General features: G+C 59.3%; 100 protein-coding genes, 2 tRNA genes and 3 pseudogenes (1 of these 105 running past the window's edge). 54 read left to right on the forward strand and 51 right to left on the reverse strand.

Annotation, left to right across the window (positions count from 1 at the left end):
* The 4 genes from BLR20_RS05000 to BLR20_RS05015 all read right to left on the reverse strand — a co-directional run.
* On the reverse strand, positions 1–583 hold the 5' portion of the coding sequence (locus BLR20_RS05000) for an isopenicillin N synthase family dioxygenase (RefSeq protein WP_032612844.1). The gene continues 431 nt to the left of window position 1, outside the view; the window shows 583 of its 1,014 coding nt (coding positions 1–583); it begins with the start codon at positions 581–583; its stop codon lies beyond the left edge, outside the window.
* A gap of 227 nt (positions 584–810) precedes the next feature.
* Positions 811–1,449: a cysteine hydrolase family protein gene (locus BLR20_RS05005; RefSeq protein WP_032612842.1), complete on the reverse strand. Its 639-nt coding sequence runs from the start codon at positions 1,447–1,449 to the stop codon at positions 811–813.
* Between the two features lie 76 nt (positions 1,450–1,525).
* Positions 1,526–1,723: a hypothetical protein gene (locus tag BLR20_RS05010; protein ID WP_032612841.1), complete on the reverse strand. Its 198-nt coding sequence runs from the start codon at positions 1,721–1,723 to the stop codon at positions 1,526–1,528.
* Positions 1,724–1,766: 43 nt separating this feature from the next.
* Entirely contained in the window at positions 1,767–2,057 is a 291-nt protein-coding gene (locus tag BLR20_RS05015; RefSeq protein WP_054994204.1) for a hypothetical protein, read from the reverse strand.
* A gap of 313 nt (positions 2,058–2,370) precedes the next feature.
* Between BLR20_RS05015 and BLR20_RS05020 the strand changes: the two genes are divergently transcribed.
* Positions 2,371–3,312, forward strand: a complete 942-nt coding sequence (locus tag BLR20_RS05020) for a cupin domain-containing protein (RefSeq protein ID WP_054994205.1) — start codon at positions 2,371–2,373, stop codon at positions 3,310–3,312.
* Positions 3,313–3,346: 34 nt separating this feature from the next.
* On the opposite strand, the gene BLR20_RS05025 is transcribed toward BLR20_RS05020, so the two are convergent.
* From BLR20_RS05025 to BLR20_RS05050, 6 genes are all read right to left on the reverse strand, one after another.
* Entirely contained in the window at positions 3,347–4,255 is a 909-nt protein-coding gene (locus tag BLR20_RS05025; RefSeq protein ID WP_054994206.1) for a LysR family transcriptional regulator, read from the reverse strand.
* Between the two features lie 587 nt (positions 4,256–4,842).
* A tRNA-Cys gene (locus BLR20_RS05030) sits at positions 4,843–4,916 on the reverse strand.
* Positions 4,917–5,116: 200 nt separating this feature from the next.
* A complete protein-coding gene (locus BLR20_RS05035) occupies positions 5,117–6,856 on the reverse strand; it encodes a tannase/feruloyl esterase family alpha/beta hydrolase (protein WP_074594451.1) in 1,740 nt (579 codons plus the stop codon).
* Between the two features lie 117 nt (positions 6,857–6,973).
* Complete coding sequence (locus BLR20_RS05040; protein WP_054993921.1) at positions 6,974–8,380, reverse strand: efflux transporter outer membrane subunit; 1,407 nt, start codon at positions 8,378–8,380, stop codon at positions 6,974–6,976.
* On the reverse strand, positions 8,380–11,526 hold the full coding sequence (locus BLR20_RS05045; RefSeq protein WP_054993920.1) for an efflux RND transporter permease subunit: 3,147 nt from the start codon (positions 11,524–11,526) through the stop codon (positions 8,380–8,382). The genes BLR20_RS05040 and BLR20_RS05045 overlap by 1 nt, the downstream gene beginning before the upstream one ends.
* Positions 11,527–11,528: 2 nt before the next feature.
* A complete protein-coding gene (locus BLR20_RS05050) occupies positions 11,529–12,731 on the reverse strand; it encodes an efflux RND transporter periplasmic adaptor subunit (RefSeq protein ID WP_010435903.1) in 1,203 nt (400 codons plus the stop codon).
* Positions 12,732–12,875: 144 nt separating this feature from the next.
* On the opposite strand from BLR20_RS05050, the gene baeS reads away from it, so the two are divergent.
* On the forward strand, positions 12,876–14,267 hold the full coding sequence (baeS, locus tag BLR20_RS05055) for a sensor histidine kinase efflux regulator BaeS (RefSeq protein WP_054993919.1): 1,392 nt from the start codon (positions 12,876–12,878) through the stop codon (positions 14,265–14,267).
* Positions 14,264–14,947: a response regulator gene (locus tag BLR20_RS05060; RefSeq protein ID WP_010435907.1), complete on the forward strand. Its 684-nt coding sequence runs from the start codon at positions 14,264–14,266 to the stop codon at positions 14,945–14,947. The genes baeS and BLR20_RS05060 overlap by 4 nt, the downstream gene beginning before the upstream one ends.
* 649 nt (positions 14,948–15,596) lie before the next feature.
* Here the strand turns inward: BLR20_RS05060 and BLR20_RS05080 are convergent.
* Genes BLR20_RS05080 through BLR20_RS05090 form a run of 3 tightly spaced genes read right to left on the reverse strand, consistent with a single transcriptional unit; the run spans position 15,597 to position 18,681 of the window.
* Entirely contained in the window at positions 15,597–16,997 is a 1,401-nt protein-coding gene (locus BLR20_RS05080) for an LLM class flavin-dependent oxidoreductase (RefSeq protein WP_054993918.1), read from the reverse strand.
* Positions 16,998–17,001: 4 nt separating this feature from the next.
* Entirely contained in the window at positions 17,002–17,442 is a 441-nt protein-coding gene (locus BLR20_RS05085) for an acyl-CoA dehydrogenase (RefSeq protein WP_054993917.1), read from the reverse strand.
* A gap of 15 nt (positions 17,443–17,457) precedes the next feature.
* On the reverse strand, positions 17,458–18,681 hold the full coding sequence (locus BLR20_RS05090; protein ID WP_054993916.1) for an SfnB family sulfur acquisition oxidoreductase: 1,224 nt from the start codon (positions 18,679–18,681) through the stop codon (positions 17,458–17,460).
* Here BLR20_RS05090 and BLR20_RS28040 point away from each other — a divergent pair.
* Together BLR20_RS28040 and BLR20_RS05100 are read left to right on the forward strand one after the other, a co-directional pair.
* Entirely contained in the window at positions 18,680–18,910 is a 231-nt protein-coding gene (locus tag BLR20_RS28040; RefSeq protein WP_010440446.1) for a hypothetical protein, read from the forward strand. The genes BLR20_RS05090 and BLR20_RS28040 overlap by 2 nt on opposite strands.
* A gap of 197 nt (positions 18,911–19,107) precedes the next feature.
* Positions 19,108–20,346, forward strand: a complete 1,239-nt coding sequence (locus tag BLR20_RS05100) for an acyl-CoA dehydrogenase family protein (protein ID WP_010440451.1) — start codon at positions 19,108–19,110, stop codon at positions 20,344–20,346.
* 7 nt (positions 20,347–20,353) lie between these two features.
* On the opposite strand, the gene BLR20_RS05105 is transcribed toward BLR20_RS05100, so the two are convergent.
* From BLR20_RS05105 to BLR20_RS28375, 6 genes and pseudogenes are all read right to left on the reverse strand, one after another.
* On the reverse strand, positions 20,354–21,340 hold the full coding sequence (locus BLR20_RS05105) for an ABC transporter permease (RefSeq protein ID WP_032612815.1): 987 nt from the start codon (positions 21,338–21,340) through the stop codon (positions 20,354–20,356).
* Positions 21,337–22,341 (reverse strand): ABC transporter permease, encoded by a 1,005-nt coding sequence (locus tag BLR20_RS05110; protein ID WP_054993915.1) that lies wholly within the window; start codon positions 22,339–22,341, stop codon positions 21,337–21,339. The genes BLR20_RS05105 and BLR20_RS05110 overlap by 4 nt, the downstream gene beginning before the upstream one ends.
* Positions 22,328–23,899 carry a sugar ABC transporter ATP-binding protein gene (locus tag BLR20_RS05115; protein ID WP_054993914.1) on the reverse strand — a complete coding sequence of 524 codons (1,572 nt, stop codon included), beginning with the start codon at positions 23,897–23,899 and terminating at the stop codon, positions 22,328–22,330. The genes BLR20_RS05110 and BLR20_RS05115 overlap by 14 nt, the downstream gene beginning before the upstream one ends.
* A 15-nt stretch (positions 23,900–23,914) precedes the next feature.
* On the reverse strand, positions 23,915–24,919 hold the full coding sequence (locus BLR20_RS05120) for a sugar ABC transporter substrate-binding protein (protein WP_054993913.1): 1,005 nt from the start codon (positions 24,917–24,919) through the stop codon (positions 23,915–23,917).
* Between the two features lie 244 nt (positions 24,920–25,163).
* Positions 25,164–26,342, reverse strand: coding sequence for a methyl-accepting chemotaxis protein (locus BLR20_RS05130; RefSeq protein WP_420875061.1), 1,179 nt, complete (start codon positions 26,340–26,342; stop codon positions 25,164–25,166).
* Positions 26,316–26,792: pseudogene (locus tag BLR20_RS28375) on the reverse strand (MCP four helix bundle domain-containing protein); the annotation flags it as partial. The pseudogene BLR20_RS28375 and the gene BLR20_RS05130, both read right to left, overlap by 27 nt.
* Positions 26,793–26,998: 206 nt before the next feature.
* Here BLR20_RS28375 and BLR20_RS05135 point away from each other — a divergent pair.
* The gene (locus BLR20_RS05135; protein ID WP_010440468.1) at positions 26,999–27,427 is read left to right on the forward strand and encodes a VirK family protein; all 429 of its coding nucleotides are present in this window, start codon (positions 26,999–27,001) and stop codon (positions 27,425–27,427) included.
* A gap of 6 nt (positions 27,428–27,433) precedes the next feature.
* Here the strand turns inward: BLR20_RS05135 and BLR20_RS05140 are convergent, their stop codons facing one another.
* Entirely contained in the window at positions 27,434–27,670 is a 237-nt protein-coding gene (locus BLR20_RS05140) for a hypothetical protein (protein ID WP_235810010.1), read from the reverse strand.
* 372 nt (positions 27,671–28,042) lie between these two features.
* Between BLR20_RS05140 and BLR20_RS05145 the strand changes: the two genes are divergently transcribed.
* The gene (locus BLR20_RS05145) at positions 28,043–28,810 is read left to right on the forward strand and encodes a C1 family peptidase (protein WP_054993910.1); all 768 of its coding nucleotides are present in this window, start codon (positions 28,043–28,045) and stop codon (positions 28,808–28,810) included.
* A gap of 5 nt (positions 28,811–28,815) precedes the next feature.
* Here the strand turns inward: BLR20_RS05145 and BLR20_RS05150 are convergent, their stop codons facing one another.
* Positions 28,816–30,015 carry a XylR family transcriptional regulator gene (locus BLR20_RS05150; RefSeq protein WP_054993909.1) on the reverse strand — a complete coding sequence of 400 codons (1,200 nt, stop codon included), beginning with the start codon at positions 30,013–30,015 and terminating at the stop codon, positions 28,816–28,818.
* A 169-nt stretch (positions 30,016–30,184) separates the two neighbouring features.
* Here BLR20_RS05150 and xylA point away from each other — a divergent pair, with 169 nt between their 5' ends.
* The 5 genes from xylA (at position 30,185) to BLR20_RS05175 (ending at position 36,005) form a co-directional block, all read left to right on the forward strand.
* Positions 30,185–31,501, forward strand: a complete 1,317-nt coding sequence (gene xylA, locus BLR20_RS05155) for a xylose isomerase (RefSeq protein ID WP_054993908.1) — start codon at positions 30,185–30,187, stop codon at positions 31,499–31,501.
* Positions 31,502–31,634: 133 nt separating this feature from the next.
* Positions 31,635–32,636, forward strand: coding sequence for a D-xylose ABC transporter substrate-binding protein (gene xylF, locus BLR20_RS05160; RefSeq protein ID WP_054993907.1), 1,002 nt, complete (start codon positions 31,635–31,637; stop codon positions 32,634–32,636).
* Between the two features lie 102 nt (positions 32,637–32,738).
* The gene (gene xylG / locus BLR20_RS05165; RefSeq protein ID WP_010440482.1) at positions 32,739–34,295 is read left to right on the forward strand and encodes a D-xylose ABC transporter ATP-binding protein; all 1,557 of its coding nucleotides are present in this window, start codon (positions 32,739–32,741) and stop codon (positions 34,293–34,295) included.
* Positions 34,296–35,432 (forward strand): sugar ABC transporter permease, encoded by a 1,137-nt coding sequence (locus BLR20_RS05170; protein ID WP_054993906.1) that lies wholly within the window; start codon positions 34,296–34,298, stop codon positions 35,430–35,432. It begins immediately after the preceding gene.
* A 114-nt stretch (positions 35,433–35,546) separates the two neighbouring features.
* On the forward strand, positions 35,547–36,005 hold the full coding sequence (locus BLR20_RS05175; RefSeq protein ID WP_054993905.1) for a thiol-disulfide oxidoreductase DCC family protein: 459 nt from the start codon (positions 35,547–35,549) through the stop codon (positions 36,003–36,005).
* 92 nt (positions 36,006–36,097) lie between these two features.
* Here BLR20_RS05175 and BLR20_RS05180 read toward each other — a convergent pair.
* The 5 genes from BLR20_RS05180 to BLR20_RS05200 form a co-directional block, all read right to left on the reverse strand.
* Positions 36,098–36,173, reverse strand: a tRNA-Gly gene (locus BLR20_RS05180).
* Positions 36,174–36,239: 66 nt separating this feature from the next.
* Complete coding sequence (gene pgsA, locus BLR20_RS05185) at positions 36,240–36,800, reverse strand: CDP-diacylglycerol--glycerol-3-phosphate 3-phosphatidyltransferase (RefSeq protein WP_003410850.1); 561 nt, start codon at positions 36,798–36,800, stop codon at positions 36,240–36,242.
* Positions 36,801–36,832: 32 nt separating this feature from the next.
* Positions 36,833–38,656 carry an excinuclease ABC subunit UvrC gene (gene uvrC, locus BLR20_RS05190; RefSeq protein ID WP_010440494.1) on the reverse strand — a complete coding sequence of 608 codons (1,824 nt, stop codon included), beginning with the start codon at positions 38,654–38,656 and terminating at the stop codon, positions 36,833–36,835.
* Positions 38,657–38,658: 2 nt separating this feature from the next.
* Entirely contained in the window at positions 38,659–39,303 is a 645-nt protein-coding gene (gene gacA, locus BLR20_RS05195) for a response regulator transcription factor GacA (protein ID WP_002553344.1), read from the reverse strand.
* Positions 39,304–39,472: 169 nt separating this feature from the next.
* Positions 39,473–39,787: a helix-turn-helix domain-containing protein gene (locus BLR20_RS05200; RefSeq protein WP_054993904.1), complete on the reverse strand. Its 315-nt coding sequence runs from the start codon at positions 39,785–39,787 to the stop codon at positions 39,473–39,475.
* Between the two features lie 129 nt (positions 39,788–39,916).
* On the opposite strand from BLR20_RS05200, the gene BLR20_RS05205 reads away from it, so the two are divergent.
* From BLR20_RS05205 to BLR20_RS05235, 7 genes are all read left to right on the forward strand, one after another.
* Positions 39,917–40,150, forward strand: coding sequence for a DNA-binding protein (locus BLR20_RS05205; protein WP_032612796.1), 234 nt, complete (start codon positions 39,917–39,919; stop codon positions 40,148–40,150).
* 766 nt (positions 40,151–40,916) lie between these two features.
* Positions 40,917–41,999, forward strand: a complete 1,083-nt coding sequence (locus tag BLR20_RS05210; RefSeq protein ID WP_032612794.1) for a 3-deoxy-7-phosphoheptulonate synthase — start codon at positions 40,917–40,919, stop codon at positions 41,997–41,999.
* An 81-nt stretch (positions 42,000–42,080) separates the two neighbouring features.
* Positions 42,081–42,362, forward strand: a complete 282-nt coding sequence (locus BLR20_RS05215) for a peptidylprolyl isomerase (protein WP_002553340.1) — start codon at positions 42,081–42,083, stop codon at positions 42,360–42,362.
* 234 nt (positions 42,363–42,596) lie between these two features.
* Positions 42,597–44,465: an extracellular solute-binding protein gene (locus BLR20_RS05220; RefSeq protein ID WP_054993903.1), complete on the forward strand. Its 1,869-nt coding sequence runs from the start codon at positions 42,597–42,599 to the stop codon at positions 44,463–44,465.
* On the forward strand, positions 44,466–45,530 hold the full coding sequence (locus BLR20_RS05225; protein ID WP_054993902.1) for a microcin C ABC transporter permease YejB: 1,065 nt from the start codon (positions 44,466–44,468) through the stop codon (positions 45,528–45,530).
* Complete coding sequence (locus BLR20_RS05230) at positions 45,530–46,552, forward strand: ABC transporter permease (protein WP_054993901.1); 1,023 nt, start codon at positions 45,530–45,532, stop codon at positions 46,550–46,552. The genes BLR20_RS05225 and BLR20_RS05230 overlap by 1 nt, the downstream gene beginning before the upstream one ends.
* Position 46,553: 1 nt before the next feature.
* Positions 46,554–48,131 (forward strand): ABC transporter ATP-binding protein, encoded by a 1,578-nt coding sequence (locus BLR20_RS05235; protein ID WP_054993900.1) that lies wholly within the window; start codon positions 46,554–46,556, stop codon positions 48,129–48,131.
* A gap of 177 nt (positions 48,132–48,308) precedes the next feature.
* On the opposite strand, the gene BLR20_RS05240 is transcribed toward BLR20_RS05235, so the two are convergent.
* Positions 48,309–49,478: a PilT/PilU family type 4a pilus ATPase gene (locus tag BLR20_RS05240; protein WP_010440521.1), complete on the reverse strand. Its 1,170-nt coding sequence runs from the start codon at positions 49,476–49,478 to the stop codon at positions 48,309–48,311.
* 123 nt (positions 49,479–49,601) lie between these two features.
* Here BLR20_RS05240 and BLR20_RS05245 point away from each other — a divergent pair, with 123 nt between their 5' ends.
* Complete coding sequence (locus tag BLR20_RS05245; RefSeq protein ID WP_002553334.1) at positions 49,602–49,877, forward strand: peptidylprolyl isomerase; 276 nt, start codon at positions 49,602–49,604, stop codon at positions 49,875–49,877.
* Between the two features lie 74 nt (positions 49,878–49,951).
* Here the strand turns inward: BLR20_RS05245 and pgm are convergent, their stop codons facing one another.
* The 5 genes from pgm to BLR20_RS05270 all read right to left on the reverse strand — a co-directional run bounded on the left by pgm (position 49,952) and on the right by BLR20_RS05270 (position 58,792).
* Complete coding sequence (gene pgm / locus BLR20_RS05250) at positions 49,952–51,598, reverse strand: phosphoglucomutase (alpha-D-glucose-1,6-bisphosphate-dependent) (RefSeq protein ID WP_010440527.1); 1,647 nt, start codon at positions 51,596–51,598, stop codon at positions 49,952–49,954.
* A gap of 162 nt (positions 51,599–51,760) precedes the next feature.
* Positions 51,761–54,088: an ATP-dependent DNA helicase gene (locus tag BLR20_RS05255; protein ID WP_054993899.1), complete on the reverse strand. Its 2,328-nt coding sequence runs from the start codon at positions 54,086–54,088 to the stop codon at positions 51,761–51,763.
* Positions 54,089–54,193: 105 nt separating this feature from the next.
* Positions 54,194–55,600 carry an aminotransferase-like domain-containing protein gene (locus tag BLR20_RS05260; protein ID WP_054993898.1) on the reverse strand — a complete coding sequence of 469 codons (1,407 nt, stop codon included), beginning with the start codon at positions 55,598–55,600 and terminating at the stop codon, positions 54,194–54,196.
* 74 nt (positions 55,601–55,674) lie between these two features.
* The gene (locus BLR20_RS05265; protein ID WP_032612783.1) at positions 55,675–57,177 is read right to left on the reverse strand and encodes a hypothetical protein; all 1,503 of its coding nucleotides are present in this window, start codon (positions 57,175–57,177) and stop codon (positions 55,675–55,677) included.
* A 592-nt stretch (positions 57,178–57,769) separates the two neighbouring features.
* Entirely contained in the window at positions 57,770–58,792 is a 1,023-nt protein-coding gene (locus tag BLR20_RS05270; RefSeq protein ID WP_010440539.1) for a zinc-dependent alcohol dehydrogenase family protein, read from the reverse strand.
* Positions 58,793–59,102: 310 nt separating this feature from the next.
* Between BLR20_RS05270 and BLR20_RS05275 the strand changes: the two genes are divergently transcribed.
* Positions 59,103–60,017, forward strand: a complete 915-nt coding sequence (locus BLR20_RS05275; RefSeq protein ID WP_003347707.1) for a LysR family transcriptional regulator — start codon at positions 59,103–59,105, stop codon at positions 60,015–60,017.
* Positions 60,018–60,458: 441 nt separating this feature from the next.
* On the opposite strand, the gene BLR20_RS05280 is transcribed toward BLR20_RS05275, so the two are convergent.
* Together BLR20_RS05280 and BLR20_RS26400 are read right to left on the reverse strand one after the other, a co-directional pair.
* On the reverse strand, positions 60,459–61,412 hold the full coding sequence (locus tag BLR20_RS05280) for a hypothetical protein (protein WP_054993926.1): 954 nt from the start codon (positions 61,410–61,412) through the stop codon (positions 60,459–60,461).
* Between the two features lie 365 nt (positions 61,413–61,777).
* Positions 61,778–62,188 (reverse strand): annotated as a pseudogene (locus BLR20_RS26400) (helix-turn-helix domain-containing protein); the annotation flags it as partial.
* A 59-nt stretch (positions 62,189–62,247) separates the two neighbouring features.
* On the opposite strand from BLR20_RS26400, the gene BLR20_RS05290 reads away from it, so the two are divergent.
* The 4 genes from BLR20_RS05290 to BLR20_RS05305 all read left to right on the forward strand — a co-directional run bounded on the left by BLR20_RS05290 (position 62,248) and on the right by BLR20_RS05305 (position 66,522).
* Positions 62,248–62,967 (forward strand): GntR family transcriptional regulator, encoded by a 720-nt coding sequence (locus BLR20_RS05290; RefSeq protein ID WP_054993897.1) that lies wholly within the window; start codon positions 62,248–62,250, stop codon positions 62,965–62,967.
* Positions 62,964–63,977, forward strand: coding sequence for an ADP-ribosylglycohydrolase family protein (locus tag BLR20_RS05295; protein WP_054993896.1), 1,014 nt, complete (start codon positions 62,964–62,966; stop codon positions 63,975–63,977). The genes BLR20_RS05290 and BLR20_RS05295 overlap by 4 nt, the downstream gene beginning before the upstream one ends.
* Before the next feature lie 159 nt (positions 63,978–64,136).
* Positions 64,137–65,606 (forward strand): purine-cytosine permease family protein, encoded by a 1,470-nt coding sequence (locus BLR20_RS05300; RefSeq protein WP_032612767.1) that lies wholly within the window; start codon positions 64,137–64,139, stop codon positions 65,604–65,606.
* Entirely contained in the window at positions 65,596–66,522 is a 927-nt protein-coding gene (locus BLR20_RS05305; protein WP_054993895.1) for a PfkB family carbohydrate kinase, read from the forward strand. The genes BLR20_RS05300 and BLR20_RS05305 overlap by 11 nt, the downstream gene beginning before the upstream one ends.
* A 21-nt stretch (positions 66,523–66,543) precedes the next feature.
* Here BLR20_RS05305 and BLR20_RS05310 read toward each other — a convergent pair whose 3' ends face one another.
* Positions 66,544–67,749 (reverse strand): MFS transporter, encoded by a 1,206-nt coding sequence (locus BLR20_RS05310; RefSeq protein ID WP_054993894.1) that lies wholly within the window; start codon positions 67,747–67,749, stop codon positions 66,544–66,546.
* A 110-nt stretch (positions 67,750–67,859) separates the two neighbouring features.
* On the opposite strand from BLR20_RS05310, the gene BLR20_RS05315 reads away from it, so the two are divergent.
* The 3 genes from BLR20_RS05315 (at position 67,860) to BLR20_RS05325 (ending at position 71,476) form a co-directional block, all read left to right on the forward strand.
* Positions 67,860–68,486 carry a TetR/AcrR family transcriptional regulator gene (locus BLR20_RS05315; RefSeq protein ID WP_054993893.1) on the forward strand — a complete coding sequence of 209 codons (627 nt, stop codon included), beginning with the start codon at positions 67,860–67,862 and terminating at the stop codon, positions 68,484–68,486.
* 80 nt (positions 68,487–68,566) lie between these two features.
* Positions 68,567–70,420, forward strand: a complete 1,854-nt coding sequence (locus BLR20_RS05320; RefSeq protein ID WP_054993892.1) for an ABC transporter ATP-binding protein — start codon at positions 68,567–68,569, stop codon at positions 70,418–70,420.
* A gap of 183 nt (positions 70,421–70,603) precedes the next feature.
* Positions 70,604–71,476, forward strand: coding sequence for a LysR family transcriptional regulator (locus tag BLR20_RS05325; RefSeq protein WP_054993891.1), 873 nt, complete (start codon positions 70,604–70,606; stop codon positions 71,474–71,476).
* A gap of 33 nt (positions 71,477–71,509) precedes the next feature.
* Here BLR20_RS05325 and BLR20_RS05330 read toward each other — a convergent pair whose 3' ends face one another.
* A complete protein-coding gene (locus BLR20_RS05330; RefSeq protein WP_003364399.1) occupies positions 71,510–71,935 on the reverse strand; it encodes a VOC family protein in 426 nt (141 codons plus the stop codon).
* A 417-nt stretch (positions 71,936–72,352) separates the two neighbouring features.
* On the opposite strand from BLR20_RS05330, the gene BLR20_RS05335 reads away from it, so the two are divergent.
* The 5 genes from BLR20_RS05335 to BLR20_RS05355 all read left to right on the forward strand — a co-directional run bounded on the left by BLR20_RS05335 (position 72,353) and on the right by BLR20_RS05355 (position 76,077).
* On the forward strand, positions 72,353–72,934 hold the full coding sequence (locus tag BLR20_RS05335; protein WP_032613039.1) for a TetR/AcrR family transcriptional regulator: 582 nt from the start codon (positions 72,353–72,355) through the stop codon (positions 72,932–72,934).
* Between the two features lie 58 nt (positions 72,935–72,992).
* Positions 72,993–74,096: an alkene reductase gene (locus BLR20_RS05340; RefSeq protein ID WP_054993890.1), complete on the forward strand. Its 1,104-nt coding sequence runs from the start codon at positions 72,993–72,995 to the stop codon at positions 74,094–74,096.
* A gap of 71 nt (positions 74,097–74,167) precedes the next feature.
* A complete protein-coding gene (locus tag BLR20_RS05345) occupies positions 74,168–74,911 on the forward strand; it encodes an SDR family oxidoreductase (RefSeq protein WP_054993889.1) in 744 nt (247 codons plus the stop codon).
* Positions 74,912–74,973: 62 nt separating this feature from the next.
* Entirely contained in the window at positions 74,974–75,360 is a 387-nt protein-coding gene (locus BLR20_RS05350; RefSeq protein WP_010430958.1) for a nuclear transport factor 2 family protein, read from the forward strand.
* 60 nt (positions 75,361–75,420) lie between these two features.
* A complete protein-coding gene (locus tag BLR20_RS05355; RefSeq protein ID WP_054993888.1) occupies positions 75,421–76,077 on the forward strand; it encodes an NAD(P)H-binding protein in 657 nt (218 codons plus the stop codon).
* A gap of 16 nt (positions 76,078–76,093) precedes the next feature.
* Here the strand turns inward: BLR20_RS05355 and BLR20_RS05360 are convergent, their stop codons facing one another.
* Positions 76,094–77,191, reverse strand: a complete 1,098-nt coding sequence (locus BLR20_RS05360; protein ID WP_054993887.1) for an NADH:flavin oxidoreductase — start codon at positions 77,189–77,191, stop codon at positions 76,094–76,096.
* Positions 77,192–77,330: 139 nt separating this feature from the next.
* On the opposite strand from BLR20_RS05360, the gene BLR20_RS05365 reads away from it, so the two are divergent.
* The 9 genes from BLR20_RS05365 (at position 77,331) to BLR20_RS05405 (ending at position 86,947) form a co-directional block, all read left to right on the forward strand.
* Positions 77,331–78,215 (forward strand): LysR family transcriptional regulator, encoded by an 885-nt coding sequence (locus tag BLR20_RS05365; RefSeq protein ID WP_054993886.1) that lies wholly within the window; start codon positions 77,331–77,333, stop codon positions 78,213–78,215.
* A gap of 283 nt (positions 78,216–78,498) precedes the next feature.
* Complete coding sequence (locus BLR20_RS05370; RefSeq protein WP_054993885.1) at positions 78,499–80,130, forward strand: ABC transporter substrate-binding protein; 1,632 nt, start codon at positions 78,499–78,501, stop codon at positions 80,128–80,130.
* The gene (locus BLR20_RS05375; RefSeq protein ID WP_054993884.1) at positions 80,127–81,077 is read left to right on the forward strand and encodes an ABC transporter permease; all 951 of its coding nucleotides are present in this window, start codon (positions 80,127–80,129) and stop codon (positions 81,075–81,077) included. Before BLR20_RS05370 ends, BLR20_RS05375 begins: the two co-directional genes overlap by 4 nt.
* Positions 81,078–81,081: 4 nt before the next feature.
* A complete protein-coding gene (locus BLR20_RS05380; RefSeq protein ID WP_054993883.1) occupies positions 81,082–82,014 on the forward strand; it encodes an ABC transporter permease in 933 nt (310 codons plus the stop codon).
* Entirely contained in the window at positions 82,011–83,651 is a 1,641-nt protein-coding gene (locus tag BLR20_RS05385; RefSeq protein WP_054993882.1) for a dipeptide ABC transporter ATP-binding protein, read from the forward strand. Before BLR20_RS05380 ends, BLR20_RS05385 begins: the two co-directional genes overlap by 4 nt.
* Positions 83,652–83,895: 244 nt before the next feature.
* On the forward strand, positions 83,896–84,768 hold the full coding sequence (gene ehuB, locus BLR20_RS05390; RefSeq protein ID WP_054993881.1) for an ectoine/hydroxyectoine ABC transporter substrate-binding protein EhuB: 873 nt from the start codon (positions 83,896–83,898) through the stop codon (positions 84,766–84,768).
* Positions 84,769–84,825: 57 nt separating this feature from the next.
* Positions 84,826–85,503: an ectoine/hydroxyectoine ABC transporter permease subunit EhuC gene (ehuC, locus tag BLR20_RS05395; RefSeq protein WP_050549125.1), complete on the forward strand. Its 678-nt coding sequence runs from the start codon at positions 84,826–84,828 to the stop codon at positions 85,501–85,503.
* Positions 85,504–86,157 carry an ectoine/hydroxyectoine ABC transporter permease subunit EhuD gene (gene ehuD, locus BLR20_RS05400; protein ID WP_162235668.1) on the forward strand — a complete coding sequence of 218 codons (654 nt, stop codon included), beginning with the start codon at positions 85,504–85,506 and terminating at the stop codon, positions 86,155–86,157.
* Entirely contained in the window at positions 86,150–86,947 is a 798-nt protein-coding gene (locus BLR20_RS05405; protein WP_054993880.1) for an amino acid ABC transporter ATP-binding protein, read from the forward strand. The genes ehuD and BLR20_RS05405 overlap by 8 nt, the downstream gene beginning before the upstream one ends.
* A gap of 67 nt (positions 86,948–87,014) precedes the next feature.
* Here BLR20_RS05405 and BLR20_RS28380 read toward each other — a convergent pair whose 3' ends face one another.
* Positions 87,015–87,887, reverse strand: coding sequence for a methyl-accepting chemotaxis protein (locus BLR20_RS28380; RefSeq protein ID WP_370683546.1), 873 nt, complete (start codon positions 87,885–87,887; stop codon positions 87,015–87,017).
* Between the two features lie 33 nt (positions 87,888–87,920).
* A pseudogene (locus BLR20_RS28385) lies at positions 87,921–88,943 on the reverse strand (methyl-accepting chemotaxis protein); the annotation flags it as partial.
* Between the two features lie 317 nt (positions 88,944–89,260).
* Between BLR20_RS28385 and mexE the strand changes: the two are divergent.
* The 5 genes from mexE to BLR20_RS05440 all read left to right on the forward strand — a co-directional run bounded on the left by mexE (position 89,261) and on the right by BLR20_RS05440 (position 97,188).
* A complete protein-coding gene (mexE, locus tag BLR20_RS05420) occupies positions 89,261–90,502 on the forward strand; it encodes a multidrug efflux RND transporter periplasmic adaptor subunit MexE (RefSeq protein ID WP_054993878.1) in 1,242 nt (413 codons plus the stop codon).
* 12 nt (positions 90,503–90,514) lie between these two features.
* Positions 90,515–93,706 carry an efflux RND transporter permease subunit gene (locus tag BLR20_RS05425; protein ID WP_054993877.1) on the forward strand — a complete coding sequence of 1,064 codons (3,192 nt, stop codon included), beginning with the start codon at positions 90,515–90,517 and terminating at the stop codon, positions 93,704–93,706.
* Entirely contained in the window at positions 93,706–95,103 is a 1,398-nt protein-coding gene (locus BLR20_RS05430; protein WP_054993876.1) for an efflux transporter outer membrane subunit, read from the forward strand. Before BLR20_RS05425 ends, BLR20_RS05430 begins: the two co-directional genes overlap by 1 nt.
* A 141-nt stretch (positions 95,104–95,244) precedes the next feature.
* Complete coding sequence (locus BLR20_RS05435) at positions 95,245–96,339, forward strand: tetratricopeptide repeat protein (RefSeq protein WP_025990940.1); 1,095 nt, start codon at positions 95,245–95,247, stop codon at positions 96,337–96,339.
* A gap of 486 nt (positions 96,340–96,825) precedes the next feature.
* Complete coding sequence (locus BLR20_RS05440) at positions 96,826–97,188, forward strand: histone-like nucleoid-structuring protein, MvaT/MvaU family (RefSeq protein ID WP_010431003.1); 363 nt, start codon at positions 96,826–96,828, stop codon at positions 97,186–97,188.
* A 472-nt stretch (positions 97,189–97,660) separates the two neighbouring features.
* Here the strand turns inward: BLR20_RS05440 and BLR20_RS05445 are convergent, their stop codons facing one another.
* Complete coding sequence (locus BLR20_RS05445; RefSeq protein WP_032612734.1) at positions 97,661–98,269, reverse strand: DUF4946 domain-containing protein; 609 nt, start codon at positions 98,267–98,269, stop codon at positions 97,661–97,663.
* 100 nt (positions 98,270–98,369) lie between these two features.
* Between BLR20_RS05445 and gloA the strand changes: the two genes are divergently transcribed.
* Positions 98,370–98,891 (forward strand): lactoylglutathione lyase, encoded by a 522-nt coding sequence (gloA, locus tag BLR20_RS05450; protein ID WP_003315308.1) that lies wholly within the window; start codon positions 98,370–98,372, stop codon positions 98,889–98,891.
* A gap of 92 nt (positions 98,892–98,983) precedes the next feature.
* Here gloA and ahpF read toward each other — a convergent pair whose 3' ends face one another.
* The 3 genes from ahpF to BLR20_RS05465 form a co-directional block, all read right to left on the reverse strand.
* Positions 98,984–100,546, reverse strand: coding sequence for an alkyl hydroperoxide reductase subunit F (gene ahpF / locus BLR20_RS05455; protein WP_010431007.1), 1,563 nt, complete (start codon positions 100,544–100,546; stop codon positions 98,984–98,986).
* A 124-nt stretch (positions 100,547–100,670) separates the two neighbouring features.
* On the reverse strand, positions 100,671–101,234 hold the full coding sequence (ahpC, locus tag BLR20_RS05460) for an alkyl hydroperoxide reductase subunit C (RefSeq protein WP_002553298.1): 564 nt from the start codon (positions 101,232–101,234) through the stop codon (positions 100,671–100,673).
* Positions 101,235–101,344: 110 nt separating this feature from the next.
* Positions 101,345–102,304: a site-specific integrase gene (locus tag BLR20_RS05465; RefSeq protein WP_054993875.1), complete on the reverse strand. Its 960-nt coding sequence runs from the start codon at positions 102,302–102,304 to the stop codon at positions 101,345–101,347.
* A gap of 176 nt (positions 102,305–102,480) precedes the next feature.
* On the opposite strand from BLR20_RS05465, the gene BLR20_RS05470 reads away from it, so the two are divergent.
* Positions 102,481–103,491, forward strand: coding sequence for a DNA-binding protein (locus BLR20_RS05470; protein WP_032612730.1), 1,011 nt, complete (start codon positions 102,481–102,483; stop codon positions 103,489–103,491).
* 9 nt (positions 103,492–103,500) lie between these two features.
* On the opposite strand, the gene BLR20_RS05475 is transcribed toward BLR20_RS05470, so the two are convergent.
* From BLR20_RS05475 to galU, 3 genes are all read right to left on the reverse strand, one after another.
* Positions 103,501–104,775, reverse strand: coding sequence for a hybrid sensor histidine kinase/response regulator (locus BLR20_RS05475; RefSeq protein WP_054993874.1), 1,275 nt, complete (start codon positions 104,773–104,775; stop codon positions 103,501–103,503).
* Positions 104,776–104,867: 92 nt separating this feature from the next.
* On the reverse strand, positions 104,868–106,226 hold the full coding sequence (gorA, locus tag BLR20_RS05480; RefSeq protein WP_054993873.1) for a glutathione-disulfide reductase: 1,359 nt from the start codon (positions 106,224–106,226) through the stop codon (positions 104,868–104,870).
* Between the two features lie 102 nt (positions 106,227–106,328).
* Positions 106,329–107,168 (reverse strand): UTP--glucose-1-phosphate uridylyltransferase GalU, encoded by an 840-nt coding sequence (gene galU, locus BLR20_RS05485; protein ID WP_003364457.1) that lies wholly within the window; start codon positions 107,166–107,168, stop codon positions 106,329–106,331.
* A gap of 376 nt (positions 107,169–107,544) precedes the next feature.
* Between galU and BLR20_RS05490 the strand changes: the two genes are divergently transcribed.
* Positions 107,545–107,826, forward strand: coding sequence for a hypothetical protein (locus BLR20_RS05490; RefSeq protein ID WP_003400694.1), 282 nt, complete (start codon positions 107,545–107,547; stop codon positions 107,824–107,826).
* 55 nt (positions 107,827–107,881) lie between these two features.
* Here BLR20_RS05490 and BLR20_RS05495 read toward each other — a convergent pair whose 3' ends face one another.
* The gene (locus BLR20_RS05495; protein WP_010431029.1) at positions 107,882–108,232 is read right to left on the reverse strand and encodes a hypothetical protein; all 351 of its coding nucleotides are present in this window, start codon (positions 108,230–108,232) and stop codon (positions 107,882–107,884) included.
* 167 nt (positions 108,233–108,399) lie between these two features.
* On the opposite strand from BLR20_RS05495, the gene BLR20_RS05500 reads away from it, so the two are divergent.
* Genes BLR20_RS05500 through alkB form a run of 3 tightly spaced genes read left to right on the forward strand, consistent with a single transcriptional unit; the run spans position 108,400 to position 109,613 of the window.
* Entirely contained in the window at positions 108,400–108,705 is a 306-nt protein-coding gene (locus BLR20_RS05500; RefSeq protein ID WP_003364463.1) for a DUF1883 domain-containing protein, read from the forward strand.
* Between the two features lie 14 nt (positions 108,706–108,719).
* Positions 108,720–108,902 carry a hypothetical protein gene (locus BLR20_RS05505; protein WP_074594459.1) on the forward strand — a complete coding sequence of 61 codons (183 nt, stop codon included), beginning with the start codon at positions 108,720–108,722 and terminating at the stop codon, positions 108,900–108,902.
* A 24-nt stretch (positions 108,903–108,926) separates the two neighbouring features.
* Positions 108,927–109,613, forward strand: a complete 687-nt coding sequence (gene alkB, locus BLR20_RS05510; RefSeq protein ID WP_054993871.1) for a DNA oxidative demethylase AlkB — start codon at positions 108,927–108,929, stop codon at positions 109,611–109,613.
* On the opposite strand, the gene BLR20_RS05515 is transcribed toward alkB, so the two are convergent.
* From BLR20_RS05515 to gnd, 4 genes are read right to left on the reverse strand one after another with little or no spacing between them, the layout of a single operon-like run.
* Positions 109,614–111,431 (reverse strand): glycoside hydrolase family 15 protein, encoded by a 1,818-nt coding sequence (locus BLR20_RS05515; protein ID WP_054993870.1) that lies wholly within the window; start codon positions 111,429–111,431, stop codon positions 109,614–109,616. It abuts the gene before it with no gap.
* Positions 111,432–111,479: 48 nt separating this feature from the next.
* On the reverse strand, positions 111,480–112,289 hold the full coding sequence (locus tag BLR20_RS05520; protein WP_010431041.1) for a Cof-type HAD-IIB family hydrolase: 810 nt from the start codon (positions 112,287–112,289) through the stop codon (positions 111,480–111,482).
* On the reverse strand, positions 112,282–113,814 hold the full coding sequence (gene zwf / locus BLR20_RS05525; protein WP_010431044.1) for a glucose-6-phosphate dehydrogenase: 1,533 nt from the start codon (positions 113,812–113,814) through the stop codon (positions 112,282–112,284). The genes BLR20_RS05520 and zwf overlap by 8 nt, the downstream gene beginning before the upstream one ends.
* Complete coding sequence (gene gnd / locus BLR20_RS05530; RefSeq protein WP_074594461.1) at positions 113,814–114,839, reverse strand: phosphogluconate dehydrogenase (NAD(+)-dependent, decarboxylating); 1,026 nt, start codon at positions 114,837–114,839, stop codon at positions 113,814–113,816. The genes zwf and gnd overlap by 1 nt, the downstream gene beginning before the upstream one ends.
* Before the next feature lie 263 nt (positions 114,840–115,102).
* Between gnd and BLR20_RS05535 the strand changes: the two genes are divergently transcribed.
* Positions 115,103–115,276: a DUF6026 family protein gene (locus BLR20_RS05535; RefSeq protein WP_003400675.1), complete on the forward strand. Its 174-nt coding sequence runs from the start codon at positions 115,103–115,105 to the stop codon at positions 115,274–115,276.
* The last annotated feature ends 67 nt before the right edge of the window (positions 115,277–115,343 follow it).

A 115,343-nucleotide genomic window follows, 5' to 3' on the forward strand; every position in this document is an offset into this window, starting at 1 on the left:
TGTCCGGGTAACTCAGGCTGCGGAACATGCTGATATGCCGGTCGATCTTGTCATCGAAAAAACACTCATCCAGTTCCAATGCCAAGGCAAACAAGCGCATCAACGATTGAGCCAATTCGCTCATGGCGTCGAAATAGGCCTGGTAAGCCTCCTTGAATCCGGGCAGCAGGTCTTGCGCAGGCCAGACATTCGGTGCGAAGTGCGAGCCCGCCTGGGCATTGTGATAATAATCTTCGTCCGGAACATTACTCGGCCCGATGGAGAAAGACTCCTTGAGATCCCCCGGCGCGCTTTCCTCCAGGGAATAGGAAAGGCTCTCCTCGGCCACCGCGCTATAGCCGCGCACCATCTCCGGACTGGGCCGGTCTACCCTGCGCTTTTCCGCCAGCGGCAAATCAAAGAATTGCCGGGTCAAACGCGAGACCCTGTCGATAAGCGCTCCGGGAATCTGGTGCTCGGTGATGACCAGAAACCCGATGTCCCTGCACGCCTGATTGACTGCTCTGGCTACGGCGGCCTTGCCGTCCGGGTCTTCGGAAAAATAGGGGGCCAGGTTGATAATGGGCACATATTGCAGAGTCATACGGCTGTTTCCTCTCGCTGACACGCTACCGGGAAGGCTCATCCATAAGGGTAAAGATCAGCGAGGCAAGAGCAGAAAGCATGCCACTGGAGGAATTCATCGTTCATACAAGCAGTTAGCTGTTTCAACCGCTAAAGCCGGATCAACCGGTCTGAAACGGAACGCATGGTTTGAATGCACAGATATGAAAAAACGGGCCAGAACTGCGCACATTCGACCCGCTGTTTTCAGGCGCTTTCCATACGTTCGATAACGTCGGCGGTCGTCGTTACTTCACCGAACTCATAGGCAATCGTCGTCAGCGATATTCGCTGAACTTCTTCTGCAGAGACCGCGCCGAAGCCGACGTCCGGGTAGTCCATCGCGGCATTGGCGTCGCTCAGGGCGATGACTTTGTACTCACGATGCACGCCATCCCTGATCGTGGTTTCACAGCACACATTGGTGACCGTGCCGCAGACGATGATCGTGTCGACATCCCGCGCACGCAGCACGGTGTCCAGGTCAGTATTATGAAAGCCGCTGTAAAACAGCTTGTCGACAATCACATCACCTGACTGAGGCGCGAGTGCTTCGATGACCTCAATGCCCGGATCATGCCGTGCCAGTATCTGGTCAACATTCGGGTAAAGATCACGCATACGCCCGGTATCAGAACCATCGCCGCGCACAATGTGGCGAAGATAAACCACCGTCACACGAGCAGCCCGCGCAGCTTGCAGCAGCTTCTGGATAGGCTGGACGATATCCACCGTACTTTTTACGTACAACGCCCCAGTGGGCTCGCAAAAGACCTTTTGCATGTCTACAACGATAACCGCCGCTCTGCGCGGATCGATCGGCCACCGGACAAGGGGTTTGCTCATGGGTCTCACCTCGATTAAAGCCTGACAGGCTGGGTAGTCTTGCCAAGCAATAATCGTGCTGCCGGTGCGACGGCGATCACCAACGCTTCGAGAAATAGAACATGACGGAACCCACGCAAAGACATGTCACGGCCTTGAATACCGGATAGCCAGCGCCACCGCACAGCAGATAGGAGTAGCCGTTTGTTATCAGCAGGAAAACCGAAACAGTCAACAGAACGAGCGAGATAAAACGCTGGACCCGAAACCGCTGCTTATCGCTGCCGATATACACAGTCACCCTCCATTCAATTCCGCAAAAAGCATCGAGCGAAAGCTCAGGAAAGCTTGAAGTTCTTCAACTCAATCTTTGCATTGGCTATCAGGTCAGGCGTCATTGGCCTGCCCTGCCTGTCCAGCAGTACCGGTGTGCATGCGCATCGACAGCGCACACGGTTATCCCCTTCTGCCCACCAATCAAGCATCTGCTGTCCCGTGAACAGCTCGCCATGTCGCTCGACATGTTGCTCTCGACTGGTTGGCGTCAGCGCGGACAGATGCATGAATTTCACCGGCATCCCGAGACGCTCTGAATCGGCGATGTCGTTCTGCAACTTGCGAATACGCATTTCATGAAGTTCGGAATCAGAAATTCTACCGACCAAGGCTGAGCCCTCGTTAAGACACACTCCAAATTAATAGACCACCCAGGCGACTCACGCCACCTTTCAATCACCTATCGAGCCAGTTCCAGCAGATTCTGCCTCACACTTACCCCAACCTTTCAACGCCAGGATCGGGAGGGAATCAACACCCCTTTCCACACAAGTGATGTGCCGGTGCGGTTATTCATAGCGCCGTACCAGACTCGTATATTGAACCCACCGTGGCGTGCTGGCTCCCGCAGCGTGCTGATCATGAGACACAGAGCGAGGATTCATTATGAACAGTGCAATTCAACCGCATTCAAACCTGGAAGCATCTCCACATGAGATCGATGCGGAATACTTCGAGTACAGCAAAGCGGCAAACCCGATCAGCGCAAATTTGATCACCCGCATCCCGTACCAGAGCTTCCCTGCTTCGCTCTATGATTCGGGCCCATCTCGAACAGTGGCTCTCGATTTGAGCGAAAAACTTGAGTGTGAAGGCCCAGCAACCGGCCCAGGTCTTTGTGCCAGTTTCATTCGACTGAACGCCGGCGATGATGTCACTTTAGCGCCCAACGCGACCTCACAGGTTCTGTATGTAATTGATGGTAGCGGCAGCCTTTCGTACGGTGAAAAGGCGTTTGAATGGACAAAAGGTTGTTTTATCGCCCTGCCAGGGATGAACAGCACAATCCTCAAGGCGTCGGCGGACGCACGATTCTACTGGGTACATGATGAGCCTCTGCTTCGCTACTTAGGCGTGAGCAGAAGTGAAGACCGCTTCACCCCGACTCTGTACCCTGCGGCTGTCGCATCGGCAAAGCTTCGTGAAGCCGCTGATGATCCACGTGCACAGGATCGCAGCCGCATCAGTATTCTGCTGGGTAACAGCAACTTTCCTCAGACACGCACAGTGACACATGTACTGTGGGCTATGTACGGCATCCTCCCGGCTGGCTCGATCCAAAAACCCCACCGGCACCAATCCATCGCCCTTGACTTCATCATTGACTGCCCAACCGGGTGCTATTCGCTTGTCGGTACTGAACTTGACGAGAATGGCCAGATTCGCAATCCAAAACGCGTAGATTGGACGCCAGGGCTTGCGTTCGTCACGCCACCTGGCTATTGGCATGCCCACTTCAACGAGTCGGATCGCGAAGCATTTCTGATCCCGATTCAGGATGCAGGTCTACAGACATACCTGCGATCACTGGATATTCGGTTCAGCTAAATGGAATCCCGGTATGGCTGGCTCATACCGGGAATCATCGCTGCCACACGGGCGGGTCAACCACGCGTTCAGCAATGAAATCGATAAAGCATCGCACCTTCGAAGAAACGATTCGCTTCGGAGGATATACAAACCAGATGGCGCCAGACTCCTGTGAGCCCTTGACCTCCCAATCAGGCAGCAAGCGCACCAGTCGACCATCGCGCAAACTGGCACTGGCAAGCCAATCTGGGAGCAATGCCATTCCCAACCCGTTGCTCACCGCAATTAGCTGAGCCTCAAGGTCATTTACCCAAAGTACAGCACCCACGGGCAACGAAACCTGCTCGTTGTCGTTGGCCCATATCAACCCCTCGGGGTACTCACGCCCGATGATCATCAGGTCGACAGGCAGTTGAGCGGGGCAATCCGGTTGAGGATAACGAGTGGCAAACTCTGGGCTCACACACAGGAAAGTCTTTACCTCAGCCAGCTTTCTCGCCTTGAGATTGGAGTTCGCCAATCTGCCAATTCGAATCGCAAGATCGATTCCAGTGGCGATCAGATCGACATGTGACTCCTCAAGACTGAGATCTAGTGTGATGTCTGGATAACGCTCGATAAACTCGCCTACCAGAGGGAGTATGTGATGACGTGCAAAAGCAGGAGGCAGACTGACCTTCAACCTCCCTCGGGGATTTTGATTGAGGGCGGACGTTGCCGCCTTGGCTTCTGACAATTCAAAGAGGACTTTTTGGGCATGGTACAAGAACGTTTGCCCACCCTCGGTCAATGCGAGTTTTCGTGTTGATCGATTGAAAAGAGCAATGCCGAGATCGTGCTCTAGATCTTTGATGTAACGCGAAACCGTAGAAGCTTTGATCCCCAAACGCCCTGCGGCTTTGGAGAAGCTGTTCCCGTTGGCAGACTCTACGAAGGCGGTCAGTGCTGCTAGGTAGTCCAAGTGCGCCTCTCTGGTTTTTTGGTGTCGCGGGCCCGGCTACGCGGCGCATTTGAGCCTTGAAATCGATTGGAAAAGCTCGGTTGCTTCTGAGACCACAGCCTTCGTCATCTCGGAAGGGTATCCGATCGCAAGCGTTCAGCGACGTCACCTTGAAGCCCGGAGGACCAGTTGTAAATAGCTTGGGCGCTTGCGGTGAAGCCACCGCGCTGATAAAAATTTTCAGCATTCATAAAGCGGATATCGAAGCACTAATACCTACGCGCGCATCATCTTATGGCCCACCCAAGGCGGTCATCAAGGTACGCATCATGTTCAGTCGGTAGGTAATAGTCATTGATTTATAGTCCGGAGGAATTATCTCAACTCTCACTATTGGTGCCTGTAAACCTGTGCCTGCTGTCGGGCAGGCGTCCAGCGGTGTGGCAGCAGCTCTGTAATGTCACTCGCCCGAGGCGTAGGCAGTCGCAACAACACATCTTCAAGGTTGGCCGTCGCGCAGCCCTCAAAGTGAGAAAGTTTCGGAACTCCTCACTTTCCAGCGCCCAATAAAAAACCCCGCAGACGTTAATCTGCGGGGCTTTGAATAGTGGAGGCCGAGGTCGGAATCGAACCGGCGTAGGCGGATTTGCAATCCGCTGCATAACCATTTTGCTACTCGGCCTCAAACGAAAGATGCTTCACTTGAACATCAAACGTGTTTTGATTTCGCGGGAAACCTGTATTTCTTTGGCTTCCAACCCATTGAATCTAAAGGGTTTTTTTCAATTCCTCGCTCAGGAATGGACGCAATTCTGTACTGGTTCGCATGCCATGTCAAGAACGAGGAGAAAATAATTCGCCCGCGTTATGCCGGTGCAATCGCTACTGCGCCTGACGTTCCAGGGGCGTATACGGTTTGAAGAACCCGCTGCCCATCCATTGCGGTGTTTTTTCCGTGGTCAGCGGCTGGGCGCGCTGGTAGCTGTTTGCGTTTTTCGCGTAGCCCTTGTGGTCGTACTCGGCCATGAACGGGTACGGGAAGACCTTGCGGGTGCGTCCGCGATTGCCCACGTTTTCCTTGACCATCGACGCCGGCAGCGACTGTGCCAGCGGCCGCTGCCTGTTGCCGGCCTTCTCCGGGCCTGCCTGTCGGACAACGATGGCATCCGGGGCCCGGCTTTTTTCGACCCAGGCCATGACCGGTGTCAGCAGATCGACCAGGCTTGGCCCTTCCCCGCCGCCGCAGTGATAGACGCCGGGCAACATGTACAGCCTCGAGAATGCCTCGGTGCGGGTCCTGCCCATCTGCGCTTCAAGCGCCTCGTGATACGCCAGGGTGTTGAGCGGTGAGATGTTCGGGTCGGCCCAGCCGTGCCAGAGGATCAGCTTGCCGCCACGGCTGGCGAATGGTGAAAGATCAGGGTTGGTAGCGTCGTACAGCGCATGCAGCGGGCGCAGTTGGTCAAAGGTTTTCTTGTCGAACTCCAGCGTATTCAAATCGAAACCTGCGGACGGGTTCTTCTCGAACACAACGTTGCGAATGGCCTCCAGCGCGGCTTTTTCGCTGTACACAGTCTGATCGGCGCTGACCGGCACAAACACGCCAGCCCATGCCAGTTCCGAACCCGGCTGCGGGCCGCCCAGGGTCAGCCGCTCGCCACTGGCTGCGTCTTTCGGGCCATCGTAAAAGCGTCTGACCGTGGCTACCTCATCCGCGCTCAGGCACGTGGCGGGATCGGCAGACGCCTTGCATTGCAACGCGGCGGGGTCGAAGTGGCAGATACGCGGATCCGCTATGAGGCCGTCGATCTGCCCGTCCAGCAGATCGCATTGGTCGAGTACGGCCTTGTGCAGCAACGGCAATCGTGAAGCGAGAAGGATCGGCTTGCCGTCTGCGCCGCGATTGGAGCGCGCCATCCAGCTGTGATACAGGGTTTTCTGCACTTGAAAATTGAGCGCCGGGGCTCCGGCAATGATGCCGTCGAAATCGTCCGGGTAGCGCTGCGCTTCGATCAACGCCTCTCGGCCGCCGTCCGAGCAGCCACTGAAGTAGGCGTATTGCGCTTTGCGACCATAGAACGCAGCGATCAGTTTCTTCGAGGCCAGTGCAGTGAGGTGCACACCACGATGGGCGAAATCGGCGCGCTTTTGCGGGTCATCGCCAAAATGCTCGTCTGCCGCCCGATGTCCCATGTCGGTGGAGGCCACCGCGAATGCGCCAGCACTCAGGGACGTGCAGCCATCAGCGGCGCGCACGGTCGAGTTGACGTTGCCACACAATCCACCGCAGCCGACTTGCAGGTAGCGCTGCTCCCAGGTGCGGGTTGGCAGCTCAAGCCTGAAATTGATCTCCGGTGCCAGTTGACCTTCCACGGCACACACCGCGACACCATCACGGGTCGATTCACTGGCCGCCAGCACACGACTGCCCTGCCCGCCGATATCACTGATTTCCACGCTGCTCAGTGCAGCACAGCTGCTGACCGGTTTGACCACTGCAAGCCGGGCCGTATTGTCGACGGTTGCAGAAGATGCCATGCGGGCCTGAGCCGGCGTCTGAAGGCTGAGTGAAGTGACCAGCAGCAACAAGGCGTGGGCGTACTTCGGCTGGGAGGGTTTCATGAGAACTCCTGTTCATGAAGGATCAAAATCACAGTGCGAACCTGCAAATGGCCGCACTGTGCGTAGGGGTAAAACGTTTAACCCCGGCGATAATTCAAAGGCTAGTAGAAAAAACCGTCACCGATTCCATCCGCCGCCCATGACCTTGTAGAGCGTGACCCGGTTGCTCTGCTCTGTCAGGCGCAGGGAAATCAGGTCCTGCTCGGCACTGTACAGCGAGCGTTGCGACTCGAGCGCCTCCAGGTAACTCTGCGATCCGCCACGGTACAGAGCGTCGGCCAATTCGTAGCTTCCGCGGCTGGCATCGGTATAGGCCTGCTGTGCGGCAAGCCGCTCATCCAGCGTGCTGCGCACCGCCAGAGCATCGGCCACTTCCTTGAATGCAGTCTGGATCGTCTGCTGATAGGTCTGAATCTGGATCTGGTTCTCGACCTTGGCCGAGTCCAGCGTGGCACGATTGGCGCCGCCATCGAAAATCGGCACGCTGATGCTTGGCGCAAAGCTCCACGCGCCGGTTCCGGACTTGAACAGACCCGACAGGCTGGAGCTGGAAGAGCCTGCACTGGCGGTCAGGGTGATGCTGGGGAAGAACGCCGCACGCGCTGCACCGATATCAATGTTCGCGGCTTTCAGCGTGTGCTCGGCACTCAGCACGTCCGGGCGACGTTGCAGGAGGCTGGAAGGCAGGCCATCCGGCACCTGCACCAATTGCGCCACCGACTGCATGTCGGCATTGGGCAGCAGCTCCTCCGGCAGATCGCTGCCCACCAGCAGACACAGGGCGTTACGGTCCTGAAGAATCTGGCTTTTATATTGCGCCACATCGCCCCTCGCCGATTCGACCGTTGTCTGCGCCTGGGCCACTTCCAGCCCGGAAGAACCGCCCAGCGCATGACTGCTTCGGGTCAGGTCGTAGCTTTTCTGCTGGCTGGCCAGCGTGTCTTCGGCAAGTTTCAGAAGCTGGTTGTCGGCGGCCAGGGTCAGCCAGCCGGTCGCCACTTCGGCGATCAGGCTGATCTGCGTGCTGCGCCGGGTTTCGGTCAACGCCAGATAATCCTCGAGCGCTTCGTCCTGAAGGTTCTGGATACGCCCGAATACGTCCAGTTCATAGCTGCTCAAGCCAAGCTGCGCGCTGTACTCATGGCTGATCGACGAGCCTCCGGTCATGGAGGTCGATGACGGCGTGCGTGTATGCGTTCCGCTGCCACTGGCATCAATGGTCGGCAGGCTCGCCGCCCGTTCGATGCGATATTGCGCCTGCGCTTTCTCGACGTTGAGGCTGGCCAGGCGCAGGTCGCGGTTATTCACCAGCGCCAGGGTCTGCAGGCGCACCAGGCGGTTATCGATGAAAAAATTCTGCCATTCGATGTCCGTGGGCACGCTGGCCGACGCAACCGGCTGGTCCGCTGTCGCTGGCAGCCATTGGTTTGAAACCGGCGCTTCAGGGCGCTGATAGTCCGGGGCAAGGTTGACGCAGCCCGCAAGCAGCGCCGTGACAGCCAGCGAAGGCCAGAAAAGACGCATCATGCTTCACCTGTAGATGTGGGTTGAGCCGCCGGAGCATTGCCTGACGAACGACTGAAGCGGCGACGCACTTCGACGAAGAACAGCGGCACCAGGAAAATACCCAGCACAGTGGCGCTGAACATGCCGCCCAGAACGCCCGTGCCGATCGCATTGCGCCCGGCCGAGCCTGCACCGCTGCTGAGGGCCAGCGGCAGCACACCGAACATGAATGCCAGCGAAGTCATCAGAATCGGACGCAGGCGTTGCCGGGCGGCAAGAAGGGTCGCCTCATGCAGGCTTTTGCCCTGTTCCTGAAGATGTTTGGCGAACTCGACGATCAGGATCGCGTTTTTCGCCGCCAGGCCCACCGTGGTCAGCAAGCCCACCTGAAAATACACGTCATTGCTCAAGCCACTGATGCGGGTCGCCAGTACCGCGCCGACCACACCCAGCGGCACCACGAGCATGACCGAGAACGGCACCGACCAGCTCTCGTACAAGGCTGCCAGGCAGAGGAATACGAACAGCACTGAAATGGCGTAGAGCATCGGCGCCTGGGACCCGGACAAGCGCAGTTGGTAGGACTGCCCCGTCCACTCGTAACCGATGCCCTCGGGAAGTTGCTTGATGATGGCTTCAACGGCATCCATCGCTGTACCCGAGCTGACGCCCGGCGCAGGATCGCCCACCACTTCAAGTGACGAGCTGCCGTTGTAACGCTCCAGCAACGGCGAGCCGTAGCTCCAACGACTGCTGGCGAACGATGAGAACGGGACCATTTCGTCATTGCTGTTGCGCACGAACCAATGGTCCAGATCAGCTGATTGCATGCGCGAAGCAGCCTCGCCCTGCACGTAGACTTTTTTCACTCGCCCCTGATTGAGGAAGTCATTGATGTAGCTGCCGCCCAGCGCAGTGGACAGGGTCGAGTTGATGTCACTGGTGGACAGGCTCAATGCACCGGCCTTGCGGTCGTCGATGGTCACTTTCAACTGCGGAGTGTCGTCCAGGCCGTTGCTGCGCACGCCCAGCATGCTCGAGTCCTTTCTCGCCAGTTCGATAAACTGCTCGCGTGCCGCCACCAGTGCCTCATGCCCCACACCACCGAGGTCCTTGAGTTGCACATCGAACCCCGAACTCTGCCCCAGGCCACGTACCGCAGGGGGCTGCATGACAAACACACTGGCGTCGCCGATGCTCGCCAGGGCCAGCGTCGCGCGCTGTGCCACCTGCGCTGCGCCCTGCTCCTTGCCGGAGCGCTCGCTCCAGTCCTTGAGTTTGATGAATGCCCTGGCGGTGTTCTGACTGTTACCGCCCATCCCCAGCCCGGAAATGCTGATCAATGCCTCGACTTCCGGCTGCTTGAGCATGTAAGCCTCGAACTGCCTCATTACCGCCTGTGTACGGCTGTCGGCAGCGCCCACCGGCAGCTGGATCTGCGCCATCAGCGCGCCCTGGTCTTCATCCGGCAGGAACGACGTGGGCAGGCTGACGTAACCCAGCGCCATGACCACCAGCACCAGCGCATACACCAGCAGACCCCGTCCGCGATGTTCGATGACTCCGCTCACGCCTCGCTGATAGCGGTCGGCACTGCGCTCGAACGTGCGGTTGAACCAGCCGAAAAAGCCACCCCGTTGTGCGTGCAGTTGCGCATCCGACGATTTGAGCATCGTTGCGCACAACGCTGGCGTCAGGGTCATTGCAACCAGCACCGAGAGCAGCATGGCCGAAACAATGGTCACCGAAAACTGCCGGTAGATAATCCCGGTGGAACCGCTGAAAAAGGCCATCGGAATGAACACGGCGCTCAGCACCAGCGCGATACCGATCAGCGCGCTGGTAATTTCATCCATTGATTTGCGGGTCGCTTCCAGCGGGCTCAGGTGCTCTTCGCCCATCACCCGCTCGACGTTTTCCACCACCACAATGGCATCGTCGACCAGCAGGCCGATGGCCAGGACCATCGCGAACATGGTCAGGGTATTGATCGAGTAGCCGAACAGCGCCAGCACGCCGAACGTGCCCAGCAGCACCACTGGCACGGTAATCGCCGGAATCAGCGTGGCGCGCAGGTTCTGCATGAACAGAAACATGATCAGCACCACCAGCACGATCGCCTCCCCCAGCGATTTCACCACCTCCTTGATCGACAGGCTCACGAATGGCGTGGTGTCATAGGCAATCACTGTCTTCAGTTGCATTTGCGCGGGGTAGAACGGTTCCAGCTCCTTGAGTCTGGCCTTGATCGCTTCGCCAACGCTCAGCGCGTTTGCGCCTGACGCCAGCTGGATACCCATCGCCGCCGCAGGCCTGCCATTGAGCGCCGAGTTGATGTCATAGCTCTCGCTGCCCAGCTCCACCCGCGCCACATCGCGCAAGAGCACAACGGCACCGTCACTGGAAGATTTGACGACCACGTTCTCGAACTGCTCGGGTGTCTGCAGCTTGCTGCGGGCACTGATGGTCGCATTCAGTTGCTGACCTTCCACCGCAGGCAAAGCTCCCAACTGGCCTGCCGAGACCTCAGTGTTCTGCGCCTCCAGGGCCGAGCTGATGTCGGAGGGCATCAATGCGTACTTTTCCAGCCTGGCCGGGTCCAGCCAGATACGCATCGCATACCCCGAACCCAGGGTCTGCACGTCACCGACGCCATCCACACGGCTGAGTTGATCGAGCAGCGTGCTGGAAATGTAATCACCGATCTGCGTGCCGGTGACGCTTTCGTTATCGGAGGCCAGGGCGACCAGCATGAGAAAGTCGGAACTGCCCTTGGTCACCGTCAGACCTTCACTCTGCACGCTTTGCGGCAGACGCGATTCGGCCTGCTGCAGCTTGTTCTGCACCTGCATCTGCGCCACATCAGGGTCGGTGCCTGCGGCGAAGGTCAGGCTGATGCTCGCACTGCCCGCAGAGCTGCTGGAGGCGGACATATAGGTCAGACGGTCCAGCCCCTTCATCTGCTGCTCAATGACCTGCGTGACGGAGTCTTCGACGGTCTTGGCCGATGCGCCAGTGTAAGTGGCAGAGATTTTTACCGTCGGCGGCGCGATATTGGGGTATTGCTCAAGTGGCAGCTGGCTGATGGATAGCCCACCGGCGAACATGATGCAGATGGCAATGACCCAGGCGAAGATGGGCCGATCAATGAAGAAACGAGCCATGTTCAGCCCTCCTTCACAGTAGCGGCAGTGGCCGAAGCACCCGGCGCTGGCGAATCGGCATTGTCGGCGCTCTGCACGCGAACCTCGGTGCCGACCAGGGTTTTCTGCCCGCCTTCGACCACGACCTGATCATTGGCCTTGAGCCCGCTGCTCACCCACCACTGGTTGCCCACCGTGCGGTCGACGCTGATCACCCGCTGCTCGATCTTGCCGTCAACCACCAGCAACACCGTGGTCTGGCCACTGGCACTGCGGGTGACGGCCTTTTGCGGAATCAGGATCGCGTTCTGATCCTGCGCCTGCTCCAACACCGCCACCACGTACATGCCGGGCAGCAACAGCCGCTCCGGGTTGGCAAAGCTGGCACGCAGGGTCACGGTGCCAGTGCCTTCATTGACGCTGACGCCGCTGAATTGCAGGCGGCCGTCCTGGTTGTAGGTGCTGCCGTCATCCAGCTTGAGGGTGATTCGAGCTTCCCCGTCGCTGTTGGTTTGCAGCTTGCCACTGGCCAGGTCGCGCTTGAGCCGCAGCAACTCGGTGGTGGACTGGGTGACATCGACGTAAATCGGGTCCAGTTGCTGAACCGTGGTCAGTGCGGTGTCCTGCTGGGCCACCACCAATGCACCGGGGGTCACGGTCGAGGTCTCGATACGCCCACTGATGGGTGCGGTAATCCGTGTGTAAGCCAGATTGATGCGTGCAGTCTGCACATCGGCCTCCGCCACTTTCACCTCGGCGGCAGCAGTCAGCAGGCTGGCCTCGGCGTCTTCTTTATCCTGCTGGCTGATGGCATCGATCCTGGCCAGTTGCACATCGCGTTTGGCGGTGGCCTGTGCGGACTTGAGCGTGGCACGGGACTTGGCGAGTGTGGCCTGCGATTCAGCCAGTGCCGCCTGATAGGTCGCGCTGTCGAGCTGGTACAACGGCTGACCTGCCTTGATTTCGGCACCTTCGACGAACAGTCGCTGCTGCACGATGCCACTGACCTGGGGCCGTATCTCGGCAACCATGAACGCTTTGGTGCGCCCCGCCAGTTCGGTGGTCAGCGACTGGCTACGCGGTTTGACAGTGACCACCGACACGGTCGGTTTCTGCGCAGCAGGCGGCGAATTACCGTCTGAACAACCGCTCAGAAGACCGATAAGGGCTGCGTAGATGACGAAGGTCAAAGTCATCAGGTATTTAGCGAAAATCTTGCTCGACATGATTGCCTCAGGACGTTGTGGCGAAAGCCTGACGTCAGACTGCGAGGCAAATGTGCAGGAAAATTGAAGATTGCCGCGTTGACTTGAAACTTGCTGTCACGAAGGCCTAAATGGACGCCGTCTTCAGGCAAAACCCGAGCCTTCATGAAATCGAGCATCTCCACCAAACTGTTTGTCGCGGTACTGGCCAGCGTGCTGTCAGTGATCCTGATCATGGGCCTGACCGCGAACTGGAGTTTTGCCCGTGGCTTTCTGGGCTACCTCAACGAACAGGCCATGCAACGCATGTCGCCGGTTCTGCCGCGGCTGGCCGCTGCCTATGCGCGCGAAGGCAGTTGGGAATTCATGCGTGACAACAAGGATCGCTGGTTCGAAGTGATGCGCCCGGAGCCGGCGCAGGATTTCGCCATCCCCGGGCTGGCCACACCGCCCACCTCAGACCTGACCGGCGCAGTGTTCCGGATCGCGCTGCTGGATGCGCAGAAGAATCTGGTGATGGGGTTTCCGGGGGTCCATGACGATGAGTTCATGCGCCCGGTGGAAGTGAACGGCAAAATCGTTGGCTGGATGGCGGTCACGCCCTTTCAAAGTGTCAGCGAGGCCGGTGGCGAGCGCTTTCAGCAGTACCAGTTGCGCGCCAGCCTGGCGATGGGTGTGCTGTCGCTGCTGCTGGCCGTGCTGATTGCCTGGTGGATCGCGCGCACCCTGCTCGATCCGGTCAAACGTGTGGCCGCAGCAACCCATCGCCTTGCCGCAGGGGAATACGCCAGCCGCGTGGCGGTTTCCTCGAACGATGAGGTCGGTCAACTGGCACGCGACTTCAACCAGCTGGCGTACACCCTGGAACGCAATGAAAAGATGCGCCGCGAATTCATGGCCGACGTGTCTCACGAGCTGCGCACTCCGCTGTCGGTCTTGCGGGGCGAACTGGAAGCCATCGAGGATGGCGTGCGCACACTGGATCAGGCGTCGATGAAGTCACTGCAGGGCGAGGTCGGCATGCTCAGCAAGCTGGTGGATGACCTGTATGAGTTGTCCCTGGCGGACGTGGGTGCCCTGACCTACCGCAAGGTCGACTGTGACCTGGCGGAGCTGCTGACGAACATCACGGACATGTTCGAGGAACGTTGTGCTGCCCGTCAGTTGCAGTTGCGACTGGAGCTTGCTGTCGCCTCTCTGCCGGTGCACGCAGACCCCGGACGCCTGCAGCAATTGATCAGCAACCTTCTGGAAAACTCGGTGCGCTACACCGATGCTGGCGGCACTGTGCAGGTGCGTGCCGCCCTGCAGGGCGATGAGGTGCGCGTCGATGTGATGGATTCCGGCCCTGGCGTCGACCCGCAGCAATTGCCCAGGCTGTTCGAACGCTTCTATCGCGGTGAAGCCTCGCGTAACCGCGCCAGCGGCGGTGCGGGTCTGGGGCTGGCAATCTGTCACAGCATCGCCCTCGCCCACGGCGGCACCCTGAGCGCCGACCATTCGCCAACGGGCGGCCTCTGGCTGACCCTGTGCCTGCCCGGACACCTGCGCCCATGACCGCTACAAGCATCGAAACGCCGATTCTTATTGTCGAAGACGAGCCCAAGCTGGCGTCGCTGATGCGCGACTACCTGATCGCGGCCGGGTATTCGACCCACTGCCTGAGTAACGGGCTGGACGTTGTGCCCGCCGTCAGAGCGAACGCGCCCCAACTGATCCTGCTCGACATCATGCTGCCTGGCCGCAACGGTATGGACATCTGCAAGGAACTGCGCAGCTTCAGCGACGTGCCTATTGTCATGATCACTGCACGCGTCGAGGAAATCGACCGTTTGCTCGGCCTGGACCTCGGTGCCGACGACTACATCTGCAAACCGTTCAGCCCCCGTGAGATGGTCGCTCGCGTCAAAGCCATCTTGCGTCGGAGCTCTTCCAGCGAGCCGCACACGCCCAAGGGTTTGCTGGTGGACGAAGCGCACTACCAGGCCTCGTTCAACGGTGTCACCCTGGACCTGACCCCGGTGGAACTGCGTCTGCTGGCCACCTTCGCCCGCTCTCCGGGCCGAGTCTTCTCCCGCGACCATCTGCTGGACAGGCTCTACTCGGATCACCGAGTAGTGACCGACCGCACCGTGGACAGCCACATCCGCAACCTGCGCCGCAAACTGGAACAGGCCTGCCCCGGTCAGGACCCGATCCAGTCGCTGTACGGGGTGGGCTACAAACTGGAGTTGTGACCGGCACTGTGCTGAGCGCACATCATGCATCCATACCGTTCCGAGCGCTCAACATCGGACGCGGAGCGTCCAGAACGGCATGCCCACGCGGAGCATGGGCACGATAGTGGTCTGGAGAATCTCGTTCCTCACGCTCCAGCGTGGGAATGCCTATCGTGACGCTCCGCGTCACAAATCCGCACCGCGCCGCCGCCCCCAACATCGGACGCGGAGCGTCCAGAACGGCATGCCCACGCGGAGCATGGGCACGATATTTACAGGACTATCGTTCCTCACGCTCCAGCGTGGGAATGCCTGTCGTGACGCTCCGCGTCACAAATCCGCGCCGCGCCGCCGCACCCAACATCGGACGCGGAGCGTCCAGAGCGGCATGCCCACGCGGAGCATGGGCACGATAGTTACAGGACTATCGTTCCTCACGCTCCAGCGTGGGAATGCCTGTCGTGACGCTCCGCGTCACAAATCTGCGCCGCGCCGCCGCCCCCAAAAGCGGACGTGGAGCGTCCAGAAAGGCATGCCCACGCGGAGCATGGGCACGATAGTGGTCTGGAGAATCTCGTTCCTCACGCTCCAGCGTGGGAATGCCTATCGTGACGCTCCGCGTCACAAATCTGCGCCGCGCCGCCTGCGCAACGACAGTCATCACATTTCAGGCACTTTCCGTTTGCCGGTTGCGATGCAGCGCAGCCAGGTCGCGGAATCCGGCCCCCGGATGCCCTGCTTCCAGGCGCGGCCCGTCGCCAAACAGCTTTTCGCGCAACGTGCCCTTGGCGTATTCGGTCTTGTAGACGCCGCGCTTCTGAAGCTCCGGCACCAACAGCTCGACCGCATCGATGAAGGTTTCATGGGTCAGCGCGTAAGCCAGGTTGAACCCGTCGACGTCGGTTTCTTCAACCCACTCCTGCAGCAGATCGGCCACGGTTACCGGACTGCCGACAAACAGCGGGCCGAAGCCACCGATTCCGACCCAATCGGCCAGTGCCTGCGGTGTCCATATCGTGTTCGGGTCTGCCGTGGAAAAGGTCTCGACGGCCGACTGAATGGCATTGGTGTGAACGTGGCGAAGGGGTTCGTCAGGCTTGAACTGGCTGAAGTCGATGCCCGTCCAGCCGGAAATCAAGGCCATCGCACCCTCATAACTGACCCAGCTTTTGTATTCCTCGAATTTGGCCCTGGCCTTGGCATCCGTCTCGCCGAGGATCACCGTCTGCAAATTGAAAATCAGCACCTTTGACGGATCGCGGCCAGCCTCTGCGGTGCGCCGGCGGATATCGGCCACGGTCTTTTTCAGCAGGACTTTCGATGGCGCTGCAACGAAAACGCATTCGGCGTGCTCGGCAGCGAACTGCTTGCCGCGGCTTGAAGCGCCGGCCTGATAGAGAACAGGCGTGCGTTGCGGCGAAGGCTCGCACAAGTGTATGCCAGGCACCTGGAAGTGTTTGCCGACATGGCGGATCTCATGGATTTTGGTCGGATCACTGAATACGCGACGCTCCCGGTCACGCAGAATCGCGCCGTCTTCCCAGCTGCCTTCCCAGAGTTTGTAACAAACCTCCAGATACTCCTCCGCGTAGTCGTAGCGCGCGTCGTGTTCGGTGAGTGTTTTCTGGCCGAGATTCTTCGCGCCGCTTTTCAGGTACGAGGTGACGATATTCCAGCCTGCGCGCCCCTTGGTCAGGTGATCCAGCGTCGACAAGCGACGGGCAAACGGATAGGGATGCTCGAACGACAGCGATGCGGTCAGGCCGAAGCCCAGGTGTTCGGTCACCAGCGCCATGGGCGGGATGAGCTGCAACGGGTCATTGACCGGCACCTGAGTGGCCTGGCGAATCGCCGCTTCACCGTTGCCGCGATAAACGTCGTAAATGCCCAGCACATCGGCAACGAACAAACCATCGAACTTGCCTCGCTCGAGAATTTTCGCCAGATCGGTCCAGTATTCGAGGTCCTTGTACTGCCAGGAGCGGTCACGGGGATGCGCCCAGAGGCCCGGCGATTGATGGCCGACGCAGTTCATGTCAAACGCGTTGAGGCGGATTTGGCGGGACATACACTTACTCCTGAAGCTGCGGCGGAACCACGCCATTGAGGCGTTGATTGCCGATAACCTGATAGTGCCAGCGCAGCGGCTCACGGCCGGCCGGGGCTGGCAATGACGGGCGCTGCCCGGTCAATTCGTACTGAATATTGCCCACCGCCTGCAAAGCATCGGCGCTGGCAATGACCGCTTCACTGCTGGCGATCAAACCCTGCTCGGTCGAACTATCCAGCCGCCGGGCGCGCTCCAGCAGCGCAGCGGCGACGTCCAGACGAATCTGCAGATCCCCGACCTTGCTGATCACATAGGGGTCATCGACGATGCGTTGCAAACCACTGAGCGACCACGGCCGACCGTGCTCACGCAGATAATCAAGGGTGTGCTGCAGGCTCTGGCGCGCCTGATCAAGGTCTTCGGTGGCGACTGCCAGTTGCGCGGTAATGGCGGGATGCGTCATGGGCGTACTCCGTGATCAGTTCCAGGCGTGACGTGGCGGTGCAATACCGTTGAGCACCTGATTGCCGATCAGGTGGTATTTCCAGCGCGCCGGATCATGCAGCGTGTGGGTCCGCGCGTTGCGCCAGTAGCGGTCAAGATTGAGTTTGCCGACTACCGAGCGGGTGCCGGCCAGTTCGAACAGCTGGCTGCTGGCGAGCAAGGCAATCTGCGCCGATAACACCTTGGCCTGGGCGACGATCACCGAGGCCTGCGCGACGCTGGCTTCACTGGGTTCAGCCAGGGCATGGTCGATGGCCTGCCCGGCTTTGGCGAGGATCGCGTCGGTGCCGTGCAGCCGCCACTGCAAGTCGCCGATGGCAGCAATGCTGAACGGGTCCTGCCAGCCGAAATCCTGCTTGCTGTCGATCCATGGCCGCGCCAGTCGAGCGTGCTTCAGGGTTTCCTCGAACGCGCCGTGAGCAATGCCGGTGTCCACCGCCGCCTGAATGATCTGCGAAATCGGCCCATTGGCCGTCGGTTCGTCGAAAGCGCGATGCGCCGGGATCACCGCACTCGAGGGGACGCGGACCGCCTTCAACACGGCCCCGCCGCTGGCCGTGGTGCGCTGCCCGAAACCGTCCCAGTTATCGATGATGGTCAGGCCCGGATTGTCGCGCTCGACGAAAGCGATGAACGCCTGATTCTGCTCGTTGACGCCTGAAACCGGCACGATGTGCGCGAACAGCGCACCCGTGCAGTAGAACTTTTCACCGTCCAGTACCGCGTGCTCGCCATCGAAGCGAATCCGGGTCTGAAAGGCGCTGGCGTTCTTGCTTTTTGACTCGGAGAACGCATTGCCGAAGCGGTAGCCGGCCAGCGCCTTGCCGAAGTAGTGGCGTTTCTGCTCCTCGGTGCCGGTCTGCAAGAGAATATCGAGCACGCCCAGATGGTTCTGCGGAATTTGCCCGAGTGAAGGGTCGGCGGCAGAAATGAGCTTGATCACTTCCGCGACGGTGACATAGGAAACGCCCGCACCCCCGTAGGCCTTGGGTACGGTAATGGCCCACAGTCCGCTGGCGGAAAATTCATCCAGCTCGGCGACTGGCAGACGCCGTTCGCGATCACGCACGGAAGCATCTTCAGCGAAGCGACCGGCCAGAACCCTGGCCACTTCGATGGCCTCGGCGTCCGAGCTAATGACGTGCGCTGCGGGAGGTGCGGGAGGTGCGGCAGCTGGAAAGGAGGAAGGAAAACTCATGGACAGGCTCCTGCTCGTTGGCGACAGGTTGAAAACACTCAACACGCTTGACCCTGAACATTGCACAGCCCGTGCCGGAAAACATTTCCCTTTAAAAGCAGTAGGTTGCACACAGCCACGCCTGACTGGCGGCATCCTGCAGAGCAAAATGTTCGATCGCTGTTGCTGGCCGAACAGCGGCGCACTCACAGCGCATCCCGCGCAGGCACAGGTATTCCAGGGCTCATGAGCTGCCGGCATGGCTGACAACGCGGTGGGATTTGCCAGCCAGCGGTCATGCCGCTGTTGGCGGATCAACAAGAAAACCATCGCCCTAAAAATAAATCATTAAAATCAGCAAGTTACATTCAGGCACAAAGCATGCAGAGAGTCTGGCGAACCTTCCACCGGCCCGTGTGCCGATCTCTTCGCGCTCAGGAGTACTGCATGACTCAAATAACCGGCTCAAACCCGCTCTCGCTGGGGACCGATTACGAAACCCTGGCCAACCGATTTCGCCCGATCTTCCGTGAGATCAGCGCTGGCAGCGTCGAACGCGAAAAAGCCCGCGCCCTGCCCTACGAACCGATTGCCTGGCTGAAGAAAGCCGGTTTCGGCGCTGTGCGGGTGCCCATCGAATATGGCGGCGCAGGTGCTTCGATCAGCCAGCTGTTTCAACTGCTGATCGAACTGGCCGAAGCCGACTCGAATATTCCGCAAGCCCTGCGCGCGCATTTCGCTTTCGTCGAGGACCGTCTGAATGCACCACCCGGCGCGGACCGTGACCAATGGTTTGCGCGCTTTGTGGCCGGGGATCTGGTCGGCAATGGCTGGACCGAAGTTGGCGCGGTGAAAATCGGCGACGTGATTACCAAGGTCAGCCCGCAAGGCGATGGCTTCGTGCTCAACGGCACCAAGTTCTACAGTACCGGCAGTATTTTTGCCGACTGGATCGACGTCTATGCCCAGCGCTCCGATACCGGCGCCGATGTGATCGCGGTCGTCGAAGCCAGGCATGCCGGCGTGCGTCACAGTGACAATTGGGACGGATTCGGCCAGCGCACCACCGGCAGCGGCACCTCGGTCTACGACAACGTGCCGCTGCCGGCCACACACGTCATACCGTTCGAGCAACGCTTCAAATACCAGACCGCGTTTTATCAACTGGTACTGCTGGCGGTGCTGGCCGGTATTGGTCGAGCAGTCGAACGCGACATCGCTCAGGAAGTGCGCGATCGCAAACGCGTCTTCAGCCATGGCAACGCCGGGAGCGTCAGCCAGGACTCACAAGTGCAGCAAGTGGTCGGTCAGATCGCCGCTCAGGTCTACGCCGCAGAGGCCGCAACGCTGCGCTCCGCCGAGCCGTTGCAGCGTGCGTACGTGGCACGTTTCGGCAATGACCCACAGCGGGAAAAAGACGCCAATATCGCCGCCGAAATCGAGACGGCCAAGGCCCAGGTGATCGTCTCGGAACTGGTATTGCGCGCTGCAACTGAGCTGTTTAACGCACTGGGCGCTTCAGGTGTCAGCGTCAACAAGGCGCTGGACCGCCACTGGCGTAATGCCCGCACCGCGGCATCGCATAATCCGCTGATCTACAAGGCGCGCATTGTCGGTGACTGGCGCATCAACGGCACCGAGCCGCCATTTGTCTGGCAGATCGGCAGCGGTAAAGGCAACGCTTGAGGAGCACTTACGCCGCGTTACGCAGCAGGTGGCGGCTGGTGAAACTGAACGCCAGCACCAAAAAGATCAGCGCCCCGGTCGCGACCTGCTGCCAATAGAAGTTCCAGCCGATCAGCAACAGGCCATTGGCGATCACGTTGATGAACAGCACACCCAGCAGCGTACCCGGAATATTCGGGCGCCCTTGACGGCTGAGCGTCGTACCGATGAACACGGCACCGATGGCATTGATCAGGTAAGCGTTGCCTGACATCGGCACGTAGGCGTTGACCGTCGAACTGAGCAGGATACCCGCCACCGCACAGGCCAGTGCACTGGCGAAAAACACCTGCACGGCAATGCGTCGCGTGGGCAGGCCCGAGTAATACGCCAGTTGCGGCTGCGTGCCCAGCGCAAGGATTTCGCGGCCCAGACGTCCGCGTGCCAGGACCAGCCCGTAAAGTCCTGCCAGCAACCCGACCACCAGCAGCGGCAAAGGCACGCCCAGGATCAACACGCCGCTGATCCCCGGCAACATGCCCTGAGCGATATAGATCGGCTGGCCACCGTCGGATAACAACTGTTGCACGCTGGTGCCGATAAACAGCGTACCCAGCGTCGCCAGGAACGGCGAAATACGCAGCCCGGCGATCAGCATTGCATTGAACGCCCCGGCGATGCCGCCTGCCAGCAAGGCCACCGCAATGGCTGCGCCCAGACCATGACCACCATTCAGCGTAACTACGAAACCGAGGCTGGCAAAGTCCAGTGCCGTTCCCACCGACAGATCAATACCACCAGCAGCAACAGCCCAGGTCATGCCGATTGCCACGATGGCCAGCAATACGAAGTTGTTCAGCACCAGGCTCGACAGATTGCCCCAACTCAGAAAGCCCGGCGCACTGATCGCGAAAAACAGCAGAATAATCAGCACCAACAGTGGCAGGACCGCTGGCAAAAGGCGCGGCAGAACCTTTACCAGCGTCGAAGAGGTATTCACGGTCAGCGTACTCATTGTTCACCCTCCCGACGGCCGAATGCCCCGGAAAATGCCACCACCAACAGAATCAACACGCCTTGCACGCCGTTGACCCAGAAGCTGGAAATGTTCAGTAATTGAAAGCCGTTGATCAGGAAGCCCAGCAGCAGTGTCGCCAACAGGGTGCCGGGGATGTTGGCGGTCAGACGCCGCGAGAACACCACGCCGAGAAAGGCGATGGCCACCACTGACAGCAACATGTCGCCGGAACCGGTCGTGCTGCCGCTGAAAAACGCTGCGGAGCAGAACGCAGCTGTCGCAGCGCAGCCTCCGGCAATCAGGTAACTGGCAAACACATAGCGCCGCAGATTCAGCCCGGCAGCCTCGGCGGCTTGCGGGTATTCGCCGATGGCGTACAGACGCAGGCCGAACGCGCTGCGCTGAATCAATAGCCATAACACCGCCGCGACACCCAGCAGCACCCAGGCCAGCGCCGGAACACCCAGCCAGACGCCGGACACCAGGCTGTCCAGCAATGCAGAGTCGGTCGCCAGCACAGTGTTCTGGGTCAGTACGAGCTCCAGCCCGGCAATCAGGTTCATGCTCGCCAGCGTCGCCAGTAACGGCGGCAGGCGTAAAAACACCACCGCCAGGCCATTCAACGCGCCGACCAGCAGGCCGCAGCCGAACGTCAGGCCAATCGCTTGCCAGGCATCGAACCCGGCATTGTTCAGGCTGCTGTAGACGGCCGCACACAGACCGAGATTGGCCGCCAGCGACAGGTCCAGGCCGCCGCTGACTACGTTGGAACCACCACCGATGACCACGCAGGTCAGGCCCAGCGCGAGTATGCCGAGCGTTGCTGACTGGGCGAACACGTTGCTGATGTTGCCGATGCTGAGAAAGTTCGGCGCACTGACGGCAAAGCCGAGCAGAATCGCCAGAAACACCAGCAACGAACCGCGCTGCGCCAGTTGCACGAGCCAGCGTTGCGCCGGGTCGCCAGCCTGCGCGACGGATAGATCAAGCTCGGACATAATGGGCCTCCGGAGGGAATGATTGGCTGTCATGGTCGCTTTCACTGGCGCCCGTGGCGCAGGCCAGCAGTTGGTCGCTGTTGGTGCTCAGTGAGTCGAATTCGCCTGCAACGCGCCCTCTGTGCAGGACCACAATGCGTTGGGTGATGCCGATCAGCTCCGGCAAGTCCGACGACAGCACCAGCACCGCCGCGCCGCCCTCGGCAAGCCGGGCAATCAACCGGTAGATCTCCAACTTGGCGCCGATGTCGACGCCCACGCTGGGTTCGTCCAGCAGGTATAACGTCGAATGGCGGCTCAGCCATTTGCCCAGCACAACCTTCTGCTGGTTGCCACCGCTAAGCGCGTGCACCGGCGAATCATGGTCTGAGGTCTTGATTGCAAGTTCATCGATCAGGTGTTGGCTTTCCCCGGCCTGCGCCGCAGCGTCGAGCAATCCCCAGCGACTGAAGCGCTCCAGGCTGGCCAGCGTGATGTTCTCCAGCACCGAAAGCGCCGGTGCCACGCCATGCGTGCGGCGCTCCTCGGGGACCAGCGCGATGCCATGGCGTACCGCATCACGCGGTGATTTCAGGTGCAACGGCTGACCGTTCAAGAGCAATTCGCCGCGATCCGGCTTGAGCAGCCCGAACAGGCTCTTGAGCAGCTCCTTGGCACCCGAGCCGACCAGCCCGGTCAGGCCCAGCACTTCGCCACGCCGCACGCTCAGGTCAACGCCGTCGTAGAAACGCCCTGCCCCCAGCCCGCGCAGTTTAAGCACGGGCGTGCCGGGTTGCGTCTGCGCCCGGAAATATTGCTCGCCTACCTCCCGATTGACCATCAGCCGGGCGATCTGCGCGGTGCTGGTGAGCGCCGGATCGACCACCGCCACATCGCGCCCGTTACGCAGCACGGTGACCTGATCACACAGCGACTCGATTTCCTGCAAGTAGTGGGAAATGTAGACAATGGTCAGCCCTTCATCGCGCAGGCGGCGGACGATGTCCAGCAAGCGGTCCACTTCCTGTTTGACCAGTGACACACTCGGCTCGTCGAACACTAGCACCTTCGGCCTGGCCAGCAGCGCGCGAGTTATCTGCAAGATCTGCCGCTGGGCGCTGTCCAGATCGCGTACCAGGGCCCCAGCGGGCAGGCGCATGGCAAAGTAATCGTTCAGAAGCCTTGCCGCTTCGCGCTCCTGGGCGCGACGATCGACGAAAGGGCCACGCTTGATTTCCTGCCCGAAAAACAGTGCCTCGCCGACGCTGAAGCTGCCCGGCAGCAGTCGCTCCTGATGAATGAAATGCACGCCTGCGGCTTCGACTTGGCGCGGCGTGAAACTGTCGAACGGCTGGCCATGAATACTCAAACGGCCGGCGTCGGCACGATGAATACCGGCGAGGACCTTGATCAGGGTCGACTTGCCCGCCCCGTTTTCACCCACCAGCCCGTGAATCGTTCCGGCCTCGACCCGCAGGTTGACGCCGTCCAGCGCCTGGGTAGCCCCAAAGCGCTTGCTGATGCCTCTCAAGTGCAAGGCCGGTGGTACCGCTGCAACGTCTGCAATCGCTGATCCCATGATCGATCTCCCGCGTCAATTATCGCCTCTGAGCTTCTGCACGTCCGGCAGGTTGGCGGCCGTCGTCAGTAAGGTGGGCACCTGGGTCTCCTTCGGCAGATCGTGCTGTCCGGCCAGATAGCGGGCGACGTTCTGCACCGCGGTCTTGCCGATCAATGCAGGTTGCTGGGCAACCACGGCACCCACCGGCGAATCTTCGCGGCGCATCAGCTCGAGCACTTCCGGCGTACCGTCGACGCCGTAGGTCTTGATTTCGGTTCTGCCGGCATCGATCAGCGCCTTGCTGGCGCCCAGCTGCGGGATGTCCCAGGCGGCCCAGATCGCCGAAACACTGCCTTTGGGGTACTTGTTGAGCAACGCCGAGACTTGCGAGTAGGCGTCCTGGACCGTATTGGGAATGACATCGCGCAACTCTGGCTCGATGATTTTCAGCTCTGGATGATCCTTGAGCGCCAACTTGAGCTGGTCGTAACGAATGGCGCAGACCGGTACGCCATAAAATCCGTTGAACACCAGCACGTTACCCTGGCCACCTGCGTCCTTGATCAGTTGCCCGGCCAGTGCCTTGCCAGTAGCAACGTTGTCGGACGTGGTGTTGTTGAGGCTGTATTGCGAGGGCGCGTCGATGGTGAACAGTGGAATCCCCGCGTTGCTGATGCGCTTGAGCCAAGGGTCGATAACGCTGAGGGTGCCGAGGGTCTGGATCACCGCATCCGGCTTTTGCGTGACCACGGTCTGCAATTGATTGACCAGGTTCTTGTCGTTGCGACCGGCATCGAGCGTGATGGGTGTGCCGCCCAGGCGCTTGACCTCATCCACCTGCGCCTGGAAGCCCTTGATATCGAAGTAGTGACTGGTGCCAGTCATGCTGATCGCAATGCGTTTACCGGCCAGCGAAGGCACATCGCTGTCCTCGGCATACGCGGTTGCGACGAGGCTGGTGGCCAACAGGGTCAGCACCAGAGTGCGCCCTATTGCATGCAGGCGGTTGGTCTTGGGGGTCGGGACGGCATCAGGCATTCGGGTGGCTCCGCTGGCTCAGGAAAACAATCCTGATCAGCAGTGCACAGGTCATGCCCAAAGCCTTGTAGTGCGCCTGGCGATAGCCCGACGCCCGGCGGCAGGCGGTTTCAAGCTGTTGAGCCAGATGGCGGTTGTGCGCAGTAACCTGGCTTTGCCGGCTAAAACGCCGGACACTTTGTCGATTCACTGTTGCCCGTACAACAGCGAATCGATGCGGTAACGGGCCTGCTATCGGCCCGTGTTATCTGAGCTTGAACTGCCCCAGGGTGGTCGTCAGGTCACTCGCCAGCTCGGCCAGTGACTGGCTGGCACTGCCGGTCTGGCTGGTGCGCACCGCCGATTGTGCCGACAAATCACGGATGCGCACCAGGTTGCGGTCCACTTCCCGCGCAACCAGCGCTTGTTCTTCGGAGGCGCTGGCGATCACCGTATTGCGCTCATCGATAACCATGACCGAGCTGGCGATGCTGGCCAGCACAGCGTTGGCCGACTCGGCCTGTTGTTTGGTGCGCTGCGCCTGGTCGGTACTGACTTCAAGCGCGACCAGGGTACTTTTGGTGCCCTGCTGGATGTGCCCGACCATGGTTTCGATCTCGCGAGTCGATTCGCTGGTGCGGTGGGCCAGCGCGCGCACCTCGTCGGCGACCACGGCAAACCCCCGTCCGGCTTCGCCCGCGCGTGCCGCTTCGATGGCAGCGTTGAGGGCCAGCAGGTTGGTTTGCTCGGACACCGCGCGAATAACATCCAGAACCTTGGTGATATCCAGCGTGCGGGTGGCCAGCGCCTGCGCCTCGACCGATGCCGTGCCAACATTTCGGGTCAGCTCAAGGATCGATTGGACGGTTTGATTGAGCTCTTCCTGACCTTCGCGGGCCGACACCGAAGAGGCTTTGGATTCTACCGAGGTGGCCACCGCATTACGCGCCACTTCATCGACCGCCTGGCTCATCTCGGTGACCGCAGTTGCCGCCATTTCGATTTCGCTGTTCTGCACCACCAGATCGGCGTTGCTGTTGACCATCAAGGCGCTCATTTCTTCCGTGGCCGACGCCAACTGGTGAGCGGCATCGCCCACCTGACTCAGGGTCTGGCTCAAATTGCCGCGCATGCGCTCCATCGATTGCAGCAACAGGGCCGCTTCATCAGTGCCCTCACGGTTGATTGCGCTGGGACGCAGGTCGCCTGCGGCAATGGTTTCCGAGCTGTGCAGCGCCTGACTGATCGGTACTGCCAGACTTTTCGTCAGACGCCAGGCAAGCAATACGGTCAGCAACACCGTCAGAAACATCACCGCCTGAGTGACGACCACGGCGTTTTCATACACCGAGGTCGCTGCAGCGCTGGATTCGGCTTCGGAGTCATCATTGATCTTTTCCAGCTTGCCTAGGGCTGCTTCGATACTTTCCGCCATGGCCTTCATCTCGCCCCAGACGATCGCCCTTCCGGCCTCCGCCTGATTTTCGTTGATCAGCGTATAGACCTTCTCGGCACGGTCGATGTAGCCCTTATAAGTGCTCTTCAGACCCTCGACGAGTGCGCGCTCTTCATCCTCGGTGATGAGCGGGTCATAGGCCTCTACGGCCTTTTGGAACCCGGCCTTCTTTTCAAGGAGCTCGGTGTGAGCCATAGCCACTTGCGCAAGGTCATGCGTGGCTAGCATTTTGGCCACGGTAGTGCGGGTTTTCTCGACCGCCAGGGAAATATCGTCACCCAGCGCAATCCCGGGAAGGGCATCGTTTTCGATTTCAAGCGATTGCTCACGAATACCGTGCAATTGCTGAATGCTGAAAATACCAAGCCCGAACACCAGCACCACCATCAACGCAAAGCAGGCGGAGGTCCGCGCGGCTATTTTCAGCTGTCTCAGCATCTTCAATCCCCTTCCCGTGACCGGTAAATAAAATTATCTCCGTCATTCCTATCGGCAGAACGGGAAAAAGTATGAAGATGCTCTAGAGAGGTGCCACTGCTATCGTGGGCCCACCTGAATCGAAGCTTATGGTAGGTTTCGCGACGCTCGATAATCGCGAGATGGACGGGTCTTTTCCCCCTTCAGACTGACTTCCTGGAGCTGCCATGAAACCTTGCTACGCCGCTGCATTACTTGCTTTTTCACTGCCTGGCCTCGCTCACGCAGGCGACGCGCTACCCACCTACTCCGCCATCACCCAGGCATTGAACACCGGAGAGTCGGTCGCCGTGGTGATCGACCTGGGACAATGCAAATCCTCGATCGCAGGGGCCGAGCCGTCCAAAACCAAAGGCGGCAAACGCATCGATGCCTACCGCATCACCCCCGACGGCACGCTGGCGTTTTCGGACACCCACTTCAGCCTTGATCGCGATAACAAACCTATCGAGCAATTCATTCGCTATCAGATACGCTCGAACGGCACCGCCACATTCAGCATGACCACGCTGAATGTTCCTGGTTATCAGCAGGTGGGCAGTCCGGTGAGTTATGACTGTGCGGTCGGCAAAGGATTGAGTTTTTTTACCAGCTAGTAAGGGTCACATCGTAACCAAATGCACCAGATGGATATCCGGCGTGGGCGACAGACCATCCTCACGCCCTTGAAAGTAACGCTCGAACTGCTTGTCGGGAGACAACATTTCGAGCACTTCAAATCCGCGTGAACTGGCGACTTCGACAAAATGATCGGGACGAATCTGGGCAATCAGTTCTTCACCGCCCCGCGCCTTAAATTTCCCCACGGCATCATAGGTCGACCATTCAGACTCAGGCATGCAACTCCTTGGTACCTTGATATCAATGACCCGTTGGGTACCACGTCCAAACCCGCTGCCCATTGTGGCAAGCATTTCAACAAGCGTACTTTGCGCGATGTAATAGCTTAGGCCCAATAATGACGGAGCTTTCATATAACCTGTATGTCGCCGGCCTGGCATATGTAATAAGAAGTGTAAGTCCATTCCCATAAGGCTATGTAACAAAGTGACTCACACGGCTATTACTCAACTAACACTACCAGCCAAATGAGCCTGCCTGGTCAACTCATAGCACACTATGTACTAAACAAAGTTTAATCCGCGCCTATCGAAAACCTGTTTACATGAGCGACATCAATTTTCTGACCGTTCCTTACAAGGAGATACGAAATGACCTATACCGTCAAACAGTATGGATGGATTCGCGATCTGCCTGATCATCGCGATCATCTGTATGCGGCCCCGCCCACCACACTGGCGGCGCTTCCACACAAGGTTGATCTGCGCCCCCATTGCCCGCCTGTGTACGATCAGGGCCAACTGGGTAGTTGTACCGCAAACGGTATTGCCGGAGCGATTCAGTTTGATCGCATGAAGCAAAAGTTGACGCCCGCGTTCGAACCCTCGCGGTTGTTTATCTATTACAACGAACGGGTTATCGAGCATACCGTCGATTCTGACAGCGGCGCCATGATCCGGCACGGCATTAAAAGTGTTGCGAAGCAAGGTGATTGCCCTGAAAAAGAGTGGCCTTATGATATTGAGAAGTTCACTGTCAAACCTCCGGCTGCCTGCTACAAGGACGCAAGAAAATACAAGGCAGTGTCTTACCAGAAAGTTGCGCAAAACCTCAATCAGATGAAAGGCTGCCTAGCGGCAGGTTATCCGTTTGTCATTGGTTTTTCCGTCTACGAGAGCTTTGAAAGCAAGAAAGTTGCTCAGACCGGGCATGCCCCGGTGCCGGGTCCTCATGAAAAAATGCTGGGAGGGCACTGCGTATTGGCAGTGGGCTACAACGATGCCCATCAGCATTTCATCTTGCGCAACTCATGGGGCGCCAGTTGGGGCATGGAAGGCTACTTCACCCTGCCCTACAGTTATCTGCTGGATGAAAATCTGTCCAACGACTTCTGGACGATAAGGGTCTTGGCTGCCTGACCTTGTCAGGCACTTGGGTATTGCACTGCCGCATTGACATCCTGCTGGTACTCCCGCGGCGTGCAGCCGAACTCGCGACGAAACACGGTGTGCAGGTATTGCGCAGACCGAAAACCGCAATCGCGGGCGATCTCGGCAATGGCCAGCCCGGTGTTTTCCAGTCCGTTTGCAGCGGCGGCCAGTTTGAAGCGCAGGATCTCGTCGTGCACGCTGCAGCCCCTTACGCGGCGAAAATGCGATTCCAGTGATGAGCGCGAAACGCCCACATAGGCGGCTACCTGTGCAGTCTTGATGCCCTGACACGCGTACTGCCGGATAAACAGCAGCGCCTGCATCACATAAGGGTCACCCAAGGGCTGATGCAGGCTCGAAGCCTGCACGTTGACAGTGTCCGGCGGTATCAGAATGTGTGTACCCGAAGACGGCATGCCGTGCAGCATCTGGTGCAGCAGCCGTGCGGCGGTGCGGCCCATTGTGTCGGTGCCTTGAACGACCGAACTGAGCGGCACGCGAGTGAGGGTCTTGGTCAACGGATCATTGTCGATACCGATCAGTGCCACCTGTTCGGGAACAGCAATTCCGGCGGTCAGGCAGGCCTGCAGTAGCTGACGAGCGCGGGCGTCGGTCACGGCGATGATGCCGATCGGTTTGGGCAGGCTTTGCAGCCAGGCGATCTGCTGTTCTACGGCGCTGTCCCAGAGCGGTGCGCTGGTGCCCAGGCCACGATAGACCTCGGCGTGCAGGCCATCGCGTTGCAGCAAGCGGCGAAAGGCCTGCTCGCGCTCCTGCGCCCAGCGATTGGCCTGTGCTTCAGGCAGGCTGAAGCAGGCAAAGCGCGTCAGCCCGGCCTCGATCAGGTGCTCGTAGGCTGCCTTGATCAAGGCGTGATTGTCAGTCGCCACATAAGGAATGCCCTTCGGGTAGGCACGCTCATCCTGATAGGAGCCACCGACTGCCACCACCGGCAGTTTGATCCCGGCCAATGCCTCGCCGATCAGCGGGTCATCGAAATCGGCAATGATCCCGTCCCCCTGCCAGCGCTCGATGCCTTTCAGGCGACAGAGGAAATCCTCCTCCAGGAACAGGTCCCAGGACACCCGGGTGCTGCTGAGATAGTTGCCGATGCCGCTGATGATGCCGCGGTCATAGATCTTGCTGCCGTTGAACAACAGCGCGATACGGTGAACGGGAGGTACGGTCTTCATTGTTTTTATGCCGATTCGATAAGCACGACGCCGTGGGCCACAGACTAGGCCGCTGACCGGCGAATCTCAACACTCAAAATCGCACTGTGCGTTGACGATTTTCATAATCAGCGCACGCAGGGCCGTTGCTAGTATCCAGACACCGCCAAGAACAATAAGGAAAACGCCCATGCTGTACTTCCCCGACGTCGACAGGGTTCGCTATGAAGGCCCTGACAGCGACTCGCCCCTCGCCTTTCGCCACTATGACGCCGACAAGCTGGTCCTCGGCAAACCCATGCGTGAGCACTTGCGCATGGCGGCCTGCTATTGGCACACCTTCGTATGGCCGGGCGCCGACATGTTCGGTGTCGGCACCTTCAAGCGCCCCTGGCAAGGTTCCGGTGACCCCATGGAACTGGCCATCGGCAAGGCCGAAGCGGCGTTCGAGTTCTTCTCCAAGCTCGGCATCGATTACTACAGCTTCCACGACACCGATGTGGCACCGGAAGGCGCCTCACTGAAAGAATATCGCCACAACTTCGCGCACATGGTCGATCATCTGGAGCGCCATCAGGAACAGAGCGGCATAAAGCTGCTGTGGGGTACGGCCAACTGCTTCAGCAACCCACGCTTCGCCGCAGGCGCTGCCAGCAACCCGGACCCGGAAGTCTTTGCCTACGCCGCTACCCAGGTGTTCAGCGCGATGAATGCCACCCAGCGTCTCAAAGGCTCCAACTACGTGTTGTGGGGCGGTCGTGAAGGCTACGAAACCCTGCTCAATACGGACCTCAGGCGTGAACGCGAACAGCTCGGGCGCTTCATGCGCATGGTGGTCGAACACAAGCACAAGATCGGTTTCAAGGGCGATCTGTTGATCGAGCCCAAGCCACAGGAGCCGACCAAGCATCAGTACGATTACGACAGCGCCACGGTGTTCGGTTTTCTGCAGCAGTACGGCCTGGAAAACGAGATCAAGGTCAATATCGAGGCCAACCACGCCACACTGGCCGGGCACAGCTTCCACCACGAAATCGCCACGGCGGTCTCGCTGGGGATTTTCGGCAGCATCGACGCCAACCGTGGCGACCCACAGAATGGCTGGGACACGGACCAGTTCCCCAACAGCGTCGAGGAGATGACGCTCGCCACCTACGAGATCCTCAAGGCTGGCGGCTTCACCAATGGCGGTTTCAATTTCGACTCGAAAGTGCGTCGCCAGAGCCTCGACGATATCGATCTGTTCCACGGCCACGTCGCCGCGATGGACGTCCTCGCCCTGGCGCTGGAACGTGCCGCCGCCATGGTGCAGAACGATAAACTCCAGCACTTCAAGGATCAGCGCTACGCCGGCTGGCAGCAGCCTTTCGGGCAATCGGTACTGGCAGGCGAATTCAGCCTTGCGTCGCTCGCCGAACACGCCTTCGCCAACGAACTGAACCCGCAGGCTGTCAGTGGTCGCCAGGAACTGCTCGAAGGCGTGGTCAACCGCTTTATCTACGCCTGACAGGCTTGGCTGGACGTCGCCGTGACATTCAGGCGACAAATCTTCATACGCGACGTCCGGCAACGCTCTACAGTTCTATCGGTATCACCCTCAGTCAAGAAGTGTCTCAAACAACAATAAAAGGACGCACCCTATGAACACCCTGAAACGTACGCTGCTCGCCAGCGCGCTGGCCTTGCTGTCCCTGCCGGTGATGGCTGACTCTGCGCATCCGAAAATAGGTTTTTCCATTGATGACCTGCGTCTGGAACGCTGGTCACGCGACCGTGATTACTTCGTTGCGGCGGCGGAAAAGCTCGACGCCAAGGTCTTCGTGCAATCGGCGGATGCCAATGAGCAGAAACAGATCTCGCAGATAGAAAACCTTATCTCGCGCGGCGTCGATGTAATCGTCATCGTGCCGTTCAACGCCACCGTGCTGACCAACGCTGTTGCCGAAGCCAAGAAGGCCGGGATCAAGGTGGTGTCTTATGACAGGCTGATCCTCAATGCCGATATCGATGCGTACATTTCCTTCGATAATGAAAAAGTCGGCGAGATGCAGGCCAACGGCGTGCTGAAAGCAGCGCCCAAGGGCAATTACTTCCTGCTGGGCGGCGCGCCCACCGACAACAACGCCAAGATTCTGCGCGAAGGCCAGATGAAGGCGCTGCAACCGGCTATCGACAGAGGTGATATCAAGATTGTCGGCCAGCAGTGGGTAAAGGAGTGGAACCCTACCGAAGCGCTGAGCATTGTCGAAAACGCCCTGACCCGTAATAGCAACAAGATTGATGGCATCGTCGCCTCCAACGACGCCACTGCCGGGGGCGCGATTCAGGCCCTCGCCGCACAGAAACTGGCCGGTAAAGTCCCTATCTCGGGTCAGGATGCGGACCTCGCGGCGGTCAAGCGGGTCATTGATGGCACTCAGACCATGACGGTCTACAAGCCGCTGAAACTGATTGCCACGGAAGCCGCCAAGCTCTCTGTGCAACTGGCACGCAACCAGAAACCCGATTTCAGCTCGCAATACGACAATGGCAGCAAGAAAGTCGACACCATCCTGCTGACGCCTACAGCGTTGACCAAGGACAACATCGACCTGCTGGAAAAAGACGGGTTCTATACCAAGACACAGATTGACGGGCAATGAGCCTCGATCGTTGATACGTCGCTAAAAGCCAGAGCACGATCCTGCGGTCAAGCAGGGTCGCCGCTCAGGCCAAGCCATCACACCTTCGTAGAGCCCTGCGCCATGTCTGACTACCTGTTGCAAATGAACGGCATCGTCAAATCCTTTGGCGGTGTGAAAGCGCTCAACGGCATCGATATCACGGTGAGGCCCGGTGAATGCGTCGGCCTGTGCGGCGAGAACGGCGCGGGCAAGTCCACATTGATGAAGGTCCTGTCGGCGGTCTATCCCTACGGCACCTGGGATGGCGAGATCCTGTGGGACGGCCAACCGCTCAAGGCACAATCGATCAGCGAAACGGAAGCGGCCGGGATCGTCATCATCCATCAGGAACTGACGCTGGTCCCTGACCTGTCGGTGGCCGAAAACATCTTCATGGGCCACGAGCTGACGCTCCCCGGCGGGCGCATGAATTATCCGGCCATGATCCACCGCGCCGAGTCGCTGATGCGTGAACTCAAGGTGCCTGACATGAACGTGGCGCTGCCGGTTTCCCAGTATGGCGGCGGCTACCAGCAACTGGTGGAAATCGCCAAGGCATTGAACAAAAAGGCGCGCCTGTTGATTCTCGACGAGCCCTCCTCGGCCCTGACCCGTTCCGAAATCGAGGTGCTGCTGGACATCATTCGTGGCCTGAAGGCCAAGGGGGTCGCGTGCGTGTACATCTCGCACAAGCTCGATGAAGTGGCCGCCGTGTGCGACACCATTTCAGTCATCCGCGACGGCAAACATATCGCAACCACCGCAATGGCGGACATGGACATTCCGCAGATCATCACCCAGATGGTCGGGCGCGAAATGAGCAACCTCTACCCCACCGAGCCGCATGACGTCGGCGAGGTGCTTTTCGAAGCGCGGCATATCACCTGCTACGACGTCGATAACCCCAGGCGCAAGCGGGTCGACGACGTATCGTTCGTCCTCAGACGCGGGGAAATCCTCGGCATCGCCGGGCTGGTGGGCGCGGGCCGTACCGAGCTGGTATCCGCCCTGTTCGGCGCCTACCCCGGTCGATACACCGGTGAAGTGTGGCTCGATGGCCAGATGATCGACACGCGCACGCCGCTCAAATCGATCCGCGCCGGCTTGTGCATGGTCCCTGAAGACCGCAAGCGCCAGGGCATCATTCCGGACCTGGGCGTCGGCCAGAACATCACCCTCGCGGTTCTCGACAGCTACTCGAACATGACCCGCATCGACGCTGAAGCCGAGTTGGGCAGTATTGACCGGGAAATCTCGCGCATGCACCTCAAGACGGCCAGCCCGTTCTTGCCGATCACCAGCCTGTCCGGCGGCAATCAGCAGAAAGCCGTGCTGGCGAAGATGCTGCTCACCCGCCCACGCGTTCTGATTCTCGACGAGCCCACTCGCGGCGTCGATGTCGGTGCCAAGTACGAGATCTACAAGCTGATGGGCGCGCTGGCAGCCGAGGGCGTGTCGATCATCATGGTGTCTTCGGAACTGGCCGAAGTGCTGGGCGTGTCCGACCGTGTACTGGTGATTGGCGACGGCCAGTTGCGCGGCGACTTCATCAACCATGACCTGACTCAGGAACAAGTGCTCGCCGCTGCACTCAGCCAACCCGATGCCCCTCACAATAATGCCCGGAAGACCGCGTAGATGAACCAGGTCAAACAGTTCTTCACCCGCTATAAAATGCTCGCGCTGGTGATTGCCATCGCCGTTATCTGGCTGTTCTTCAGTTGGCAGACCGAGGGCGGCTTCCTCACCCCGCGCAATTTGTCCAACCTGCTGCGACAGATGTCCATTACCGGGATTCTGGCCTGCGGCATGGTGCTGGTGATCATCAGCGGCGAGATTGACCTGTCGGTAGGCTCATTGCTCGGTCTGCTCGGTGGCCTGGCGGCGATTCTGGATGTGGTTTACCACGTCCCGCTACTGGCAAACCTGAGTGTGGTGGCACTATGCGGCCTGATGATCGGCCTGGCCAACGGCTACATGACCGCCTACCTGCGGATCCCCTCGTTCATCGTCGGGCTGGGTGGCATGCTGGCGTTTCGCGGCGTTCTACTGGGGATCACCGGCGGCACGACAATCGCTCCGGTGTCGCCGTCGCTGGTCTATATCGGCCAGGGTTACCTGCCGCACGCGGTCGGCACCGGGCTCGGCATTCTGCTGCTGGCGCTGACGCTGTTCCTGACCTGGAAACAACGACGCAACCGAGCCCTGCACGGGCTGGCGGCACATTCGCTGATTCGTGATGGGTTGCGTGTGTTGTTGATCGGTGCAGTGCTGGGCGGCTTTGTCTATGTGCTCAACAGCTACGACGGAATCCCCGTTCCGGTGTTGCTGTTGCTGGTCCTGCTCGGCGTGTTCAGTTACGTCACCAGCCAGACGGTATTCGGACGCCGCGTCTACGCCGTCGGCAGCAACATGGAGGCCACGCGCCTGTCCGGCATCAATGTACAGGCCGTGAAGCTATGGATCTTCGGCATCATGGGCGTGATGTGCGCGTTCGCCGGGCTGGTCAACACCGCACGCCTGGCCGCTGGTTCACCCTCGGCAGGCAACATGGGCGAACTCGACGCCATCGCCGCATGCTTCATCGGCGGCACGTCCATGCGCGGTGGTTCGGGGACTGTCTACGGTGCCCTGCTTGGCGCGCTGGTCATCACCAGTCTCGACAACGGCATGTCGATGCTCGACGTCGACAGTTACTGGCAGATGATCGTCAAGGGCGGGATTCTGGTATTGGCCGTGTGGGTGGACGTGAGTACGCGTGCTGGGCGGCGGTGATCGTGGAACGGATCAGCATTACTCGAAAACCAGAGCCCGGACGAATACCGACGCCCATTGTCAGCACGGCCTTTTGAGCATAAGGTGTAAAAAACCTATACAAGACTATTAACGATGTACAAGAAAGTTGAATGGCCGCTGACGCTTTACTTTGACGGTGACTGCCCGCTCTGCGCTCGAGAAGTCAGAACTCTGCGCGCGCATGCGACGCCTGAGCGGCTTTTGTTCGTGGATATCCGTGACGACGCCTTTGACGCCACTTCTCTTGGATTCACACTTGAGGATATGGAGTCGCTACTGCACGCCAGATTCAGCGATGGCACGTGGGTCAAGGGCCTGGACGCGACACTCTGGAGTTGGCGAGCGGCCGGCCTGGGTGCGTGGGTCGCGCCTTTGTCATGGCGATTCATGAGGCCAGTGTTCAACTTGGGCTACCGGCTTTTTTGCCGCTCGCGGCCTTACCTTGCCTGGCTCCCCCACCCTGACGGCAGCCGCCGTTGCAGTGGCGACAGCTGTGCGGTCCCGGACGCAAAACCTGCGTCGGACAAGCGGACTTCCACTACAGAAAAGTAAACAGGGAATGCATACCGCAGAAACGAAAAAAGACGCCTAGGCGTCTTTTTTTGCTGATTCAGTGAGCCTCGAGGGTTCAGTGAATCAATATCTGGAGCGGGAAACGAGACTCGAACTCGCGACCCCGACCTTGGCAAGGTCGTGCTCTACCAACTGAGCTATTCCCGCATTGTCTTGATGACGGGCGCTATTCTAGCGGTTCAAATAGCGGCGTCAAGCCTTTGATTCAAAAACTTATTTTTTTTCTGCAGTCGTCCTGAGGTGCGGCCATGCGGCCCTCAGGTATTGCACCATGGACCAGAGTGTCAGCCCCGCAGCGATAAGCAGCAGCGCGTAGCCAAGAATGACCCAAACGGTGATGGCCGGCGGGTTGCCGAGCAGAATGACCAGCGCGAGCATCTGCGCCGCCGTCTTCCATTTACCCATGTTGGAAACGGCAACCTGCGCACGCGCGCCGATTTCCGCCATCCATTCGCGGAGCGCAGAGATTACGATTTCACGGCCGATGATCACTGCTGCGGGCAGCGTCAGCCATAGATTGGCATGCGCCTGAACCAGCAGCACCAATGCCACGGCCACCATCAGTTTGTCTGCTACCGGATCGAGAAAGGCGCCAAAGGGCGTGCTCTGTTCAAGACGGCGGGCCAGATACCCGTCGAGCCAGTCGGTCGCCGCAGCGAACGCAAAGACTGCACTGGCCGCCATGTAGCTCCAGTGATAAGGCATGTAGAACAACAAAATGAAGATCGGAATCAGTAAAACGCGTAGTACGGTGATCAGATTAGGGATATTCATCGGCACAACTGGCTACGAGGTGAGCGGGCATTCTACTCGCTGTGCAGGTTTGCATAAATCGACTCTGCCAGCTTTTTACTGATTCCGGGTGCTTTTGCTATTTCATCGATGCTGGCACGGGACAATTCCTGTAATCCGCCGAAATGTTTGAGCAGGTCACGACGCCGGGTCGGCCCGACACCCGCCACGCCCTCAAGGGTCGATGTGCGCCGGGTCTTGCCCCGGCGGGCACGGTGGCCGGTGATTGCGAAACGGTGCGCCTCGTCGCGAATCTGCTGGATAAGGTGCAGGGCCGGCGAGTCGCCGGGCAGCGTGAATTCATGTGCTGAGTCGTTCAGGTACAAGGTCTCGAAACCAGCCTTGCGCGTGGTGCCCTTGGCAACACCGAGCAGGATGAGGTCAGGCACCTGTAATTCATTGAGCACGTCGCGCGCCATGGACATCTGCCCCTTGCCGCCGTCCACCAGCAGCACATCCGGCAACTTGCCCTCCCCGGCCTTGATGCGGCTGTAACGCCGGGTCAACGCCTGGTGCATGGCGGCATAGTCGTCGCCCGCAGTCACACCTTCGATATTGAAACGCCGGTAATCGGACTTGATCGGGCCCTCGGGGCCGAACACCACGCAGGACGCGACGGTCGCCTCACCACTGGAGTGGCTGATGTCATAGCATTCCAGGCGCATCGGCGGGTCTTCGAGACCCAGCACTTTGGCCAGCGCCTCGAACCGCGACGCAACATGCTGACGGTTGGCCAGCCGCGCGGTCAGTGCCTGCTCGGCATTGGTGACCGCCATTTGCTGCCAGCGCGCCCGAGTGCCGCGCACGCGATGACTGATGACCATCTCGACGCCGCGCAGCTCTTCGATGGCGTCGACGAACGCAGGGAAATCGTCGTTGATGACATTGACGATGACTTCGCCGGGCAGCTCACGGTCGATGCCGCCGAGGAAATACTGTGCCAGGAATGCCGACATCACTTCGCCGACCTCCTCTTCTATGCCCACCTGCGGGAAGAAGTTCTTGCTGCCCAGAACTCGCCCGCCGCGCACGCTGATCAGATGCACACAGGCACCGCCGGGGTTGACGAACGCGGCGACCACATCCACATCGCCGGTGCCGCCGTCCATGCTTTGCTGATCCTGGACGCGACGCAACAAGGCGACCTGGTCACGTAACTCGGCTGCGCGTTCGAAATCGAGCGCCATCGCGGCTTTTTCCATAGAGGCGTTCAGCTCGTCGCTCAGGGCATTGCTGCGCCCTTCGAGGAACATCACCGAGTGACGCACGTCTTCGGCATACACCTCAGGCTCGACCAGTCCGACACACGGCCCCTTGCAGCGTTTGATCTGATATTGCAGGCAAGGACGCGTGCGGTTCTTGAAATAGCTGTCCTCGCACTGCCGCACCTGGAAAGTCTTCTGCAGCAGGCTGAGGCTCTCGCGAATCGCGCCCGCACTCGGGTAAGGCCCGAAATAGCGACCCTTGGCCTTCTTGGTGCCACGATGAATGCTCAGCCGCGGAAACGCGTTATCGGACAGAAATACGTAGGGATAGGACTTATCGTCACGCAAGAGAATGTTGTACGGGGGCCGCCACTCCTTGATGAGGGTCTGCTCCAGTAACAGCGCTTCGGTTTCGTTGCCCGTGATGGTGGTTTCAATCTGGGCGATACGCGACACCAGCGCTCCGGTCTTGGGCGCGTGTCCGGTCTTGCGGAAGTAGCTGGCCAGCCGCTTCTTGAGGTTCTTGGCCTTGCCGACGTAAAGCAGTGTGGCTTCGGCGTCGAACATACGGTAGACGCCGGGGCGACCGCTACAGGTCGCGAGAAATGCACTTGGATCAAATGTCTGGGTCATGTTCAGGCGCTGGCATCAACCATGCCGTGACGTACAGCGAGCAAAGCCAGTTCAACATCACTGCTGATCGAGAGCTTTTCAAAGATACGGTATCGGTAGGTATTAACAGTTTTCGGTGAAAGGCACAGCTTGTCCGAGATGGTCTGGACTTTCTGGCAGCCGACAATCATCAGGGCAATCTGGATCTCGCGCTCGGACAGCAGGTCGAACGGCGAATTGTTGACCTGCGGCTGAAACGACTTCAATGCCAGTTGCTGGGCAATCTGCGGGCTGATGTAACGCTGACCGGCAAACACCAGGCGAATGGCCTGGACCATTTCAGCAAGCCCGGCACCTTTGGTCATGTAGCCGGCAGCGCCAGCCTGCAGCAAACGGGTCGGGAAAGGATCTTCTTCACAGACGGTGACAGCGACGACCTTGATATCAGGGTGGCTGCGCAGCATCTTGCGCGTCGCTTCCAGCCCGCCGATGCCCGGCATCTTGACGTCCATCAGTACGACGTCGGGCTTGAGCTCGCGCGCTTTTTTCAGGGATTCCTCGCCGGAATCGGCCTGCCCGACAACCTGCAGACCATCAATGTCGGCCAGCATGCGTGTGATGCCTGTCCGGACAAGATCATGGTCATCGACAACTAGCACCTTAATCAAGCAGACACCTCGCGCAACGGTCATAACGAATGCCAATCACCATAACAAAAACAACGAGGCAGACCTAGCACTGCGAGCACCGTCTCACATCAATATGATGGCAAGCGCATCAGGGAGGGCTGTCAAATTCCCGATAGAACGGCAGAGCTGTGTGCGTCCCGGTCTTGTATCAGTTGCCCGAAGGAAGCTTTGCGGTCCCCGATGATGGCGCGGAGAGCTCTGCAATGGTAGTTGTCAGGCGCCTGATAGCGTCCTGATCTTCCTTGCCCAGCACCCGATAACTGCCCAGGATCTTTTCTTCGATGAGACTGAGATTGTCGATCGGCATCGGCGTTCGCGTCCCCGTCAACACATAAAGCACGTCGACGCCTTTGGCCGCAACCGCCGCCAGGTAGTCGGCTTTCGGCGCGCGATCACCGTTTTCGTACTTGCCCTGGGCGTTAGCCTCGACCCCCCCTATTTCACCGAAGGTACGCTGAGACATCCTCAGGCGCTCTCTTTCTTTTCTCAGCCGGCAACCGATTCCACTCATTTGAACCTATGATCCTTTTGAAGCCATCCTAACGAATGTTAGAATCCCACGGAATTGAATAGATTTGAACGGTTTTGAACTATGCCCGGAATACGCACCGCCGCACAAGCCAAGGCCTGGCTGGATCAACAGGGCAAATCTGTTCAGGAGTTCGCTCGTGAAAACAGCATTGATCCAGCGACCACTTACCAGGTACTGGCAGGACGCAAGAAAGGAAGGCGCGGTGAAGCGCATAAGGTAGCTGTATTGCTGGGCATGAAGATCGGGACGATCCCGAACACGGACACCCGGCATGAAGAAGCACGTGAAGAGTAGCCGGTTATTACCTGGCGACTTAATACATGGTGACAACGCATCCCGGACAAAACGCCAAAGCCGTTGCCTGACTTCAGGTATACAGGGTTGCGGGCAAAATAGCCCGCCCGGATACCGCATGCCATCAACCGTTGAGCGGTTCGCTGTCGCCACAGAAAATCCACCTGCCTGAATCCGCAGAAATCGATAATCCCGCTGATTGAATTTTCCAATTGAAGGCGCCTCCTTTCCTGAAGTAAGCTTGCGCTCAATCCACGGAGACCCACCATGCTGCAATCCACTTCACTGCTACTCGACGCTGCTACCGGCATTGCTTGCCGTGCACGTGCCGTGGCTGTGCAGACTGCCTCGGTGAGCGCATCCGTTGACTCCTATTATGGGTATTGGTTTAGCCACTGGCGCGCCTGATACCCATCCGGCGCCCACATCAAGGGGACGCCAACCAGAGAATTCTCTAACCCCCCGGTCGGCTTCCCGACCGGGGGTTTTGTTTTTTCAGGGCCACGCATTTTCAACGGTCTGTTCAAGAACAGCCGTAAACAATCAACCTGCATCGCATCGAGGATCACGACATGAACTACGCCACTTATTACCGCAACGACATCGATTTTGCCTGGCGATTTAGCCACCTCCGTTCGGGACAGCCTGCCGCCTCCGTTCGGTCACTTCCAGGTGGCAACCACATCCCCCCGGCTCTAAAAGCCCTTTGTCGAACACCCCAGTAGGGTCTGCGCGGGAGCATCCCGCCAGCCCAGGAAGCCAGCACATGAATTCGTCCGTTGCCGTAAACCCGTCCGACCTGTCCAGCCACGCCGTCAAGCTGGCAGACAACAGCCACGCCTCGAAACGCCTGCCAGGTACTCTGGAATTGAAGATGCGTCTGCCCCTCGACGCAGCGCTCGCCGAACAGGTTGCCGCCCATCGCCGCGCTGTACGCGCCATCCTTGAAGGCGAAGACTCACGACTGCTGGTCATCGTCGGCCCCTGCTCGATCCACGACCCTCGATCTGCGCTTGAATACGCTGAACGACTGGCCGGCCTCGCCGCGCAAGTCAGTGATCAGATGCTGCTGGTGATGCGCGCCTACGTCGAAAAACCGCGCACGACGGTGGGCTGGAAAGGTCTGGCTTACGATCCGCGCCTTGACGGCAGTGACGACATGGCCGAGGGCCTGACGCTGTCGCGGCAATTGATGCTGGACATGCTGGGCCTGGGTCTGCCGATCGCCACCGAGATACTGCAACCGATGGCAGCCGGCTACTTCGACGACCTGCTCAGTTGGGTCGCGATTGGCGCTCGGACCACCGAATCGCAGATCCATCGGGAAATGGCCAGCGGCCTGCCCATGGCCGTCGGCTTCAAGAACGGTACTGACGGTGGCGTGACGGTGGCCAGCGACGCGATGCGTTCGGCTGCACATCCGCATCGCCATTTCGGCATGGACCGTCATGGCCACCCGGCGATTATCGAGACACAAGGCAATCCGGATACGCACATTGTGCTGCGCGGCGGTCACGGCGGCCCCAATTACGATCGCCAGAATGTGGCCAAGGTGCAGGCGAGCCTGAGCAAGAACAATGTCGCATCGCGAATCATGGTTGATTGCAGCCACGCCAACAGTGGCAAGGATCCGCTGCGTCAGCCAGGTGTGTTCGAGGATGTGCTGGAACAGCGCTTGTCAGGCAATACCTCGCTGATCGGCATGATGATCGAGAGCCACCTGTTCGACGGCTGCCAGGCATTGGGGGAAACGCTGCAGTACGGCGTTTCGGTCACCGACGGCTGCCTTGGCTGGGAAGGCACCGAACAACTGCTGCGTCGCGCGGTTGACCGTCTGCGTTACAGATAAACAGAGCGACGGAACTTTGTCGGGAAATACCGCACTGAATCCGGTAGGCTGTTTCTTTTTTTTCACAGGAGATTATTCCCCATGGCTAAAGCCACTGCCCGCCACATCCTTGTTTCGAGCGAAGAAAAATGCAACGAACTCAAGGCTCAGATCGAAGGCGGCGCTGATTTCGCAGAAATCGCCAAGGCCAATTCCAGCTGCCCGTCGAGCCGTCAAGGCGGTGACCTGGGTTCGTTCGGTCCAGGCCAGATGGTCAAGGAATTCGACACTGTCGTATTCAGCGCTCCGGTGAACACCGTTCAGGGTCCGGTAAAGACCCAGTTCGGCTATCACCTGCTGGAAGTGACCAGCCGTCAGGACTGATCCTGCCGCGCCGGGTGCCAGACGGCTCATCTTCGGATGGGCCGTTTTTGTATGTACTGTTTTCAACGACACAGTGACCCGGCATGCGCGCAGTGGCTTGGCGACGCAGCCATTTGTCTGTAGAAGATAGCGCCATGCAGAGTCATGAGCTCTGTGATGATTTTTGTCACCGCTGCACAGCCAGTCGCCTTTAACCCTGGCATTCGCTTGCGAACGTCAGTCAGGATTCGAGTCATGCGTTTTGTTTTTTCATCGTTGCTCGCCTTGACGCTGACCTTCGTTGGCGCTGCCCAGTCGCTGTCCGCAGCCCCGCAACACGCCCTGACCGTTTACGGCGAAGCTGCGCGCTATACCGCCGATTTCAAGCACTTCGATTACGTGAACCCGGACGCGCCCAAGGGCGGCAGCATGCGACGCTCGGCCATCGAGATCGGTCAGTTCGACCACCTGATGCCCTTCACCGACAAGGGCATGGGCGTTTCGCAGATCAACGGCATGCTCTACGCCCCCCTGGCCACGCGCTCGATGGATGAGCCGTACACTGTCTACGGGCTTGTCGCCGAGAAAATGGAGCGTGGCGCAGATGGCCTCTCCCTGCGCTTTTACCTGAACCCGAAAGCACGTTTCGCAGACGGCACGCCGATTACCGCCAGTGACGTGAAGTACACCTACGAGCTGCTGATGACGCAGGGCAACCTGCAATACCGGACCCAGTTTGAAGCGGTCAAGGGCGTGGAGGTCGAATCCCCTTCGCAGATCCGCTTCGACTTCAAGCACAGCGATAACCGCACCCTGCCCCTCGACCTGGCTTCGCTGCCGGTATTCCCCGAGCACTGGTGGAAAACCCGTGACTTTGCCAGCGGTGCCGGCTTTGAAATTCCACCAGGTAGCGGGCCCTACCGGATCAGCCATGTAGACCCGGGCCGCACCGTCACCTTCGAGCGCGATCCGGACTGGTGGGGCAAGGACCTGCCGGTCAGCAAAGGCCTGTATAACTTCGACAGGTTCAGCATCGAGTACTTCGGCGACATCGATGTCGCACGTACGGTACTCAAAGGCGGCGCCTATGATTACAACCGCGAGTTTTCGGCCACTGGCTATTCAATCCGTTATGACGGCCCGGCACTCAGCGACGGGCGCCTGCAGAAAGCCCAACTGGCCAGAGGCGCGGTGCAAAGCTCGCAGGGTTTCGTCTTCAACCTGAGCCGCCCCATGTTCCAGAACCGCCGCGTGCGCCAGGCGCTGTCGCTGCTCTGGGATTTTGAATGGACCAACCGGCAGATGATGCGCAACATGTACATTCGCCAGAACAGCTTCTTCTCCAACTCGGAGCTGGCCGCCAGCGAACTGCCCAATCCTGCCGAACTGAAAATCCTCGAGCCACTGCGTGGCAAGGTTCCCGATGAGGTGTTCGACAGCGTGTTCGAGACACCTAAAACCGATGGCACCGGCTTGATTCGCGACAAGCAACTGCAAGCGCTGGCGCTCATGAAGGAAGCAGGCTGGACGCCAAAGGGCGATGAGCTGGTGAATGCCCAGGGCGACCCCTTCAGCTTTACCTTTCTCAATGCACAGAACGGTTTCGAGCGAATGCTGCTGCCCTACAAGCGCACCCTGGCGCAGATCGGCATCCACTTCGACATTCGCCGCATCGATGCCGCGCAATACCTCAACCGCGTCATGGCCCGCGACTACGACATGATCGTCACCGGCTACCCGGTCTCGACCTCTCCCGGCGCCGAGCTGTACAGCAGTTTTGGCTCAAAGGTGGCGATGGATCCTGGCTCGAGCAATTACATGGCGCTTCAAGACCCCGCCGTCGACACGCTGATTGCCGGCCTGCTCAAGGCCGACAACAAGCAGACCATGACCGACTATGCACACTGCCTGGACCGGGTCCTGCAATGGAACTACTACTGGATTCCCAACTATTATCCGCCAGGCTCTTCAACCGTCTGGTGGAACCGTTTCGGCATCCCGAAAATTCAGGCCAGTAATAATGAAGCCATCGAAACATGGTGGGAAATCAGCCCGACACCGCTGACCAACGAGCAATTCGCTGAAAAACGCGGCGCTTCAGCCATCGTTTCGGAGATGCAGTGAATGCTCGGTTATATTCTGCGTCGCCTGCTGCTGATCATCCCTACCCTGCTGTGCATTCTGCTGGTCAACTTTTTCATCGTGCAGGCCGCACCGGGTGGACCTGTGGAACAGGCCATTGCACGTCTGCAAGGGATTGGCGGTGCGACTGTGGGCGCAGGTGCCAGCGAGTCCGCCGGGGCCGGTCACTCCAAGGCCTCCCGGGGGCTGGACCCGGCACTGATCAAGCAGATCGAACACCAATACGGTTTCGACAAACCAATGCACGAACGTCTCTGGCTGATGCTGAAGAATTACGCACGACTGGATTTCGGCAGCAGCTTCTTCCGCGGCGCAACGGTGACCGACCTCATTCTGCAGAAAATGCCGGTGTCGATATCGCTGGGGCTCTGGGCGACATTGCTGACGTACCTGGTGTCGATCCCGCTGGGGATTCGCAAAGCAGTCAAACACGGCAGCCAGTTCGATATCTGGAGCAGCACCGCCATCATCATCGGTTACGCCATGCCAGCCTTCCTGTTCGCCATGCTGCTGGTGGTGGTGTTCTGTGGCGGCACGTCGCTGAACTGGTTTCCGGTGCGCGGACTGGTCTCGGACAACTTCGAGCAACTGACCACGGTCGGCAAGATCGCTGACTATTTCTGGCACCTGGCGCTGCCGGTTTCGGCGCTGGTGATCGGGGGTTTTGCCACGCTGACCCTGCTGACCAAACACTCCTTTCTCAACGAAATCACCCGCCAGTACGTGACCACGGCACGCGCCAAGGGCATGAGCGAGCGACGTGTGCTGTATGGCCATGTGTTCCGCAATGCCATGTTGCTGGTGGTGTCGGGCATTCCGCAGGCGTTCATCAGCGTGTTCTTTGCCGGTTCGCTGCTGATCGAGGTGATCTTCTCGCTGGATGGCCTGGGCCGCATGAGCTATGAAGCCGCCGTGTCGCGAGACTATCCGGTGGTGTTCGGTTCGCTGTTCATCTTTACCGTGTTCGGCCTGCTGATAAAGCTGATCGGCGATATCTGCTACACGCTGGTCGACCCCAGAATCGACTTCAGCGCGAGGAATGCATGATGCGCAGCCTTTCGCCGCTGGCCCGCCGTCGTCTGGAGCGCTTTCGCAGCAATCGCCGCGGCTGGTGGTCGCTATGGCTGTTCTGCGGACTGTTTGCCCTGACACTGGGTGGCGAACTGATCGCCAATGACAAACCACTGTTGGTCAGCTATCAGCACTCACTGTATTTTCCGGTGTTCAGGCGTTATACCGAGCAGCAATTCGGCGGCGAGCTGCCCTTCCAGCCCGATTACCGCAGTGACTACGTGCGCACGCTGATCAGCAAAGGGGACGGCTGGATGCTGTTCCCGCCCATCCCGTTCAGTGACGACACGCCCAACTATGATCTGACCACCCCGGCGCCCAGCCCGCCGTCTGCAGAAAACTGGCTCGGCACCGACGACCAGGCGCGCGACGTCATGGCGCGGGTGATCTTCGGCGCCCGGGTGTCGGTCCTGTTCGCGCTGGCACTGACCTTCATCAGCGCGTTGATCGGCATCAGCGCCGGGGCGTTGCAGGGCTATTACGGCGGCTGGGTCGACTTGTTCGGGCAGCGTTTGCTGGAGGTCTGGTCGGGCCTGCCGGTGCTGTACCTGCTGATCATCCTGTCAGGCTTCGTCGAACCCGATTTCTGGTGGCTGCTGGGCATCATGGCGTTGTTTTCCTGGCTGACCCTGGTCGACGTGGTGCGCGCCGAGTTTCTGCGCGGCCGCAACCTTGAGTACGTCAAGGCCGCTCGGGCGCTCGGTCTGGGGGATCGAAAAGTGATCATGCGCCACATCCTGCCCAACGCGATGAATGCGACATTGAGCTACCTGCCGTTCATTCTTACCGGCGCCATATCGACCCTCACCGCGCTGGACTTTCTGGGCTTCGGCATGCCTGCCGGCAGCGCGTCGCTGGGCGAACTGATCGCCCAAGGCAAGCAGAACCTGCAAGCGCCCTGGCTGGGGCTGACGGCGTTCTTTGCCCTCGCGTTGATCCTGACGCTGCTGGTATTCATAGGCGAGGCGCTGCGTGATGCCTTCGACCCGAGGTCCTGACATGTCGGAAAACCTGATCGAAATCCGTGACCTGAGCGTCGCCTTCAACGGGCAGAAAGTGGTCAGCAACCTGAGCCTGGATGTGCGCCGTGGCGAGTGCCTGGCACTGGTCGGCGAATCCGGTTCCGGCAAGTCCGTTACTGCGCATTCGATCCTGCAATTGCTGCCCCGCAGCGGCACGCTGACCACAGGCAGCATCACCTACCGGGGTCAACAGCTGGTAGGAGCCGACGACCGCACCCTTCGCGAGCTGCGTGGCAACCGGATTGCGATGATTTTTCAGGAACCGATGACCTCGCTGAATCCGCTGCACAGCGTGGCCAAACAGATCGGCGAAACGTTGCTGCTGCATCGCGGCATCAGTGGCCGTGAAGCGCAGAAGCGCATTGTCGAGCTGCTGGAGCTGGTGGGCATTCAGCAGCCGGAAAAACGCCTGAAAGCTTATCCGCACGAACTCTCCGGAGGCCAGCGCCAGCGGGTGATGATTGCCATGGCACTGGCTTGCGAACCGGAGCTGCTGATTGCCGACGAACCGACCACTGCGCTGGACGTCACGGTGCAACGCAAGATCCTCCTGCTGCTCAAGGAGCTGCAGCAGCGCCTGAACATGTCGCTGCTGTTGATCAGCCATGACTTGAACTTGGTGCACAGCGTTGCTCAGCGCGTCTGCGTGATGCGCGCTGGCGAAGTCGTCGAGCAGTCCGATTGCAAGTCGCTGTTCAAATCACCTCAGCATCCTTACAGCCGCCTGCTGCTGGACGCCGAACCTGCCGGCGAGCCGCTGCCACGCGACACCCGGGAAACGGTGCTGCAAGTCGACAACCTGAAGGTCTGGTTTTCCCTGACCGGCGGCATCCTGCGGCGGCACAAGGAATACCTCAAGGCGGTGGATGACATCAGCCTGAGCATCGAGCGCGGCAAGACCCTCGGTATCGTCGGTGAGTCGGGCTCCGGCAAGTCGACACTGGGCCAGGCGATCCTGCGCCTGCTGGAGTCTCGCGGCAGTATCCGCTTTCGCGGACAGGCGCTGGACGGCCTGAGTCAGAAACAGATGCGCCCGTGGCGTAAAGAGATGCAAGTGGTCTTTCAGGACCCTTACGGCAGCCTCAGCCCGCGTATGTCAGTGGCGCAGATCATCAGCGAAGGACTGGAGGTACACAGCCAGTACAACCCTGCGAAATGCGACGCAGAGGTCATTCGGGCGCTGGAAGAAGTCGGCATTGATCCGCAGAGCCGGCATCGCTACCCCCATGAGTTTTCCGGTGGCCAGCGTCAGCGCATCGCCATTGCCCGGGCGCTGGTGCTGAAACCGGCACTGATTCTGCTCGATGAGCCGACATCGGCGCTGGACCGTACCGTGCAGAAACAGGTGGTTGCGCTGTTGCGCGAACTTCAGGAAAAACATGGCCTGACGTACCTGTTCATCAGCCATGACCTGGCAGTGGTAAAAGCCCTCGCCCACGACGTGATAGTGGTCAAGGATGGCAAAGTCGTCGAGCGCGGCGCCAGCCATGATGTCTTCGATGCGCCACAACATCCCTACACCCAGGAATTGCTGGCGGCGGCGCATCCGCAATGATCTGGCCCACAACGAAGCTTCTGCCCGGAGGGCGTAGGAGCTTCAGGAGGTTACGACGGCCGCGATGGGCTGCGAAGCGGCCCTAAAGTCTGCGACATCGGTTTTACCTGATGTACCGCGTGCCTCGGCTGTGCTGGCGTTTCCCGACAGTTAGCGGACGGGCGGAGCGTCACCGAGTTAAGCCTGCGGACCCGGCGCGTCATCATCGACCAGCCCCCACTCGGCGGTGCTTGCCGTGCTGCTGCCGGTCGGAGCCGGCGGCGGTGTAGTCAGAGTCCCGGCGCCGCCTTCACTGTGCAGTTTGAGGCGCAGGCGCACGTTGTTTTGCGAGTCGGCATTCTTGAGGGCCTCCTCTTCGCTGATCGCACCTTCGACGGCCAGATTGAACAGCGCCGAGTCGAACGTCTGCATACCGAGGCTGCCGGACTTCTCCATGATGCCCTTGAGCTCGGTCAGTTCATTGCGCTGGATCAGGTCGCGAATGGTCGGCGTGCCCATCATCACTTCCACCGCTGCGCGACGCTTGCCATCCGGGGTTCTGACCAGTCGCTGAGAAACGAATGCCTTGAGGTTGTTGCCCAGGTCATGCAGCAACTGCCCACGACGCTCTTCCGGGAAGAAATTGATGATCCGGTCCAGCGCCTGATTGGCGTTGTTGGCATGCAGGGTCGAAATTGCCAGATGGCCGGTATCGGCAAACGCCAGCGCATGCTCCATGGTTTCGCGATCACGAATCTCGCCGATCAGAATCACATCAGGTGCCTGACGCAGGGTGTTTTTCAGTGCTGCGTGAAAGCTGCGGGTATCGACCCCCACTTCGCGCTGGTTGACGATCGACTTCTTGTGGCGATGGATGAACTCCACCGGGTCTTCAATGGTGATGATATGGCCGCTGGCATTACGGTTACGGTAGTCGATCAATGCCGCCAACGAGGTCGATTTGCCGGAACCTGTGGCCCCGACAAACAGCACCAGACCGCGCTTTTCCATGATCACGTCGAGCAGTACGGGCGGCAGGAACAGGTCTTCGAAACGCGGGATGTCCAGCTTGATATTTCGCGCGACGATGGACACCTCGTTGCGCTGCATGAAGATATTGATCCGGAACCGGCCGATGCCCGCCATCGAAACGGCGAGGTTCATCTCCAGCTCGCGCTGAAACTCGAGCTTCTGCTCCTCGTCCATCAGACCCTGGGCAATGACTGCGACCTCCCCCGGCTTGAAGGTTTCGCTGCCCAGAGGCTTGAGTACACCGTTGAACTTGGCGCACGGCGGCGCTCCGGTGGAGAGGTACAGGTCCGATCCGTCCTGACTGGCCAGAATCTTCAACAGCGCCGGAAAATCCATAATCAATACCGTACAAAATGAAGTAAAAAGACCACGGCCGTCAGGACGGCACGCGTGACCCGCGGGCGTCGCTCAGCAAGAGCAGGCATAATGGCAGCCTTTTGCAGCAGGTGATATTGCGACATGAAAGCCCAAGCCCGCCATATTCTGGTGAAGACCGCCGAAGAGGCCGAACAGCTCAAGCTGCGCATTGCCAAGGGCGAGGCGTTTGACGTGCTGGCTAAAAAGCATTCTAGCTGCCCGTCCGGCAAACGTGGCGGCGATCTGGGCGAAGTCAGGCCTGGGCAAATGGTCGGCGCCATCGATCAGGTGATCTTCAAGAAGCCGCTACGCGTCGTGCACGGGCCGATCAAAAGCAAGTTCGGTTATCACCTGGTGCAGGTGTTCTATCGCGACTGAAGCACAGGTCAAAAGCTGAAAAACCCCGAGCCGAGCGCGGTTCGAGGTTTTTCGGGCATTGACCAGCGCGGTGATCAGTTCGGCGAAATGGCGCCGTCTACCAGCACTTGAGCTTCTGCCACCAGGCGCTTGAGGTGATCTTCGCTGACAAAACTCTCGGCGTAGATCTTGTAGATGTCCTCAGTGCCCGAAGGGCGCGCTGCAAACCAGCCATTTTCGGTCATCACCTTGACGCCACCGAATGCCTGATCGTTGCCCGGTGCATTGCTCAGAACCTGCTGAATAGGCTCACCCGCCAGCTCAGTGGAAGTCACCTGCTCCGGCGACAGCTTGCTCAGCAGTGCCTTCTGCTGCGGATTGGCCTTGGCGTCGACGCGGGTCGAGAACGGCTCGCCCAGTTCTTCAGTCATGGTCTTGTAGATCTGGCTTGGATCGCGACCGGTGCGCGCGGTCATTTCCGCAGCCAGCAAGGCCGGAATCAGACCGTCCTTGTCAGTGGTCCAGACCGTACCGTCGCGACGCAGGAACGAGGCGCCGGCACTTTCTTCGCCGCCAAAACCCAGCGAGCCCTCGAACAGACCCTGAGCGAAGTATTTGAAGCCGACTGGCACTTCATACAGGCGACGGCCCAGGCGCTTGGCCACACGATCGATCATGCCGCTGCTGACCACGGTCTTGCCGACCGCTGCATCGGCACGCCATTCAGGACGGTTCTGAAACAGATAGTCGATGGACACGGCAAGGTAGCTGTTGGGCGTCATCAGTCCGCCGGTCGGGGTCACAATGCCGTGGCGGTCGTGATCCGGGTCGCAGGCAAAGGCGACCTGATAACGGTCCTTGAGACCGATCAGGCTTTGCATGGCGTGGCTGGAAGACGGGTCCATGCGAATCTGGCCATCCCAGTCGACGGTCATGAAACGGAACGTAGGGTCGACAAATTTATTGACCACATCCAGATTCAGGCCGTAATGCTCGCCAATCGCCGACCAGTAGCTCACCCCGGCCCCGCCCAGCGGATCGACACCAAGACGCAGACCCGAGTTGCGGATGGCGTCCATGTCGATCACGTTCTTCAGATCGGCCACGTAGGTATTGAGGTAATCATGGCGGTGCGTGGTATCGGCACGCAGCGCTTTTTCATGGCTGATGCGTGAAACGCCAGTGACTTTCTCGGCCAGCAGTTCGTTGGCCTTGTTCTCGATCCACTTGGTGACATCACTGTCGGCCGGACCGCCATTGGGCGGGTTGTATTTGAAGCCACCGCTTTGCGGCGGGTTGTGCGAAGGCGTAATGACGATACCGTCCGCCAGCCCCGAAGTACGACCGCGGTTGTAGCAGATGATCGCGTGGGAAACCGCAGGCGTCGGGGTGTATTCGTCACCTTGCGAAATCATTACCTGCACGCCATTGGCGGCCAGCACTTCAAGCGCGGTGGCGGCAGCCGGGGTGGATAGCGCGTGGGTATCGGCACCCAGAAACAAGGGGCCGTCGATGCCGTTGGCCTTACGGTACAGGCAGATCGCCTGACTGATAGCCAGCACGTGCCATTCGTTGAAACCCAGCTCAAACGATGTGCCACGGTGCCCGGAAGTGCCGAACGCAACACGTTGCGTGGGCACCGATGCATCGGGCTGGCCGGTGTAGTAAGCCGTGACCAGTCTCGGAATATCGACCAGTAACTGCGCAGGTGCCAGCTTGCCGGCGAAAGGACTGAGACTCATACAACCTCCACGAAGAAATGAAATACGGAGAAAAAATAAAGACTTGCTTCAGCTACCAAGCTGGCGATGCCGCAGTTTACTGGCAGTTCGACAGCGCCGCTTGAGTATTGATCCCCAGCATCTGCCTCTGTTTCAGCTCTATTGCCAAAACGGCAACCGCCCTCAGGCCATTGACGTTTCGGGCCGCCACCACGCAGGAAACAACTGCTTCACCTTGTGCTCGGCAAAACGGTCATCGATGAGCATCACCACACCGCTGTCGCTCTGGCTGCGGATTACCCGTCCTGCGGCCTGCACCACCTTCTGCACGCCAGGATACAGATAGGTATAGTCGTAACCGGCACCGAACAGCGCCGCCATGCGCTGCTTGAACTGCTCGTTGACCGGATTGAGCTGAGGCAGACCCAGGGTGGCGATGAACGCGCCGATCAGGCGTGCGCCCGGCAAGTCGATGCCTTCACCGAATGCACCGCCCAGCACGGCAAAACCGATGCCCTGACTGCTCAGGGTGAACCTGTCGAGAAATGCGTGGCGCTCACTCTCGCCCATCCCCCGTGCCTGTTGCCAGAGGCTGATGTGCGGGTGAGTGCGCGCCATCAGCTCGGCGACCTGTTGCAGGTAATCGAAACTGCTGAAGAACGCCAGGTAATTGCCCGGCCGCGTGTCGAACTGCCCGGCCATCAGCTCGACAATCGGCGCCAGCGAAGCCTGACGATGGGTAAAGCGGGTGGAAATGCGACTGACGATCCGCACGTCGAGCTGATCGTGGTGAAACGGCGATTCCACATCGATCCATGCCGTGTTGGCCGGCAACCCCAGCAGGTCCGCGTAATAGTGGCGCGGGTTGAGCGTCGCGGAAAACAGTACAGTGCTGCGCGCAGCGGTCAGCCGCGGGCGGATGAAACGCGCGGGAACGACGTTGCGCAGGCTGAGGCGCGACAGAATGCGCTTGCCGCCCGCCTCGCGCCGGGTGATGTCGAAAATGAAATGTTCATCGAACAGCTCGGCGATGCGCGCAAAGCCGATGGCTTCCAGGTAGAACCCCTGCAACGTGCCATCCACTGCCTGCGGGTGCTCATTGAAATGATCGCCGATGGTCGAGATGCACTGGTTCAGGCTGCCGATGAATTTTTCTGGTGCCACCGAGTACGCCTGATAGGCACCGGGCTGTACCTTGTGCAGCGCATTCCATTGTCGATCCAGGCGCTGCAAGGCTTTTTTCACAGGTTCCGGCGCGGTCTGAATCAAGGCTTTCAGCTGGCTCTGGTCAAGACTGGCGCTGTACATCTGGCGTGCTCGCTCGACCATGTTGTGGGCTTCATCGACCAGCACCGCAACGCGCCACTGATTGAGCTGACCGAGGCCGAATAGCAGCGCGCTCAGGTCAAAGTAATAGTTGTAGTCCGCGATCACTACGTCAGCCCAACGCGCCAGTTCCTGGCTCAGATAATACGGGCAGACCTGATGCTGCAAGGCGACATCGCGTACGCCCGCCTGATTCAGCCACGGCGAGGTCAGCGCCGCCGAGCGTGCTGCTGGCAGGCGATCATAAAAGCCGCTGGCCAGCGGACAGGAATCACCGTTGCAGGCCTTATCCGGATGCTCACAGGCCTTGTCGCGTGCCACCAGCTCAAGGACCCGCAGTTTCAGCTCCGGCGCGCTGTGATTGATGACTTCCAGTGCATCCAGTGCCAGTCGACGCCCTGGTGTCTTGGCGGTGAGAAAGAAAATCTTATCGAGCTTCTGGCCGGGTGCGGCCTTGAGCAAGGGAAACAGCGTACCCACCGTCTTGCCGATACCGGTCGGCGCCTGAGCCATCAGGCAACAGCCGGTGCTGACGGCCTTGTAGACCGACTCAGCCAGCACCCGCTGCCCGGTACGAAAGGACGCGTGGGGGAATTTCAGGCTGCCAAGCGTCGTGTGCAGCGCTTGCGTATGCGCCAGTTCCTGCTGCGCCCAGCCGAGGAATATCGTGCACTGTCGCTCGAAAAACGCTTGCAGCGTGGCCGCACTGAACTGCTCGCGAATCAGGGTTTCCTGCTCGCTGACAATGTTGAAATACACCAGTGCCAGCGTCACGCTCTCAAGCTGCAGGCGCTGGCAAAGCAGCCAGCCATAGACCTTCACCTGCGCCCAATGCAACTGACGGTGGTTGGCCGGCATCGCGTCGAGTTCACCGCGGTAGGTCTTCACTTCTTCCAGTTGATTGCGACTGGCGTCATAGCCGTCCGCCCTGCCCCTTACCGTCAGCTCGCGATAATCGCCACTCAACGACAGCTCGGCCTGGTAATCGGCACCGCGCCGCGTGGCGACCGTTCGATGCCCGGCAATGCCTTCCTGAGCCGTGGGCGACGGTGTGAAGCGCAGGTCGAGGTCGCCCACCTTGGCGGTAAACTCACACAACGCTCTCACGGCCACGACATAACGCGCAGGCAGCTCGCTGGCGAGGACAGGCTCGGTATCGGTTTTTATGGGGGCGTTCGGGGTCACTGCGCTGGGGAGCCGTTGGTTGTGAATACTGGACAGGCGTCCAGTTAACAACCTTGAAACACGTCTGGCAAACACAAATGGATCGACGGCCTGGCATGTCGACGCCTATGGCAGACGCGCCTGGCTCAACGCCTCTCCCAGCGCGCCCAGCAGCCTGGCGGGTTCACGCGTCCAGTCACTGGCATAACTGACCCACAGATGTTGCGAGTAGCGGTTCTGCAATGTGAACAGCTCGCCAGGGCTGACGACAATCGACTGACCCAGCAACGCAACGAAGACTTGGCGCATGTCCACTGGGTATGCACTCTCGACCCACATGCCGCAGCCGCCCTCGGGCAGCTGATAACGCAGCATCCCGCCGGTCTGTTCATCCAATTGCTGGGTCATCGATTGCATGCGCGTGCCCAGCGTCTCTCGCAACGCCATCAGTTGCCTGTCCAGACGCCCGCTGCTGCATAACCTGGCGATGGCCCTTTGACGAATCGGCGGAAGTTCGAATGCTCGCAGACAGAAATACTGCTGCCAACGCGCATCCAGGCTCTTGCACAGCAGGTAAGCGTAGGGCGCTTCAGGCCCGAGGCTCTTCTCGAATCCGCCCACGATTACCAGCCGTTGTGGGTCGATCCAGTCGCGCAACGGGGCCTGCCCGGCAACAAACTGCAGCCCGGCGTGACTGTCGTTTTCCAGCACCCAGACCTGATGACGATTGAGCACTTCGGCGACAGCCTGGCTGTTGTCCTGCGGACGCACGCTGCCTCGCACCGGGTTCAGCAGCGAGGGCAACACGGCAAGGCCGATGTCATGGCCGCGCAACAGGCCGTCGAGCCGGGTCGCATCAAGGCAGCCGGTATCGTCCAGCGGCAGCTCGATAACCTGGATGTCGAACGACTGCAGCAGGCGCAGCAACGACCAGGCACAGGGCGATTCCACCAGTACCGTGCCACCACGCAACCCCAGTGTGCCGAGCACCGCCTTGAATGCGCCTTGAAGGTCCGCAGTGACATAGACATTGTCCGCGTGCCAGCAATGCGCTGCATCGCGGGTGTAACGGGCAGCCAGCGCCGTGCGAAGCTCCGGCTCGCCGAACGGCTGAAAAACCGGGTCCCGCTGCTGCGGGTAATGCCTGCCCAGCTCGCGCTCCATTGCCGGCAGCGGACTGTCGTGAGCGTGCAGAAGCGCCGGTTCATCGCACCCCAGCAACGCCATGCCGGGGCGACGGGCGTTGTCGTACAGGGCCTGCAAAAGATCGCCGTTTGCGTCCGGCAATAGCTGGCCCTGCTCGCTCAGGCTGCGCGGTACCGAGTAATAACCCGATTTGGGCTGCGAACAGACGCGCCCTTCCTTTTCCAGCAACGAATAGGCGCTTTGCACCGTGGATATCGATACGTTCAGTCGCCGGGCCAACTGACGCAGTGACGGCATTTTCAGCGCCAGCTCGCCCTGCTCCTGGTCAACCAGTCGCACCAGATAGCGGTAGACCGCCTGATAGGCGAAATCCGTGTTGTTTTTCATGCAGGTACCCGCCGCTCAACCAGAACAGGCTTCAGAACATCGCTACATGGCAGCCGCCATGCTTCACAACCGGATCAGCGTCCCGAGAGCATCTCGGCCACTGCCTGCCCCGTCACCGGGTCGACGGTCATGATCCGGCGCTTGTCGGGATCGGCAGCGCGGATTCTGGCGATGATTGACTGCGGGTCGTCGAAGTTCACCCGCTGCTTGCCGTAGAGACTGTGCAATGACTTGAGGCTCAAACCGCTGATATCCATCAGCCACTGCATGACTTGATCCGGCGCCGTCGAACCCGACAGCGCCTTGTGCAGATCCGGCAACGCCACCAGCATCCCGGGGTGGCAACTGCGCAGAAACGACTCCAGGCCATAGCCATGATCAACGAACGGCGAAAACAGCATGCAGACCAGTTGAGTCTCGTTCAGGCCGAAGCCTTCCTGGGCGAAGCTTGATGCCAGCTCGCGACGCGCCTCGATGCGCGCTCGACCGGCGTAGGCGCTGAGCGTCTGATCGATCAATTGCGGCGGCATCTGCTTTCTGCGCATCAGTGTCGTTGCCAGTTCAAGGTATTCGGCTATTCCGTCGGCATAAGTGCGCGCTTGCAGATACTGCGCCGTGAGGCCACGCATGTGGGCCATCAACAAAGGGTTGGCGCAATCGGACTCACTGAAGCCGAACGATAGATCATCGAAACGGAAATCGAGGAATTCGGTCAGCAGGTTCCAGTGCTCGTCCGCCTTGCAACTGACCAGATCGGCAATGGTGATGAACGCGGGCGAGGGGCTTTTTTCAAGCAGCGCCGTGGCTCGGCTTGCCGGCGCGCTGTCATTGCCCTCCCCGTACAGCTCCTGATAGTAGGCCTGGCCAATCGTATCGATGACCTTGAGCACGCTGGCCAGCGTCTGCTTGCCCCAACTGCCCGAGTATTGCCCGGTACGCTGAGCCAGGCGCATGATCCAGGTCGCGTACTGACGCTGCTCTCTGCGCGAGTCGCCGCTGACCACCGCATCGACGCCGTTGCCCCAGCTCAGGGCGCGCCCCAGAAACTCCGCCAGCCCGAGGTAACAGGTGTTGCAAAACGTGGTGCGGGCGTCGCCTGCGGACAGGTGTCCACCCAGCAGCATGTCCAGCCGATTCTGCTCACGCCCTGCACTGGAAAAAGGCAGGTCCGGCTCGAAGGCCTGGGTGTACTGATTGTCGATCACCAGCATCTCGACACGCGGGTCGTCGTACAGAAACAACGCTGAATAGGTGCGGTTGATGTTATCCATCACCGCAGGGGTCATGCCCGCGTGGCGCCGATTGGCAACCCGCAGGTTGAACGTGGCGGGCGAGCGGCAGGCGATACTCAATTGGGCAGCGCGCAGAAAGGCCAGCGTGTAGGCACTGTCCTTGCCACCGCCGAAAGCCACCAGCACCTTGAAGCCGGAAATCCGCTCAATGCCGCCAGCCGCAACAATCAGGCGCTGAATCAACAATTGCAGCGCGGTGCGTTCTGCACGCGAGAAATACCCCAACAAGCGTTGCAATACTTGCTGGTAGACATAATTCATTGCCTGTTCGTGAATGGAACTCATTGTGTGTCACCTGCCTGTCGCTCAAGACACGGCACGGTGCAGACAGAACATTGAACATCAAGCTGACAACCCAATTTATAGTCGAGCATGACTCATTCCCTGAGTGGTAATTACCGACGCATTATCAGTATCTCTGAAACAATTACAATAGACAGTTTGCGTTGGAAAACAGTGCAGTCCCGCGCGCACTTTCAACTGATTAAACACACTGTTTAATGGTGCCACTGAACGCAGGCGACAAGCGATTTCCTTTGAACTTCACAGCCTGCAACCCCAGCAGCCAGGCCGCTCAGGCGTTACCACAAGCTGCCGGGCACCCACTGCTGTTAATATTTCATTCTGACGCGTAGGAAATGATATTTATCATGTCGCCTTCACTGACAGAACTCATACACTCAAATAAACAAGCCTGCCGACCCTGGTGTCGATTTTATTTTTACCCTCCATTCAAGGTTATGCACTTCTCGGCACACTGGCAGTGTGCGTTATTCGAAGTCGTTTAATGCCTGACGTCTCTTTTGCAATATGGAATGCAAAAAGCCTTCCGTTCGGAAGGCTTTTCAATAACGAGCGCTGACCAGGGGGTGATGAATCAGAGCGCCTCGACTTCCAGCACCGCACGCCCGCCAATCGGGCAGACATCCATGTAACGGTGCGCCTGCACCACCTGCTCGAACGGAAAGCTGCGCGTCTGCAATGGCATCAGTACCTTGTCGCGAGTCATCTGGTTGATGTCCTGCAAGGCACGCTGCAACGCTTCTTGATCCTGAGTAATGCCCAACTCGGGCTTGCCGGTGAAATTGCCCAGGCAATGCACGTAGAACTGGATGTTCTTCTGGAACGCGGCACAGGCCGGGAACGGCGTCTGATTACCGCCTTGCAGGCCATACAGCACCAGACTGCCACGTGGCGCAAGCACATCGCCCATGATCGACATCTGCGGACCGCCAAGGCCATCAAAGACGGCATCGACACCACGGTTGTCGGTGTACTTGTTGATCGCCATCAACAAGTCCTGTTCTTCGGTGACCACCACCTTGTCGGCCCCCAGTGACAGCAGGTACTCACGGGCGTCTTCGGTCTTGGTCGCGGCGATGACCCGAGCCCCAAGCGCCTTGCCCAACTGCACGAATGCAGGGCCGGAGCAGTGGCTGGCATCGGTGACCAGCACGGTCTGCCCGGACTTGATACGCGCCAGATCGACATAGGCGAAGTACGCCACCAGATAAGGCGTGTAATGCACACTGGCTTCAACCGGCGTCAGTACGTCGGGGTAGCGGGTCAATGCGCGGCGCGGCATGACGATGGATTCGCCGTAGACCGGGTGCTGATTGGCATCGGCCGCAGGAAAACTGGCGACCTTGTCGCCCACTTGCAGATCATCCACACCGTCGCCCAGCGCGGTAACCACGCCAGCCATCTCATAACCCAGACCGGCAGGCAGCCGGGCATGGGTAGACGCGAGATTTTGCCGCCAAAGAACGTCGTACCAGCTGACACCGATGGCCTGAACACGCACCTGCACCTCGCCGGTGACAGGCGACGCGACAGGATGCTCTTCGACTTTGAGCACCTCGGCCGGGCCAAACTGGTGAAAACGGATCGTGCGGGACATTTAGAACCTCGCCTGGTGAACCTTGATGCCACAAACTTTATCCGGGCATTGCCGGCAACACCATCGGTGGCTATTAATAGTCGACATGCCTGTCATCGATTGTGTCCTGTGCGCTACACGGCGCAGCCAGACAGCGTCTGGGCGTCGATGCGCGTAATGGCCGCCATTGTTCGCATGTCGACGAAACATTGCAAGCCGTGTGGACATTCCGTAACCCTGCCAGTAATTTTCGCTGCCCCCGACCCGCATTTGCTCGTACTATCGCACCCTGCTCACGTCCTCAACCGACAAATGGCCCGAGATATTCCGCATGAATCGCAACGACCTGCGTCGCGTCGACCTCAATCTGCTCATCGTTTTCGAGACCCTGATGCATGAGCGCAGTGTCACGCGTGCGGCGGAAAAGCTGTTTCTCGGTCAGCCGGCAATCAGCGCCGCGCTGTCGCGGCTGCGTGGCCTGTTCGATGACCCGCTGTTCGTACGCACCGGGCGCAGCATGGAGCCCACCGCCCGAGCTACGGAGATATTCGCCCTGCTCTCCCCGGCGCTCGACTCCATCTCTACAGCGGTCAGCCGTGCCTCGGAGTTCGACCCGGCGACCAGCACCTCGGTCTTCCGCATCGGCCTGTCCGATGACGTCGAGTTCGCGCTGCTGCCCACTCTGCTCAAGCGCCTGCGCTCCGAAGCGCCGGGCATTGTGCTGGTGGTCAGGCGAGTCAATTACATCCTAATGCCGCCCCTGCTCGCCTCCGGAGAGATTTCGGTCGGCGTCAGCTACACCCAGGACCTTCCCGCCAACGCCAAGCGCAAGGTCTTGCGCAGGAGCAAGCCGCAGTTGTTGCGCGCCGACTCGATCCCCGGCCCGTTGAGCCTCGACGACTTCTGCGCCCGCCCCCACGCACTGGTCTCCTTCGCCGGCGACCTGAGCGGCTTCATCGACGAACACCTTGAGAAACTCGACCGCAAACGCCACGTCGTCCTCGCCGTACCACAGTTCAACGGCTTGGCCACCCTGCTCACCGGCACCGACATCATCGCCACCGTGCCCGATTATGCGGCGCAGGTCCTGACCGCTGCGGGTGGCGTTCGCTCTGAAGACCTGCCGATTGAAACCCGAACGTTCGAACTGCACATGGCCTGGCGCGGCGCGCAGGATAATGATCCGGGGGAGCGTTGGTTGAGGTCGCGGATTCAGATGTTTTTTGGGGATCCGGATAGTCTTTAGGTTTCGTCTGGCAGGCTGTTCGGCTGATCATTTCTGCCTTTCAACAAATCATGGAGTTCCATTTACTTTCAGTGGATTGCTACAGTGGGGGGCACATCTGGGGGCATGCTTTGGATGGTTTAAAAAGAATGCTCCAGACCTATACTCAAGAACCCGCTCAAGAAAACACTAAAGCCAAGAAGTGGCAAACGTTCACTCTAAAACCGTCTCAAGAACTTCCAAGATTTCCAGCAGAATCTTTTGCAAACTTGATGCACCGGACCCTGACAGGCCAAAGTCGTTGCTCTTTCAACCCACTCGGTGTTTGCAAGTACCAAAGCCATATTTTGAATTTCAGCTTATCCACCCCGCAGTTGATCGACTCCGTAACGCCGTCTGACGCCGGCCCGTTGACGGTGCCGGCAGAGAAAATCCTTGCCGGCTTGAAATGCCGTCTAACGGTCAGCCGGGCCGTCCGGGCCTGGGCAACGTATTTAAATATTCATCCACCTCCTGGATAAGGGGGTCTGTCAGCTGTTTCATCGAAGGGATTCGAGTGATGGCCAGGCGGCTTTGTGGATGCTCAAAGTCTTCAATCTGTTTTTTCACTTCGATTTCAATACTCTTATCAGCCAATTCCTTGGCTATAGCAACAAAACCGTTATCTAACGGATGGGCATATTCACCCGCTTGCACGCCGGGATAGTTAGCGGCAGGCTGAAAATCACTGAGGACAGCTATCAGTCTGACGGAGGAGTAAACCCAAGGCCGAGTATCAGAAACGAGCGCTCCGTATAGATTAATCAGAATGACTCCGCTCAGCAGTGCGCCTACCGAATGCCCCTGTACTTTGGTAAAGCTGAGCCCGGCCGGCACTACTTTGCTCCATGCTCTGCGCAAGTACGACCGAAGACTGAAAACATTCAACAGGCTTGCAATAAAAGATAGAGGCATTAAAAGCAATGACCCCAGCATGACACCAATTAAAAGTAAGAAACCAAGCAAGGTAAACACGATAGATCCCAAAAGCAGCCATGCAGGAATATAAAAGACAAGCACCAGAAATCCAACAGTAATATCAAATGATTGGGGTGGCAGCCCCAAGGCTTCAGCTACAACTTGTCTTGAAATTACTGTCGAAATCAGCAACACCAACAAATGCAGTAGGATAACAGGGGTTTTACCAAACGGCTTGTCCCACACAGAGATAAACCAGCGATAGATACGCAAGCATGCAAACATGAAACCAACAACAAACCCCAGGGAAGCAAGTAAAATAGCAATATTCAATATTGCGAAACCCATTAGCACTGACAACAACATTCCGAGCACTACAACGACGATAGAAAAACTATAAAAACGCCCCGACCAACTCATGGCTTTTAATTTAGCTTCCAACTTCCGAAACTCGAACATCATCCCTCTCCTCTATTAAATATCACCCCATTGGCGCCTAGCATTTACTCAACCGCTTTGCGCACTATTGCTCATCCTGATCACAAGCAGGGCAGGTAAGAAGCGTTATCGGAAGAGACTCCTAGTTCTGAAGTAAAGGACAATAAAATCGTCGAAATGCTGTCGCCGCGCATCTGACGATGAGTGGCGCTGCTCGCCTCTATCAGACAGTGTGATACACCAGTGCCGAAGCCACACTGCAGCCCATTGGGGCTACGTCAGAAACCGTATTTTCGATTGCTCCCAAGGTTCGCAGAAGATTTCAGATACAACCAACACCAAAAACCGCCTACGCAAAGCCCAATCCCCCACCATGAAAACAACACTCAAATCACCTCCCGCCGCCGATCCTCCCTCAGGCACTTCGCAAACCGCTCTCGATAGCTGCGGGTGAAATACGACGGCGATTCGAACGCTCACTTCCAGCACACTCAGACCACTTTGCCGCAACAGTTGCCGGGCTTTCTCCAGGCGCAGGCCCAGATAGAAGTTGCTCCGAGTGTCGTTCAGGTGTAGACGAAACAAGCGTTCTAGCTGGCGCAGGGTGACTTTGATCGCTTCGGCCAGGGCCAGCGTGCTGAGGGGGGCGTTCGGGCTGCTGCTCCATTTCCCCGATCACGTGCACCAATTTCTTGTTGGTTATGCCATACATCAGCTCAATGAACGCGGTGCCCCCCTGCGCAGGTAATGCGGCGGAGTTCTATCTCGAACAGTTCCGGGGTCACGGTGGCTATGGGTAAAACTCCTTTTGCCACGCAAAAACAACTTGCATTCCGATCCAACTTGACCATATAAAATGTACATGACTAGACAGGTTCGATTCGACAAGAAAACCCAGGTGATCAATGAGCTGATCCGCCGCATCGAAAGCGGCCAGATGAGCTCAGGCGCCCTGCTTCCCGGGGAAAATCTTCTGGCCCAGGAATTCAACGTCAGCCGCGGCACGCTGCGCGAGGCATTGTCCGAGCTGAAGCGGCGTAACTTCATTGCCACCCAGACCGGCGTGGGCTCGATCGTCACCTATGACGGCTTCAGCCTGGACCAGCGTGCAGGCTGGGCTCAGGCACTGGCCGACACGGGTGCTGGCGTGCGTACGGAAATCCTGCGTCTTGTAGCGGTGGAACGGCCCGACATGGAGGTGCGCCTGGGCACTTCCAGCCTGGTGGCGCTGGACCGCCGGCGTATCGCCGCCGATGGCAGTATCGTTTCCCTGGAGCGCGCCTTGATCCCCGCGGTCGATGGTTTGGAAAACCTGCCGCAAAACGGTCTGCTGGAAGGGTCACTGACGGTGACCATGGCTGCGCACGGCTTCATTGGCGACAAGGGTGACCAGTGGATCGGCGCAGGGCCTTTGAACCGTGATGACGCCGCGCTGCTGGCACGCGCGCCCGGCACGGTGTTTCTCAAGGCAGTGCGCACCACCTTTGACCGCCGTGAACGTTTTATGGAGCACGTAGAGAGCCTGTTGGACCCCGTGCATTTTCGTCTTCATCTCGCCTTCGGATCGTCCACATGAGTGCAACATTTCTGCAAGACCGAGGCCTGGGCGCCTTTTATGGCCTGGCCCTGGGTGACGCCTTGGGCATGCCGACGCAATCGCTGCCGCGTGCGTTGATCCTGCAACGCTATGGCCGTATCAATACGCTGATCGGCGCCGATGCCGACCAGCCGATCGCACCCGATATGCCGGCCGGCGCCATCACCGATGACACCGAGCAGGCCATCCTGGTGGCACAGTTACTGGTGGCCGGCGGCGGCAGCATCGACCCGACAGCCTTGGCCCACACTCTGATCGAGTGGGAAGCGGCCATGAAAGCCAAGGGCTCCTACGACCTGCTGGGGCCTTCGACCAAGCGCGCGATTGAAATGATCCTTGACGGCCACAGCCCTGAAGAGGCCGGCCGCTTCGGCACCACCAATGGCGCAGCAATGCGTATCACCCCGGTAGGCATCGCGGCCGACGTGAGCAACCGCGAGGCCTTCATGGCGCTGGTGGTGCAAGCCTGTCAGGTCACCCATAACACCACGCTGGGCATCTCCAGCGCGGCGGCGGTCGCGGCCGTGGTGTCCGCCGGGATCAATGGCGCGCCCTTGGCCGAGGCTCTGGAGATAGGTGCCGAGGTGGCCCTGAGTGCCGAGCATCATGGCCATTGGGTTGCGGGTGGGCGTATCGCCGCGCGCATCCACTGGGCCAAGGCACTGTGCGCCGACTGCACAGATGAACAGCTGGCCGACCGGGTGCACGATGTGATTGGCACCTCGGTCGCCTCACAGGAATCAGTGGTCGCTGCCTTCACCCTCGCCCACCGCGTGGCGAGCAGCCAGCTCAGTCCGTTCGATGCGGTGTGCATGGCGGCCAGTCTGGGCGGCGACACCGACACGATTGCCGCCATTCTCGGCGCCATGCTGGGTGCCTGCAACGGCATGCAAGCCTGGCCGGCTGCGTTGATCGAACAAATTGATGAGGTTAACGCGCTCGACCTGGAGCCTTTGGTCGAACAACTGCTGGTCCTGCGCACCGGTTGATGGGCCGGGCTCTGCTCGCCCACTGTAAACGAGATCACCCTCGCCCTCAGCCTTCCGAGCGGCGATCAGGCTTACCCGGTTTGGAAAAGCCAATTTGCACTGGATTGCACCTGCTGACGTACTGCCACAACCACAATAAAGGCAATAGGAGCAACGCAAATGACTACATCGTCCCCCTCTCAAGGTGCGGGTCAGCTGGAAACCCGCGGCATCGAGCCGGTTCCTGAAAACGAGTGCAACGGCCATCCGCTGCAATTGTTCTGGGTCTGGTTCGCGGCCAATATCAGCATCCTGGGCTTGCCACTTGGTGCCACCCTGGTTGCGTTCCAGGGGCTGGCCATCTGGCAGGCAATTATCGTCGCCATCCTCGGCGCAGCCGGCTCGTTCGCCGTGGTGGGCGTTATCTCCATTGCCGGGCGCCGTGGGCGGGCACCGAGCCTGACGCTGTCCCGGGCCATCTTCGGGGTGCGAGGCAATATCGGGCCGACGCTGGTTTCGCTGATGTCGCGGCTGGGCTGGGAAACGGTCAACACCACCACTGCCGCGTTCGTCCTGCTGTCACTGTTCGCGATCCTTTTCGGCACCCCCGTGGAAGCGAAGAACTCACCTGGCCTGACCCTGGTGTTCATCGCCTTGTTCGTACTGCTGACCCTGACCGTCTCGGGCCTGGGCCATGCCACCTTGCTGGTCATCCAGAAATGGGCGACTTATCTGTTTGGCGCTCTGAACCTGGTGGTCGGTGGCTTTCTACTCACCCACATCGACTGGAGCCTGGTGTTCGACGCGCCGGCAGCGCCCCTGAGTGCCATGATCATAGGTGTCGGCACCATGGCCGCAGGCACCGGTATCGGCTGGGCCAACGCGGGCGCCGACATGTCGCGCTATCAGCACGCCAGCGTGAAGGCTACTCGACTGGTGGCCTCGGCGGCGTTTGGCGCAGGGATCCCCCTGGTTTTGCTGATCACCCTCGGCGGTCTGCTGTCGGTGGGCAACGATCACCTGGCCTCGGCCACCGACCCGATCATCGCCATTCGCGAAATGTTGCCCACCTGGATGGCGGTACCCTATCTGATCACTGCGTTCGGCGGCCTGCTGTTATCCAACAACCTGTCGGTCTACTCGGCCGGCCTGACTACATTGACCCTCGGCCTGAAGGTCAAGCGAGTACACGCAGTCATCGTCGACATCATCGCGATCTTTGCTGGCTCGATCTATTTCATGCTGATCGCCGACAGCTTCTACGGCCCCTTCATTACGTTCATCTCGATGTTGGCAGTGCCTATTACCGCGTGGGTCGGCATCTTTGTCGTTGACCTGCTGCACCGCCACATCTACTCCCCACAAGACCTGCTGGACCAGACCCCAAACAGCGCTTACTGGTATCGCGGCGGCGTCGAATGGCGTGCGTTGGGCTCGTGGGCATTGGCTATCGTGCTCGGCTTCAGCTTCACCACCGTGGCCACCACCCCGGAGCATGTGCTGTTCAAGGGCTTCCTTGCCGATTCCTGGCTGGGTCATAACGGCCTGGGCTGGATCGTGACCTTCATTGTCGCCGGTGGCCTGTATGCGCTGCTCGGCGGGGCGCGTGATCGCCGTGTCGTTACCAGAGAGGCTGCCCATGCCCGCTAAATTGTTCTACACCGGCCAGGTCGTGGTTGACCTGGTCATGGCCATCGACCGCCTGCCGCCGTCGGGCGGGGATGTGCTGGCCACCAGCGCCACGTTCGAGGCCGGAGGCGGTTTCAATGTCATGGCCGCTGCCTGCCGCAATGGCTTGCGCACCGTTTATCTGGGTCGCCATGGCCAGGGCCGCTTCGGCGACATTGCTCGGCAGGCCATGCGCTACGAAGGTGTGGAGATCTCCACCATGCCCGTTCCCGGTGAGGACACCGGCCTGGCTGTTGCCTTGGTAGAAGCTTCAGCCGAGCGCTCGTTCATCTCCTATGTGGGCGCTGAAGGTGGTTTGTCTGCCGATGACCTGCATGGAGTGCGGGTCAGCGCCGAAGATTACGTATTTGTCAGCGGCTATAGCCTGGCCCACAAGAACAAGGTCACAGCCCTGCTCGCCTGGCTGGGCGAATTGCCCAGCGGCACTGCCGTGGTATTCGACCCTGGCCCGTTGGTTGATGCGCTTCATGGCGTCGAGATACGCGCCGTACTTCCCCTGATCAGCTTGTGGTCCAGCAATCGCGAAGAGGCGCTGCGTTTCACACAAACCCAGACGCCCGCCGACGCGCTCCACAGCCTGGCCTCCATTCTGCGCGAAGATGCTCTCATAGTGATTCGTGACGGCCCCGCAGGTTGCTGGCTGCACCATGCTGGCCAGACGCGGCAGATACCCGGCTTTGCCGTCACGGCACTCGACACCAATGGTGCCGGCGACGCTCATGCAGGTGTGCTGCTGGCCGAATTGGCCAGGGGCAGCAGTGTCGACCGTGCGGCCCTGCGCGCCAATGCGGCAGCAGCGATTGCGGTCACACGCCGGGGGCCGGCGACGGCGCCTGGCCGTGAGGAAGTAGATGCGCTGGTAGGGGCCGATGTCTAATCTGGCTTGAGCTCGCTGTGCTCACCCTGCCAGACCACACTCCCGGTCCAGCCGGCTGCCCCGTGCAAAACCATGAGCACCTGCGCGCAATGCGATCATCAGACTCAGCAGCAACAGCATCAACAAGACCCAGGGAAAGGAGCCCGCCCCCCATTGGCCAAGCAACACGCCACCCAGCAACCCACCGCCTGCGATAGCGCTGTTCCAGACCACGACGTTCATTGAAAGCGCCACATCTGCGCCCTCGCCTGCCGAATCGGCGAGCGCGGTTTGCAGCAGCGTGGCGGCACCACCGAAGGTCAGTCCCCAGATAAAAGCGCCGACATAAATGGCCGTTGCAGAGCCGGAAAACACGCCGAAGAACACAGACACCGCTGCGAAGGTTGCCAGGCTGGCAAGCACTGTCTTACGCAGATGGCGATCAACCAGCCGTCCCGTTACCCAGATGCCTGCCAGTGCAGCGACCCCGAATGCCAGCAATACCAGGTCAACATCATTCGCCAACCCCGCCGCGGAAACGAAGGGAGCGACGTAGGTGTAAAGCAGGTTGTGAGCCAGCATCCAGGTGAAGACCACACCAAGCACCGAGCGTACGCCGGGCGTGAAAAAGACCTGACGCAACGCCATGCGCTGTGAGGAGGACTTGCCGGGGTAGTCCGGCACCTTGACCAGCACCCAGATGATCAACAGCACGGTCATCCCGGACATCAAGCCAAACGCCATGCGCCAGCCCATGAACCCGCCAAGCCAGGTTCCCAGAGGCACCCCCAGCGATAAGGCGATGGGCGTGCCGACCATCGCCACTGCCAGTGCACGGCCCTGCAGTTGCGGGACCACCATGCGCCGCGCGTAACCGGCAATAAGGCTCCAGGCCAGACCCGCCGAGACGCCTGCGAAAAACCTTGCGATCAGGGTCAGTCCGTAACTGGAAGAAAGCGCAGTGACGCTGTTGAAAACCAGAAAGCCGATAATCGTCACCAGCAATACCGTTCTGCGCCGCCAGCTTTGCGTGGCGATTGTCAGCGGAATGGCGGCCAGCAATGAACCCAATGCATAAACCGTCACCATCTGCCCTGCAAACGATGCGGACACTTCCAACCCGTCGGCGATCTGCGGCAACAAACCCGCCGGCAAGGTTTCGGTGACGATGCAGATGAACCCCGTCATTGCCAGCGCCAACAAGGCCCCAAGCGGGAGTGTATCGCCCTGCCTATCTTCTGTAGTCATTGAAATGCTCCCACTAATATACTGATCGGTACAAATATAGGCACATGAAGGCAGGTGGTCAACGACTTATGTATCGATTAGTATTTAAATAATTCGGCAGGAGACTCGACATGGCACAGCTGGGGCGTCCGCGTACATTTGACCGTGATGTAGCGATCACTCAGGCGCTGCATCTGTTTTGGGAGCACGGCTACGATGCAACCTCCCTCAGCCAGCTCAAGGCGAACATAGGTGGTGGCATCACGGCGCCGAGCTTCTATGCAGCGTTTGGCTCGAAACAGGCCCTGTTCAATGAAGTGATGGAGCGCTATCTCGACACTTACGGACGGGTCACCGACAGCCTGTTCGATACGACCCTGCCGCCCCGAGACGCGATTGAACTCACCCTTCGCCGCTCAGCAAAAATGCAATGCGAGCCTGGGCATCCCACAGGGTGTCTGGTGGCGCTAGGGCTGATGAGCGCCTGCTCGGACGAGAGCAAGACCATTTCCGCACCTCTTGCGCGGGCGAGGGATCTGAACCGTACAGGTATCGTAGCCTGTATCCAGCGCGCCGTTGCGGCAGGTGAGTTGCCTGCAACGGTAGTACCGGAAACGCTCGGGGCCGTGTTTGACAGTTTTCTTCTGGGCTTGTCTACACTGGCGCGCGATGGTGTCCCACATGCCACACTGGACGCCGCAGTGACCCAGGTGATGAGGCTGTGGGACAGCCTGGGCGATGTTGCCGACAAAAATTGACCCTGAAGCTCAATCTGGAAGAGGTTCGGGAGGCGTCGAGGACGCCAGACTTTTTGCACTGATTTTTTTTGGAGAACACCATGCTTCGCGCGTTTGAAAAATGGCTTGACCCCTTCCCGCCTGACGAAGTGCCGCCGCCACCTGACGGTCTGGCACGGTTTCTCTGGGCCTGCACACGAGGGGCACGCGGTTACATCCTCGCGTTTGCGCTGCTGTGTGCCGGTGTGTCGATTTACGAAGCCTGGCTGTTTTCCTTCCTCGGGCAGGTCGTGGACCTGCTGTCCACCTGGAAGGCTGGCGGCGATACGGCCGCGCAGGAAAGTAGCGTGCTGTGGGGCATTGGCCTGGTATTGCTGAGCAGCATCGTGCTGGTGGCATTGCGCACGATGGTGCAGCACCAGGTATTGGCGATCAACCTGCCCCTGCGGCTGCGTTGGGACTTCCATCGCTTGATGTTGCGGCAAAGCCTGTCTTTCTTCTCTGATGAGTTCTCCGGCCGCGTCACCACGAAGGTGATGCAGACAGCGCTGTCGGTGCGCGAGGTGCTGTTCACCATCGTCGAAATCGTCCTCGGCATCGGCGTCTACTTCATCGCGATCATTGCCCTGGCCGGCGGCTTCGATCTGAAACTGATGCTGCCTTTCCTTGGCTGGCTGATGCTGTTCGGCCTGGCCATGCTGTACTTCGTGCCACGCCTGGGCAAGGTCGGCCAGGAGCAGGCCAACGCGCGCTCATCGATGACCGGACGTGTCTCGGACGCGTACACCAATATCACCACGGTAAAGCTGTTCTCCCACTCCAAGCGTGAAGCGCATTTCGCGCGCGCGGCGATGGAGGACTTCAAGCTCACCGGCCTGGCCCAGATGCGTCTGGTCAGCCAGTTCGAGATCGTCAATCAGGCACTGGTGGTCGCGCTGATCATGGGTGCAGGCGGTTACGCCCTGTGGCTGTGGCACCAGGGCCAGGTCGGCACCGGTGCGGTCGCGGCGATCACCGCCATGGCGTTGCGCATCAATGGCATGTCGCACTGGATCATGTGGCAGATGACCTCGTTATTCGAGAACATCGGCACCGTTCAGGACGGCATGGAAACCTTGACCCGCGGTCCTAAGGTTGAGGATGCACCGGACGCGAAGGCGTTGGTCACCAAAGGCGGCGCGGTCACCTTCGATAACGTGAGCTTCAATTACAACGGCGAACGCCAAGTGCTCGATGCCCTGAGCCTGAGCATTCGCCCTGGTGAAAAAATCGGCCTGGTGGGTCGCTCCGGTGCTGGCAAATCCACGCTCATCAACCTGTTGCTGCGCTTCTATGACGTGGACAAAGGGTCGATCAGCATTGATGGGCAAGACATTGCGCACGTCACTCAAGACAGCTTGCGCAGTGCCATCGGCATGGTCACGCAGGACACCTCGCTGCTGCACCGCTCCATTCGCGACAACATAGCCTACGGTCGCCCCGACGCGACCGATGAACAAATCCGCAGCGCCGCAGCCAGTGCGCAGGCCGATGGCTTCATCAGCCAACTGAGTGACAAGCAAGGCCACAGTGGCTACGACACATTGGTGGGTGAGCGCGGTATCAAGCTGTCGGGCGGCCAGCGCCAACGCGTCGCCATCGCCCGGGTGATGCTCAAGAACGCCCCGATCCTGCTGCTCGACGAAGCCACCAGCGCGCTGGACTCGGAAGTCGAAGTGGCGATCCAGGAAAGCCTCGATGAAATGATGCAGGGCAAGACGGTGATTGCCATCGCCCACCGCCTGTCCACGATTGCCGCCATGGACCGGCTGATTGTCATGGATGACGGCCGCATCATCGAGCAAGGCACACACGCCGAACTGCTCGGCAAAAACGGTACCTATGCGCGGCTGTGGCAGCACCAGAGCGGAGGGTTTCTCGGTGAGGACCAGGGTGTGGCCGAGGATATGGGATAGGCATGCGGGCGTTAAAAATTGGCTCGTCACAGTGTCGGGAGTTTCAATAGGCAGTTAACGCCTGAAATGCGACATTTCGTCACTCGACATAATGCTGCCGCGTCGTCGCCCACCGACGCGACAGCCTAGCAACAACAAAATAAACAAATGCATTTTCAGTAAAAATACAATTATTCTTTGCCCATGATCAAAGAACTGAAAACGTTTATTGCCGTGGCGAGAGAAGGCACGTTCGCTGCGGCGGGCAGCAAGATCGGGCTCACCCAGGCCGCTGTCAGTGCGCAGATGCAGCGCCTTGAAGCCGAACTGGGCGTCGAGCTGTTCGACCGAAAAGGACGCTCAGCGCAGCTCAACCGCATGGGCCAGCAGGTGTTGCTGCAAGGTCAGGATCTGGTGCGCCAGTTCAGCAGCCTGGGCACTACTACGGTGGGGTTACCCGCCAGCGTGCTGGTGACCATCGGCGCCATCGCCTCCGTGCAACGCTCCTTTCTGCCGGAAGCGCTCGCCCGGTTTCATCAGCAATTCTCCGCGTGCAGGACACGCGTCATTCCCGGTCTTTCCATGGACCTGGTCAATCAGGTGGACGCTGGCGAGATCGACATGGCGGCGATCATCCGCCCGCCCTTCTCACTGCAAAGCGACTTGCGCTGGACGACGCTGGTCCGTGAGCCCTATCGCCTTATCGTGCCTGCCGGCATGCCGGGAGATGACTGGGCCGAGCTGGTTTCGGCTCAGCCGTTCATTCGTTACGATCGATCGTCGTTTGGGGGTCGACAGGTTGACCGGTTCCTGCGCCAGACCCATGTCTCGCTGCGCGAAGTCTGCGAGCTCGATGAACTGGATGCGATCATCAAACTGGTCGCCAACGGCGTCGGCGTCGCACTGGTTCCGGAAACTGCAACCCTGCAGACATGGCACGCCGGTGTGCGCTCGATCGACTTGAAAGCGCATACGTTCCATCGCGATATCGGACTGGTACATCGCGCTCGCCGCAGCCTGACCGAACCGGTGAGCGCGCTGGTGCAACTGATCAACGAACACGCGCTGACACGTTAGCCTGGCGCACCATGACGTGCGCCAGGCTTTTTACTATTTTGCGAACAGCTGACTCATGTCCTTGAAGGCCTTGAACTCAAGCGCATTACCACAGGGATCGAAAAGGAACATGGTGGCCTGTTCACCCACCTGCCCCTTGAAGCGGATGTAGGGTTCGATGACGAACTCGGTGCCGAAGGATTTCAGGCGCTCGGCCAGGGCCTCCCATTGGGCCCATTCCAGAATGATCCCGAAGTGCGGAACCGGCACGTCGTGACCGTCTACCGGGTTGCTGTGCACACTCTCTTGAGAGGCGGTTTTCGGGTGTTCATGGATCACCAACTGGTGCCCGTAGAAATCGAAATCGACCCACTGGTCACTGGAACGCCCTTCGGAAAGACCGAATACCTCACCGTAGAAGGCACGTGTCGCGGCCAGGTCATAAACCGGGATTGCAAGGTGGAAAGGAGAAAGACTCATCAGGACTCCGATTGCGGCTCTTGGTGGCGTATGGAGCCAAGCGGTGTGATCACTGCCCGGCGACTTCTTCAAGGTCCACTCATGCTAAAGCCGGGCGATACCAATAAAAATCAATATATATTTTCAAGATACACAAATTATTTTTGTGATAGCTGCCAATCTCAAACACCCGGCCATCTCACGAAGGCAGAACGATCCAGCCGTTGATCCCTACATTCGTCCCGACACAGATAATCAGGACGGCGCGACCGGCGAACTGGTTACGCAGTGCTTCGCCGGGAAAATGCCTGACTGACTTGAGCTTTTCTCGGTCAACCGGTTTTGAACGAGACATCTGCGGAGGCTGTTTTTGTGTGAGCAAATCCCGATAGAACTTACTAGACGACTGGTCGGTTTACGTTTAGGATGCTCGGCATTATGAAGAAACCAGCCCAGGACATGCGACAGCACATCATTGATGTGGCCCGGTCGCTCATGACGAACAAAGGCTATACAGCTGTTGGCCTCGCAGAAGTGTTAAGCACGGCTGGCGTACCCAAAGGTTCGTTCTATTACTACTTCAAATCGAAGGAAGAATTCGGTCAGGCTCTGCTGGAAGAGTATTTTTCCGAGTACCTGGGCCGAGTCGACGCCCTCATGGCGCGCCCCGGAAGCGGCGCAGAGCGGTTACTGGCCTACTTCAACTATTGGATAGAAACCCAATGTACCGACCTTCCCGAAGGCAAGTGTCTGGTCGTCAAGCTGGGGGCGGAAGTCTGCGATCTGTCTGAAGACATGCGTGGCGTGCTCGAGGTCGGCACAGCAAAAATCATTAAGCGCCTGACTGCCTGTGTAGACATGGGCGTCGCCGATGGCAGTATTCATCCCGAGGGCGATCATGAAGGATTCGCAGAGTCCCTCTATCAGCTCTGGCTTGGTGCCTCCCTTCTGGCAAAGGTTAACAAGTCCACCGAATCTTTTGATAAAGCACTGACCATGACCAAGCGCCTGCTGCGGTAGCAGGTGTCTTTTTTTTGGCCTCTAAAGTAGACGACTGGTCTACTATCTGGAGTATTTGATGAATGACACTCGCAAAACCACCGACCTGTTCTCACCCGTCACCATGGGCTCCATGGCGCTGGCGAACCGTATTGTGATGGCACCGGTAACACGCAGCCGCTATGGCGAGGATGGTGTTCCCAATGAACTGCACGCCACTTACTACGCGCAACGCGCTACGGCAGGGCTGATCGTCGCCGAGGCGACAAACATTTCCGCGCAGGGTCGAGGCTATGCCGCGACCCCGGGAATCTGGAGTGACCAACAAGTCGCAGGCTGGCGGTCAGTGACCGACGCTGTGCATGCAGCAGGAGGCAAGATTGTCAGCCAGCTATGGCACGTGGGGCGATTTTCCAGTGTCGACCTGCAACCTAACGGCGAGGCACCGGTAGCCCCCTCCGCCATCAAGGCTGAAGGCAATACCTACACCGCCGACGGTTTTGTACCTGTCTCCATGCCCCGCGCACTGGAAACCCGCGAAATTCCCGGCATTATCGAGCAATACAAACACGCTGCAGAGAACGCCAAAAGGGCCGGGTTTGATGGCGTTGAAGTTCATTCGGCCAACAGCTACCTGCTGGACCAGTTTCTGCGCGACTCCACCAATGAGCGCACCGACCAGTATGGCGGCTCGATAGAAAACCGCGCTCGCCTGACGCTGGAAGTCACCCAGGCCATCGTGGATATCTGGGGCAGCGACCGAGTGGGTATTCGCTTGTCTCCGGTAACGCCCGATGCCGGTAATACCCCGCCCGACAGCAACGTCATGGGCCTTCATGGCTACCTGATCCAGCAATTGAACACATTCAATCTGGCCTATCTGCACTTTGTCGAAGGCGCCACTGCCACCTCCCGCGAGGTGCCGGAAGGTGTCGACATGGATGCACTGAGCGCCCGGTTCAACGGTCCGTTCATTGGCAATAACAACTATGACCTGGAGATGGCGATCGAGCGTCGGGCGCAGGGCAAGATCGACGCGGTGGCTTTCGGCCGCCTGTTTATCTCCAACCCCGACCTGGTTGCGCGCCTGCGTCATGGTGCCGAGCTGACCATTGCACCGCGTGAGTCGTACTACGGCGGTGGGGCCAAAGGCTATATCGACTGGCCAATGGGTAACTACTAAGCCAGAGCCGGCTCCTCCCCTTCGGCAATTCCCACGATGCCGGAAATACCGCGACAACGGAAAAACACGACATGAATTATCTCGACAAGAAAACAGTAATCGTCACCGGCGCCTCATCGGGGATCGGCGCAGCAACAGCCAGAGCGCTAGCGGCATATGGTGCCAATGTCGTGGCTGCCGCACGCGACGAAGAAGGTCTGGTCGTTCTGGTCAGTGAACTACAGAGTTCCGGTTACAAGGCAGTGAGCTGCGTAACTGACGTAACCAGCGCTGACGAAACACAACGGATGGCACAGTTCGCCAATGACACCTACGGCTCTGTGGACATTCTGGTCAACAACGCAGGCCTGATGCTGTTCTCCAACTGGGTCGATCTCGCGACCCGGGACTGGCACGCGATGGTCGACGTCAATATCAAGGGCTACCTGAACGCCATAGCGGCAGTCCTGCCGTTCATGATCGAACAGAAGGCAGGTCAGATCCTGAACATGGATTCGGTCGCAGGTCATCAGGTCGGTTCGGCAGCGGGCGTTTACAGCGCTACCAAGTTCTTTGTCCAGGCGATGACCGAATCGATGCGCAAGGAACTGGGCGTGCAGCACGGTATCCGCGTCAGTACTGTCAGCCCCGGGGTAATCAACACCGGCTGGGCCGACAAGGTCACTGATCCCGAAAGCCGCAAGGCAGCCAAAGCGCTTAATGAGATCGCCATTGCGCCTGAGGATATCAGCCGCGCCGTGATCTACGCCCTCAATCAGCCAGCCAACGTAACCGTGAACGATCTGATCATTTCGCCAACCCGTCAGGACTGGTAACCGGAGAGAAAATCCTGATTCACCCGCAAGGCAAACAGTTCCTAATCCAGGAGTAACACCCCATGAGCAAGAACATCAAAGCCGTCCCGACCAACGACTACAACGCAGTTATCGCAACGGCCAGCCGGTACGTGGAAGGCTTGCGTACAGGCAGCGTTGCCACTATCGAGGAAGCGTTCCACAAAGATGCGGTGATGTATGGTTTCACCAATGGTCAACTGCTGGGTGGACCGATCAGTAACCTGTACACCTTCGTCGAAACCCATGGTACCGCTCCAGACATCACAACGCGTCTGGATGTCCTTGCCATTACGCCCACCACGGCAGTGGTCCGGGTCGATATGGAAAAGGATGCTATTGGTGCGGACTACAACGACTACCTGACGCTGATCAAAATCGACGACAGCTGGAAAGTGATTGCCAAGGTCTACCATCAATTCGAAGGTTAACGCGGCTGAATGCGTCGATATTGCTGAGCGTCGGCGCACGACCAAGCAGAGGAAGATTTCATGTCAAAAGTTTTTGTCATCGGCGCAGCCGGAAAGGTCGGCCAGCGCCTTCTGAAAAACCTTGGCGGCGGCGCTCATGAAGTGATCGCACTGCACCGAAAAGAAGAACAGTCGGCGGCAATCAAAGCGACTGGCGCCATACCATTGTTCGGCAACCTCACCGAGCTGGATGCTTCTGGATTGGCCGCTGCGATGACAGGCAGCGATGTCGTGGTTTTCACCGCCGGGGCTGGCGGCGCAGGCATTGAGCTGACCAACGCCATTGATGGCAAGGGCCTGGAGGCCGCCGTTGCGGCCGCCGTGCTTGCCGGGGTCAGTCGCTTCCTGCTGGTGTCGGCATTTCCTGAAGCTGCACGCGGTACAGAAACCTCCGCTGGATTCGAGAATTACATGCGGGTGAAAAAACAGGCCGATGTGTATCTGGCTTCTTCCGGACTGGACTGGGTGATTCTCAGGCCGGGCACCCTGGTCGACCGCGCGGGCACCGGTGAGATCAGCGCAGGTCCGGCTATCGCATATGGCGAAATACCGCGCGATGACGTAGCCGCTGTCCTGGCTGCACTGGTCGATCGAACCGGGATATCCCGACAGATCATCGAACTGACTCAGGGCGCAACGCCTGTCGACGTGGCGTTACGCACGCTCAGCCGGCGCTGATACTCGTCAGCAACGACTAGACCAGCTCGCTGTCCTTGATATTGGCAATCGGCCCGAGAATGGCTGGATCGAAGTCGCGGGGTGCCGCGCCCTGACGCAGCAACTCTGGCAGGTCCGGATTGGCCAGCGCGCCCTTGCCGACCGCGATGATGTCCGCACCTTGGCGAAGCACCTGGTCGGCTTTTTCCGGGTCGTGCAGGCCGCCATTGGCGATCAGCGCAATATCCGGCGCGTAGCGACGGGCCAGTTCGACCAGGGTGGCTTTACTCTGGGCAAAAGCTGGCTGCCATGCTTCGTGTTCGGTCACATGGATGTAATCGACTCCGGCATCAGCCAGCGCAGCGAAAATGATTTCGGCATCGCGCTCGCCCCCCGCCCATTTGTGCTGAAAGTCGTTGACCTTGCCTTGTGAAAGACGCACGCCAACCGGTGCCTGCCCGGCGACCTTTTTCACTGCGGCGATGACCTCGAGCGTCAGTCGCAGACGCTGTCCGACCTCACCGCCCCATTGATCGGTGCGCTGATTGCTGTAGTCGGTCAGGAACTGATCCAGCAGGTAGCCGTTCGCACCATGTATCTCGACACCGTCAAAGCCTGCAGTGCCGATAGCCAGTTGCGCAGCGTGGGCGAACCCTTCAATGGCCTCGGCAATGTCCTTGTCACTCATCGCCCGCGGAATCCGGTAGCTGCCCGCGCCGTAATAGAACGCCATCTGTTCGCCCTTGGGACGAATGGCCGAAGGACCCGCCGACTCGCTGATGAAGCGATTGGCCTGGCTGAGTGCGCCTGCGTGCATGATCTGCGCAATCATGACACTGCCATGGCGGTGCACAGCATCGGTCGTGGCACGCCAGGCCTGGGCCTGCTCTTCATCGGTGAGCCCCGGCTGGAAGCGGTAGCCCTGGGAAAAACTGCGATCGGTGTAGTTGCCCTCGGTGATGATCAGGCCGAAACCACCCTTGGCGAACCGCTCGTAATAGCGCGTCATGGCCTGCGTTGCACTGCCCTGCTCGTCTGCGCTCACGCGTGTCATGGGCGCCACCGCCAACCTGTTCTTCAGTTTCAGATGACCAATGTCGAACGGGGCTGTAACGTGCTTGTTTGTCTCGCTCATACTTCAAATCCTCGCTGTGCAGACCGGCTGCGAATGGCTCGCAGTCATTGACAGAACCTGCAGCAACGGTAAGGGCTGGTGCAGCCCATTGGAACCCGGCCGTGCAGATAAGGCGCTTTAACGAAAATGGATAGAATCCGTGCAATTGTCTGATATAGAGGTGTTCGCCGCCATTGCCTCCAGCCGGAGCCTGTCGGAAGCGGCGCGTCGACTCGGGTTGTCGCCGATGGCAATCTCCAGACGTCTGGCTGCGCTGGAAAACGACCTGGGCGTCAGGCTGGTTCACCGCACAACCCGCTCGGTATCACTGACGCCGGAGGGTGAAGTTTTTCTGCCGCACGCCAAAACCATGCTGCACGTCAGCGAAACCGCGCGCGCAACGCTGAAAGCCGATGCCGGTACGGCCAGTGGCGTATTGCGGGTCACAGCGCCCAGCGTGTTTGGGCAGACCGTCATCATGCCGCTGCTGCCTGCCTTGATGCAGGAAAACCCGGCACTGAGTATCGACCTGACGCTGTCGGACAGCATCGTGGACATCGCCGGGCTGGGCATCGATGTCGCCATTCGGATCGCCACGATACGTGACTCCGCCCTGGTGGCCAGATCGCTGGCGCCCAACCCCCGGGTTGTGTGTGCAAGCCCCGACTACCTGGCGCGGCGCGGCCAGCCATCGTTGCTGGACGAACTCCGTCAACACCCGTGCATAACCTTGCATGCAATGCCTTACTGGCCGTTCATCAGAGACGGCGAGCCGGTGGCCATTCGCGCTCAGGGAGCGTTCTCGGCCAACAGCGTCGAAGCGGTGCGCACGGCGTGCAAGCAGGGCCTGGGGCTGGCCATGCTGACCTATTGGGACGTTCAGCAGGAAATCCGTGAAGGCAGCCTCCTGCAGATACACTTCGGGGACGTCATCCCCGAGCAACTGTCTGTCACGGCCGTATTACCAACCCGCCAGCGCGTACCCAACCGGGTACGCCTGTTCGTTGACCGCCTTGAAGCAGAGCTCAAGAAGAATGCGGTTTGAAGCAAGGTGTCAGAGCAAAGCTTTTCGGTTTTTTGACAAAGCACTCTGCGCCAGGGACATAAAGCTTTATCGGAAATACAAATAGGACATAATAAAATCGCAAATTAATCATAAAAACCTATATTAGCTTAGAAGAAAAAAGACTTTTACAGCGCATGGTCATAAGAATATGGTCTTAAGAAATCAGTGCTGAAGCGCTGTGCTCGACTTGAAGAGGACCTTCCATGCGCCGTACACCAGCTTCGACTTTCTCAGATGGATTCGTGACCCGGAGCACAATGCGATGACTGGGCGCCCTTTCCTCTCGCGCCTGCTGTTCGCCGCCGTCACAGCCATTACCCTGCTCGGCTGCTCACCTTCCGGCCAGGACAGCCAGGCAGCCAAAACCCTTAAAGTGACGTTCTTCAGAGACAACACCACGCTGGTCAGCCTTGACCCGTTTCAGGTGTACTGGCTGGAACATCGGGTGGTGCTGCGCAATATTGCCGAATCCCTGACCGATCAGGACCCGCAGACCGGCAAGATCATTCCCTGGCTGGCGGAACGCTGGGAAGTCAGCGACAACGCGCTGGAATACACCTTTCACTTGCGCAAGGACGTGACCTTCAGCAACGGCACGCGCTTTGACGCACAGGCGGTGAAGACGGCCTACGACGCCGACAAGTCGTTTGCCGCGCAATTGCCGGCGACCTTCGGCGCCACTTACCTCAAAGGTTACGACCACGCAGAAGTACTGGACGACTTCACCATCAAACTGGTGCTGGCCCGACCCAATGCGGGCTTTCTGCAAGCCACCTCCACCACCAATCTCGCCATCCTGGCTCCAGAGTCCTACGCGCTCAGCGTCAAGCAGCGCTCCCTGGGAGCGATCATCGGCACCGGGCCATTCGTGCTGGAGCACTACACCCCTGAAAGCGGTTTGCGCCTGACCAAACGCAAGGGTTATGCGTGGCCATCAGCCAACGCGCAGAACAAGGGCGAGGCGTATCTGGACGCAGTCGAGGTCAGCTACGTGCCGGAAGAAAGCGTGCGTAATGGCCAGTTCGTTCAGGGCCAGGTCGATATCCTCTGGCCGCGCAATCCGTTCTCCGAGGTGGATCTCAATCTGTTCAAGTCCAGAGGCGCGACCATCCAGAGCCGTTCGCTGCCAGGGCCGGCCTTGAACATGTACCCCAATACACGTGGCAATCGCATTCTGGCCGATCGAAACGTGCGTCTGGCCTTGCAAAAGGCAATCGACCGCAAGACTTATGCTGCGACCGTTTATAACCCGCAGTTCCCGGTGGTCTCCGGCCTCTACGACGTGACTACACCGTATTACAAAAGCCAGGCAGACAAGCTGGCCTATGACCCACAAGGTGCCGAGCGCCTGCTCGACGAGGCTGGCTGGCAGAAAAATGCCGACGGCTATCGCTACAAGAATGGCAAAAGGCTGAAGCTGGCCTACAACCTTTCACCCGCCGAATCCGCTGGCGATGTGCTGATTCAGGATCAACTGCGCAAAGTGGGCATTGAACTCAAGCTCAACGTGGTGACCACTGCCGAATGGGCTGCGGCCAATGCGGCAGGCAACTATGACCTGACGTCCACCTACATGACCCGCGCCGACCCGATCATTCTGCAGACCATCATCGATCCGCGCAGCGCCAACAGCTCGACACTGGCGACCAACCTTTACGCGCCGCAAACCCTGCCCAAAGCCCTTGAGTTGTTCGACGCCGGACTGACCGCCACGCAAAGCGAACAGCGCGCCAGAGCCTATGGCGAGTTGCAGGACCTGCTGGTCGACGAAGGCTCGGCATTCCCCGTCTACGAGCGGGTCTGGCAAGCCGCCACGGCGAAAAACGTACGTAATTTCCACTGGACGGCGGAAGGCTTTGCGCTGTTCAGCGACATTGAGCTGGCAACGCCATGAGCCGCTATATCCTCAGTCGGATCGCGCAAGCGCTGCTGGTACTTTGGGGTGCCTACAGCGTCACCTATTTCATTCTTTACCTGCTGCCCGGTGACACCCTGTCGATCATGCTCAGCGCCTCGGGTGTCGAAATCGACTCACTGTCCGCGCAGGACCTCGCTCAGGCCAAGCTTTATTACGGGCTGGACCGCGGCCTCTTCGAGCAATACATCGATTTGCTGTGGGGAGCGCTACACGGTGATTTCGGCAACTCGCTGACGCTCAATCGCCCGGTGTCGGAGCTGCTGATCGAACGTCTGCCACAAACCCTGAGCCTTGCGGGGCTGGCCATTGTTCTGTCACTGATCGGCGGGGTCGGTCTGGCGTATCTCACTGCCTACGTGCGCTGGCAACCCTTGAAAGTCGCCCTGTCACGGTTGCCGTCGCTGGGTTTCTCGGTGCCGGTCTTTTGGATGGGCCTGCTGTTCATTCAGCTGTTCGCGTTCACTCTTGGCTGGTTCCCGGCGACCGGCAATCAGGGGTTTTCCAGCCTGATATTGCCCGCCGTCACGCTGGCAATCCCCAGCGCTGCGGTGTACGCCCAGGTCTTGCAACGTGGCTTCCAGGGGGTCTGGAAAGAGCCCTACATCATCACCGCCTACGCCAAGGGCCTGACCCGCGCGCAGGTTCAGGCCCGCCATGCGTTCAAGAACGCAGCGTTGCCGCTGTTGACCCTGATCGGCCTGCAGGTGGGCAACACGGTGTCCGGCGCGGTGCTGGTGGAAACCATTTTCGCCCGCTCCGGGGTCGGTCGACTTGCCCAGGAAGCCGTACTGCGCCAGGACATCCCGGTGGTACTGGCCATCGTTGCGGTCTCGGCAGCTGCATTCGTCTTGGTCAATCTCATCGTTGACCTGCTGTACCCCGCGCTGGATCCGCGCATCGCCCATACGCCAAAGGTCTCCTGAAGCCATGACTATCTTTGACAACCGCCTTGCGCGCCTGGCTCGCCTGGTTGCTTCCAGTGAAACCAATCCCGGTAACCCCGCACCTGCAGCGCTGTGGAGACGACGCAGCAGCCTGAGTCGGGCCATGCAGGCCGCCGCGCCGTTGTTGCGGCGTCCGGGTTTCCTGCTGGCCGTGGCCATGGTCGCCTTTGCGCTGCTGGCCGCGCTGGCACCGAACCTGCTGAGCAGCTACGCACCTTATGCCACCTCGCCTGACGTCAAGCTCACCGCCCCCAATGCCGCGCACTGGTTCGGCACCGACGAGCTGGGCCGTGATCTCTATACCCGCGTGGTGCATGGCTCCAGCCTCTCGGTACAGGCCGCACTGCTGGCTGTCGGCATCGCCATGGCCGGCGGCCTGAGCCTGGGGGTGATTTCCGGTTTCGCAGGCGGGCGCATCGATGCGGTGATCATGCGCCTGATTGATGTATTGCTGGCTCTGCCCGGCCTTTTACTGGCCCTGGCGATTGTCACCGCTATCGGTTTCGGCACGCTTCCGGTGGCCATTGCGGTCGGTGTGGGGATCATCCCCGGCTTCGCGCGCACCACCCGCGCCGAAGTGTTGCGCGTCAAGACCCTGCCTTACGTCGAAGCCGCACGTCTGGGCGGTGCAAGCTGGACGCGAACCCTGCTGCGCCACATCCTGCCAAACGCCTGGGGGCCGGTGGCAGTACTGGCCACGCTGGACTTTGGCGCGGCGATTCTGGCGACTGCCGGGCTGAGTTTCCTTGGTTTCGGTGCCGAACCACCGGCTGCCGAGTGGGGCACGCTGATTGCCAACGGTCGTCATTTTCTGATGACTGCACCCTGGGTGTCGCTGTTGCCGGGGCTGTTCGTGGTCGGCGTGGTGTTCAGCTTCAACCATATCGCCCGCACGCTGGAGGAGACTCAACGATGACCGACATCGCTCAACTGATCGACATTCGTCATCTGAGTGTCACCTATCGCTTCGACGGCCAGATCAACCACGCCGTGCGCGACGTATCCTTTCAGGTCGCCAGAGGTGAAACCGTGGCGATTGTCGGCGAATCCGGGTCCGGCAAGTCGACGATGGCCAACGCCATACTCGGCCTGTTGCCGGACAATGCCGCCATCACCGGCGGCGAGCTGTACGTCGATGGACACGATCTTGGGCATGCCGGCGAACGCGAGAAACGGCGAATTCGCGGCACCATCATTGGCCTGGTGCCGCAGGACCCGATGGTCAGCCTCAACCCTACCCTGCGCATCGGCCGCCAAATCGCCGAAGCACTGATTCAGGCCCACGGCCGGCGTTACCCGGCAGTGGATGCCGACGTGCTGGAATTACTGCAGCAGGTCGGCCTGGACAAGCCGGTGTTGCGCGCTCGTCAGTACCCGCACGAACTGTCCGGCGGCATGCGCCAGCGCGTGTTGACCGCCATCGCCCTGGCCGGCAATCCTCGCCTGATCATCGCCGACGAACCCACCAGCGCTCTGGACGTGACGGTACAACGCAAGATCCTCGATCATCTGCAACGTCTGGTGGCCGAGCGTGGTATTTCCCTGCTGATCATCACCCATGACCTGGGCGTGGCCGCCGACCGTGCCGATCGAGTGCTGGTGATGAACAAGGGCGAGCTGGTCGAACAAGGCCCTCCGCAACAGATACTCATCGCGCCTCGCCATGCCTATACGCGCGCGCTGATCGCAGCAGCTCCGGCATTCGGGCAACGCAGGAGCCCGGCAACACCGCGCCCGATATCGAGCGATGCCAGGCCACTGCTGACCTTGAGCAACATCGGCAAGACTTATCGACTGCCCTACGTAAAAGGCGAAGACGCAGACTTTCAGGCGCTACAGGACATCAACTTCAAGGTGTATGCCGGCCAGACCCTGGCCATCGTCGGCGAGTCCGGCTCGGGTAAAAGTACTGCGCTGCGCATCGCGCTGGGTCTGGAAAAGCCCACTCGCGGACGAGTCTTACTGGACGATCAGGATGTCACCGACCTGGGCTGGCGCGAATTCAGACCGCTGCGACGGCGTATCCAGCTGGTGCAGCAGAATCCGTTCGCAGCCCTTGACCCGCGTTTCACGCTGTTCGAAAGCATCGTCGAACCCCTGGTATCGTTCGGCCTGCTCAAGGGTCGCGAACTGGAACAGGCTGCGCGCCAGTTGATCGAACGGGTTAACTTGCCAGTGGCCTATCTGGATCGCCTGCCCCGCGAGCTTTCCGGTGGCCAGCGTCAGCGGGTTGCCATCGCCAGAGCGCTGGCCCTGCAGCCCGACCTGCTGCTGCTCGATGAGCCGGTCTCGGCATTGGATGTATCAGTACAGGCGCAGATCCTCGACCTGCTGGTCGAACTGCAAGCCGAATCGGGCATCGCCTACGTGCTGGTGTCCCACGACCTTGCAGTGGTCGCCAGCGTTGCTCATCAGGTGCTGGTGCTCAAGCATGGCAAAACCCTTGAACAAGGCCCGGCCAGCGACGTTTTCGAGCGGCCTGAAGCTGCTTACACCCAGGAACTGATTGCTGCGATTCCTGGCCGTCGTCTTGAACGTCAAGTATCAGCCTGACAATAGAAAATAGCTGTTACCCGCTCAAGGCATATGACTTGAAAGCCCCGGAAAAGCACCCGTGCATATGCATATTCCTTATTGATATTTAAATTTATTTTTTAATAGCTATAGAGTCGCACCCTATTCAAAAACGCATTGCCCACGCAGGAAGCAGGCAAGACGAAGCGCGCGTGAGCACCTGATCGACATGATCTGGCCTCCTCAGCAAAACGCCCCTTTCCCTCTACTTCGAGCGCACGCAATGATACGTAGCAAACCCCTGTCGCTTTCAGCCCTGTTCGGTTCGGCGTTACTGTTGAACGCCGCCCTGTCATTCCCTGCCCTGGCCGGACTGCTGGAAAAGGGTCGCACTGACGGCCTGACCGCCGGCATCGCCAATGAACAGCCCTATGCCTACATCGGCACCGATGGCAAAGCCACCGGGGCCAACGTCGAGATACTGCGGGCGATCCTCGAACCGCTGGGCATCAAGCAGATCGAGACGCCTATCACTGACTTCGGTTCGCTGGTGCCCGGCCTTGCAGCAGGTCGTTTCGACTTGATCGGTGCAGGCCTGTTCATCAACCCTAATCGCTGCAAAGTCATTGCGTTCTCCAACCCGGTGACACGCTCCGGCGGCGCGTTCATTGTCAAAACCGGCAACCCGCTGAACCTGCACAGCCTCAAGGACGTCGCCAGCAACGCCAAGGTGCGCCTGGCCACGCAACCTGGCAGCAATCAGGTTCAGGAAGCCAAAGACAGCGGTATCGCCAACAGCAATGTGGTGTTGTTCGACAAGGACACCGAGGCATTGGCTGCCTTGCAGGCGGGTCGCGTGGACGTGGTGTATTTCCCGGACGCCGAAGTCATCAGTCTGATCAAGAAAGCCAATAGTCCGGACATCGAGCGAGCCTTGCCTTTCGAACAGATCCCTGACGCCAGTGGCAAACCGGGCTGGAATTACCACGCCTACGGCCTGCCAAAAAACGATCCGGCTTTTGAACAGGCTTTCAACGAACAACTGGCCAAACTCCGCGCATCGGGCGAGCTGCTGAAAATTCTGCAGAAGTACGGCTACACCGAAAACGAACTGGCTGACCCGGCCATCACCGCCGCCCAACGCTGCAACCCATGACCTGCCCCGCCCCGCAAGGGCGCGCAGTAAACGGCCCTGACCCACACGAGTACGGCCATGCCTGTTGATGCTGCAACACTGGAAACCGCAGGTTTCATTGCCAGACAACTGGCCCACGGCGCCTGGATCACCCTGCAGATCACCGTGCTGGCCGAACTGCTGGTGCTGGTGCTCTCGTTTGTAATCGCTCTGATGCGCCTGTCGCCGTTAAGGGCATTACGCTGGTTTGCCACCGTGTATGTCGAGGTGCTGCGTGGCATCTCGGCATTGGTGCTGCTGTTTTACCTGTTCTTCATCCTGCCGCTGTTCGGCATTCGCCTGTCACCCATGACCACGGGCGTGCTGGGGTTGGGCCTGACGTTTTCGGCATATGGCGCGGAAATCATTCGCTCGGCATTGATCAACGTCAGCCAGGGGCAACGTGATGCGGTGCGTGCGCTGGACTTCGGGCCGATAAGCGCGTTTCGGCGAATCATTCTGCCGCAGGCCCTGCCGTTCATGATCCCGCCGATGGGCAACCAATTGGTCGAGCTGCTGAAAACCACGTCGCTGGTTTCGCTGATCACCCTGACCGACCTGACCTTTACCGGCAGTCAATTGATCACCACGCTGGGCCAGCAAACGCTGATCTGGAGCATCGTGCTGGTGTGCTATTTCGTGATGGCATGGCCACTGAGCTGGCTGGTCAGGCGTTATGAGCAGCACGCCACCGCGTGGCGCACGGCCAGGGGATGAATGATGGAGTTTGATATCGCATTCGCCTGGTCGATTCTGCCAGAGCTTTTTCAGGGCTTGCTGGTGACCATGCAGGTCGTGGTGCTGGGATTCCTGCTCGCGGTTTTGCTTGGCCTGATCCTGGCCCTGACACTGCGCTCGCAGATAGCCGTCGTACATCGCCTGAGCAAAGGCTACCTGAGCTTTTTCCGCAATACGCCGCTGATGGTCCAGTTGTATGTGCTGTTCTTCGCGCTCCCGCTGGCGGGCATCACTTTCCCGGCGATCACCACCGGCGTGATCGGCCTTGGCTGCTATTACGCGGCCTACATTGCCGAAGCGTATCGCGGAGCCATTGACGACATCCCGGCCGGACAATGGGAAGCCGCACGTGCACTGGACTTCAATCGTCGCGACACCTGGCGGCGCATCATCCTGCCGCAGGCGTTGAAACCCATGCTGCCGGTGCTCGGCAATTACCTGATCGGCATGTTCAAGGAAACGCCGCTCCTGGCGGTGATCACCATCCCTGAACTGTTTCAGGCAGCCAAGCAGATCGCCGGCATGACCTATCGTTATAACGAACCGTACACGGTGATGGCGCTGATGTTCCTGGCAATCAGTGTGCCGACCTCGTTGCTGTTCAAATACCTGGAAAGGCGCAGCCATGTCTGATCTTGCACACACCGCAATCCCACCCGTCACCACTGCGCAGATACAGCTGAAACACGTGGTCAAGGACTTCGGCCGCAACCGGATCATCGACCATCTGGACCTGAGCATTCCTCAAGGTCAGAAAGTCGCCCTTATCGGCCCCAGTGGCTCGGGCAAATCAACGGTATTGCGCCTTATCAAGGGCCTGGAAAACTACCAGCAAGGCAGCATAGAAGTCGCAGGCGAATCAGTGCCCGCGCGCAAATCCGGATGGCGCTGGCCTGGCGCACGCAAGGCTCCGGCGCAGCATCGGGTAGGCATGGTGTTCCAGCAATTCAACCTGTTTCCGCACCTCACCGTGCAGGAAAATGTCACCGAAGCGCCGCTACGGGTACTCAGGCTGACTCGCGAAGAGGCCCTTGGGCGCGCGCATCAATACCTCGGGCTGGTCGGGCTTGCCCACAAGGCCGATGCCTATCCGAGCCAGCTTTCCGGTGGTCAGCAACAACGCGTCGCGATTGCCAGAGCGCTGGCCATGCGTCCGCAGGTCATGTTGTTCGATGAGGTCACGTCGGCGCTCGACCCCGAGCTGGTCGGCGAGGTACTGGCGGTGATTCGTTCGATTGCCCACGAATTTCAGATGACCATGCTATTGGTGACCCACGAGATGAAATTCGCTCAGGACATCGCCGACCGGGTGCTGTTCATGGAGGGAGGCCGCATAGTGGCGGACGGCACCCCGAGCGAAATGCTGCTGAATCCGCAAAACGAGCGAACCCGAAGGTTTCTGCAAATGGTGGAGCAGCGCTGATTGCCAGCGCCGCTCTTTTTGCAGGGTAAGACTTTTGAAATTTGCGACTTTTTGAAAGGGGCGGCCATCAGATCCGGAAGCGCGCAACCATGTCCTGCAGGTTGCTGCCCAGGCGCGCCAGCTCCACGGTAGAAGCCGCGCTCTGCTCGGTGGCCGTGGCCGACTGGTCAGCGATGTCGCGTACGCTGATGACACTGCGATTGATTTCGTCGGTCACGGCGCTCTGCTCTTCAGCGGCAGCAGAAATCTGTTGGCTCATCTGTTCGATGGTCACGATCGAATGAGTGATTTCAAGCAGCGATTCTTCGGCCTGCCGCGCCAGGGCCACGGTGCCTTCAGTGCGTTGACGGCTGGCATTCATCAGCTCCGATGCCGCGCCGGTGCCATCCTGCAAGGACTTTATCAACGCCTCGATTTCAGTCGTGGATGACTGTGTCCGCTGCGCCAGCGAGCGCACCTCATCGGCCACCACAGCAAAGCCACGGCCCTGCTCACCTGCACGTGCAGCTTCGATCGCCGCATTTAGGGCCAACAGGTTGGTTTGTTCTGCCACCGCCTTGATCACATCGATGACACCGCCAATCTTGTCACTGTCCTGAATCAGGCGCTGCATGGCCTCGCCCAGCTGCCCCACTTCACCGGCGAGCTGGCTGATTTCACGCGTGGCGTGTTGCACCACGCTGCTGCCATGGGCTGCACGATCACTGGCCTGTCTGGCGGCCTGCGATGCATCTTCAGTGTTCTGCGCCACTTCCTGAACGGTGGACGCCATCTGGTTCATGGCTGTTGCCACCTGGTCGACTTCCAGCTTCTGCTGAGTGACACCCGCGCTGGTCTGCTCGCTGACGGCTGAAAGCTCCTCGGCCGCCGTGGCAATTTGTGTCACGCCATTGCTGATACCGCCGATCAGGGTCCGCAGCGATACGGTCATGTGTTGCATGGTGTTCTGCAGCAGGCCCAGCTCATCCTGGCGAGTGGTGCTGAGGTCGTTGGTCAGATCGCCGTCGGCAATCCGACGCGCCGCGATCACAGTCGAATCGAGCGGACGGGTGATCTGACGGGTAATCAGGATCGCCGCGAAGATGCCCAGCAGCAATACGATCACCGCCACGGTGAGCAACTGGGTTACCGCGCTGTCTTTTTCCTTGTTGGCACTGACCACCTGACCCGCCATCAGCTTTTCAGCACTGGTGACGATGTCCATTGACTGCTGGCGAAGGCTGTCGCGAATCTGATCGTTCTGTTGCATCAGTTGCGAGATGGAGACCATCAACGACTTGTACTGTTGTAGCGCAGCAAGCGCCTCATCCACCGCCGGACCCGCCTTGTTCGGCAGTTGATTGCGTGCGCTACCCACCTGAGCGATCAGCGAATCGGCAGCGTCGAAGGTAATCTGCCTGTTTTCAGCAGTCGGGATGCTGATATAACGGCGAAACACCAGGCGAAAGTTAGTCATGCCATTGCGCAGGTCGCCGGCAATCTTCACCTGATCGATACCGCTCTGGTCCAGCGAGCGGGAAACGTCATCGAAGGTCTTCTGCAGGAGTGTCTCGAAGCTTCCACTGACCTGTTCGGAGATGGTAATCAGCGGCTGCATGGCCTGATCAATTTGCCGATTGTTATCGACCAATTGGCTGAACGTTTGCTTCAAGCCACCCGCCTGGTCGCGAATACCTCTGAGGATATCGGCATTGACCGGAACGGTCAGAATCTTCAGGCCGTCCTCGATGGTCTTGCCCAGGTTGTCGAGAGCAGACGTGTAGCCCTGCGAATTGCTCGCGTCAGGCTTGGCGGTATAGGTCTGTGCAGCGATCCTCAGGCTCAGCGCATCGGCCTTTACCTCAGAAACCTTGGCTGCCTTGCCCAGCCGCTCGATAAGCAGGTTGGTGCTGAGGTAACCGATCGCGGTGACCGTGAGCACGCCCAGCAGTATCAGACCGAAGCCTATACTCAGCTTTTTGCTGACCTTCAAATTGTCCAGCCATGTCGACTTCATCAAATCTTTCCTCGGTATTTATCGTGATACCCAAGGATCGACTGTTCGCTGGACAACTTTATGGACGCAGCGATTGCAAAGATTGATCGCAGAGATAGCAATATGACATGAGCTTTTTTGGCGCTCCGTCAGGGCAGCACTTTCAGTCCTGAATACCTGGGCGTCGTCTACCTTCCGAATCATCCGACCAGGGGTTTTGACCGACCTATAGGCACCCATCATTGCCGGTGATAGTAACCTTCGGTTTATTCGATTCGTTAATAACACCCCGTGCACAACAGAATCCGCCCCATTCTTCACTATTGGCGGAACTTCCCATGCACCAGACAATCAGCCACCTGCGCTACCCCCTCACCGCCCTCGCCTTGATCGTCATCAGTGCCTGCGGCCGTGCGCCGGAAGCCACCAGTGCGCCTGGCGCAGCCAAGGTCAGTGTGGCCAAGGTACTGGAGCAACCAGTCAACGAGTGGGATGAATTCACCGGTCGTCTCGAAGCACCTGAAACGGTCGAAGTGCGCCCAAGGGTCTCCGGTCAGATCGATCAGGTAGCCTTCACCGACGGCTCGCTGGTCAAGAAAGGCGACCTGCTTTTCCAGATCGACCCTCGCCCTTTCCAGTCGGAAGTCCGCCGCCTCGAAGCGCAGTTGCAACAGGCCCGCGCAGTCGCGTCGCGCAGTGACAGCGAAGCGCAGCGCGGTGAGCGTCTGCGCAGCAACAATGCGATTTCCGCCGAGCTGGCCGAATCGCGTACCACTTCGGCACAGGAAGCCAAGGCCGGTGTCGCGGCCATTCAGGCGCAACTGGACCTGGCTCGACTGAATCTCAGCTTCACCCGTGTCACCGCACCGATTTCAGGCCGCGCGAGCCGCGCCGAAATCACCGCTGGCAACATTGTCACTGCCGATGTCACCGCGCTGACCAGCGTGGTCTCCACCGACAAGGTCTACGCCTACTTCGACGCAGACGAGCGCGTGTTCCTCAAGTACACCGAGCTGGCCCGCAAAGGCCAGCGCGGTCAGACCACGCCGGTCTATCTGGGACTGTCCAACGAACCCGGCAACCCGCACCTGGGCCAGATGAACTTTGTCGACAACCAGGTCAACCCGAGGACCGGCACCATTCGTGGCCGCGCCGTGTTCGATAACGCCGACGGTGAGTTTACCCCCGGCCTGTATGCACGCCTGAAACTGGTGGGCAGCGGCACTTACTCGGCCGTGCTGATCAATGACGAAGCGGTGGGCACCGACCTGGGCAAGAAGTTTGTGCTGGTCATGGACAAGGACAACAAGCCCGCCTACCGCGCTGTCGAGCTGGGGCCGAAAATCGAAGGCCTGCGCATTGTGCGCACTGGCCTGGCCAAGGATGACACCATCGTCGTCAAAGGCTTGCAGCGCGTCCGTCCCGGCCAGCCTGTGGACCCTGAAGTCACCCCGATGGCCAGCGCTGACACGCTCGCCGCACTGCTCAAACAACGCCAGGCCCTCGAAGCCAGCAACCTGCCACAAGTGGCGCCCAAAGCGGCCGTCAAAATCGCCAGCGCTGCCGCGCCGCGCGGCTAAGGGACTCGTCCGATGAACTTCTCCAAATTCTTTATTTCACGGCCGATCTTTGCCGCAGTGCTGTCGCTGCTGATCCTGATCGCCGGTGCCATCTCGCTGTTCCAGCTACCGATCAGTGAATACCCGGAAGTCGTGCCGCCAACCGTGGTGGTACGCGCCAACTTCCCCGGCGCCAACCCCAAGGTGATCGGCGAAACCGTGGCCTCGCCACTGGAACAGGCGATTACCGGTGTCGAAGGCATGCTCTACATGTCCTCGCAGGCCACCGCCGATGGCAAGCTGACCCTCACCATCACCTTCGCACTGGGTACCGACCTGGACAACGCACAGGTGCAGGTGCAGAACCGCGTGACCCGCAGCGAGCCGAAGCTGCCTGAAGAGGTGACACGCATCGGTATCACCGTGGACAAGGCCTCCCCCGACCTGACCATGGTTGTGCACTTGACCTCACCGGACAAACGCTACGACATGCTGTATCTGTCCAACTACGCCGTGCTCAACATCAAGGATGAGCTGGCGCGACTGGGCGGCGTCGGTGACGTGCAACTGTTCGGCATGGGCGACTATTCGCTGCGGGTCTGGCTCGATCCGAACAAGACCGCCTCACGCAACCTGACCGCCACTGATGTGGTCAATGCGATTCGCGAGCAGAACCGTCAGGTAGCGGCAGGCCAGCTGGGCTCACCGCCCTCCCCGAATGACACCAGTTTTCAGATGTCGATCAACACTCAGGGCCGTCTGGTCAGTGAGGAAGAGTTCGAAAACGTAGTGGTGCGAGCTGGCGCCGACGGTGAAATCACTCGCCTCAAGGACATTGCCCGCATCGAACTGGGCTCCAGCCAGTACGCGCTGCGCTCGTTGCTCAATAATCAGCCCGCGGTAGCGATCCCGATCTTCCAGCGCCCCGGCTCCAACGCCATCGACATCTCCAACGATGTACGGGCACGGATGGCCGAGCTCAAGCAAAGCTTCCCGGAAGGCATGGACTACAGCATCGTCTATGACCCGACGATCTTCGTCCGGGGCTCCATCGAGGCGGTGATTCACACTCTGTTCGAAGCACTGATTCTGGTGGTGCTGGTGGTGATCCTGTTCCTGCAGACCTGGCGCGCATCGATCATCCCGTTGGTGGCCGTACCGGTCTCGTTGATCGGCACCTTTGCGGTCATGCATATGTTCGGTTTCTCGCTGAACGCGCTGTCCTTGTTCGGCCTGGTACTGGCAATCGGTATCGTGGTCGACGATGCCATCGTGGTGGTGGAGAACGTCGAACGGAACATCGAGCTGGGCCTGGAACCGGTCGCCGCCACGCACAAGGCCATGGCCGAAGTGACGGGGCCGATCATCGCGACGGCGCTGGTGCTGTGCGCCGTATTCGTGCCTGCAGCATTCATCTCCGGGCTCAGCGGGCAGTTCTATAAGCAGTTCGCGCTGACCATCGCCATTTCGACGGTCATTTCTGCTTTCAACTCGCTGACCCTGTCGCCTGCACTGGCGGCGGTATTGCTCAAAGGGCATGACGCGCCCAAGGATCGCTTCTCGCGCTTCCTCGACAAAATGCTCGGCAGCTGGCTGTTCCGCCCGTTCAACCGCTTCTTCGAGAAAGCCAGCCACGGCTATGTCGGCACGGTCGCCAGGGTCATTCGCAGCAGCGGCATTGCCTTGCTGGTCTACGCGGGCCTGATGGTTTTGACCTGGATGGGTTTTGCCAGCACACCGACCGGTTTCGTCCCGAGCCAGGACAAGCAATACCTGGTTGCATTTGCCCAACTGCCGGACGCCGCGAGCCTGGACCGCACCGAAGATGTCATCAAGCGCATGTCGGAGCTGGCCCTCAAGCAACCGGGCGTGCAGGACGCCATTGCCTTCCCGGGTCTGTCGATCAACGGCTTCACCAACAGCCCGAATAACGGTGTGGTGTTCGTGACCCTCAAACCGTTCGACGAGCGCAAGGACCCGAGCCTCTCGGCCAACGCGATTGCCGGCGCGCTGAACGGTCAGTTCGCCTCGATTCAGGAAGCCTACATGGCGATCTTCCCGCCACCACCGGTACAAGGCCTGGGCACCATCGGCGGCTTCCGTCTGCAGATCGAGGACCGTGGCAACCTCGGCTATGACGAGCTGTACAAGGAAACCCAGAACATCATCGCCAAAAGCCGCAGCGTGCCGGAACTGGCCGGGCTGTTTACCAGCTACACGGTGAACGTACCGCAGGTCGATGCCGCGATTGACCGCGAGAAGGCCAAGACCCACGGCGTGGCAGTCAGCGATATTTTCGACACCCTGCAGGTGTATCTGGGTTCGCTGTATGCCAACGACTTCAACCGGTTCGGCCGCACCTATCAGGTCAATGTCCAGGCTGAGCAACAGTTCCGTCAGGATGCCGACCAGATCGGTCAGCTCAAGGTGCGCAATAACCTGGGCGAGATGATCCCGCTGGCGACCTTCGTCAAGGTCAGCGACACCGCAGGCCCCGACCGCGTCATGCACTACAACGGCTTTATCACTGCTGAAATCAATGGCGCGGCAGCACCGGGCTACAGCTCTGGCCAGGCTCAGGCGGCGGTCGAGAAATTGCTTCGTGAGGAACTGCCCACCGGCATGATCTACGAATGGACTGACCTGACCTATCAGCAGATCCTTTCGGGCAATACCGCACTGTTCGTGTTCCCGCTCTGTGTATTGCTGGCGTTCCTGGTGCTGGCGGCGCAATACGAAAGCTGGAGCCTGCCGCTGGCGGTGATCCTGATCGTACCGATGACCCTGCTCTCGGCGATTGCCGGGGTGATGATCGCCGGCAGCGACAACAACATCTTCACTCAGATAGGCCTGATCGTACTGGTCGGCCTGGCGTGCAAGAACGCGATTCTGATCGTCGAGTTCGCCAAGGACAAACAGGCGGAAGGGATGAGCCCGCTGGATGCGGTACTGGAAGCATGCCGCCTGCGTCTGCGGCCGATCCTGATGACCTCGTTCGCCTTCATCATGGGGGTCGTGCCCCTGGTGCTGTCCAGCGGCGCGGGTGCCGAGATGCGCCATGCGATGGGTGTCGCCGTGTTCTCCGGGATGCTGGGCGTCACCTTCTTCGGCCTGCTGCTGACGCCGGTGTTCTACGTACTTATCCGTAATTACGTCGAACGCCAGGAGGCCCGCAAGGCCGCCAGGATAAACAGCCAGCAAAACCTGCCTGCGGAGATGCATTGATGAGCGCGTACAAAGTCTTCATCCCGAGCCTGCTGGTCATGGCATTGGCGGCCTGCGCCGTGGGCCCGGACTACCAGGCACCGGTCACGGCGCCAGCGAAACTGGCGTCCGCCGCACAGGGCAACTATGACCGCAGCAAAGTGGATCGGGTGTGGTGGCAGCAGTTCGAGGACCCGACCCTCAATAAGCTGGTAGCCCGCTCACTGGACGGCAACCGCGACCTGCGCGTCGCCTTCGCCAGGCTCAAGTCGGCGCGAGCCATTCGCGATGACGTCGCCAACGATGTAATGCCGGTAGTGACCAGCCGTGCCAGCAGCGACATCGGCAAGGGTCAGCAACCCGGCATCACCGAGCGCCGGGTCAATAGCGAGCGCTACGACCTGGGCCTGGACATGGCGTGGGAAGTGGACCTGTTCGGACGTATCCAGCGCCAACTGGAGGCCAGCGATGCCGATCAGGAAGCTGCAGAGGCCAACCTCTATCAGCTTCAGGTCACGCTGATTGCCGAGGTGGTCGACGCCTACGGTCAACTGCGTGGCGCACAACTGCGTGAAGCCATTGCCCGCGACAACCTGAAAAACCAGCAGAGTTCTCAGGACGTGACCACTCAGTTACGCGATGCGGGTGTGGGCAACGAGTTGGACGTGGTGCGTGCCGAGGCACGACTGGCCGCCGTCGAGGCGACCGTTCCGCAGTTGCAGGCCGAGCAGGCTCGCCAGCGCAACCGTATCGCCACGTTACTGGGTGAGCGTCCGGAAAACCTCAGCGTCGACTTGAGCCCGAGCAAACTGCCGGCGATTGCCAAGGCCTTGCCGATTGGCGACCCGACGCAAGTATTGCGCAATCGGCCCGACATCCGTGCAGCAGAGCGACAACTCGCCGCCTCGACTGCACGTATCGGCGTCGCGACTGCCGACCTGTTCCCAAGGGTCAGCCTGAGCGGTTTTCTGGGCTTTACCGCCGGACGCGGATCGCAGATCGGGTCGTCAGCGGCCAGAGCCTGGTCGTTAGGCCCAAGCATCACCTGGGCAGCTTTCGATCTGGGCAGTGTCCGGGCGCAGATTCGCAGTGCCGACGCCAACGCCGAGGGCGCACTGGCCAACTATGAGCAGCAGGTGCTGCTCGCGCTGGAAGAGTCGGAAAACGCGTTCAGCGATTACGACAAACGCCAGCAGCGGCTGGTCTCGCTGATGCGCCAGAGCGATGCGAGTCGCTCGGCGGCCAGGCTGGCCTCGGTGCAGTATCGCGAAGGCACGGCGGACTTCCTGGTCCTGTTGGATGCCGAGCGCGAGCGTCTGGCAGCCGAGGACGCGCAGGCGCAGGCAGAAATCGAGCTGTACCATGGCATTGTGGCCATCTACAAGGCACTGGGTGGCGGCTGGCAGCCTCAGGCCTGAACCTTAAAGCCGGTAAATCCGCCCCGCGCCCGATCAGGTCGCGGGGCTTTTTTTGGCTGAAATCCGGCTGCTTCATGATTGCCGTTTGACAGCTGCCAGCCACTCCCCGAAGCTGCAACCCGTCAAGCATTGGAAATCGATATGCCCAGACTTTCTACCACGGGGTTATCGCCTCAAACCACTTCTCGACGTCGCTGGCTGATCGGCGTAGCGGCTGCAGTGCTGCTGGCGCTTTCGCTGGTTTTCTGGTGGTGGCGCATGCCCGTCCAGACCGCGCCGGCCAAGCTCAGTCATACCTATGCCCAAGCGCTGGAACAGGCGCATGACGGCAAACCGGGTGCCGCGCGCGTGCTGTATCAACAACTGGCACGCACTGACCTGTCTGATGCACAACGCATCAGCCTGCTTGCCGAACTGAGCAACTACCCCAGCCCCCAGGCCCTCAAGTTGCTCGACGCTGCCTTGAGCAACCCGTCCGCTCAAGTGCGCGAAGCGGCCATCGATGTCAGCGTCAGGCTGGTCTCCAACAGCCAGCGCAGCCTGCTGCTCGGCCCCCTGCTGGATGATGCCGAACAATCCGTCAGGTTTCGCGCCACCAGCGCCCTGCTCGGCCTGTCACCTGATGAGCTGGGCCTGTACTTCGCCGTTCTGCAGCAAAGTGCCGAGGCGTTTCAGGAATCACTCAAAAGCCAGCCGCAAAGCGCACAAAACCAGCTGCAACTGGCCAGGCTGTATCTGCAGACCGGCGACCTGGAACCCGCGCTCGCGGCGCTACAGCGGGCTACCGCGCTGGACCCGGGCAATATAGAAGCGGCGCTGGCGCACATTGAATTGCTCGACCGCAAGGGTCAGGCCGAGCAGGCGCGCAGCCTCTTCGCGCAGTTGCTGGAGCACAACCCTGACTCGTCCATGCTCCAGCACGCGCTGGGCATGTGGCTGCTGAACCACGGCCAGGCGGAATTCGCCGTGCTCAGCCTGGCCAAGGCTACGGAACTGTCACCTGACAACAACGACTATCGCTATGACCTGGCGGTCGCCCTGCACTCTTTGAACGAGCTCGAAGCGGCACAGCGGCAGTTGACCCAGATCGTTCAGAATCAGCCCGCCAATCGCAAGGCCAGAGTCGTGCTGATCCAGTACTGGAAAGAGAACGGTCAGTTGCAGAACGTGCAGATTCTTCTGGCCGAGCTCGAGCAGCAGAACCCGGATGACCCTGTGCTGCAACAGGGACTGTAGGGTCACAAACGCAACTTAGCGACAGGCCAAAGGCCATCTTTGAAGGGTCCACGCGCCTTGCAACACGTGGCCTTCAGACATTTCTGCCATTTCCTCACCTGACATTCCTTTTGCCTGTCGGATATTTCTTTTTCTAAGCCATCCACTCTCTCATGGCACGTTTTCCATCCATGGCTAATATCGGAAATAACTTACAACGCCCCTCGGCCTACAACACGGACATCATCCCCTATATCCAACATCGCCTCCCCACGCCATTTAACGAATTTGAGAAGGGCTATTTTCTAACTGAAAAAAAAAGTGCATCATTTGCTGGCGACTGAGTTATAAATACGCTCTATCTGCGCAACGACACGCCGCGAAGGCCAAGTTTCAGCATAGAAACCGCAGGTATCGGGCACCCTCGATTGAGCGAATCGGCCCATCAGTTTTGTCTCATCGCTTTATAGGGCTGACAACAGCCATTACATTGTTGGAGTATATTAATTGTCCAGACTTGCCGAGTTTCGAGCAGCAGAGAAAGCCCTTCAGGAACAGCTTGCACAGCTGGAATCGTTGAAGAATGACGCCGGATTGAAGAAGGAGATCGAATTCGAGCAAAAGCTCCAGGACCTGATGGGCACCTACGGCAAAAGCCTGCGTGACATCATCGCAATCCTTGACCCTTCAAGTGCTGCCTCGCTGGTCGCACCCGCGGGGCCAAAGCGTCGCCGTGCACGCGTGGTCAAGGTTTACCAGAACCCACATACCGGCGAGCTGATTGAAACCAAGGGCGGCAACCATCGCGGCCTCAAGGCATGGAAAGAGCAATACGGTGTAGACACGGTTGATTCATGGCTGCGTGCCTGATTGAAAGTTGTCACTTGAAGCCCTGCACTTGCAGGGCTTTTTTATCTTCGTCGCTGCAGATCGTCACCTGCGTACTGCAGCACCGTGCTCAGGCGTCATCACACATTGCCTGTCGATCCGCAGCAGGAATTCATATACATGATTACGTGGACTGCCCGGTTCGTATACTTCAATGCACAGTGTAAATGCCGCGAGAATAATGACGCCAATAAATCCGGATAAGCGATTCAGCACACAGTTACAAACCTGAACAGTTGCTGAAGTGTGTAGAGTAATTATTCAGTTTGACAGTGAGATGAGATGCATCACTATTTGTTTCCCAATGATTCGGCGCGCTGAAAAGCACCGAATGCCCAGCACAGCGGAGCTTCACACTTTTTTCACATGCACTCTCGGATGATGAAGACCGCTAAAGGAATAGCGCCCCATGCCCGCCTCGGCGGGCTTCTTTTTGTCTGCGAAAAGGCAGATGTCACTGCGTAACGTCCAGACGCAGACTCTCGCGAATACGCAGTGCCTCATCCTTGTTGCTCGCATAGCCGTCTGCCGATCCCGCGTAGGACAAAGACCAGGCCAGCTGCTTGTTGGCCGCCGCGACCAGTGTCTGGGTCAGCACGTGCACACCATTCTGGGTAATGGTGCAGGTGGTTTCGAGCGCGGGCACCACGCTGAGCCGACTTTCACGGACATGCGTGCAGACGCTCTGCAATCCACTGCGGGCAAAATTGACCTGAACCGACTTGCGCATTTCCAGCAGAACGCCCTGGACATTGACTTCATGCCCTGGTGCAAGGCGCGTCTGAGTGAGCTCCATGACCATCAGCGGATTTCCACTTTGATCGTTTTTCACCGCGCGCTGTCTGACCTGCACGGAAGGTTGAACGGGCTCGCCCGACTCGGTCGGTAACGACTCGACCTCCCAGCCTGCGGGCCAGACGATCATTGCATCGGTGGCATGGACCTGTGCAGCGCCCAGCAGCAGGAACAGGCACAGGCTTGGCAAGGAGCGTCGGTAGTGCGAAAGGATCATGATCGGGTCGCCAGAACGGTTGACCGGAAATTCTGAGCCTGTTGCCGGCATCGAGCAAGGCCGACGCGACGTTATCCGAGCCGGGTTTGGCACCGCGCGCCCTGCCCCGTATCATTTGGCATTATTTGTACATTCTGTTGGAGACACATTGATGAGCTTGCACGAACTCAACACACTACCGGGCGTCACAGCCAATCCTGAAGCGGCCACCCGGCAGTTTGTGTTCAACCACACCATGCTGCGCGTCAAGGACATCACCAAGTCGCTGGATTTCTACACCCGCGTGCTGGGCTTCAGCCTGGTCGAGAAACGTGATTTCCCGGAAGCCGAATTCAGCCTGTACTTCCTGGCGCTGGTCGACAAGGCACAGATCCCGGAAGACGACGCCGCCCGCAACGAATGGATGAAGTCGATCCCCGGCATTCTGGAGCTGACGCATAACCACGGTACCGAAAGCGATGCCACAGCGTCGTACCACAACGGTAACAGCGACCCGCGCGGCTTTGGTCATATCTGCGTATCGGTGCCTGACGTGAAAGTCGCCTGCGAGCGATTTGAAAGCCTGGGCGTCGACTTTCAGAAGCGCTTGTCCGATGGCCGCATGAACAGCCTGGCCTTTATCAAGGACCCGGATGGCTACTGGGTAGAAATCATCCAGCCAACGCCGCTCTGAAACTGCGGTGATCGCTCTGGCAAGGAACGATCAACGTAGAAAGCAAAAAGCCCCGTGATCGCTCACGGGGCTTTTTGTTTACCGCTGTCCGATCAGGCCGGTGCGGAGGTACGGATCAGGTGGTCAAAGGCGCTCAGGGAGGCCTTGGCACCTTCGCCCAGGGCGATGATGATCTGTTTGTACGGCGCAACCGTCACGTCACCGGCAGCAAAGATACCCGGCACCGAAGTTTCTCCACGAGAATCGACCACGATCTCGCCACGCGGCGACAGCTCGATAGCGCCTTTCAGCCATTCGCTGTTAGGCAGCAGACCGATCTGCACGAAGATACCTTCGAGCGGCACAGTGATCTCTTCGCCTGTGGTGCGGTTCTTGTAGCGCAGGCCGTTGACCTTCTGCTCATCACCTGTCACTTCAGTGGTCTGCGCACTGGTGATCACGGTCACGTTCGGCAGGCTGTGCAGCTTGCGCTGCAGCACCGCGTCGGCACGCAATTGCACGTCGAACTCGAGCAGTGTCACGTGAGACACGATACCTGCCAGGTCGATTGCAGCCTCGACACCCGAGTTACCGCCACCGATGACAGCGACGCGCTTGCCTTTGAACAACGGACCGTCGCAGTGCGGGCAATAAGCGACACCTTTGTTACGGTACTGCTGTTCACCCGGCACATTCATTTCCCTCCAGCGTGCGCCGGTGGCAAGGATCAGCGTCTTGGCCTTGAGGCTCGCACCGCTGGCAAACTTCACTTCGTGCAACTCGCCGGCTGCGCCAGGAATCAGCTTGTCGGCGCGTTGCAGGTTCATGATGTCGACTTCGTACTGCTTGACGTGCTCTTCAAGCGCGACGGCCAGCTTCGGCCCCTCGGTATGCTGTACCGAGATGAAGTTCTCGATAGCCATGGTGTCGAGCACCTGACCGCCGAAACGTTCGGCTGCAACACCGGTGCGAATGCCTTTGCGGGCAGCGTAGACGGCTGCCGCAGAGCCAGCGGGGCCACCGCCCACGACGAGCACATCGAAAGCCTGCTTCGAGTTGAGTTTTTCCGCCTGACGCGCACCGGCGCCGGTGTCGATCTTGGCCAGAATCTCTTCCAGCCCCATGCGGCCCTGACCGAACAACTCACCGTTCAGATAGATGCTCGGCACCGACATGATCTTGCGATCGGTGACTTCGTCCTGGAACAGCGCACCGTCGATAGCGACGTGCTTGATACCAGGGTTCAACACTGCCATCAGATTAAGGGCCTGGACAACGTCCGGGCAGTTCTGGCAGGACTGCGAGAAATAGGTTTCGAAATGGAATTCGCCCTGAAGTGCGCGAACCTGTTCGATAGTTTCCGCACTGACCTTGGGTGGGTAGCCGCCGACTTGCAGCAGCGCCAGGACCAGCGAGGTGAATTCGTGACCCATGGGGATACCGGCAAAACGCAGGCTGATATCGTGGCCAGGGCTGCTCAGCGAGAACGACGGAGTACGTGCGTCGGTGCCGCTGTCATTCAGGGTGACATCCTTGGAAACGCTGATCACATCATTGAGCAGTGCGAGCATTTCCTGGGACTTCGCGCCGTCATCAAGGGACGCGACGATCTCGATGGGGCGAGTAACCCGCTCCAGATAGGATTTCAACTGGGCTTTAAGATTGGCGTCCAACATGTGGCGGCTTCCTGTTTACAAAGGGTAGAAATAACAACGCCCAGGCGATTACCGCCCGGGCGTTTTTTGGGGCGATGCGGTTTACTTGCTCAAGAGCTCAACGCCCCCAGCCGATTCATGCGACTCAGATCTTGCCAACCAGGTCCAGCGACGGAGCCAGAGTAGCTTCGCCTTCTTTCCACTTGGCTGGGCAGACTTCGCCCGGGTGAGCGGCAACGTACTGAGCGGCCTTGATCTTGCGCAGCAGCTCGGAAGCGTCACGGCCAACGCCGCCGTCGTTCAGCTCGACGATTTTGATCTGACCTTCAGGGTTGATCACGAAAGTACCGCGATCCGCCAGACCGGCTTCTTCGATCAGTACGTCGAAGTTGCGGGAGATGGTCAGGGTCGGGTCACCGATCATGGTGTACTGGATCTTGCCGATCGCTGGCGAAGTGTTGTGCCATGCAGCGTGAGCGAAGTGGGTGTCAGTCGAAACACTGTAGATTTCAACGCCCAGCTTCTTGAACTCTTCGTAGTTGTCAGCCAGGTCTTCCAACTCGGTCGGGCATACGAAGGTGAAGTCCGCCGGGTAGAAGAATACGACAGACCACTTGCCTTTGAAGTCAGCGTCCGAGACGTCAACGAAAGCGCCGTTCTTGAATGCTGTAGCCTTGAACGGTTTTACTTGGCTGTTGATGATAGGCATCGGTATATCTCCTGATGGGTTAGATGGGTTGTGAATTCGATGGAGTGAAGCTTACGCATGATCGATGACAATCGCTCATTGGCAAACCTGATGTCACTGATTGCTTTTCACTATGAAGGCAGCTTATCGATAGAAGAAACCTTCGGGCCGCTGCCCTCCTCCGGATTGCTCAGGAACGGAGCGGCATCAATGTAGCGCATCGCCGACTTGATGTCCCTCCAGCCTACATAGGACATCAGTGACTTGAGGTCCCAGCCGTTGCCATGCGCCCAACTGGCGAAGCCACGGCGCAGCGAGTGGCTGGTGTAGTGCTCGGCAGCGATGCCTGCACCCTGGAGCGCCTGACGCAGCAACGGAATGACGCTGTTGGCGTGCAGCCCCCCCTCTTTAAGGTTACCCCAGCGGTCCACTGCCCGAAACACCGGACCGCGTACCAGCGCTGCACAGTTGATCCACTCTATATAGGCCTGCACCGGGCACAGCCGCTGCAAGGCGGGGGTCTGATAGGTCCTGCCAAGATTGTCGCGATCGCCTTTGCTGCGCGGCAGATAAAGGCTGATTCCCGAGTTGGCGATGGCCTTGACGTCCTGTACTTGCAGACGGCAAAGCTCGTCGCTGCGAAACCCGCGCCAGAACCCCAGCAGGATCAGCGCCGAATCACGCCGGCTGCGCAACAGACGCGGCTGATCGTGCTGCGCGCTCGCCTCGCTTATCTCGATCTCCAGCCAGGCGATGACTTTCTCCAGATCCTTCAACTGCAGAGGCTCAGCCTGTTTTTCTTGCGCCGGGTGCAGCGCACGAATGCCCTTGATGACCTTGCGCACCATAGGTGCCTTGGTGGGATCGACAAAGCCCTGGCTGATATGCCACTGGGCCAGCGCTGACAAGCGCAGCTTCAGGGTATTCACCGACAGCGTCCCGGCATGACTGGCCAGGTAGCGCGCCACGCTTTCGCTGGTCGCCGGCAGAAACCCGCCCCATGTCACCTCGAAATGCTCGATGGCAGCCCGATAGCTGCGGCGCGTGTTGTCGCGGGTCGCCGCCTCGATATAGCGATCAACGTCATTCATGGCTCAAACCTGCTCGGTGTACCGGTAAACGCGCCGCAAAGGTAGCTGACAGCGCCTGACACGGGATAATACGCCAATATCCCGTGTTAATTAATTCAAAAAATAGCTAATTATTTCAAAACATATAGTATGTAATTACATAGTACATACCACAGTACGAAATCGTAGGAGACAGCATGGCTCGCGGCGGTGTAAACAAGGCTTTAGTGCAGAAAGCAAGGGCGTCCCTGCTGTCCAGAGGCGAAAACCCCAGCATCGATGCGGTACGTATCGAAATGGGTAATACGGGCTCGAAAACCACCATCCACCGTTATCTGAAGGAGCTTGAATCCACTCAGGCCCCAGTGCCGGATATCAATGAGGAGCTGAGTGACCTGGTGGCTCATCTCGCCCAGAGGCTTCAGGAACAGGCACAGGAGCGTATCGATCAGGCGCACGATCAATACCAGACCGAGCGCGACACCCTCCAGCAGCAACTTGCGGCCACTCAGGAACAAATCAGCCAGCTGGAAAAGCACGCACAGCAGCGTGATGAGGCACTGGAGCAGCAGACTGCCGCCCTGCTCCACACGCAACGCACACTGCAGGCTGTACAGACAGAACACGCTCGACTGCTTCAGGCCAATCAGGACCTGGAGGCCCGTCTGCACGACAAGGACGGGCAGATCCACTCTCTGGAAGAAAAGCACCAGCATGCCCGCGAGGCGCTGGAGCACTATCGCAACTCGATCAGAGAACAACGCGAGCAGGAGCAGCGACGTCACGAAAGTCAGGTTCAGCAACTGCAAATGGAATTGCGACAGGCACAGCAAGGCCTTGCCATGCACCAGGAAAACATCACACAGCTCAATCGAGACAACGAAAGATTGTTGGCTGAAAATCGCAACACCCTGCGCGAACTGCACAGCCAGACCGACCTGCTGAAGCAGGCCAACACACAGAGTGCCGCCCTTGCAGAGCAACAGCATCACGCCCGCACACAATGCGCACTGCTTGAAGAAAGATTACGCAGCGTGCAGGACGAAAGCACCGCGCTCAAACAAGGCATGACCGACGCGCAGCAACAGAATCGCATGCTGGAACTGTTGCTGACCAAGAAGGAAGCGGCACTGGAGAACCTGCAGAGCAGACTCGATCAGCCGGACAAGCCCAAAGTCACTCGAAAGAAGCCATCAGACAAGACGTGACCAGAAGCTTCAGGCAACCACAGCCTCGCCGCATGGCAGATGCAGATGAACCCGGGTCCCCTGACCTTCAGTGCTGTCTATCTGCACGTGCCCGCCAGTCTGTCGGGTAAAGCCGTAGACCATCGACAAACCCAGTCCGGTTCCCTGGCCTACCGGTTTGGTGGTGAAGAACGGATCGAACACCTGGTCGATAACATCCTGAGCAATGCCACAGCCGTTATCTTCGACACTGAGTTGTACGTAGTCGCCAGGCAGCAGCCCCTCTTTTTGCATCACCAGCGTTAACGAGCGACTGCGCACGCACAGCCTCCCCCCAACAGGTACAGCATCGCGAGCATTGATAACCAGATTCAACAAGGCATTTTCCAACTGGTGCTCATCGGTGCGCACCGCGCTCAGCCCCTCCTCCAGCTCGAACTCCAGATGCGCATGAACACCGACCGTACCTCGCAACAGCTCCTCCATCGAACGGACCATGCAATTGACATCCACCACGGTGACGTTGAGCGACTGCCGGCGAGCAAATGTCAGCAGCCTGCGGGTCAGCGCAGCAGCACGGTTTGCCGAGCTCGCCGCAGCATCCAGATAGCGATCGACTTCACTGATCCGCCCGGCCGCCACACGTAGCCTGATCATGTCCAGTGCGCCGATCACGCCGGAAAGTACGTTGTTGAAGTCATGGGCGATGCCGCCGGTCAACTGACCGATCGCATCCATCTTTTGCGCATGGCGCAAGACTTCCTCAGCCATCGCCCGCTCGGCGATTTCGGCCTGCAATAACTTATTGGTGGTTTCCAGCTCGCGCGTGCGCTCGGCGACGCGTAACTCAAGACTCTCGTTGAGTTCGCGCAATGCCTCTTCTGCATTGACCTGAGCGGTGATATCGGTGTGAGTACCCAGCCAGTGGGTGATGTGGCCCCGAGCGTCGCGCAGGGGCAGCGCGCGCGACAGGAACCAGTTGAAAGCGCCGCCCTTGCCGCGTATCGGGAATGTATCTTCCCAGATCGAGCCGGTGGAAAAGCAGTATTGCAAACGCGCCATAACGCGCTCGCGATGCTCGGGGTGCAGAACCGAGCGCCAACCCAGCGCAGTCATGGCCTCGAGCGAGGCACCGGTGTACGCATACCAACGCTCGTTGTACCAGTGGACCTGCCCTCGGGGGCTGGCAGTCCAGGCCAGTTGACTCATGTTGTCAGCCAATGTCCTGAACTGACGCTCGCTTTCACGCAAGGCATCGATGTACAGCGCGACTTCGCGATCCTGCTCAGACGAATGCAATGGCATTCTGGCCGGTGGTTTTTCTCTATTCACGTCGGGATCCATCCTCTTCAAGCCTTTACCCCGGAGCTCTTCCTGAACTCCGGGCGCTGCGTGACTTAACGTTTGACAGGCGTACGCATGGTGACGAACTCTTCTGCCGCGGTCGGGTGCACCCCAATAGTATCGTCGAATACCTGCTTGGTCGCGCCAGCCTTGATGGCAATGGCCAGGCTCTGGACGATTTCGCCAGCATCCGGTCCCACCATGTGGCAGCCCAGCACGCGGTCGGTCTTCGCGTCGACGACCAGCTTCATCAATGTGCGCTCCTGATCGTCCGTCAGGGTCAGCTTCATCGGCCTGAAACGACTCTCGAAAATCTGCACATCGTGACCGGCCTTGATCGCATCTTCTTCGGTCAAACCTACCGTACCGATGTTCGGCAGACTGAAAACCGCAGTCGGGATGTGATTGTAGTCCACCGGGCGATACTGCTCGGGCTTGAACAGCCGACGCGCGACGGCCATGCCTTCAGCCAGCGCAACCGGGGTCAGTTGCACACCCCCGATGACATCGCCGATGGCCAGGATGGAAGGCTCGCTGCTCTGGTAATGCTCATCGACCTTGATGTAACCGTGCTCGTCCAGCTTGACGTCGACACTGTCCAGACCGAGGTTGTCGAGCATAGGCCGACGCCCTGTTGCGTAGAACACGCAATCGGTCTCGATTGTGCCACCGCCTTTCATGGACAGCAGCAGACTGCCGTCGGCCTGCTTGTCGATGCGCTCGATATCGCTGTTGAAGCGAATCGTCATGTGGCGCTTGAGCAGCTCTTCGTGAAGATGGGTACGAACACCGCCATCAAAGCCACGCAAGAACAGCTCGCGACGATAAACCAGCGTGGTATCGGCACCCAGTCCGTTGAAAATCGATGCGAACTCCACCGCGATGTAGCCGCCACCCACAACGACGACACGCTTGGGCAACGTTTTGAGGTAGAACGCCTCATTGGAGGTGATCGCGTGCTCGCGTCCCGGCACATCAGGCACCTGCGGCCAGCCACCGGTGGCGATCAAAATGCGCTCGGCACTGTAGGTCTGACCGTTGATTTCGACCTGCTGCGGCCCGACGATCTTCGCGTGGCCCTCGAGCAAGGTAACGCCGCTGTCGACCAGCAATTTGCGATAGATACCGTTGAGGCGGCTGATCTCACTGTCCTTGTTGGCAATCAGCGTGGACCAGTCAAAACTGGCCTCGCCCAATGACCAGCCAAAGCCTTTGGCATGGTCGAAATCCTCGGAGAAATGCGCCCCGTACACCAACAGTTTTTTGGGCACGCAGCCCACGTTGACGCAGGTCCCACCCAGATAGCGGCTCTCGGCCACAGCGACCTTTGCGCCGAAACCGGCAGCAAAACGCGCCGCCCTGACGCCGCCCGAGCCGGCGCCAATTACAAACAGATCAAAATCAAAGGCCATCGATATCTCCTTGGCAGAGGCACAGCATAGCCGCTTGGCGGCCAGTCAGAAATGACAAAGCCACCCGAAGGTGGCTTTGTCCCGAGCGTCATCAATCAGAAATCAATGCGCTTTGCCGGTTTTGTAGAAATGCTCGAAGCAGAAGTTGGTGGCCTGGATGTAACCTTCCGCACCACCGCAGTCAAAACGCTCGCCCTTGAATTTGTAGGCGAGTACGTTGCCTTCGGCAGCCTGCTTCATCAAGGCGTCGGTGATCTGAATCTCACCGCCCTTGCCCGGCTCGGTCTGTTCGATTTTCTCGAAAATGTCCGGGGTCAGGATGTAGCGGCCGATGATCGCCAGGTTCGACGGCGCATCTTCTGGCTTTGGCTTTTCAACCATGTTGGTCACGCGGAACAGGCCAGGCTTGATCTCTTCACCCGCGATCACGCCGTACTTGTTGGTTTCCTGCGGATCGACTTCCTGAATGGCGATGATCGAGCAGCCATAATGCTTGTGCAGCTTGACCATCTGCGCCAGCACGCCATCACCCTCGGGATTGACGCACAAGTCATCCGCCAGAACCACGGCGAAGGCTTCGTTGCCGATCAGCGGGCGACCGCTGAGGATAGCGTGGCCCAGACCCTTCATTTCGGTCTGACGGGTGTACGAGAAGCTGCACTCGTCGATCAGCTTGCGGATACCGACCAGGTATTTTTCCTTGTCAGTGCCCTTGATCTGGTGCTCAAGCTCGTAGCTGATGTCGAAATGGTCTTCAAGAGCGCGCTTGCCACGACCGGTCACGATGGAAATTTCGGTCAGGCCTGCAGCGAGGGCTTCCTCAACACCGTATTGGATCAGTGGCTTGTTGACCACCGGCAGCATTTCCTTGGGCATGGCCTTGGTCGCTGGCAGGAAGCGAGTACCGTAACCGGCTGCTGGGAACAAGCATTTCTTGATCATAAAAGTCCTTGGTAAGGGCTGTTGGTGTTAACGGCGCAGTCTAATCAGGCGGCGGTCACCTTACAATGCCCCGCCTTTTGGCCGTCTGATGCCATGATAGAGGAATACTCGTACAGATAGTTCCGCAGTTTCTGGATATTGCCTGTACGAAAATGCAGCGCAGAACACCCTCAAACCACCATCGGGGCCAGCAACAGCGGCCCGGAATACCATTTCCAGACGGCTGCAGCAGTGACATGACATTTCGCGAACGGCAAGGCGGCGACAAGTAGGAAGCAGGCAGTTTATGATGAAAAACATGGCGGAACGATGGCACTTATTACCAGTCCAACGTTCGCATTTGTTAATTCACTGGCCTTATCTCGAAGCGAAAAACATGATCAGAATTTTGTCCATTATTGCTGTGCTGGGCCTCACCGGCTGCGCAACCGCCTCCAATACCTACCTGAAAAACGGCAAACAGGGCTTGAGCATCGATTGCTCCGGCGAGGCAATGTCCTGGGCAAGCTGCTACGAAAAAGCGGATGCGTCCTGCGCAGGCACAGGGTATGAAATCGTCGGCACAGATGGCACCCCGCAGCCCGCCGAAAGCGACAAGACGCTGGGCGTGGACGTTGGCAACTACAAAAGTCGAAGCGTATTGGTGGTCTGCAAATAATCAGGTCTGCCGCCCTGTCCATTGCGGACAGGGCCAGCTGACCCAGCCTGACCGATCAGCCTGAAATGCATGCTTCGGCAGCGTTCTGAACGTCCCTGAAACGAATGGGCACATTGGAAAGTCGTTCGTAGACCTTGATTGTACTGCCGCCCGAGCGGCTCTCGATGTCGACCAGTGCCGCCGGTGACTTGCTGAGTTTCTGCGCAACAATGACCCGCAGACCGTCATGGCGAGGTTCGATCAAAGGCGGCTTGCGACTGCTGCTGATCTTGCCTGCGAAGCACTCGGCGTATTCCTGAGGATTCTTGCCCGACATCACATTCATGGTGGGGGGTGTATGCTCAATGTCGTTTACTGTGGCACAGCCAGTCATTGCCAGAGCCAGGACTACTACAGCCAGTTTCATACAAAGCCTCCAAATAAAGGTCCTACGACAAGCCCAGGCGCAATTAAATCCCGGCCGAGGCATTTTTTCCCGGAAACACGGCAAATTAATGCCCACCGACGTCAAATTGCGGGCGTCGCATGCTATCGTTTTGATTTTTCAGAAAAACCGCCATTTCGGAGCCCGTCATGAAATTCGTACACCAGCGTGAGCATCTCAACGAGGACGACCTTGTCGTCATCGAATGCTCTCAGACCTGCAATATTCGCCTGATGAACGATGCGAATTTTCGCAGCTTCAAAAATGGTGGTCGGCACACCTATCATGGCGGTGCGTTTGACAGGTTTCCGGCCAAGATCGCCGCGCCAAGCACCGGTTTCTGGAACATCACCATCGATACCGCAGGCCGTAAGGCAGATACCAACGCCGGACGCAAACTGCCTTTCACTCACAAGATCAAGATCGTCCGGCGCTCGACCTCTCGCCTGGGATGATGCAAGGAGTCACCGTGAACAATCCAGCCCCGCGCACGACCAAATTTGCTGTCAGCTACAAGCTCAATGGCGAACGCCGCTTCGAATTCGCCCAATTGCAATCGGCATCCACCAAGGAAGCCGAGGCCGCCTTGAAGAAAATGCACGGCGAGAGCGACGACCTTATTACCGACGTCAAGGTCAGCAAGGCTCTCTGATACTCACCGGAGCTCGATCCGATCATGCAACGCAAAGGTGACACGCCCGCCACGCTGGACCTGTTCGCAGACCAGACGGCCCAACCTGGAAGCAATGAGCGTATCGGGCCCGGGTCATGGCTGTTCAGAGGATTTGCGCTGACCGCCATGCCGCAACTGCTGTCCGCCCTTGAACAGACACTGGGCCTCTCCCCGTTCCGGCACATGCAGACCCCCAGCGGCCTGAGCATGTCTGCAGCGCTGAGCAGTTGCGGGCAACTGGGCTGGATAACCGACCGGCACGGTTACCGGTATACCGCAACCGACCCGCAAACCGGACAGGCCTGGCCAGCAATGCCGGACGCCTTCATGCAGCTGGCGCAGGACGCCGCGCTCGCAGCCGGTTATGCCGGGTTCGTGCCTGACGCCTGCCTGATCAATCGCTACATACCGGGCGCCAAGATGTCCCTGCATCAGGACCGGAACGAGTACGACCATCGCTGGCCAGTGGTATCGGTATCACTGGGCATACCGGCCATCTTTCAGTTCGGCGGCCTGCTGCGCAGCGACAAGACTCAACGCATCTCCCTGTTTCATGGCGACGTAGTGGTCTGGGGCGGCGATGACAGATTGCGCTTCCACGGCATTCTGCCAATCAAACAGGCAGAACATCCGCAACTGGGTGAACAACGGATCAACCTGACCTTTCGCAAGGCTGGCCGCGACAGCTGATCACGCTTCTTCAAGCACGCCGGAAGTCCGCGCCAGCGCCGGACATACTGCCCGGTGCAGGTTCAGTGCAGTATTGATGATGCCGATGTGACTGAACGCCTGAGGGAAATTGCCCAGCATGCGCCCGCCCTTTGGATCGTACTGCTCGGCCAGCAGGCCAACATCATTGCACAGACCAACCAACCGCTCGAACAGCCGCGCGGCATCATCAGCCCGGCCCAGCAATACATAGGCATCGGCCAGCCAGAACGAACAGACCAGAAACGTCCCTTCACGACCGGCAACGCCATCGACACTGCGCTCGTTGTCATAGCGCAGCAGCAGACCATCCTGCATCAGCGTGCGCTCGATCTGCGCAACGGTACCGATAACACGAGGATCTTCCGGCGCAAGAAAACCGGTCAGCACAATCTGCAGCAGACTGGCATCCACCTCTTTCGAACCATAGGTCTGCACGAAGCTGCCAAGCTCGGCATCGAACCCGTGGCGACAGACATCGGCATGGATTTCGTCTGCCACTTTCCGGTAATGCTTTGCCAGCTCACGATCCTCATCGTTCTCGGCAGCCTGGGCGATCTGCGTGGCATTACGGTCAAAGGCCACCCAGGCCATGACTTTCGAATGTGTAAAGTGGCGCGGCTCGGAACGTATCTCCCAGATGCCCGCATCCGGCAGGTGCCAGATTTTCTCAAGATAAGGCATGACCACCTTGGAAATCGCCACGCTGCGAGGATGCTGCGCCATACCGCCTCGCAGCGCCTGGATCATCGCATCGGCGACTTCACCGTAGACGTCCAGCTGGACCTGCGTCGCCGCACCATTGCCGACACGCACCGGCAGCGAGTTCTCATAGCCACCCAGCCAGGGCAGCTCGTATTCCTGCAAACGACGCTCGCCACCTACGCCGTACATGATCTGGATCTGCTCAGGATTACCGGCAACCGAGCGCAACAGCCAGTCCCGCCAGGCCTGGGCCTCCTCGAAATAGCCCAGGTTCATGAAGGCCAGCAGGGTCATGGTGGCGTCGCGCAGCCAGCAATAGCGGTAATCCCAGTTGCGTTCGCCACCCAACTGCTCGGGCAATGAGGTGGTCACTGCGGCAACGATGCCGCCGGTGGGCGCATAGGTCATGGCTTTCAGCGTAATCAGCGAGCGCTTTACCTGCGCCGTCCACGGTCCGACGTCAGGGCAGCGATCAGAGAACTCGCGCCAATAGGCAGCGGTGGTCTCCAGTGCCTGGTCGGCTTCGATCTGATCGAGCACGGGTGCAAAGGACGCCTGATAGGCCAGCGTGAAGACCTTGCGCTGGCCTTCATCGACGTGAAAACGGCTGGCGGTGTGATGATCCTGCGGATGCAGGGCCACAGGGCTGCGCAGCACCAGCATTTCGGGTCCAGCCACTGCCGTCAGTGTATGAGCATCCTTCCGCTCGACCCAGGGCACGCTGCTGCCGTAATCGAAACGGATGGCGAGATCCACAGCGAACTCGACCCGGCCGGACAGCCCGACCACCATGCGCACCACGTGGCCGGAGGTGTTCATGGGCATGAAATCGATCAGCATGGCGCGACCGTCACCGGTTTCGAAAACGGTTTCGAGAATCAGGGTGCCATCGCGATAACGCCGCTCGACGGCAATGACCTCGGCAGTCGGCGCGATCTTCCAGCGGCCATGCTCTTCACTGCCCAGCAGCGCGGCGAAGCAGGCCGTCGAGTCGAAGCGGGGGAAACACAACCAGTCCAGCGAACCATCACGGGCGACCAGCGCCGCCGTCTCGCAGTTGCCCAGCAATGCGTAGTCTTCGATCAGTGCAGCCATTCAGAAAATGCCCGTCGTGATGATTCGTTAACGTGGGTATACAGCTGATCAGGCGCTCAGAATGTAACGCTCGATGGCGTTGGCCACTCCGTCCTGCTCATTACTATCAGTAACATGATCAGCCTGTCCCTTGACTGTCTGCTCGCCCTGCCCCATGGCAATCGACAAGCCTGCCTTGTGGAACATCGCCACGTCGTTACCGCCGTCGCCGATGGCCGCCGTACGCGACAGGTCAACACCCAGATAGTCCGCCAGCGCGACCAGAGCAGAACCCTTGTTGGCCTCCAGCGCAGTAACATCCAGGTAGTATTTTTGCGAACGGGCCGCCAGCGCAAGCCCTTCGATCTGCGGGTTGAGCTTCGCCTCAAGCGTTTTGAGCAACTCGAAATCGGCGCTGGCCGCGACGATCTTGTCGACGCGATCCAGATACGGCTCGAAACTCTCGACCTGAACATAGCCATAGCCCAGTGCATCGAGCTCATGATCGACATAATCGGCGTCGGGATCGAGCAGCAGCCATTGATCATCGGCAAAGACCCAGATGGCAACGTCCTGCCCGGCAAACAACTCCAGACAGATGCGGACCGCGCGCGGATCAATGCGATGAGCCACAAGCAGGCTGCCATCGGGATGAGTGATGGTGCCGCCATTGAATGCCACGGTGGGCAGGTCCACATCCAGCGCTTCAATCACCTGGCGCATGGCCCTAGGCGGCCGACTGCTGGCCAGCGTGAAGTGAACGCCGGCATTACGCAGGCGCTTGATGGCGTCGATATTGGCTTGGCTCAGGCTGTGATCACGGCGCAGTAACGTGCCGTCGATGTCGGACAACAGGAACTGTACAGGCAGTTCAGACATTCAATTCTCTCCATTCCCGACCATCACGACTCAGCAACTCTTCACCCGCTTGCGGGCCATCCTTGCCAGCTTCATAAAGCTGTACTTCCGGCTGCGCGGCCCAGGCGTCGAGGAACGGCTGCACTGCACGCCAGCCGTTCTCGATGTTGTCGGCCCGCTGGAAGAGCGTCTGGTCACCGGTCAGGCAGTCATAGATAAGGGTTTCGTACCCGGTGGAGGGCTGCATCTCGAAGAAGTCCTTGTAGGCGAAGCCCAACGCGATATCTTCCATTTTCAGTTCCGGGCCCGGACGCTTGGCAAACAGGTCGAACCACATGCCTTCATTGGGCTGAATCTGGATCCGCAGGTAGTTGGGCTTGAGCCGGTCGACTTCGGTATCGCGGAACTGCGCATAAGGAGCAGGCTTGAAGCAGATGGCGATTTCCGTGCTGCGAGCACTCATGCGCTTGCCGGTGCGCAGGTAGAAAGGCACACCCACCCAGCGCCAGTTGTCGACCATGACCTTCAGCGCAACGTAGGTTTCGGTGCTGCTGTCGGGCTCCACACGATCTTCCTGACGATAACCGACGACTTCCTTGTCGCCCATCACGCCCTTCGCGTACTGGCCACGCACCGAATTGGCCAGGGCTTCTTCTTGGCTCCAGGGCCGGATCGCGCCGACCACCTTGGCTTTCTCACCGCGAACGGCATCGGCACCGAAAGCGGCAGGTGGCTCCATCGCAACCATCGCCAGCAACTGGAACAGGTGGTTGGGGACCATGTCGCGCAAGGCACCGGTATGCTCGTAAAAGCTGCCACGGGTTTCCACGCCTACAGTTTCCGCCGCCGTGATCTGTACGTGATCGATGTAGTGATTGTTCCAGAACGACTCGAACAGGCCGTTGGAGAAACGGCTGACCAGAATGTTCTGCACCGTCTCCTTGCCCAGGTAGTGATCGATCCGGTAAATCTGCTTCTCGCTCATGACCTTGAGCAGACAGCCATTGAGCTCGACCGCACTGGCCAGATCGGAGCCGAAGGGCTTTTCGATCACGACACGACGAAACCCGCCTTCGGCTTCCTGCAGCAGACCTGAGGAGCCCAGGCGCTGGGCGACCTCACTGAAAAACCGCGGCGCGGTGGCCAGATAGAACACCGCGTTGGCGGTGCCGGTGCTCTCGATCTTGCTGGCGATGTCCTGGTAGGTGGAATCGTCGAGGAAGTCGCCCTGCACATAACTGATGCGTTCGGCCAGCTTGCTCCACAGCGCAGGATCGAGCGGATCCTTGCCATCCCCGGCAACCTTGCCGGCGGCTTCATCGCGAATGAAGTTCTCGAGCTTTTTCGCAAAGTCGGCATCGCTGATCGCATTGTGATCGACGCCGACGATATGCAGCCCTTCATCCACCAGACCGTCGCGCGACAGGTTGTAAAGCGCCGGCATCAACAGGCGCTTGACCAGGTCTCCATGGGCACCGAACAGAAACAGGGTCGTGGGTGGGGCTACCTCGGTCTTTTGCTCGGCACTGCCACGCGACAGGCCCATTACTTGGGTTCCTTATGGCCACCAAATCCAAAGCGCATGGCGGACAGCATCTTGTCTGCGTACGAGCTTGTCTGGCGGGAACGGAAACGCGCAAACAGAGCACTGGACAGCACAGGGACCGGAACCGCCTGCTCGATGGCCGCCTCGATGGTCCAGCGACCTTCGCCGCTGTCGGCAACCGAACCGGAGAATGCTTCCAGGTGCGGGTCGGTGGCCAGCGCATCGGCGGTCAGGTCCAGCAGCCAGGACGACACCACGCTGCCACGACGCCAGACTTCGGCAATGTCGGCGGTGTTCAGGTCGAAACGCTGCTCGGGCGGCAGGTGTTCGGAGTTTTTCTGCTTGAGAAGATCGAAGCCTTCAGCGAAGGCCTGCATCATTCCGTACTCGATGCCGTTGTGGATCATCTTCACGAAATGCCCGGAACCCGCAGGGCCTGAGTGGATATAACCGCGCTCGGCACGATCATCGGTCGAGGTGCGGTCACGAGTGCGCTCGATCGAGCCAAGGCCCGGCGCCAGCGTAGCGAAAAGTGGATCAAGGCGTTCGACAATGGCCGACTCGCCGCCGATCATCATGCAGTAGCCGCGCTCCAGCCCCCAGACGCCACCTGATGTGCCGACATCGACGTAATGCAGACCCTTCTCAATCAGTTCCTGAGCGCGTCGGATATCGTCCTTGTAGAAGGTATTACCGCCGTCGATGATCACGTCATCGGCATCAAGCAACTCGCTGAGGGTCTGAATGGTGTCTTCGGTTGGTGCGCCTGCCGGGAGCATTACCCAGACGGCACGGGGCTTGGCGAGCGCACCGACCAGTTCCTTCAGATCTGCGACCGCAGTCGAACCGTCATTGGCCAGGGCGTTGCGCGATGCTTCATCACGGTCGTACACCACAGTCGTGTGACCATTCAGCATCAGACGGCGTGCGATATTGCCGCCCATGCGGCCCAGTCCAATAATCCCAAGTTGCATGAAGGTGCTCCTTAAATCGTAAAAAGGTGCCTCGCTTGCCGTCCAGCGCATCGACAGATTGCGAGCATGCTGATTAGTCAAGCGAGGCGGAACGTCGGTTCCCTTGCGAGAAGATGAAGACGCGAGCGCCCTCCTGTGGTGCATTTTGTCGCGATTAATAAACATTCGCGACAATTAAAAATAAAAAAGTTCCAAAATCATGCAAAAGAAATCAAAATCGGTGCCGATAGAGAGGGTAAGCAGCGGCGGTCAGGGATTGAAAGTCATTGCCACGGACCTCTCTGAGGTTGAATCCGCCATTTGCGAGGTGAGCAATGGGCACTGTACTACCAGCACTTGCACCACAAACCCTGTATGTCACTATCCGTCGTGACGAACTGCGCACATTAAAAGAAGAGCGCGAGCAGTTGCAGAAAAAAGTGGCTCATTTGAGCTCGATGCTGCAGCAATCGCAGTTATCCGCCCCCGGCAAGATGCTTCAGGCCTGACCGCAACTGTATCATTCTTCAAAACGCCCCAGGGCAAGCCCGATAATCCGGCTTGCCCACCTGACCT

Source organism: Pseudomonas congelans (assembly GCF_900103225.1).
Taxonomy (GTDB): domain Bacteria; phylum Pseudomonadota; class Gammaproteobacteria; order Pseudomonadales; family Pseudomonadaceae; genus Aquipseudomonas; species Aquipseudomonas congelans.

Excerpts from the sequence above, each read along its gene's own strand:
- BLR20_RS05225 (WP_054993902.1), top strand. The coding sequence starts at position 44,466 with ATGCTCGGTTATATTCTGCGTCGCCTGCTGCTGATCATCCCTACCCTG.
- BLR20_RS05370 (WP_054993885.1), top strand. The coding sequence starts at position 78,499 with ATGACTGGGCGCCCTTTCCTCTCGCGCCTGCTGTTCGCCGCCGTCACA.
- BLR20_RS05235 (WP_054993900.1), top strand. The coding sequence starts at position 46,554 with ATGTCGGAAAACCTGATCGAAATCCGTGACCTGAGCGTCGCCTTCAAC.
- BLR20_RS05310 (WP_054993894.1), bottom strand. The coding sequence starts at position 67,749 with ATGACTACAGAAGATAGGCAGGGCGATACACTCCCGCTTGGGGCCTTG.
- zwf (WP_010431044.1), bottom strand. The coding sequence starts at position 113,814 with ATGGGCCTGTCGCGTGGCAGTGCCGAGCAAAAGACCGAGGTAGCCCCA.
- BLR20_RS05320 (WP_054993892.1), top strand. The coding sequence starts at position 68,567 with ATGCTTCGCGCGTTTGAAAAATGGCTTGACCCCTTCCCGCCTGACGAA.
- BLR20_RS05105 (WP_032612815.1), bottom strand. The coding sequence starts at position 21,340 with ATGAGTACGCTGACCGTGAATACCTCTTCGACGCTGGTAAAGGTTCTG.
- BLR20_RS05430 (WP_054993876.1), top strand. The coding sequence starts at position 93,706 with ATGAGCGCGTACAAAGTCTTCATCCCGAGCCTGCTGGTCATGGCATTG.
- BLR20_RS05260 (WP_054993898.1), bottom strand. The coding sequence starts at position 55,600 with ATGAAAAACAACACGGATTTCGCCTATCAGGCGGTCTACCGCTATCTG.
- BLR20_RS05300 (WP_032612767.1), top strand. The coding sequence starts at position 64,137 with ATGACTACATCGTCCCCCTCTCAAGGTGCGGGTCAGCTGGAAACCCGC.
- BLR20_RS05360 (WP_054993887.1), bottom strand. The coding sequence starts at position 77,191 with ATGAGCGAGACAAACAAGCACGTTACAGCCCCGTTCGACATTGGTCAT.
- BLR20_RS05050 (WP_010435903.1), bottom strand. The coding sequence starts at position 12,731 with ATGTCGAGCAAGATTTTCGCTAAATACCTGATGACTTTGACCTTCGTC.
- BLR20_RS05005 (WP_032612842.1), bottom strand. The coding sequence starts at position 1,449 with ATGAGCAAACCCCTTGTCCGGTGGCCGATCGATCCGCGCAGAGCGGCG.
- gloA (WP_003315308.1), top strand. The coding sequence starts at position 98,370 with ATGAGCTTGCACGAACTCAACACACTACCGGGCGTCACAGCCAATCCT.
- BLR20_RS05220 (WP_054993903.1), top strand. The coding sequence starts at position 42,597 with ATGCGTTTTGTTTTTTCATCGTTGCTCGCCTTGACGCTGACCTTCGTT.
- BLR20_RS05060 (WP_010435907.1), top strand. The coding sequence starts at position 14,264 with ATGACCGCTACAAGCATCGAAACGCCGATTCTTATTGTCGAAGACGAG.
- BLR20_RS05020 (WP_054994205.1), top strand. The coding sequence starts at position 2,371 with ATGAACAGTGCAATTCAACCGCATTCAAACCTGGAAGCATCTCCACAT.
- BLR20_RS28380 (WP_370683546.1), bottom strand. The coding sequence starts at position 87,887 with ATGCAACACATGACCGTATCGCTGCGGACCCTGATCGGCGGTATCAGC.
- BLR20_RS05280 (WP_054993926.1), bottom strand. The coding sequence starts at position 61,412 with ATGTTCGAGTTTCGGAAGTTGGAAGCTAAATTAAAAGCCATGAGTTGG.
- BLR20_RS05240 (WP_010440521.1), bottom strand. The coding sequence starts at position 49,478 with ATGGATTTTCCGGCGCTGTTGAAGATTCTGGCCAGTCAGGACGGATCG.
- BLR20_RS05170 (WP_054993906.1), top strand. The coding sequence starts at position 34,296 with ATGAACCAGGTCAAACAGTTCTTCACCCGCTATAAAATGCTCGCGCTG.
- BLR20_RS05200 (WP_054993904.1), bottom strand. The coding sequence starts at position 39,787 with ATGTCTCAGCGTACCTTCGGTGAAATAGGGGGGGTCGAGGCTAACGCC.
- uvrC (WP_010440494.1), bottom strand. The coding sequence starts at position 38,656 with ATGACCCAGACATTTGATCCAAGTGCATTTCTCGCGACCTGTAGCGGT.
- BLR20_RS05090 (WP_054993916.1), bottom strand. The coding sequence starts at position 18,681 with ATGAGTTTTCCTTCCTCCTTTCCAGCTGCCGCACCTCCCGCACCTCCC.
- BLR20_RS05445 (WP_032612734.1), bottom strand. The coding sequence starts at position 98,269 with ATGCCGGCAACAGGCTCAGAATTTCCGGTCAACCGTTCTGGCGACCCG.
- BLR20_RS05490 (WP_003400694.1), top strand. The coding sequence starts at position 107,545 with ATGATCAGAATTTTGTCCATTATTGCTGTGCTGGGCCTCACCGGCTGC.
- BLR20_RS05080 (WP_054993918.1), bottom strand. The coding sequence starts at position 16,997 with ATGTCCCGCCAAATCCGCCTCAACGCGTTTGACATGAACTGCGTCGGC.
- baeS (WP_054993919.1), top strand. The coding sequence starts at position 12,876 with ATGAAATCGAGCATCTCCACCAAACTGTTTGTCGCGGTACTGGCCAGC.
- BLR20_RS05315 (WP_054993893.1), top strand. The coding sequence starts at position 67,860 with ATGGCACAGCTGGGGCGTCCGCGTACATTTGACCGTGATGTAGCGATC.
- pgm (WP_010440527.1), bottom strand. The coding sequence starts at position 51,598 with ATGAGTCTCAGTCCTTTCGCCGGCAAGCTGGCACCTGCGCAGTTACTG.
- BLR20_RS05355 (WP_054993888.1), top strand. The coding sequence starts at position 75,421 with ATGTCAAAAGTTTTTGTCATCGGCGCAGCCGGAAAGGTCGGCCAGCGC.
- BLR20_RS05535 (WP_003400675.1), top strand. The coding sequence starts at position 115,103 with ATGGGCACTGTACTACCAGCACTTGCACCACAAACCCTGTATGTCACT.
- BLR20_RS05120 (WP_054993913.1), bottom strand. The coding sequence starts at position 24,919 with ATGCCTGATGCCGTCCCGACCCCCAAGACCAACCGCCTGCATGCAATA.
- BLR20_RS05475 (WP_054993874.1), bottom strand. The coding sequence starts at position 104,775 with ATGCCATTGCATTCGTCTGAGCAGGATCGCGAAGTCGCGCTGTACATC.
- galU (WP_003364457.1), bottom strand. The coding sequence starts at position 107,168 with ATGATCAAGAAATGCTTGTTCCCAGCAGCCGGTTACGGTACTCGCTTC.
- BLR20_RS28040 (WP_010440446.1), top strand. The coding sequence starts at position 18,680 with ATGGACAGGCTCCTGCTCGTTGGCGACAGGTTGAAAACACTCAACACG.
- BLR20_RS05375 (WP_054993884.1), top strand. The coding sequence starts at position 80,127 with ATGAGCCGCTATATCCTCAGTCGGATCGCGCAAGCGCTGCTGGTACTT.
- ehuB (WP_054993881.1), top strand. The coding sequence starts at position 83,896 with ATGATACGTAGCAAACCCCTGTCGCTTTCAGCCCTGTTCGGTTCGGCG.
- BLR20_RS05470 (WP_032612730.1), top strand. The coding sequence starts at position 102,481 with ATGGCTCGCGGCGGTGTAAACAAGGCTTTAGTGCAGAAAGCAAGGGCG.
- BLR20_RS05045 (WP_054993920.1), bottom strand. The coding sequence starts at position 11,526 with ATGGCTCGTTTCTTCATTGATCGGCCCATCTTCGCCTGGGTCATTGCC.
- ahpC (WP_002553298.1), bottom strand. The coding sequence starts at position 101,234 with ATGCCTATCATCAACAGCCAAGTAAAACCGTTCAAGGCTACAGCATTC.
- BLR20_RS05085 (WP_054993917.1), bottom strand. The coding sequence starts at position 17,442 with ATGACGCATCCCGCCATTACCGCGCAACTGGCAGTCGCCACCGAAGAC.
- mexE (WP_054993878.1), top strand. The coding sequence starts at position 89,261 with ATGCACCAGACAATCAGCCACCTGCGCTACCCCCTCACCGCCCTCGCC.
- alkB (WP_054993871.1), top strand. The coding sequence starts at position 108,927 with ATGCAACGCAAAGGTGACACGCCCGCCACGCTGGACCTGTTCGCAGAC.
- BLR20_RS05215 (WP_002553340.1), top strand. The coding sequence starts at position 42,081 with ATGGCTAAAGCCACTGCCCGCCACATCCTTGTTTCGAGCGAAGAAAAA.
- BLR20_RS05325 (WP_054993891.1), top strand. The coding sequence starts at position 70,604 with ATGATCAAAGAACTGAAAACGTTTATTGCCGTGGCGAGAGAAGGCACG.
- xylF (WP_054993907.1), top strand. The coding sequence starts at position 31,635 with ATGAACACCCTGAAACGTACGCTGCTCGCCAGCGCGCTGGCCTTGCTG.
- gnd (WP_074594461.1), bottom strand. The coding sequence starts at position 114,839 with ATGCGCTGGACGGCAAGCGAGGCACCTTTTTACGATTTAAGGAGCACC.
- BLR20_RS05425 (WP_054993877.1), top strand. The coding sequence starts at position 90,515 with ATGAACTTCTCCAAATTCTTTATTTCACGGCCGATCTTTGCCGCAGTG.
- BLR20_RS05130 (WP_420875061.1), bottom strand. The coding sequence starts at position 26,342 with ATGAAGGCCATGGCGGAAAGTATCGAAGCAGCCCTAGGCAAGCTGGAA.
- BLR20_RS05290 (WP_054993897.1), top strand. The coding sequence starts at position 62,248 with ATGTACATGACTAGACAGGTTCGATTCGACAAGAAAACCCAGGTGATC.
- BLR20_RS05340 (WP_054993890.1), top strand. The coding sequence starts at position 72,993 with ATGAATGACACTCGCAAAACCACCGACCTGTTCTCACCCGTCACCATG.
- BLR20_RS05230 (WP_054993901.1), top strand. The coding sequence starts at position 45,530 with ATGCGCAGCCTTTCGCCGCTGGCCCGCCGTCGTCTGGAGCGCTTTCGC.
- BLR20_RS05265 (WP_032612783.1), bottom strand. The coding sequence starts at position 57,177 with ATGAGTTCCATTCACGAACAGGCAATGAATTATGTCTACCAGCAAGTA.
- BLR20_RS05330 (WP_003364399.1), bottom strand. The coding sequence starts at position 71,935 with ATGAGTCTTTCTCCTTTCCACCTTGCAATCCCGGTTTATGACCTGGCC.
- ahpF (WP_010431007.1), bottom strand. The coding sequence starts at position 100,546 with ATGTTGGACGCCAATCTTAAAGCCCAGTTGAAATCCTATCTGGAGCGG.
- ehuC (WP_050549125.1), top strand. The coding sequence starts at position 84,826 with ATGCCTGTTGATGCTGCAACACTGGAAACCGCAGGTTTCATTGCCAGA.
- BLR20_RS05275 (WP_003347707.1), top strand. The coding sequence starts at position 59,103 with ATGAATCGCAACGACCTGCGTCGCGTCGACCTCAATCTGCTCATCGTT.
- gorA (WP_054993873.1), bottom strand. The coding sequence starts at position 106,226 with ATGGCCTTTGATTTTGATCTGTTTGTAATTGGCGCCGGCTCGGGCGGC.
- BLR20_RS05270 (WP_010440539.1), bottom strand. The coding sequence starts at position 58,792 with ATGTCCCGCACGATCCGTTTTCACCAGTTTGGCCCGGCCGAGGTGCTC.
- BLR20_RS05495 (WP_010431029.1), bottom strand. The coding sequence starts at position 108,232 with ATGAAACTGGCTGTAGTAGTCCTGGCTCTGGCAATGACTGGCTGTGCC.
- pgsA (WP_003410850.1), bottom strand. The coding sequence starts at position 36,800 with ATGAATATCCCTAATCTGATCACCGTACTACGCGTTTTACTGATTCCG.
- xylG (WP_010440482.1), top strand. The coding sequence starts at position 32,739 with ATGTCTGACTACCTGTTGCAAATGAACGGCATCGTCAAATCCTTTGGC.
- BLR20_RS05035 (WP_074594451.1), bottom strand. The coding sequence starts at position 6,856 with ATGAAACCCTCCCAGCCGAAGTACGCCCACGCCTTGTTGCTGCTGGTC.
- BLR20_RS05515 (WP_054993870.1), bottom strand. The coding sequence starts at position 111,431 with ATGGCTGCACTGATCGAAGACTACGCATTGCTGGGCAACTGCGAGACG.
- BLR20_RS05520 (WP_010431041.1), bottom strand. The coding sequence starts at position 112,289 with ATGTCTGAACTGCCTGTACAGTTCCTGTTGTCCGACATCGACGGCACG.
- BLR20_RS05205 (WP_032612796.1), top strand. The coding sequence starts at position 39,917 with ATGCCCGGAATACGCACCGCCGCACAAGCCAAGGCCTGGCTGGATCAA.
- BLR20_RS05305 (WP_054993895.1), top strand. The coding sequence starts at position 65,596 with ATGCCCGCTAAATTGTTCTACACCGGCCAGGTCGTGGTTGACCTGGTC.
- BLR20_RS05145 (WP_054993910.1), top strand. The coding sequence starts at position 28,043 with ATGACCTATACCGTCAAACAGTATGGATGGATTCGCGATCTGCCTGAT.
- BLR20_RS05140 (WP_235810010.1), bottom strand. The coding sequence starts at position 27,670 with ATGCCTGAGTCTGAATGGTCGACCTATGATGCCGTGGGGAAATTTAAG.
- BLR20_RS05385 (WP_054993882.1), top strand. The coding sequence starts at position 82,011 with ATGACCGACATCGCTCAACTGATCGACATTCGTCATCTGAGTGTCACC.
- BLR20_RS05150 (WP_054993909.1), bottom strand. The coding sequence starts at position 30,015 with ATGAAGACCGTACCTCCCGTTCACCGTATCGCGCTGTTGTTCAACGGC.
- BLR20_RS05210 (WP_032612794.1), top strand. The coding sequence starts at position 40,917 with ATGAATTCGTCCGTTGCCGTAAACCCGTCCGACCTGTCCAGCCACGCC.
- BLR20_RS05350 (WP_010430958.1), top strand. The coding sequence starts at position 74,974 with ATGAGCAAGAACATCAAAGCCGTCCCGACCAACGACTACAACGCAGTT.
- BLR20_RS05380 (WP_054993883.1), top strand. The coding sequence starts at position 81,082 with ATGACTATCTTTGACAACCGCCTTGCGCGCCTGGCTCGCCTGGTTGCT.
- ehuD (WP_162235668.1), top strand. The coding sequence starts at position 85,504 with ATGATGGAGTTTGATATCGCATTCGCCTGGTCGATTCTGCCAGAGCTT.
- BLR20_RS05335 (WP_032613039.1), top strand. The coding sequence starts at position 72,353 with ATGAAGAAACCAGCCCAGGACATGCGACAGCACATCATTGATGTGGCC.
- BLR20_RS05015 (WP_054994204.1), bottom strand. The coding sequence starts at position 2,057 with ATGCGTATTCGCAAGTTGCAGAACGACATCGCCGATTCAGAGCGTCTC.
- BLR20_RS05500 (WP_003364463.1), top strand. The coding sequence starts at position 108,400 with ATGAAATTCGTACACCAGCGTGAGCATCTCAACGAGGACGACCTTGTC.
- BLR20_RS05345 (WP_054993889.1), top strand. The coding sequence starts at position 74,168 with ATGAATTATCTCGACAAGAAAACAGTAATCGTCACCGGCGCCTCATCG.
- xylA (WP_054993908.1), top strand. The coding sequence starts at position 30,185 with ATGCTGTACTTCCCCGACGTCGACAGGGTTCGCTATGAAGGCCCTGAC.
- BLR20_RS05110 (WP_054993915.1), bottom strand. The coding sequence starts at position 22,341 with ATGTCCGAGCTTGATCTATCCGTCGCGCAGGCTGGCGACCCGGCGCAA.
- BLR20_RS05405 (WP_054993880.1), top strand. The coding sequence starts at position 86,150 with ATGTCTGATCTTGCACACACCGCAATCCCACCCGTCACCACTGCGCAG.
- BLR20_RS05465 (WP_054993875.1), bottom strand. The coding sequence starts at position 102,304 with ATGAATGACGTTGATCGCTATATCGAGGCGGCGACCCGCGACAACACG.
- BLR20_RS05245 (WP_002553334.1), top strand. The coding sequence starts at position 49,602 with ATGAAAGCCCAAGCCCGCCATATTCTGGTGAAGACCGCCGAAGAGGCC.
- BLR20_RS05435 (WP_025990940.1), top strand. The coding sequence starts at position 95,245 with ATGCCCAGACTTTCTACCACGGGGTTATCGCCTCAAACCACTTCTCGA.
- BLR20_RS05100 (WP_010440451.1), top strand. The coding sequence starts at position 19,108 with ATGACTCAAATAACCGGCTCAAACCCGCTCTCGCTGGGGACCGATTAC.
- BLR20_RS05295 (WP_054993896.1), top strand. The coding sequence starts at position 62,964 with ATGAGTGCAACATTTCTGCAAGACCGAGGCCTGGGCGCCTTTTATGGC.
- BLR20_RS05175 (WP_054993905.1), top strand. The coding sequence starts at position 35,547 with ATGTACAAGAAAGTTGAATGGCCGCTGACGCTTTACTTTGACGGTGAC.
- BLR20_RS05135 (WP_010440468.1), top strand. The coding sequence starts at position 26,999 with ATGAAACCTTGCTACGCCGCTGCATTACTTGCTTTTTCACTGCCTGGC.
- BLR20_RS05115 (WP_054993914.1), bottom strand. The coding sequence starts at position 23,899 with ATGGGATCAGCGATTGCAGACGTTGCAGCGGTACCACCGGCCTTGCAC.
- BLR20_RS05040 (WP_054993921.1), bottom strand. The coding sequence starts at position 8,380 with ATGCGTCTTTTCTGGCCTTCGCTGGCTGTCACGGCGCTGCTTGCGGGC.